Raw genomic sequence first — 112600 nt, 5'->3', positions numbered from 1 at the left:
AGGAAAATCACGGGCAGCGCGATGGCGTGGCGTGATAGTTCCTGCTGCAATTCCAGCCCGCTCATCAAAGGCATGCGCACGTCGAGCAGCAGGCAGCCGGGCGCATGGCCTTCGTAGCGCTGCAGGAAATCGCGCGCCGACTCGAACGTCTGCACTTGCCAGCCGGCCGAATCGAACAGATAGGCCAGCGAGCGGCGCATGGCGGCGTCGTCGTCGACGACAAAGATGATCGCATCGCTTTCATTCATGGTGTTTCCTCTTGTATTTCCTTGTGCGCTTCCATATGGCTATCTTCGGGCAGGCGGAACCAGACCGTCAAGCCTGGCGCATCGGCATTGGCGTGGGCCGACAGGCTGCCGCCGAACGATTCGATGATGCTTTTGCTGAGCGACATGCCCAGTCCCAGGCCTTCGGCCTTGGTGGTAAAAAACGGTTCGAACAATCGCGCCATCTGCGCCGCTGGCAGGCCGCATCCCGCATCGCGCACGGCTACCGTGCAGGCGCCGTTTTCACGGTGCAGCAGCACGCCGATCGGATGCTGCGGATTGCCGTTTCCCACCTGCGCATCGAGCGCATTTTTCAGCAAATTGAGCAGCACCTGCTGCACTTGCTGCGGGTCGGCCAGCACGCGCGGCTCAAGATTGCTGCCTTCGTGGTTCCAGCTGATATGGGCGTGCGGATGGGCCGCGCGGAACAGTGCCACGGCTTGCGCCACGGCGCCGGCCAGGGCGAAGGCCGTGCTGTGCGCGGGATGCTTTTGCGCCATCGCGCGGATGTGGCGGATGATGGCACCCGCGCGCTCGCTTTGCGTGGCGATTTCCTGCGCGCCGTCGAGCAGGGGCGCCGCGTCGAGGCGGCCCGCCGTGATGCGGCGCGCCATGCCGCGCGCGAAATTGCCGATGGCCGCCAGCGGCTGGTTCAATTCGTGCGCGATGGCGCTGGCCATTTCGCCCAGGATCGCCAGGCGCGCCGTGTGGTCGAGCGTGGCCTGGCGCTGGCGCGCCTGTTCTTCCAGCGCGCGCTGCTGGTGCTGGGCGGCACGCAATTGCTCCGTGCGCCGGCTGACCAGGTATTCTACGCGCACCGTGTGCACGGCCCAGGCAATAAGTAGGGCCAGCACCAGCAGCATCCAGCCCCAGTAGCGGCGCAGGGCCGTCTCGAAGGTCAGCTTGTCCAGATAGGCGTAAGGGCCGATGTGCAAGTCGCGGAACAGTTCATCGACGATCTGGTAATCGCTGGGCACCGTCCAGCTGTAGCCTTCACCGGTGCGCGGCATGGCCAGCAGGGCTTGCGCCACTTTTTTCGCCAGCGCGGGCGGCGTCTGGCGCAGGGCCACGAAGGGCCAGTCCGGATACAGGCGCGACGAACTGGCGCAGCGAAAGCCGGGAATCGGGCGCGTGGTGATCACGCGCAGTTCGTCGGCGCGTACTTCGCCGCGCGCCACCATCTGTTCGAGCAGGCAGGTGCGTACGATGCCCGCATCCATGTGCCCCGACCTTACGGCGTCGACGATCTGCTGCGAGGGAAAGCCGCTGTAGCGCAGGCTGGCAAAATCGTGCGTGGGATCGATGCCCGCTTCGCGCAGTTCGCGCGCGGCGATCTGGTAGCCGCCAAAGGCGTCGGGCGCCACGGCCATCACGTTCTTGCCCGCCAGGTCGGCCAGGTCATGCAGCGGCGACGCGCTGCGCACGACGATGGCCGAGCCGATGGCCTGGCGCGGCGAGTCCGTCCATGGCGATTCCAGGGTGGCGATGCGGCTGGCGCCGTCGCTGTGTTCGAGCGCCACGTAGTGGCCGCTGCTGGTGATGGCGAAGGCGATCGCTTGCGATTGGACGGCGCGCGTCAGGCCCGCCTGGTCGTAGTCGGCCAGGATGAAACGGATGCCGGGAATACTGGCCTGCAGGTGGCGCGTCACGTACGACCAGTCCTGCTGCACCGCGTCGCCGCCCTTGTAGGCGAGTACGCCTATTCTGACTTCCGGCAGCGTCGTGTCGGCATGCACTGGCGAGAACAGGATCGCCAGCGCCAGTACGGCAAGCCTGCGCACTAAAACATGCTGCGTTGCGCCGAACGCGCATCGCCGAACAGGTCCAGCAGCAGTTTCTTGATGGGAGCGGGCAGCGGCGCATCGGCGATTCTCGCGCCGTCGTACCAGACGTGCGTCGCTTCCCCGGCCAGCGCCAGACGGCGCGCCAGGGTGATACGGCAGGGGACGATGTGCAGCTTGTAGTGGGTGAAGACGTGGACGATGGGCAGCAGCCGTTCCTGCGATTCGATTTCGCCGAACGGCGCCACGGCGCGCGCCAGCGCATCCTGGTCGATGTCGCGCGGACAGTCTTCGCCGGCCAGCACGTGGCCATCGAGTTCGGGCAGGGACAGCAAGCCGCCCCAGATGCCCGAGCCGGGACGCTGTTCCAGCAGCACCTGGCCATCGTCGATGATGACGAGCATGACGGCGTGTTTTTCGGGGCTGGTTTTCTTCGGTTTGCGCACAGGTAAGTCTTTAACCCGATGGGTGGCGTAGGCCACGCAGCGCGGCTGCAAGGGGCAGCGGCCGCAATCGGGGCTGCTGCGCGTGCACAGGGTGGCGCCGAAGTCCATCAGGCCCTGCGTGTAGGCTTCGATGCCGGTTTCAGGCAGCAGCGCTTCGGCGCGGCGCCACATGGCTTCCTCGACCCGCTTTTCGCCGGGATAGGCGTCGATGCCGAAGGTGCGCGCGAACACGCGCTTGACGTTGCCATCCATGATGGCAGCGCGCGTGCCGCTGGAAAACGCGGAGATGGCGGCGGCCGTCGAGCGGCCGATGCCGGGCAGCTCGGCCAGTAGCAGCGGGTCGCTGGGGAACACGCCGTCGTATTCGGCCACCACGCGCTGCGCGCACTTGTGCAGGTTGCGCGCGCGCGTGTAGTAACCGAGGCCGCTCCACTGCGCCATCACGTCTTCGACGGGCGCGCTGGCGAGGTCGCGCAGGGTGGGGAAGCGTTCGAGGAAGCGCGCGTAGTAGCCGAGCACGGCGGTGACCTGCGTTTGCTGCAGCATGATTTCGGACAGCCAGATCAGGTAGGCGTCGCGCGTGTTTTGCCAGGGCAGCGCGTGGCGGCCATGCTGCTTTTGCCAGGCGATGACGGTGGCGGAAAAAGTCGGGTCGACATACTCTTCAAAAGGTGCCATGCCCGTGGCGGGCGAGAGCGGGTGCAGCAAACGTTTCATGCAGGATTCCAGTGTTCTGTTGTCTATGTTGCGCTGGCCGCACGCAAAGTGGCCAGCAATTGCGCCAGCTGCGCCTTGTCGCGTTCGAGCGCCGCCAGGCTCGCTTCAAAGCCGGCGATTTTCTGTTCCAGGCTGCCCGTGGCGTCGTGGATGCGCTGGATCGAGGCAAAGCGCAGTTTCAGCTGTTCCTTGTATTCGACGATCTGCGCTTCGAGCGGCGCCATGATGACTTTCAGCCAGGCGCTGGCGTCGTCGTTGGCGTTGGTGAAACTGCGGCGCACGCGCGAGGCGATGGTGTCGAAGAATTTTTCCATCAGCACGACGCGGCTGGTGGTGAGCAGGGTCGCCGTGCCGAACTGCTTATGGTAGACGGCTTCGATGTCGGCGATCTCCTGGCGGTAGCGGGCCAGCGAAAACGGCATCGGCAAGGCCAGCGCCAGGCCATGTTCGGAGGCGAATTTGCGGTACATCACGTTCATCATTTCCGTGATCTCGGCCGTCTTGCCTTCCGAACGATCCAGGTTGCTGGCGATGCGCTCGAAATACTGGCGCACGGCTTCGCGCAGGCCCGTGAAAAAGCGGCTGCGCTGCATGGCGGCGCGCACGCCGTCGATATCGTCACGCACGATGTCCATGCCCAGGCTTGTGTACAGCTCCGTCGACAGGCGGGTAAACACGGCGCGCGTCGCCTGCAGCTTGAACAGGCTGCTGTCGAATTCCTTTTTCTCGATATCGATGCGCCGCATCATGTGCGCGATCACGCTCTGGTTCTTGCCGCGCAGGCTGTGCAGCTCGTGCAGCTGCTCGGCGATGCCGCGCGCGCGGGCCGCCGCCTGCACCTGCTGCGCCGCTTCGATGGCGTCCAGGTCGAACGCCAGCTGGCGCCGGATGATGTGCTTGCGCGCGGGGATCAGCTCCTCGAACAGGGCCGTCTCCAGCGGCAGCAAGCGGCTCTTTTCCAGCAGCGCCGCATCGTCGTTGATCTTGCCCACGAGGGCCTTTTGCGCCGAGACGGGAAACACCTGACCTGCGTCCAGCGTCAGCAAGTGGGCCACGCTGGCCTGCTGGCGTTCGATCGCCTGCGCCACCTCGGCATCGCCGCGCAATTCGTCCCACATGCTGTCGATCTTGTTGAGCACCACCAGGCGCCCCGCGCCGGCGCCGATATGGTTGCGCCATACCTCGATATCGCTGCGCGTGACGCCCGTGTCGGCCGCCAGGATGAACAGTACCGCGTGCGCATTCGGGATCAGGTTCAGGGTCAGTTCAGGTTCCGTGCCGATGGCGTTCAGACCCGGCGTGTCGAGGATCACCAGGCCCTGTTTCAGCAGCGGATGGGGGAAGTTGATGATGGCGTGGCGCCACATGGAGATTTCCACCTGGCCGTCCTCGTCGAGCATGGCGGGAGCATCCGCGTCGTCGGCGTCGTACAGGCCGTAGCGCGCCGCTTCTTCGACGCTGACTTTTTTCGTCAGGCTGACCTGGCGGATCGCTTCCTGCATGTCGCCGCCCGCCTCGATGTTCAGGGGCAGAATGGTCCAGGCGGCGGGCAGGTCGCGGTAGTCGCTGGTCGACAGGTTCTGCGCGCGCGTCTCGATGGGCAGCAGCCGGATCGATGGCGGCCAGGCCGCGTCGTACAGCAGCTCGGTGGGGCACATGGTGGTGCGGCCCGCGCCCGAGGGCAGGATGCGCTGGCCGTAGCCGGCAAAGAAGATGGCGTTGATCAGCTCGGATTTGCCGCGCGAGAATTCCGCCACGAAGGCGACGGATAAACGGTCGTCGAGCAGGCGGGAACCACAGCGCGCCAGGCGCAGCGCGGAGGCGCCGTCGACCAGGCCTGCCGCGCTGGCGGCTTGCCGGTATGCCTGCAAGGCGGCTTGCACGTCCTGCCGCCATGCGCTGTACTGTTCCAGGTCTCTGACCATCTGCTCCCCTTTACCTATGCTTACTTTTGACAATTCACGCAGTAGAACGTGGAACGCTGTCCCTGCACGATCTGGCGGATAGGCGCGCCGCACACGCGGCAGGGCTTGCCCGCGCGGTTGTACGTGAAATACGTCTGCTGGAAGTAGCCGGACTGGCCGTTCACGCCGATAAAGTCGCGCAGGGTGCTGCCGCCTTGCACGATGGCTTCGGCCAGTACGTCGCGGATCGCTTGCGCCAGTTTCTCATAGCGGGCCAGGCCGATGCGCCGCGCTGGCGTCTTCGGGTTGATCCCCGCGCGGAACAGGCTTTCGGAACAATAGATATTGCCCACGCCGACGACGATGTCGCCCGCCATCAGCACCTGCTTGATGTTGGTGCCCTTGTTGCGCGTTTTTTCGAACAGCAGCTGGCCCGTGAAGCCGCCTTCCAGCGGTTCCGTGCCGAGTCCCCGCAGCAGCGCGTGGCCGTCCAGCGGGCCGTCGGCCTCGTCGTGCCACAGCACGGCGCCGAAGCGGCGCGGGTCCGTCATGCGCAGCACCTGGCTGCCGCCGTCCGCATCTTCCACGACGAGGTCGAAATGGTCGTGCTTTTGCGCTTCCGTCCCCGTCGGCAGCACGCGCAAATGGCCCGACATGCCCAGGTGGATGATCAGGGTGCCGTGGCGGAAGTGGATCAGCAGGTATTTGCCGCGCCGCCCCGTCAGGCCGATGGTTTGCCCCGACAATTGTTCGCCCAGGGCAGGGGGGAAGGGCCAGCGCAAGCCGTCGCGGCGCAGCACGACGGAGCGCACGGCGCGCCCTTCGAGGTGGGGCGCGACACCGCGCCGTGTGACTTCGACTTCTGGCAATTCTGGCATAGGGCTCGAATGGTTGAAAACCGGGTAAAAAACAGGCGGCTTGCCGGCCGAGGGCTGGCCCTGGCAGGCTACGCCGCCACGACGTATATATTTCGTTACATACGTGAAGTACGCGATGGCCGCGTTGGGCGTAGAATCAAACTTTGCCGTTTAGCCAGGATCCGCCTTTGAAAAACGCTTTCGCCATTGTAACCTTGTCCGCCCTGATGGCCACGCATGCCATGGCGCAGACGCCTGTCGCCCCCGCCGATGCCGCGGCCAGCCCTGCTGCGTCCGCGCCCGCCGCGCCGCGGGAGGAGGGCGCCGAGTCCAAGGCGGACGCCAAAGCAGACGCCAAGGCGGATGGTTTGCCCAAGGTCGAATTGAGCAGCGACTTGCTGTACAAGCTGACCCGCGCGGAAATGGAATTCAAGAGCGGCCAGTGGCAAGGGCCGTACGTGACGATGATGGTGGCGGCGCAGCAGACGCGCGATCCGCGCCTGGCGCGCCGCGCTTCCGAAATGGCGCTGGCCGCCAAGCAGGGCAGCGAAGCGCTGGCGGCCATCCGCCTGTGGCGCGAGCTGGCGCCGGAATCGGACGAGGCGACGCAATTCTTCCTCGGCTTTGTCGTCCTGACCGACAAGATCGAGGAAGCGGAACCGATCTTCGCCGAGCGCCTGGCCAATGCGCCGGGTGGCGCGCGCGGCGTGGCCCTGTTCCAGATGCAGCAGATTTTGTCGCGCTCGAATGACAAGCTGTATGCCTATTCGATGATGACGCGCCTGGTGCAGCCTTACCTGGACATGTTCGAAGCGCACCTGGTGCTGGCGCAGGGCGCCTTGTCGCTTGGCGAGCGTGAGCGCGCCATCCGTGAAGCGAACAAGGCGCTGGCCATCAAGCCGAACTCCGAACTGGCCGCGCTGACCCTGGCGCAGGTGACGGGCGAACCCGAGGCGGCAAACAAGGTGCTGGCCGCTTTCCTGCAAAAGAATCCGGACGCCGTCGAAGTGCGCGGCGCGTATGCGCGCCTGCTGGTCGAGCAAAAACAGCTGGAGCCGGCGCGCGAGCAGTTCCTGCTGCTGCTGAAAAGCCAGCCCGATAACGTGGGCGGCCTGTACGCGCTCGGCATCGTGGCGCTGCAGCTGGAAGACACCAAGGGCGCGGAGCAGTACTTCAAGCGCTTCCTGGCCGTGCTGGAGAAAAATCCTGGCGATACGCGCGATCCGTTCAAGGCCCTGATGATACTGTCGCAGATCGCCGAGACGCGCGGCGACACGGCCGGCGCCATCGCCTGGCTGGACAAGGTCGACAACAGCGCGTCGGCCGGCTATGTCGAGGCGCGCTTGCGCCGCGCCCAGCTGATCGCCCGCGGCGGCAATCTCGATGCGGCGCGCAAGGCGCTGACGGAAATTGAAACGGACGATCCGGCAAGCCAGGCGCAGGTGCTGCTGGTCGACGCGCAATTCCTGCGCGACGCCGGCTACGTGCAAAGCGCGTACACGGTGATGGAAAACGCCTTGCTGCGTTTTCCCGACAATCCGGAGCTGCTGTACGACTACGCCTTGCTGGCCGAGCGCCTGGATAAATTCGAGCTGATGGAAGCGAGCCTGCGCCGCGTGATGGCGCTGGCGCCCGACAACCAGCACGCGTACAACGCGCTCGGTTATTCGCTGGCCGAACGGGGCCTGCGCCTGGAAGAAGCCCATGCGCTGATCGAAAAAGCGCTGCAGATGGCGCCCGGCGACCCGTTCATCATGGACAGCATGGGCTGGGTGCAGTTCCGCATGGGTAACCTGGCCGCCGCGGAAAACGCGCTGCGCCGCGCCTATGCCGTGCGCAGCGATCCGGAAATCGCTGTCCACCTGGGCGAAGTGCTGTGGCAGAAGGGCGACAAGGCCGAAGCGCAAAAGCTGTGGCGCGAGGCGCAAAGCAAGGACCCGAAAAACGATGCGCTGAAAAGTACGCTGGCGCGCTTGAATGTCAGTTTGTGATTGAATCGATTAACTAAACTATAAAACCAGCGCCATGGCGCTGGTTTTTCCTTGTGCCCATGTTGAAAAAACTGCTCCCCCTCACGCTCGTCTGCCTGTTCTTCTCGGCCTGTTCGACCCTGACTTCCCCATTCTCGTCCGGCGCCGCGCCCTCCGCTCAAACCGTCGCGCCCTACCGCGAACAGGTCGAACTGACTGGCCGCCTGAACGTCGTGTACCAGAAAGATGACAAGCCCGAATCGGCCACCGTCAATTTCAACTGGCAGCAGACGGCGCAGCGCACGGACGTGACCTTGTATTCGCCCGTCGGCAGCACGTTGGCGACGATCGCCGTCACGCCGCAGCAAGCCGTGTTGACGCAAAGCGGCAAGGCGCCGCGCAGCGCGCCTGACGTCGATGCCCTGAGCGCGCAGATGCTGGGCTGGTCCTTGCCCGTGTCGGGCTTGCGCGACTGGCTGCAAGGCCATGCCGTGGGTGCCGATGGCAAGCGCTTCGTCGCTTCGCCGGCCAACGACAGCGTCACCACGAAAGACGGCTGGCGCTTGCGCTATGTGTCTTGGCAAGAAGTAGGGCAAAATGCGGCCGACAATACACCGGGCGCCTTGCCCCAACCGCGGCGTATCGATGCCGAACGCAATGCCAGCGCGCAGGCCGATGCCGTGTCGCTGCGCATCGTGCTCGATCCCGCTCCATCGGCTCAAGCACAATGACGTTGACGACCCTGAATAACTGCCCGGCCCCGGCCAAGCTGAACCTCTTTTTGCACGTCAACAGCCGCCGTGCCGATGGCTACCATCTGCTGCAGACGGTGTTCCAGTTGCTCGACCATGGCGACACCCTGCACTTCGCGCTGCGCGACGACACGGCGATCCGCCGCGTGACGGCGCTCGCTGGCGTGCCGGAGGAGCAAGACCTGATCATCCGTGCCGCCAGGCTGCTGCAGGCCGAAGTGCTGCGCCGCACGGGCGCCTTGCCGCGCGGCGTCGATATCGCCATCGACAAGGTGCTGCCCATGGGCGGCGGCCTCGGTGGCGGTTCGTCCGACGCGGCCACTGCCCTGATGGCCTTGAACCGCCTGTGGCAGGCCGGTTTGAGCCGCGAGGAATTGATGGCGCTGGGCTTGCCGCTGGGCGCCGACATCCCGTTTTTCATCTTTGGCGAAAACGCCTTTGCCGAAGGCGTGGGCGAAGCCTTGCAGCCCGTCGCCACGCCCGCATGCTGGTATGTCGTGATCGAGCCTGGCGTGCAAGTGCCGACCGCCGCAATTTTTTGCGCGGAAGGCTTGACGAGAAATACCGAACCCGTCACAATAGCGGACTTTTCCAGGCACCTCGCAAAAGGAAACGATGCGGGCGGGTTTGGTAAGAATGATTTACAGCAAGTGGCATGCAGTCTTTTCAAGCCGGTAGCAGATGCGGTAGAATGGCTGGGTGCTTACGGTGAGGCCAGGATGACTGGCTCCGGTGCTTGTGTGTTTAGTGCGTTTGGCAGTCAGGAAGAAGCGGATGCGGTGCTCAGTAATGTGCCGCCAGTCTGGATCGCCTGGAAGGCAAAAGCGCTGAATCGCCATCCGATGCTCACCATGTTGTAGAGAGCAAAAAAAGATTTTGCTTAGCGTCAAATAGTCGGTATAATACTGGCCAACATGACGGCAAGCAGTCAGTAACGTAGGGGAATCGCCAAGCTGGTTAAGGCACTGGATTTTGATTCCAGCATGCGAAGGTTCGAATCCTTCTTCCCCTGCCACCATTTCACCGTAGTCTGTCGATGCGAAGTTGGCGTCCAGTACGGGAAAAAGCAGATGTGCCGCCACGCGGCATATTCTAAACAATGACTGACCGGGCCTATGCCCGGTTAGTGCTTTTCAAGACTTCTTTATCACCTCTTGGGACTCCCATGGCTTACGAAAACCTGATGGTTTTTACCGGCAACGCGAATCCAGCGTTGGCAGAGGGGGTCGCAAAAAACCTCGGCATCCCTCTCGGTAAAGCAAACGTTTCGAAATTCTCCGACGGCGAAGTAATGGTCGAGATTAACGAAAACGTACGCGGCAAGGATGTTTTTGTTTTGCAATCCACCTGTGCTCCAACCAACGACAGCCTGATGGAAATCATGCTGATGGTTGATGCCTTGAAACGTGCTTCCGCTGGCCGCATCACCGCCGCGATTCCTTACTTCGGCTACGCCCGCCAAGACCGTCGTCCACGCTCCGCGCGTGTGGCGATTTCGGCCAAGGTGGTGGCGAACATGCTGGAAGAAGCCGGTGTCGAGCGCGTCCTGATCATGGACTTGCACGCTGACCAGATTCAAGGTTTCTTCGATATCCCAGTCGACAATATTTACGCTTCGCCAATTTTGCTGGGCGACCTGCAAAAGAAAAACTACCAGGATCTGCTGGTGGTGTCGCCGGACGTCGGCGGTGTGGTACGTGCGCGCGCCCTGGCAAAACGCCTGGGCTGCGACCTGGCCATCATCGACAAGCGTCGTCCAAAAGCGAACGTGTCCGAAGTGATGAACATCATCGGTGAAGTCGAAGGCCGCAACTGCGTGATCATGGATGACATGGTCGACACGGCAGGCACCTTGACCAAGGCTGCCGAAGTGCTCAAAGAGCGCGGCGCGAAAAAAGTCGTGGCGTATTGCACGCACGCGGTGCTGTCGGGCCCGGCGATCGACCGTATTTCGGCCTCGCCACTCGATGAGCTGGTCGTGACCGATACGATCCCCCTGTCCGAAGCGGCCCTGGCCTGCGGCAAGATCCGTCAATTGACGTGCGCGCCGCTGCTGGCCGAGACGTTCAAACGCATCATCAAGGGTGACTCCGTCATCTCGCTGTTCATCGACTGATTCGATCAGCAGTAACAGACGTAATGCCTGCGGCGCGACCGGCTTTTTGCCTGTTGCGCCGCAGTGTTTTAATTTTCGGGGTGTTTTGCACCCCATTTCCGAGGATTCCTGGTCGCGGGCATCCTCATAACACAAGGCGCAAGCCTTGTTCTTCTTGGAGTTTCACATGAAAGTTATCGCATTTAAACGCGAATTGCAAGGTTCCGGAGCGAGCCGCCGCCTGCGCATTTCCGGCCAAAGCCCTGGTATCGTCTACGGTGGCGCTGAAGCCCCTGTGCTGATCTCGCTGGATCACAACGCCCTGTACCACGCGTTGAAAAAAGAAGTGTTCCACTCGTCGATCCTGGATCTGGAAATCGACGGCGTTTCCCAGCAAGTTCTGTTGCGCGACTTCCAAGTCCACGCATACAAACAACTGGTTCTGCACGCTGACTTCCAGCGCGTTGACGCTAAGCAAGCTATCCACGTGAAAGTGGCGCTGCACTTCATCAACGCTGACGTTTCCCCGGCAGTCAAACTGCACGGCGCGACCATCAGCCACGTAGCCAACGAAATCGAAGTTTCGTGCCTGCCAGGCCAACTGCCAGAATTCATCAACGTTGACCTGTCGAACATCGACGTCGGCCACTCGCTGCACGTTGGCGACCTGGTCCTGCCAGCTGGCGTGACCGCTGTCACCCACGGCGCCAACCTGACCATCGCTACCGCTTCGGTACCGGCTGGCCACGTTGCTGCTGAAGCCGAAGCCGCTGCTGCTGAAGCCGACAAGAAGTAATTTTGCCGCCGCAGCAATGCGGTAGTTGCAAGGAAAAACCCGCCAGGTTCGCCGCGCGGGTTTTTTTCTGCCTGTTTTCACCGATAATACGTTTTTTAATTGCAGACACAGCCATGCCCATACGCCTGATCGTCGGCCTCGGCAACCCGGGACCCGAATACGAACAAACCCGCCACAATGCCGGCTTCTGGCTGGTGGACAATCTTGCCAACAGCCTGCCCGGCACGCGCTTGCAGCGCGATTCGCGCTATAACGCCATGCTGGCGAAAACGTCCATCGGCGGCAACGAAGTCTGGCTGCTCGAACCGCTGACCTTCATGAACCGCTCGGGCCAGTCCGTGGGCGCGCTGGCGCGTTTCTTCAAGATCGCCGCCGATGAAGTACTGGTCGTGCACGACGAACTCGATCTGATGCCCGGCATCGCGCGCCTGAAAAAGGGCGGCTCGGCCGGTGGCCACAATGGCTTGAAAGACATCACGGCCGCGCTGGGCACGCAGGATTACTGGCGCTTGCGCCTGGGCATCGGCCACCCGCGCACCCTGAGCCTGCAGCAGCAGGTGCCCGACTTCGTGCTGCACCGCCCGCGCCGCGAAGACCAGGAGCTGATCGAGCAAGCGATCGACAAATCCTTGCAGGTGATGCCGCAGATCGTCGAAGGCAAGTTCGAGGCCGCGACGATGAAACTCCATACCGCCTAGTTATTTCCCTGCCTGGCCGAAGCCGGCCATGATGGTTTTCGCCATCTGCTGCTGGCTGGCCTGGGCGCTGCTGCCTTCGCCCGCGTTGGCGGCGATCAGCAAGCCGTCGCCGCTGCCGGGCGCCAGCGCGATCAGCGCGTGCCAGTAGCCGTTCGAGCCCAGGTGGGTGAGCACACGCTGCGGCGCTTGCGGTGGAAAATGCATCACGCCCCAGCCCAGGGCCGCGTTCGTGTCGCCCTGCGCCGTGTGCAGCAACACATACGTTTCCCGTTTCAGCAGCTTGCCCTTGCCTTGTTCGCCATGCAGTTGATCGAGCGCAAACTTGGCCCAGTCTTGCATGCTCAGGTGAATCTCTCCATCGGGCGCCATCATCAGCGGATTGCTGGCCATCAGGCCGGCGATCGGCTTGCCTTCCTTATGCCCCAGATTCTGCCCGCGCGCGGTGGGGCCGAACGCGGCCCGCATGCCCAGCGGACCGAACACTTCGGCCTGCATCAGTTCCTCATACGTCTTGCCCGTGGCTTTTTCCGCGATGGCGGCGGCGATCATGGCGCCGCTGTTCGAGTAGTGCGATTCGCCGCGCGGCGCGGCCACCGGGGCGTCGGCCAGCGCGCGCTGCGCGTACTCCTGGCGCAGCAGCGGCAAGGGGCGCGTGTCCGCGTAGGTGGAGTCGATCCACGCTTCATCGGGATTGGGCGGCAGGCCGGCGCGGTGCGACAGCAGATCCATCAGGTTGACGTCGCGGTACTCGGCGCGCATGCCGCCGGCCAGCGCGGGCAGCATGCGCGACAGCGGCGCATCCCACGACAGCACGCCCCGTTCCACCAGCCGCGCGATCAGGGTCACCGTCATGGCCTTGCCGTCGGAGCCGATATTCCACACGTCATCGGCGCGCACGGCATCGTGGCCGTCATTGGCGCGCACGCCAGCTTGCGCCTGCGCATCGATCTTGCCGTCGCGGATCACGAGTATGGCCATGGCCGGCACGCTTTTGTCGGCCAGCGCCTGCTGCAGCATGGCGTGCAAATCATGGGCGCGGGCGGCGCCGCTGAGCAAAAAGGCGGTGCTGCAAACGAGTGAGGCAAGCAGGGTTTTCATGGTGTCTCCAGTCGATAGGGGTGGGCGAACATGTTAAAATGGTCGCAAAACATGATTTAATTATTGTTTTACGATAATTTATTCTAGCGGCACCAGCCGCTTTCGTATACTTTTAAATATGAAAAAAAATCAGACGGCGCCCGCGGCGCTGAGCCGGCGCGTGCGCTACGGCGTTTCAGGATTCTTTGTCTTGTACCTGCTGCTGACGGTGCTGGGCTGGCTGGCGCCCGCGCCGGCCGTGCAGGGAGCCGTCGGCGGCGCCGGCATGTATGAACTGTTGCTGCAATTGCAGAGCCAGCCATTCGAGCGCCTAGCTGCCATGCCTTTCTGGCAGCGGGGACTGGGCCTGGCGCTGGCCTTGCCGGCCTTGTGCGTGCTGGGCGACGCCGTGCGCCAGCTGGCCGCGGTCTTGCGCCAGTTCGAGCAGGGCGTGTTTTTTACGCCGCAGGTGGCGCGGCACTTTCGCCGTTTCGCCGGCGGCTTGCTGCTGGGGACGGTGTTGACTTTGCTCGAGCCGACCGTGCGCGGCATGCTGTTCGGCTTGCTGGAAGAGGGGACCAGCCAGTTGCGCCTGGTCATCGACATCACGGGCGGCGACTTGTGGACCTTGCTGCTGTGTTCCGTATTCTTTGCGCTGGCGCAAATCCTCCATGAAGGCCAGAGATTGGCCGATGAAAACAGCGGGTTCATCTGATGGGTATCGTCGTGCGTCTCGACCTGGTACTGGCCAGGAAAAAAGTGAAATCGAAGGAACTGGCCGCCTTCATCGGCATCACGGAACAGAATTTGTCCCTCTTGAAATCGGGCAAGGTGCGCGGCGTGCGTTTCGATACCCTGTCGAAAATTTGCGAGATGCTCGAATGCCAGCCCGGCGACATCCTGGAATTCGATGCGTCGCAGCCGGACGACGGGGATGGCGGCAGTTAGCGGCACAGAGGGCGGTTTTTTTGAAGAGTAGGGTGCATAGAGGTACAATTGACCCTTACGAGCATTAATACAGCAAGATTATCCAGAAAACGCCCGCAACGGCCGTTTTGCACCAGCCGCTTGCCGGCAATATTGATTATTTAAAGGTTTTCCATGAGTCTCCAATGCGGTATCGTCGGCTTGCCGAACGTCGGCAAGTCCACCCTGTTCAATGCACTGACGAAAGCCGGCATCCCGGCTGAAAACTATCCGTTCTGCACCATCGAGCCGAACGTCGGCGTCGTCGAAGTGCCGGATCCGCGCATGGATGCGCTGGCCGCCATCGTCAAGCCGGAACGCATGGTCAACGCCATCGTGGAATTCGTCGACATCGCCGGCCTGGTGGCAGGCGCATCGAAGGGCGAGGGCCTGGGCAACCAGTTCCTGTCGCACATCCGCGAAACGGACGCCATCGTCAACGTCGTGCGCTGCTTCGAAGATGACAACGTCATCCACGTGGCCGGCAAGATCAACCCGCTCGACGATATCGAAGTCATCCAGACCGAACTGGCGCTGGCCGACATGGGCACCGTGGAAAAAGCCATCCACCGCGAAAACAAGAAAGCCCGCTCGGGCGACAAGGACGCGGCCAAGCTGCTGGCCATCATGGAACGCATGATGCCTTACCTGAACGACGCCAAGCCCGTGCGCGCCATGGGCCTGGACGCGGACGAAATGGAACTGATCAAGCCGCTGTGCCTGATCACGGCCAAGCCGGCCATGTTCGTGGCCAACGTGTCCGATTCGGGCTTCACGGACAACCCGCTGCTGGACCAGCTGACGGCCTATGCGCAATCGCAAAACGCCCCTATCGTCGCCATCTGCGCGGCGCTGGAAGCGGAAATCGCCGATCTGGACGATGCCGACAAGGGCGCTTTCCTGGCCGACATGGGCATGGAAGAGCCAGGCCTGGACCGTCTGATCCGCGCCGGCTACAAGCTGCTGGGCCTGCAAACCTACTTCACGGCAGGCGTGAAGGAAGTGCGCGCGTGGACCGTCCCCGTGGGCGCCACGGCACCGCAAGCGGCCGGCGTGATCCACACCGACTTCGAACGCGGCTTCATCCGCGCGCAAACCATCGCCTATGACGACTTCATCGCCTACAAGGGCGAAGCGGGCGCCAAGGAAGCGGGCAAGATGCGCGCCGAGGGCAAGGAATACGTGGTCAAGGATGGCGACGTGCTGAACTTCCTGTTCAACGTCTGACTCCAATGAGGTGAGCGGCTTGAAGGCCGTTGGCCAGACTGGTGGCACGCTGCCGTTCGTAGAGCGTGGGTACAGCATGGCAGCGCGACCCAGCAGCAACTGCCGTCGCATCATGTAGTGTCTTCAGTATGCCGGGTCTGCCTTGGCATACTGAACATTCGTCATCTGTCTGAGCAATGGAAAGCCCATTGCGATGGGCTTTTATACTTCTTTGGCTATATTTCTCGCAATGAAGTTGAAAGGTTACTCCTGTGTTTTATATCTTTGGCTCCCCACGTTCCGGTACCACCCTGCTGGCGCAATGCATCAGCTCCCACCCCGATCTTGTTGTTCCGGACGAAACCGATTTCATCGTGCCGCTCGCCTTTCTCATCAACCGGGTCAGGGATGCGGCCATTGGCCGGGAATTGATCTTCAAGCTGATTGTCAGTTCGACCCGTTTTTCCGCCAGCCTAGGGCAATATGTCAGCAAGGATGAGATACGTGCTTGCGTATTTGACTCCGCCTATGATGCCAACGCCATCATCCATGCCATTTATGCGAAGCTGGCTGAGGTGGCCGGAAGAAAAATGGCTGGCGACAAGTCCCCCAATGACCTGATGTCCATGCGAATGCTGATCGAGTCTGGCGCGCTAGGCGGCGCGGACAAAGTTATTCATATCGTGCGTGACATTCGTGATCTGATGCTGTCGTTGAACCGGACGGGATGGGCGGAAGATTTCGACGAGTATTTTCCCAGAATCTGGTCGTCAACCAATCTGTATTTGAAATACGAGATGGAAAAAGTGGCGGAGAATTACTTGCTTATACGTTACGAAGACTTCGTGGTCAATCCTGCCCGGGTGTTGACCGGCGTGGCGCAATTCATGGGTGTTGAATATACCGATGGCATGTTACGTCCGGAAAACAGGAGCACCCGTTACCAAGGGGTCAGTCATCACAGTAATCTTTATAACGAGATTAATACGGGAACTGTGCGGCAGTTCGAGACAGCAATGACTGAAGAGGGGCGTGAGAAATGCCGCCGCCAGGCAGGCGAAGCAATGCAGGCTTTCGGATACACGGAATAAGCGAGTCGCCGTGCCAGACGGGTCACGACCTTGTTTGTGATCGGTACCCAATGTTCGCCTGGCCCGTCTCTCCTGGCCTGTTGCTTGTTTTTACGTTGACCTTTCGCATATAATGGATGCAAATAATTCTCATTTGCATCCAAGGCGCCGCCTTTACCAGGGAGCGTTGTCACAGGAAGGGTATCGTGAGCACCGCCGAGTTAGCGCTTCAGCAGCAAGTCAGCAGTCTGTACACCGACCACCATCACTGGCTGCGTGGCTTGCTGCGCCGTAAACTGGGCAATGCCTTCGACGCGGCCGACCTGGCGCATGACGTGTACCTGCACCTGATGAAGACGGGCAGGGTGCCGCCGGCCGGGGAGTCGCGCCGCCACCTGACGCAGATCGCCAATGGCATGGTCATCGACCTGTACCGCCGCCGCCAGATCGAGGCCGCCTACCTGGAAGTGTTGGCCCTGGTGCCCGAAGCGCTGGCGCCGTCCGAGGAAGAGCGCGCGCTGGTGATCGAGGCGCTGACGGAAATCGACGCGGTGCTGCACCAGCTGCCCGCCAAGGCACGCAAGGCCTTGTTGCTGTGCAAACTCGATGGCCTGAGCTACCGCGACATCGCCACCGAATTGCAGGTGTCCGTCTCGTCCGTCGAAAAATACATCGCCGCCGGCCTGCTGGCCTGCTACCAGGCCATGCACGCCCAAGGCGCCTGAACCATGGATGTGGTGATTGCACCGGCCATCGTGCGGCAGGCGGCCCAATGGATGGCGCGCCTGTGGTCCGATGACGCCAGCGACGAAGACCGGGCTGCCTGTGCACGCTGGTGCGCCGCCCATCCGCACCACGCCATCGCCTGGCAGCGTTTGCAGGCATTCGAGGGCAAGCTGCATAGCGTGCCGCGCGACGCGGCCCGGCACGCGCTGCGCGAACCGGCGCCAGCGGCCTACCTGAACCGCCGCCGTACCCTGAAACTGCTGGCCGTGCTGCTGCCCGTGGGCGGCATGGCCTACATGCTGCGCGGCACGGATGCGTGGCAAGTGGCCACCGCAGGGCACGGCACGGCCACGGGCGAGATCCGCGAGATGACCTTGCCGGATGGCACGCGCGTGATGCTCGCTTCCGCTTCCGCCATCGATGTGCGCTTCGGCGCCAGCGAGCGCTTGCTGATCCTGCGCAGCGGCGAAATCCTCGTCACGACGGCGCACGATCCCGATCCGGCCCAGCGGCCTTTCCGCGTGCAGGGCCGCCATGGCACGGTGCAGGCGCTGGGCACGCGTTTTACTTTACGCCAAGACGAATACACGTCGCGCGTGGCCGTCTTCGAGGGCGCCGTCGAAGTACGCCTCGGGCATGCGCCTGGCCGTCCCGTGCGCATCGACACGGGCCAGGGCGCCGTCTACTCGGCCGACATCGTGCAGTCTGGCGCACCCGCGTCCGCCAGCGCCGCGGCCTGGACCAAAGGAGTGCTGGTGGCCGACAATATGCGCCTCGATGAGCTGCTTGCGGAACTGGCCCGCTACCGTCCCGGCCTGCTGCGCTGTGACCCGGCCGTGGCCAGCCTCACCGTCAACGGCGTGTTTTCCCTGCGCGACACGGACCGCGCGCTGCACAACCTGGCGCTGGCCTTGCCCGTGCAAATCGTTGCGCGCACGCGCTACTGGGTGACCGTCCAGGCCGCTGCCTGACAATTTCGCGGACCCGATTGAGGGTTTTGCATTCTCGTTCGGGATATAGGGTGAGAGCCACCCTTATCCATTGAACTTATGCACGCTTTTTCCCGTTTTCCCCATGAGTAGCCCAAGCCGCCAGGCCGGCCCGATCAGCCGGATACTGCAGCCCATCCGCGGGCGCCTGATCGCCGCCGCCGTGCTGGCCGGCACGGGTTCCATGCTGACCCTGGTGCCGCTGGCCGGCATCGCGCACATCGCCAGCATCGCCCTGGCCCCTGCTGCCACGCAGCTTGCCATCTGGCCCACCATTCTCGTCAGCGTCGCCTGCCTGTTTGCCGGCATGGCCCTGATCACGCTGGGCGAGCTGGCCGCGCATCTGGCCGACAACCGCCTCACCCATCAATTGCGCCTGCAAGCCATGCAGCGCCTGGGGCAGGTGCCGCTGGGCTGGTTCACCAGCCGTGCCTCGGGCGAGGTCAAGCAGGCGATGCAGGACGATATCAATACCCTGCACAGCCTCACCGCGCACTTTTATACGACGACGGGACGCGCCGTGGGCGCCATCGTCATCTCCGTCATTTACTTGTTCGCCATGGACTGGCGCCTGGCCCTCGTCGCCATCCTGCCATTTCCCGGCTTCTTCCTGTTCTTTGGCCGCGCCATGAAGGCCAGTGGCGGCAATATGGAGCAATTTGTCGCCGGCATGGGACGCATCAACAATGCCGTGGTGGAATTCGTCAACGGCATCCCCGTGGTCAAGGCCTTTGGCGCCACGGGACGTGCGCACGGCAGCTACCGCGCCGCCGTCGATGCGTTTGCCGAGGCGTTTGCCGCGTTTACGCGCCCCCTGGTCGGCTCCATGGCGAATGCCAATGCGCTGATCGCGCCCGTCGCCGTGCTGGGCGTGGTGGTGCTCGCCGGCACCGTGTTCGTGGCGCTGGAGGCGATGGCGCCCGTCGATATCCTGCCGTTCGCCCTCGTGGCGCCCGGCATTTCCGCGCCGATGCTGCTGCTGCATTACCTCACGCATGACCTCAACAATGCCACGGGTGCGGCCCAGCGCGTGCAAGCCTTGCTCGACACGCCCGTACTGGCGCAGCCGGCGCCAGGCCAGCAGCAGTTGCCAGTTGGTACCGAGATTCGCATGGAAAATGTGGGCTATGCCTACGATGGGCAGAACAAGGCGCTGTCGGACATCACGCTGACTTTGCATCCGGGCACGGTGACGGCCATCGTCGGCGCTTCCGGTTCCGGCAAGTCGACCCTGGCGCGGCTGCTACTGCGCTTTTTCGACCCGACCGAGGGGCGCATCACGCTCGGCGGCGCCGACCTGCGGCACATTGCCACGCCCGAGCTGTACCGGCGCATCGGTTTCGTGCTGCAGGAAGTGCGGCTGATCCACGCCAGCGTGCGCGAGAACATTGCGCTGGGCCGCCCATCGGCCAGCACGCACGAGATCGAAGAGGCGGCGCGCTTGGCGAATATCCACGAGCGCATCCTAGCCTTGCCACGCGGCTACGATTCCGTCATCGGCGAGGATGCGCAGCTGTCCGGCGGCGAGCTGCAGCGCGTCAGCATCGCCCGTGCCGTGCTGCTCGATCCATCCGTGCTGGTGCTCGACGAGGCGACGGCCGCGGCCGACGCGGAAAACGAAGTGGCGATCCAGGATGCGCTGTCGCGCTTCGCCCAAGGCCGCACCCTGCTGGTGATCGCGCACCGGCTCGACACGGTCATGCATGCCGACAATATCGTCGTCGTCGAGAACGGCGCCATCGCCGAGCAGGGCAGCCATGCCGGCTTGCTCGCCCACCAGGGCCGCTATGCGCAACTGTGGGCGCTGGGCGGCTATCAAGATTCCCAGGAAGATGCGGTGCTCCCATGCTGAAAACATTTATTCAACTGCTGGGCGACGATGCGCCCGTGTTCCGCCGCTACTGCGCCATGGCGCTCGCGTATGGCGTGCTCAGCGGGCTGACGATCACGGCACTGGTGTTGGCCCTGGGCCGGCTGCTGGCCGGCGATACGGGCGGCGCGGCCCTGTGGCTGATCGTGCTGCTGGCCGGGCTGGTCGCTTGCTGGGCCTGGCGGCGACAAGTGGAGAAAGCTGGCGTGCGCGTGGGCGTGACGGTCTTGCAAGGGGCGCGCCAGCGCCTGGGCGACCACGTGGCGCGCCTGCCCGTCGGCTGGTTCACGCCGGAGAATACGGCGAAGCTGGGCCACGTCATCACGCAAGGCATGATGAATGTCGCGCAGCTGCCGGCCCACGTGCTCACGCCTGTGATTTGCGGCGCCGTCACGCCCGTGGTATTGCTGGCCGCGCTGTTTGCGCTGCATTGGCAGCTGGGCGTGATCGCGCTGCTGGCGCTGCCCCTGCTGGCTGGCGCCTTGCGGCTCACGGCGCACCTGGGCCAGCGCGCCGACGATGCCTACCACCATCATTTTGCCCAGACCAGCCAGCGCCTTGTGGAGTTTGCACAAGCGCAATCGGTGCTGCGCGCCTTCAATGGTAACGGCGGTGGCGCAGCTGACGGCGGCACGCGTTTCCTGCAGCAAGCCATCGACACACAGCGTCACGCGGGCACGCGGCTCATTTACCTGTCGGCGCTGTCGTCGGTGCTGAACGCCTGGACCGTGCAAGCCATCTTCGCCGTCTTGCTGGCCGTTGCCGCGAGCCTGCTCGGTACGGTAGCGGTGGCAGATGCCATCACCGTCATCGTGGCATTGCTGCTGGTGGTGCGCTTTGTCGACCCGCTGCGGGAAGCGGCCAGCTATGGCGAAGTGCTGCGTGGCGCGCGCGGCCCGCTGGACGCTGCGCGCGATATTTTCGCCGTGCAGCCCTTGCCGGAAGCACACAAGCCGCAAGCGCCGCGCGATGCTTCGATCGAATTGCGCAATGTGTACTTCCGCTATGCGCCGGAACAGCCCGACGTCTTGACGGACATCAACCTGCAGATTGCGCCGGGCAGCATGACGGCACTGATCGGCGCTTCCGGTTCAGGCAAGACGACCCTGGCGCGCCTGATTGCGCGCTTCTTTGACGCCAGTGCAGGCACGGTGCTGGTGGGCGGCGTCGATGTGCGCGACATGTCCAGCGAGCAATTGGCCGGCCAGATCAGCCAGATATTCCAGGATAGTTATCTGTTCCAGGGCAGCATCGGAGACAACATCCGCATCGGCAAGCCGGAGGCGACCGATGCCGAGGTGCTGGACGCGGCGCGCCAGGCTGGCGTGGCCGAGATCATCGCCCGCTTGCCACAGGGACTTGCGACGCCGGTGGGCGAGGGCGGCGCGCGCCTGTCCGGCGGCGAACGCCAGCGCATCGCCATCGCGCGCGCGCTGGTCAAGGATGCACCGATTCTGCTGGTCGACGAGGCGACGGCCGCGCTCGACGCGGAAAACCAGGCCGCCATCGCCGAAGCGCTGGCGCGGCTGCGCGGCAAGCGCACGGTGATCGTCATCGCGCACCAGTTGTCGACGGTGGCCATGGCCGACCAGATTGTCGTGCTCGATGGCGGCACCCTGGGCGAGCAGGGCGCGCCAGCCATCTTGCGCGCGCAGGGCGGCCTGTATGCGCACTTCCTGGCCCAGCGCCAGGCGGCCAAAGGCTGGCGCATCGCCGCGCCCGCGCGCCAGCCTGGAACGGAGTCCGGCATTTGACACACGCGCGTCGGCTTTTCCTTTTCGTGCTGCTGTGCTGCGCCTCCTTGCTGGTCGGCGCCAGGCAGATGGAGTGGGCACAACTGTTGTCATCGTCCGGCGCGCTGTCTGCCGATGCTTGGCTGACCCTGACGGCCAGCCGGCTGCCCCGTTTGGCGGCGCTGGTGCTGACGGGCGTGGGCCTGTCCGTGTGCGGCGTCATCCTGCAGCACATCGTGCGCAACAAATTCGTCGAGCCGGCCACCTCGGGCGGCCTCGACGCGGCCAAGCTGGGCATCCTCGTTGCGCTGACCGTGGCGCCTGCGGCGGGCACGGCCGGCAAGATGGCGTTCGCGCTGGCCTTCTGCCTTGCCGCCAGCGTACTGTACGTGGCCCTGATCCGCCGCATCCGCTTCAAGAACACGATACTCGTCCCCGTCATCGGCCTCGTGTATGGCGGCGTGCTCAGCGCCGTGGCCGAGTTTTATGCCTACCGCAACAATATCCTGCAAAGCATGCAGGGCTGGCTGCTCGGCGATTTTTCGCGCATCGTGCAGGGCAACTATGAAATCATTTATCTGATCCTGCCCATCGTTGCCCTCACGTATGTGTACGCGCAGCGTTTTACCGTGCTGGGCATGGGCGAGGGCATGGCTACCAGCCTGGGCCTGAATTATGCGGGCACGGTGGCGCTGGGCCTGATGCTGGTGGCCGTCACGGTGGCGGCCACGGTGATCACGGTGGGGGCGATCCCGTTCGTCGGACTGGCCATCCCGAATCTGGTGGCCTTGCGCTATGGCGACAGGCTGGAGCGCACCCTGCCCATCGTCGCGCTGTGCGGTGCCTCGCTGCTGCTGGCCTGCGACATCGCCGGGCGCTTGCTGATCTATCCATTCGAGGTGCCGATCGGCCTGACGGCGGGCGGCGTGGGCGGGTTGCTGTTCCTCATCCTGATCATCCGGGGGCGGCGATGAGGCGCAGTTTGAACCAGCGGACACTGTGGCTGGCCGTGTTTGCTTTGGCGCTCGCTTTCCTCTTCCTCGGCGCCAATCTCGACTTCGATTACGTCATTCCCAAACGATTGTCGCGGCTGGCCGCCATCGCCATCGGCGGCGTCTGCGTGGCCGTGTCGTCGATTGTGTTCCAGACCATCGCCGGCAACCGGATACTGACGCCGGCCGTCATGGGTTATGAAGCCGTGTACCTGCTGCTGCAATCGCTGCTGATCCTCGCGATGGGCATGCACAGCGTGGTGCTGCTGGGACAGAACGGTAATTTTGTCGTGTCGATTGCGCTGATGCTCGCGTATTCCTGGGCCATCCACTATTGGCTGTTTCGTGATGGCAAGAACAACGTGTATTTTCTGTTGCTGCTGGGTTTTGTGCTGACGATGGTGATCGGCACGTTTACCCAGTTCATCCAGCTGCGCATCAGCCCCGGTGAATTTGCCATCTTGCAAGGCTTCAGCCAGGCTTCGTTCAACAAGGCGCAGCCGGTGCAATTGCTGTACTCGGCCCTGCTGGCAGGCGCCGCCTGCGTGGCTGTCGTGAAAACTTTGCCGGCGCTCGACGTGCTGGCGCTGGGGCGCGAACAGGCGATCTCGCTCGGCATCGATTATCGGCGCATGGTGCGGCTGCAGCTGGCGCTGATCGCCGTGCTGGTGGCCGTGTCGACCAGCCTGCTGGGCCCCACGGCCTTCATGGGTATCTTTGTGGCGAACACAACGTATGCCTTGGCCCGCACGGGGCGTCACCGCGCCACCTTGCCGCTGGGCTGCGCCATCGCCATTGCCATCTTCCTGGCCGCCCAGCTGCTGGTCGAGCACGTTTTCAACTACCGGACCACGGTTGGCATCCTCGTCAACCTCGTATGTGGCGCGTATTTCCTCGCGCTCATGGTCCGCACCCGGGGTACCGCATGATCCACGTCAACCATATTGAAAAAAGCTACGGCGCCAGGCGCGTGCTGGACAACGTCAGCGTGCAGTTTCCCAAGGGGAAAGTGACGTCCTTGATCGGCCCGAATGGCGCCGGCAAGACCACCTTGCTGATGCTCATCGCGCGCTTGCAGGAAGCGGATGGCGGCGAGATTGCGATAGACGGGCGCAGCATCGCGGCCATCAAGATCCAGGACTATGCGAGACTGGTGGCCACCCTGCGCCAGTCGCCCGATTTTCATTTGCGCCTGACGGTGGAGGAGCTGGTCGCCTTCGGCCGCTTTCCCTACAGCCGGGGTAACTTGACGGCGCAAGACCGGCAAGCGATCGACGAGGCCATCGCCTTTTTGTCGCTGGACAATCTGCGTCTGGCGTATGTCGATGAGCTGAGCGGCGGCCAGCGCCAGATGGCCTTCCTGGCCATGACGATCGCCCAGCAGACCGATATTTTGCTGCTCGACGAGCCGCTCAACAACCTCGACATGCAACACGCCGTGCAGATCATGCGCGCGTTGCGCCGCCTGTGCGACGAGCAGGGCCGCACCGTGATCCTGGTGATCCACGACATCAATTTCGCCGCCAATTATTCCGACCACATCGTCGCCATGCAGGGTGGCGCCGTGCGCTTTTCCGGCCCTGCCGACGAGGTCGTCACCGAGGCACGCTTGCTGGCGCTGTACGGCATCGATTTTCACATCGTGCGCAATGAGCGCGGCTGCGTCTGCAATTACTTTACCCCCACAGGAGCTTGAAATGATCTGGAACAAATCCCGCTGCGCGCTGGCCGTGCTGCTCGCCGCCATGGCCGCCCTGCAAGGCTGCACCGACAAGGTGGCCACGGCGCCGCCGGCGCCTGCCGCTTCCGCGTCGGAGCAGGCATTTACTCCCGTCACCATCGTGCATAAACTGGGTACGACGGTGATCAAACATCGTCCCCAGCGCGTGGCCGTGCTCGATATGAACGAAGTCGATTTCCTCGACCAGCTGGGCGTGCCCGTGGCCGGCATGGTGAAGGATTACGTGCCGCATTTCCTCACCCGCTACAAGGACGACGCGAACATCCGCGACCTGGGCGCCATCGTGCAACCCAATCTCGAGCATATCCACGCGCTCCAGCCCGATCTGGTGCTGATGACGTCGATCCAGGCCAACCATTACAAGGAACTGAGCCAGATCGCGCCCACCTTGCATTTCGACGTGGATTACCAGAATAGCGAAAGCAAGCATATCGAGGTGGTCAAACAGCACTTGCTGACGCTGGGACGGATCTTCGGCAAGGAAGACCTCGCCAACCGGAAAGCGCAGGAGCTTGACGCCAAGGTGGCGGACGCGCGCAAGGTGACCCAGGAGCGTCCCGAGAAAGCGCTCATCGTGCTGCACAACAATGGCGCCTTCAGCTCATTTGGCGTGCAGTCGCGCTACGGTTTTGTCTTTGATGCGCTGGGCGTGAAACCCGCCAGTTCGGCCATCGAAGCGGGCTTGCATGGCCAGCCCATTTCCAGCGAATTCATCCAGCAAGCCAACCCCGACATCATCTATGTTGTCGACCGTACGGCCGTGATGGAACACCGTCCCGTCATGACGGCCGAACAGATGGCCAATCCGCTGCTGCGCCAGACCAAGGCCTGGAAGAACGGCCGCGTCGTCTTCGTCGATGCGGACGCCTGGTACATCACGGCGGCCAGCGTGACGTCGCTGAAACGGGTGATCGACGACGTGCTCAAAGGTTATCAATAATATTTTCGTAATGATTCGTATTTAGATTGAGGGTTTTGCCTTTTCGTTCGGGAGATAGGGTGAGAACAAGCAATCATCCCATCTGAAAGGATTTACTGTATGACACACCGCATGGCAACGCGCCACCTTCCCGCCTTGAACCTGAGCCGCATCGCCACCGCCGTGCAACTGGCGCTCATCACGGGCTTGACCGTGGGGGCGCTGGGCGTGGCGGCCCCGCCGGCCTACGCGCAAGCGGGGACGGGCCCGGCCCGGCAAGCGTTCAGCGTGCCGGCCGGTGCGCTGGGCTCGGCGCTCAACATTTTCGCCGCCGAGGCGGGCGTGGAATTGACGGTCGAGGCTAGCCTGCTGCAAGGCAAGAACAGCGCCGGCCTGTCCGGCAGCTACAGCGTGCCCGAGGGTTTTTACGAATTGTTGCGCGGCCACGGCTTGCAAGCCGTGCGCGAGGGCAATGGCAGCTATACGGTACGCCGCGAAGCGGCGCACAGCGCCGCCGCCGAGGCCGCCGCCACCATGCCGGCCGTGACGGTGTGGGGCAAGGGCAACACGGTGACGGATGCCTATGCCGGTGGGCAAGTGGCGTCCGGCGGCCGCGTGGGATTTTTGGGCGACAAGGATTTCATGGAAACCCCGTTCAACACCATCAGCTATACGGATAAATTCATCGAAGACCGGCAGGCGCGCGACATCACCGATGTGATTTCCGCCACCGATCCCACCGTCTTCAGCAGCGGCATGACGGGCATCATTGGCGAGAATTATTCGATACGGGGCTTCAGCTCGAATATCGGCGACGTCGCGTTTGGCGGCTTGTACGGCATCTCGCCTTACTACCGCACTTCGCCTGAAATGTTCGAGCGCATCGAGGTGCTGAAGGGACCGTCAGCATTGCTCAATGGCATGCCACCGGGCGGCTCGGTAGGCGGCAGCATCAACCTCGTGCCCAAGCGCGCGGGCGACACGCCGCTGGCGCGCATGACGGCATCGTACATGTCGGACGCGCAATGGGGCGGCCATGTGGACCTGGGTCAGCGGTTCGGCGAGAATAAACAGTTCGGCATCCGCGTCAACGGCGTCTACCGCGATGGCGAGGGCGCCATCGACCATCAGAAAAAGAAGACCAAGCTCGTTTCCGTGGGCCTGGACTGGCGTGGCAACGGTGCGCGCCTGTCCGCCGACCTGTACCACAGCGAGGATCGCGCCGATGGCTTGAACCGGGGCGTCAACCTGGCCCCCGGCTTGCCCGTGCCGCGCCCGCCGAAAGCGGAAACCTTGTTGAATCCCAGCTGGGCGTTCTACGATACCAAGGACAAGGGCGCCATGCTGCGTGGCGAGCTGGACCTGAACGGGCAAGTGATGGCGTATGCCGCCGTGGGCGCCAGCCGGGCCGACTATCAGTCGACGGGCGCGTACCTGATCCAGGTGTTCAACACGGCTGGCGACTACCGCACCAATCTTGCCGACCTGGGTTTTGATGTGGAAAAGCAGTCGGCGGAAGCGGGCTTGCGGGGCAAGCTGCGCACGGGCGATATCGGCCACCAATGGGCCGTCAACGCCACGTATTATCACCACACGGACAAGCAGTACGGGCGCAGAAATACCCTGGCAAAAGACTGGATCACGAATATCTATAACCCCGTCTGGGGGCCGGCGACGCGCTTCGAAGCACCGCAAATTTCCAAGGCGGAACTCCGCCTGGCCAGTATCGGCCTGGTCGACACACTTTCTTTTGCGCAAGACAAGGTGCAGCTGACGGTGGGCTTGCGCCGCCAGGAAGTGCTCAGCGATAACTTCAACATCAAGACGGGCGCCCGCACCTCGCGCTATGACGAAGGCGCCACCACGCCGGCCGTCGCCCTGCTGGTCAAGGCGAGCCAGACGATTTCCCTGTATGGCAATTACATCGAAGGCTTGAGCCAGGGCGCCACGGCGCCGTTGACGGCGGCCAACTCGGGCGAGGTCTTTGCGCCATACAAGTCGAAGCAGGCGGAGCTTGGCTTCAAGGTCGACCTGGGCGAGTTCGCGCATACGGTCAGCATGTATGAAATCAAGCGGCCCAGCAGCTATGTCGATCCCGTCAGCAATATCTTTTCCTTTGGCGGCGAACAGCGCAACCGCGGCATCGACTGGGGCTTCTTCGGTTCGCCCCTGCGCGACGTGCGCCTGATGGGCGGCGTGGCGTATGTCGACCCGGTCTTGAGCAAGACGCCGGGCGGCGCCAACCAGGGCAAGCAGGCAGCGGGCGTGCCCAAGCTGCAAGCCAAGCTCGGTGTCGAATGGGATACGCCCGCCATCCCCGGCGTGACCCTGACGGCGAATGCGACGGCGGCATCGAAGCAATACATCAATGCCGACAATTCGATGTCCGTGCCGGGCCGTACCGTGTTTGATCTGGGCGCCCGCTATGCGATGAAGGCGGCTGGCCGGCCGTTGACCGTGCGCGCCAGCGTGACGAACGTCGGCAACAAGGCGTACTGGGCGCTGCCGCAATGGACCAGCCTGGGCCTGGGCGCGCCGCGCACGGTCATGCTGTCGGCCACGACGGAGTTTTAAGCCATCCCGCCGCTAGTCGTCCGCACCCCGCGCCAGGCTGTCCGAGCGCCGCCACGTCCACATCAGCCCGATGCCGGCCGAGGTGCCGCTGTTCTGGCGCAGCAGGGGGCTGGCGCGGTTGGCGGCGCCTGAGTAGTTGTCGTAGCGCAGAAAGGCAAAGGCGCGCCAGTCCTGGTGCAGCCGGTACGAACCGCCCAGACCCAGCCGCGTGAGCATCAGCCCGCTTTTTGCCGCATACGCTGGCCGCTCAGCGGTGACAAACGCGGGGCTGACGCCATAAAAATAATCATTGATGGCGGCATTGCCCAGCACGGCGCCCAGGCTGGCGTCCACATGCCATGCCTGCTGCCCGCCTTGCAGTCCATACACGAAACGCGGCTCGAACGTGGCGCCCTGGCGGCGCAGGCCGCCGCGCGCTTCGATGACGGCGCGCAACGGCAGTTCCAGGCCCAGGCGGCTGTGCTGCGTCGGCTCGGCCAGCTTGATTTTCAGACGCGGGCCAAATTCCACCAGGGTGCCCAGATCGGGCATGCCGCGCCGGGCCGGCACGTCGCTGGAACGGGCAGGCAAGGACAGGGCAAAACCGATATCGAAGTCGAGGCGGTCCGTATCGAGCAGGCGCGCGCCCACGCCCGAACGGTCGGCGCGCAACACTTTCCCGCGATAAATCAGATAGGGCAGGGCCAGGCTGCGCGTCGAGCGTTCGCTGGCGCCGGGATAGGCGGGCGTGACGGCCGTGCCGCCAAATACGCCCGCTTCCCATAATGGCAGCGGTGCTTCGGCGGCTTGCGCCGGCGCCATGGCGGCGAAGAAGGCGCAGGCGGCCAGCACGGTGCGGGCGGTGTTCATCGAAGGACTCCGCAAGGTTTGCCGGCCTGTAGCGATTCCAGCGCCTTGTCGCTGAGGGCGCTCGATTGACCGCCTTTCTTGGCCAGCGCGATGGCGCGGCGGAAATGAAATTCGGCCGCATCGTCGCGGCAGGCCCCGCTGGCGGCGCGCCCCGCCTCGTGGTGCAGCCGCGCCTGCCAAGCGAGATCGCCATGGCCCAGTTCGGCATTGTCGGCCGCGTCCGCGTAGTTGCGCATGGCTTGCGCCCAGTCGCCCTGGCTGGCCGCTTCCCGCGCGAACTGCTCCTGCTGCGCCGCCGTGCGCAGTTCGATTTGTGTGGCGCAGGCGCCCAGCGCCATCAGGGCGAACGGCAGGACGAGGCAAGACCGCAAGGACAGGAGTGTGGACATGGCGCCACTGTAGCGCATGGGAAGGGGCGCACGTTTGCGCTGAACGCGTGAATCGGGGCTTTTTTGTAGCACTGATGACATATAATTTGCACACGACTTTGTTATCTTTGACACATCACCGAACAGGAGCACCATGTTTTCACGTAAATTTCATTCTTGTGCACAGCTGATGCTGGCTACCTTGCTGATGGGCTTTGTCGCGGCCTCCCCTGCGCGCGCGCAACAGGCGGCCGTCAAATTGCCGAATGTGGTGATCCTGGCAACGGGCGGCACCATCGCCGGCAGCGGCGCCGACAGCACCACCACCGTCGGCTACACCTCGGCCACCGTGGGCGTCGAACGCCTGATCGCGGCCGTGCCGGAACTGAAGAAAGTGGCAAACGTAAAAGGCGAGCAAGTATTCCAGATCGCCAGTGAAAGCATGGGCAACAGCCACTGGCTGACCCTGGCCAAGCGCATCAATGTGCTGCTGGCCTCGAACGACGTCGATGGCGTGGTCGTCACGCACGGCACCGACACCATCGAGGAAACCGCGTATTTCCTGAACCTGACCGTGAAAAGCCACAAGCCGGTCGTGGTGGTGGGCGCCATGCGTCCATCGACGGCCATCTCGGCTGACGGCCCGATCAACCTGTACAACGCCGTGTTGCTGGCCGGTAGCAAGGAAGCCGTGGGCAAGGGCGTCCTGGTGGCCTTGAACGACCAGATCAACGCCGCGCGCGAAGTGAGCAAAACCAATACCTCGACGACGGATACCTTCAAGTCGCCTGAACTGGGCATGCTCGGCTACATCCAGGGCAGCAAGCCTTTCTTCTACCGCCAGTCGACGCGCAAGCACACGCTGGAATCGGAATTTGACATCAGCAAGCTCGATGTTCTGCCGCAAGTGGACATCGTCTACGGCTACGCCAACATGAACCGTGTCGGCATCGACGCTTTCATCGCCGCTGGCGCCAAGGGCATCATCCACGCTGGCGTGGGCGATGGCAGCGTGGCCGCGCAAATGAAGCCGGCCCTGGTGGAAGCGCGCCAGAAGGGCGTGCTGATCGTGCGTTCGAGCAGAGTCGGCCAGGGCATCGTGGCGCGCAATGGCGAAGCCAATGACGATGAACTCGATAGTGTCGTGTCCGACACCCTGAACCCGCAAAAAGCCCGCATCCTGCTGATGCTGGCCTTGACCAAAACCAACAGCACGCAAGAAATCCAGCGTATTTTCTACACGTATTGATCATTTCCGCGCCAAGCCAGCCTCATCGGCTGGACTTGGCTGATTTACGCTTGCCCGCTTTGCTGCCATACTTCGCTTCTGAATAATTTCCTGACAGAAGCAGCAACACTGTCTCCGGTTCATGGCCATCCTGTCCGACATCATTCTGTATCCCATCAAATCGTGCGCTGGCATCCATTTGCGCGAGGCGGTCCTGACGCGTTCGGGGCTGATGAGCGAGCACGTGTTCGACCGCGAATGGATGGTGGTCGATGAGCAGGGCCGCTTCCTGACCCAGCGCGAGCATCCGCGCATGGCGCTGATCGTGCCGTCCATCAAGGCCAGCACCCTGGAATTGCGCGCACCGGGCATGCTGCGCCTGGAAATCGAGCTGGGCTTGCCGCATCCGCAACACTCGCCCATGCTCGACGTGCAAGTGTGGGACGATTGCGTGCGCGCCTACGATTGCGACGACGTCACGGCCACCTGGTTTTCCAACGCCATCGGCGTGCCGTGCCGCCTGGCGCGCTTTCACCCGGACGTGGTGCGCGCCACCAGCACCACATGGACCGATGGCGTGGCCGCCTCGACCATGTTTGCCGATGGCTACCCGGTGCTGATCGCCGGCGCCGCTTCGCTGGCCGACGTGAATGACAAGCTGCGCGCCGCCGGCCGCGAAGCGCTGCCGATGAACCGCTTCCGCCCCAACCTCGTCATCGGCGATATCGGCGCCTTCGAGGAAGACTACGCCGACTTCCTGCAATTCGGCGCGACGGTGCTAAAACCCGTCAAGCCGTGTTCGCGCTGTCCGATTCCGTCGGTGGACCAGGCCACGGGCGTGCCCGGAGCCGATCCGCTCGACGTCATGCATGGCTATCGCGCCAAGCCCGAGCTCGACGGCGCCATCTGCTTCGGCATGAACGCCATCGTCACCGAAGGCGGCGATGAGCGTATCGTGGTGGGGCAGGACATCGGTTTCGAACTGGCATTTTAAGCATGGCGCCCGCATACAAGGGTTTAAGGTTTTTATGAATCAAGCAATACCGCCGGACCCGCGCATTGCCAGCCTCGAAGCCGAAAACCAGGCCTTGCGCGCACGCATGGCTTTCCTGCTGGAACAGGCCGAGCGCAACCATGACATCATGTGCCGCCACCAGGCGTTCGACCTGGAAATCGTCAGCGCGTCCACGTTTCCTGAATTGATCGGCACCATCTTCCGCACCTTGCCCGTGATTTCCGACCTCGACGGTGTCACTTTGAGCCTGCTCGACGAGGATGACGATATCGTGCTGGTGATGGAAAAGCTCGGTGTCGATTTCAGCGCCTTCCCGCAGTTGCTGTTCGTGCATGCCGTGGCGGAGCTGGGTTTTGCCGCACCAAAGCCCGTGGCCGAGGGCGAAGCGGCCTTGCCGCCATCGCCGCTGCTCGGTGCCTTCGATGCGGCCGTGCATGGCCCGCGTTTTCCGCAGATCGACGCGCTGCGCAGCGTGGCGCTGGTGCCCTTGCTGCGCAACAAGCGCCTGATTGGCAGCCTGAACCTGGCCAGCAGCGACGTGACGCGCTTTACGCCCGCGCTGGGCACGGATTTCATCAAGCACATGGCGTCCATCATCGCCATTTGCCTGGAAAACGTGATCAGCAATGAAATGCTCAAATACATCGGCTTGACCGATTCCCTGACGGGTGTCTACAACCGGCGCTATATCGACCGCCGCTTGCTGGAAGAGATCGCCCGCGCGCGGCGCCAGAATTATTGTATTTCATGCATGTATATCGACATCGACCATTTCAAGCTGGTCAATGACACGCATGGCCACCAGGGCGGCGATGAAGTGCTGCGCGAAGTGGCCACGCGCATCCGCACGGAATTGCGCCGCTCCGATGCGCTGGGCCGCTTCGGCGGCGAGGAATTCGTCGTGCTGCTGATCGATGCCGACCTCGACAGCGCGACCTTCGTTGCCGAACGCATCCGCGCCAGCATCGCCGGCACCATGTTCGACTTGCCGGGCAGCGCGCAGGCGTGGGTCAGCGTGTCGATCGGCGTGGCCAGCCTGGAAGCGGACGCGGCGCTGCTGCCGATTGAAACGGTGGCGCAGCAACTGGTGGCGCACGCCGACCAGGCCCTGTACCAGGCCAAGGCCGATGGACGTAACAAGGTCGTCAGCTGGTCGGCGCAGCGCAGTTGATCAAGATCGGCTGATTATTTCAACAGCAAGGTCTCGGCTTTGGCCACGGCGTCGGCCGTGCCGCGCAGCACCACCACGTCGCCGCTGGCCAGCTGCGTCTCGGGCGTAACGTCTACGCGGCCGCGGCCGCGGCGAATGGCCGTCACAAACGCGCCGCAGCCGGCCACGTCGACCGCACTCAAGGGCAGTCCCACGCAATGCGCGTCTTCGCTGACGGTAACCGTATGCAAGCGTTCGAGCTCGGCATCGTCGCCCGCGTCGCTGGAACCGTGGAAATAGCCGCGCAGCGAGGCATAGCGTTCCTCGCGCGCCGCCTGCACCCGGTGCACCACGCGGCGCAAGGGCACGCCCATCATGATCAAGGCATGCGAAGCGAGCATCAGGCTGCCTTCCATCAATTCCGGTACCACTTCGGCCGCGCCCGCCTTCTTCAACTGGTCGAGGTCGGTATCGTCGTGGCTGCGCACGATGACGGGCAAGGTCGGCGCCATTTCGTTCAGCAGGTGCAATAACTTCAGTGCCGAAGGCGTGTTGGCATACGTGATCACGACGGCGCTGGCCCGGTAGATGCCGGCCGCCACCAGGCTTTCGCGCCGGCCCGCGTCGCCATACGACACGTTGGCGCCGGCCAGCTGCGCTTCCTGCACCCGTTCCGGGTCCAGGTCCAGCGCGTGGTATTCGATTTTTTCTTCCGCCAGCAGGGTGGCCAGGCTTTGCCCGCTGCGCCCGAAGCCGGCGATCAGCACGTGTTTCTGCGATGCCATGGTACGCGTGGCGATCCTGGTCAGCGCCAGCGACTGCATCATCCAGTCGTTGGCCGCCAGTTTCATGACGATGGCGTCCGACTTGGCGATGAGGAAGGGCGCCACCAGCATCGACAGCACCATCGAGGCCAGCACCACCTGCACGACGAACGGGTCCATCAGCTTGATGCCGCCAGCCAGGTTCAGCAGCACGAAGCCGAACTCGCCCGCCTGCGCCAGCCCCAGTCCCGTGCGCAGGGCCACGCCGTTGCTGGACCCGAACAGCCGCGCCAGGCCCGCGATCAGGGCAAATTTCAGCAGCACGGGGCCGCACAGCAAGAGCAGCACCAGCCACCAGTTATCGAGCACCACGCGGATATTGAGCAGCATGCCGACGGTGATGAAGAACAGGCCCAGCAGTACGTCGCGGAAGGGCTTGATATCCTCTTCCACCTGGTGCTTGAATTCCGTCTCGGAAATGAGCATGCCGGCAACAAACGCGCCCAGGGCCAGCGACAGCCCGGCCCGTTCCGTGATCCACGCCGCGCCCAAGGTGATCAGCAGCAGGTTGAGCATGAACAATTCTTGCGAGCGGCGCTTGGCGACGATGGTCAGCCAGCCGCGCACCATCTTCTGGCCGATGAACAGCAGCAAGATCAGTACGACCAGGGCCTTGCCGCCGGCCCAGGCCAGGGTTTCGGCCAGATTGTCCGAATCGCGCGTGAGGGCGGGGATCAGGATCAGCAGCGGCACGACGGCCAGATCCTGGAACAGCAAAATGCCGATGATCTTGCGCCCGTGTTCGCTTTCGAGCTCGAGCCGCTCCGTGAGCATTTTCGAGACGATGGCCGTCGACGACATGGCCAGCGCGCCGCCCAGGGCGAACGCGGCTTGCCAGCTCAGGTGGATGTACGCGGACAGGTAGCGCCCGACGAACCAGCCGAAGACGACGGTGGCGATGATGGTGGTGACCACCTGCGCCATGCCAAGGCCGAAGACGATGCGCCGCATGGCGAGGAATTTGGGCAGAGAAAACTCGAGCCCGATGGAAAACATCAGGAAGACGACGCCGAACTCGGCCAAAGTGTGGCTGGCTTCGTTTTCCGCCGCCAGGCCCAGCGCGTGGGGACCGATGACGATGCCAACGGCCAGGTAGCCCAGCATGGGCGGCAAATGCAACATTCTGAAAGCGACCACGCCCAGCACGGCGCTGCCGAGTAACATCAGGGTCAGTTCAAGCGAGGAAAACATGGGTTGCCCGGTACGGTCAATGGAAATCGTTGTTTGTTGTGACTGGCAAGTTTTTTGCTTTCCTAATTCGTTTATACTTTGGGCATGAGTGTAACCCATGAAAAAACAATGCTGAAAGCTTTTGATCGAATTGACATGCAAGCGACGACCGAGCGCGCTGTCGCGCTGGCCCGCACCACCTTGCAGATCGAGTCCGACGCCATCGTTGCGCTGCACGCGCGCCTGGCCACGGACGACAGCGTGGGCCGCGCCGTGGCGCTGTTGCTGCAATGCAAAGGAAGAGTCGTCGTCTCCGGCATCGGCAAGTCCGGCCATATCGCGCGCAAGATTGCCGCCACCCTCGCTTCCACCGGCACGCCGGCCCTGTTCGTGCATCCGGCCGAAGCGGCCCATGGCGACCTGGGCATGGTTACCTCGGACGATGCCTTTATTGCCATATCGTATTCGGGCGAATCATCCGAACTGATGGCCATCATGCCCGTCGTCAAGCGCATGGGCGGCGTACTGATTTCCATGACGGGCAAACCGAATTCCAGCCTGGCCCAGCTGGCCGACGTGCACCTGGATATTTCTGTTGAGAAAGAAGCCTGTCCGCTGAACCTGGCGCCGACGGCCAGCACCACCGTCACCCTGGCCCTGGGCGACGCCATCGCCGTGGCCTTGCTCGACTTGCGTGGCTTCAAGGAAGAAGATTTCGCCCGCTCGCACCCTGGCGGCGCCCTGGGCCGCCGCCTGCTCACGCACGTGCATGACGTCATGCGCAGCGGCGAACGGGTGCCGAAAGTGCCGGTAGAGGCATCCCTGCTGCAGGCGCTGGAAGAAATGACGAAGAAGGGCATGGGCATGACGGCCATCGTCGATGCGGACAACCGCCCCGTGGGCGTGTTTACGGATGGCGACTTGCGCCGCATGTTCGAGCGCGTGCAGGATTTCACGCAAGTGGCGATCCGCGACGTCATGCATGCGCAGCCGCGCAGCATCGCTCCCGAACGCCTAGCCGTCGATGCCGTGGCCGTGATGGAGCAGTTCCGCATCAACCAGATGCTGGTCGTCGATGCCGACGGCAAGCTGGTGGGCGCCCTGCATATCCATGATCTGACGCAAGCGAAGGTGATCTGATGGACAGCGTAGCGGACAACCTGGCGCGCGCGGCCAAGGTCAAACTGATGATCTTTGACGTCGATGGCGTGCTCACCGACGGCAGCCTGCATTTCGGCCCCGATGGCGAGATGATGAAAACGTTTAATGTGTATGATGGCCTGGGCATCAAGCTGCTGCAGGAATCGGGCGTGCAGACGGCCATCATCAGCGCGCGCCGCTCGGCCATTACGGCGCGCCGCGCGCAAGACCTGGGCATTACCCATGTGCACCAGGGCGGCCACGACAAGCTGACGCCGTTTCGCGAACTGCTGGCGCTGACGGGCTTGACGGAAGAACAATGCGGCTATATCGGCGACGACGTCATCGATGCGCCCATCCTGAAACGCGTGGGCTTTGCCGTCAGCGTGCCGGGCGGGCGTCCGGAAGCGCAGGACCTGGCGCACCATGTGACGCAGGCCGGCGGCGGCCGCGGCGCGGTGCGCGAAATCTGCGAATTCCTGCTGCGCGCCCAGGACAACTATGCGCGCGTCATGGCGCCGTTCCTGGAGTGAGGCGTACCTTGCCGCCAGTGATCTTTGAAAGAGTGAAACCCTATGCGTAAGCCAGGAGGCGCCCATCGCTGGCGCACGATTTTTACCCTGCTGGGCGCGGTTGTTGTCGCGCTGGCCAGCTTTTGGCTGCTCGAAGTGATGAACAAGAATAGCCAGGATATCAAGGCCAGCAAGCATCTGGATGAGCCCGACTATTTCATCACCAATTTCAGTCTGGTGCGCATGGATCTGACGGGTAAGCCCAGCTATATCGTGTCGGGCAACAAGCTCACGCATTATCCGCTGGACGATTCGTCCGATATCGACCAGCCCTTCGTGCGCAAGCTCACGCCCGGCATGCCGCCGTTGAACATGAATGCGGAACTGGCGCATATCGACCAGGACAATACCCGGCTGCAACTGCACCGCAAGGTCGTGATCGACCGCGCGGCCAGTCCGAAGGCGCAGAACCTGACGGTCAGGACGGAGGCGCTGACGGTGTTTCCGGACGAGGAAAGAATGGAAACGGACGTGCCTGTCGATATCCTGACGGGCACCTCGCGCCTCAATGGCATCGGCATGAAGGCCAATAACGCCACCGGCGTGGTGGAAGTGCAGAATGCGCTGCGCATGGTCCTCCCGCCGAAACCGCGCCCGGCCGCGGCGGCACAATGACAGAATGAAACAAGGAAACCCTACTATGAAGAATATCTTGCTGTTGACCGTATTTTCGCTGGCCATCATGGGCGTGGCGCATGCCGAGAAGGCCGATTCCGAGAAGGAAGCCGTCATCACGGCACGTAGCGGCCACGTCGATGACGTCAAGCAAGTGCGTACCCTGACGGGCGACGTCGTGCTGGTCAAGGGCACCCTGACCATGAAGGCGGGCCGGGCCCTGATCACGGAAGACCCGCAAGGCTACCAGTTCATCACCTTCTGGGCCGATCCCGGCAAGCTGGCCACCTTCCGCCAGAAGCGCGACGGCGCGGGCGACCTGTGGGTCGAAGGCGAGGCGGAGCGCGTGGAATACGACAACAAGACGGAAGTGGTGAAACTGTTTTCCAAGGCCAAGCTGACGCGCCTGGAAGGCACGAAAGTGACCGACGTGGCCAATGGCGCCTTCATCTCGTATGACAGCCGCCAGGAAGTATTCAAGATGGAAAATTCCGACAGCGGCACCAGCACCTCCGATGGCGGCAGCGTGCGCATGGTGATCCAGCCGAAGACCAAGGCGCCCCAAGCGGAGAAAGCGCCGGCCACGCCTGCGCCAGGAAAGAAATAATGGACAATACTCGTTGCGGCAGCACCCTGATCGTTCGCGGTCTGCAAAAAACCTATGGCAAGCGGCAAGTCGTGCATGATGTCTCGCTGCAAGTCGAATGCGGCGAAGTGGTGGGTTTGCTGGGTCCGAACGGCGCCGGCAAGACCACCTCGTTCTACATGATCGTCGGCCTGGTGCCGTCGGACGGCGGCAGCATCGACATCAGCGGCGTGGACATTTCCAGCCTGCCGATCCACCGCCGCGCGCAGATGGGCTTGTCCTATCTGCCGCAGGAAGCGTCCGTCTTCCGCAAGCTGACGGTGGAAGACAATATCCGCGCCGTGCTGGAAATCCAGACCGTCGAAGGCCGTCCTTTGAAGAAGGCCGAGATCGAGGAGCGCCTGGATAAACTGCTGGCCGATTTGCAGATTGAAAAGTTGCGCGAGAACCAGGCCCTGTCCCTGTCGGGCGGCGAGCGCCGCCGCGTGGAAATCGCCCGCGCGCTGGCCACCGATCCCCGTTTCGTGCTGCTCGACGAACCGTTCGCCGGCGTCGATCCGATCGCCGTGATCGAGATCCAGCGCATCGTGCGCTTCTTGAAGGAGCGCAATATCGGCGTGCTGATCACCGATCATAATGTGCGCGAGACGCTGGGTATTTGCGACCGTGCCTACATCATCAACCAGGGCTCGGTACTGGCGTCGGGACGCCCCGACGACATCATCGCGAACGAGTCGGTACGCCGGGTCTATCTGGGCGAACACTTCCGCATGTAAGCCAATGAAACAATCATTGCAGCTGCGCACTTCGCAGCACCTGGCACTGACGCCGCAGTTGCAGCAATCGATACGCCTGTTGCAATTGTCGACCCTGGAATTGCACCAGGAGCTCGAGCAACTGCTGACGGACAATCCCTTGCTCGAGCGCCTCGATGACCCGCTCGACCGTTCGCTGCGCCTGCTGTCCGACGGGGCCTTGAGTTCCACGGCCGCGCCGGCCGAAGCGCCGCCCCAGCCGCCAGGCCAGGAGGCGCCTGCCACGCCGGCCGAAGCGGAAACCTTTGACGGCGAGGCGGGCGAGGGCCCGGCCGCCGCGGACGGCGGCGACAGCGACTGGAGCGAGGCGAGCCGGGGCAAGGCGCCCGACGACGAAGATTCGCGCCCGCAACTCGAAGCCCATCACTGCACCTTGCGCGAACACCTGATGGAGCAGATGCGCGTGACGGTGCTCGAGTTGCGCGACCGCGCGCTGGTCGAGCTGATCATCGACGCGCTCGACGACAATGGCTACCTGGAAGAGACGCTCGACGACATCCTGGCGCGTCTGCCGGAAGAGCTGGAAATCGATGCCGACGAGATGCGCACGGCCTTGTCGCTGCTGCAAAGTTTCGATCCGCCCGGCGTGGGCGCGCGCAATGCGTCCGAATGCCTGGCGCTGCAAATCAAGCGCTTGCCGCACATTGCCATGGTGACGCGGCGCATGGCCCTCGTCATCGTGGAAAAGCACCTGGCCTGGTTTGCCCAGCGCGATTTCAACAAGCTGAAAAAAGCCCTCGACTGCGACGATGAAGACCTGCGCGAAGCACAGACGGTGATTCGCCAGTGCAATCCGCATCCGGGCGCCGTATTCGCCTCGGACGTGTCCGATTACGTGGTGCCCGACGTCGTCGTCAAGCGCGCGCGCAATGGCTGGCAAGTGACCCTGAACAACGACGTCATGCCGCGCCTGCGCGTCAATGCCATGTATGCCAACTTGCTCAAGCAGGGCAAGGGCGAGGGCGCCATGGGCGCACAGTTGCAGGAAGCCAAGTGGCTGATCAAGAATATGCGCCAGCGTTTCGACACGATCCTGCGCGTGGCACAGGCGATAGTAGAAAGACAAAAGAACTTTTTCTCGCACGGAGCCGTTGCCATGCGCCCCCTTGTGCTCCGTGAAATAGCTGATACACTGGGTTTACACGAGAGTACTATCTCGCGGGTAACAACTCAAAAGTACATGCTGACCCCGCACGGCATGTTCGAGTTGAAATATTTCTTTGGTAGCCACGTCGCCACCGAAGCGGGGGGCGAAGCGTCATCGACGGCGATACGGGCATTGATCGTGCAACTGACAGGAGCAGAAGACCCTAAAAATCCTTTATCCGACAGTAAGATTGCGGACATGCTGGGGGAACAAGGCATGGTGATTGCGCGACGTACTGTTGCCAAATACCGGGAAGCGTTGAAAATTCCGCCAGTGAGCCTGCGTAAGTGTTTGTAAGTTTTTTTCGGTTCCTCTGCGGGCCGGATAGGATGGACCGCACGAACCCGATCATCTTTAGGAGTGTGTATGAATCTCACCATCAGCGGACATCATCTCGAAGTGACACCAGCCATCCGTGAATACGTACAAACGAAGCTGGAGCGCGTGAAACGTCATTTCGATCAAGTTATCGATATCGCCGTGATTCTGACCGTGGATAACCTCAAAGAGAAAGAAAAACGTCAAAAGGCCGAAGTCAACCTGCGTTTAAGTGGCAAAACTGTCTATGTGGAAAGCCTGGCACAAGACCTGTATGCCGCGATCGATGCCCTGATCGACAAGCTCGATAGGCAAGTGATGAAATACAAAACCAAAGTGCAAGGGCACGGTAAAGAGGCGATCAAGCATCTGCCAGACAGCTCGGAAGAAGAATTCGCCCCCGCCTAAGCGGCCCGCGACTTTCAACCGGTTGTGATCAACTAAGGGCGCACATTGCGCCCTTTTTTGCGCCCGTACCTTTTGAACGCAATGTTCCCCGCGCAGGCGCTAGAATGTTTGTACTTTCACTTCTTTCACGCCTGCCATGAGCGACTTCGTCCAGACTTCCATCCGCAACCGCACGGGGCATATCGTGCTCGACCGTCCGAAGGCCTTGAATTCCCTGTCGCTGGAGATGGTGCGCGCCCTGAGCGCGGCCCTGCTGGCCTGGCGCGACGATCCGCAGGTGGACGCCGTGGTGATCCGCTCGAGCAGCGAGAAAGCCCTGTGCGCCGGCGGCGACATCCGTTTCTTTTACGATGCCGGCCTGGCCACGCCGCAAGGCGGCAGCGCCTTGCTGGAAGATTTCTTTACGGAAGAATACGCGTTAAATCATGTGATTCATTTCTATCCGAAACCGTATATCGCCGTGATGGATGGCGTGGTGATGGGCGGCGGCATGGGCGTGGCGCAAGCCGGGCCCGGCAACCGCTTGCGCATCGTCACGGGCCGCACGCGCATGGCCATGCCTGAAGTCAATATTGGTTTGTTTCCCGATGTGGGCGGCAGCTATTTCCTGTCCCGCCTGGCCGGCCAGCTGGGCCTGTACCTGGGCTTGACGGGCTTGACGATCAGCGCGGCCGACGCCCTGTACATGGACCTGGCCGATGTCTACCTGCCCGAGGCGCAGATGGGGGCGCTGCTGGCCCTGTTCGAGTCGACGCCGGGCGAGGCCTTGCCGGTGGCCATCAAGGCGCTGGCGGCGCCATTCCAGGCACAGGCCGGCGTCTCCTCGCTGGCGGCGGCGCGCGCGGCGCTGGACCGCCATTTCGGCGCCGGCTCCGTGGCGGCCATCATGGCCTCGCTGGCGCAGGACGACAGCGCATTCGCCGGCAAGGCCCTGGCGGCCATGCGCCTGCGCTCGCCCTTGATGATGTCGGTAACTCTGGAATTGCTGCAGCGGGGGGCTCACTTGGGCGTGGCCGATTGCCTGCGCATGGAGCGCACGGTGGTGGGCCACAATTTCGAGCATGGCGAAGTGCTCGAGGGCGTGCGCGCGCTGGTGGTCGACAAGGACAATGCGCCGCGCTGGCAGCCTGCCAGCCTGGACGGGGTCGACGCGGCCATGGTGGCGCGCTTCTTCGCCCCCGTCTGGCCGGCGTCAGCGCATCCGCTGCGCCACCTGAATTAACTAGCTACGTTCGCGGTGGCGCAGCACCACCCGTTCATTCGGGCCGAAGTATTGCGCCAGCCGTTCCGCCATGTACACGGAGCGGTGCTGGCCGCCCGTGCAACCGAGGGCCACCGTCAGGTAGCTGCGGTTGTCGGACTTGAATGACGGCAGCCATTTCTCGATGAAGGCGCGGATGTCGGCCAGCAGTTCCAGCGCGCTCGGCTGCGCGTCAAGGAAGGCGATCACAGGCGCGTCGCGGCCGTCGAGCGGGCGCAGCGCCAGGTCGTAATACGGGTTCGGCAAGGCCCGCACGTCGAAGACGAAATCGGCGTCCAGCGGCACGCCCAGCTTGAAGGCGAACGATTCGAAGAACAGGGTCAGCGGCGCGCGTTCGGAGGCGACGATATCCTTGATCCAGGCGCGCAATTTGTTGGCGCTCAGCTCCGACGTGTCGATCACGTGGCCCAGCTGCTCGATGGCCGACAGGCGTTCGCGCTCTTCCGAAATGCACTCGATCAGGGTGCGCCGGCTGGCCGGATTCTGGTTCGGACGCAATTCGTGCGACAGCGGATGGCTGCGCCGCGTTTCCGAGAAGCGCGCCACCAGCGAATGCGTGGTGGCCGTCAAAAACATGACCTTGACGTCGTGCCCCTGGTCGCGCAGCAGCGCCACATTGTGCGGCAGGCTGACGAGCGACTCGGCGCTGCGCGCATCGACGGCGACGGCCAGTTGCGGTGTACCTTCGTCGAGCAGGGTTTGCACCAGGCTGGGCAGCAAGGCCGGTGGCAGGTTGTCGACACAATAATAGCCGGTATCTTCCAGCACATTGAGCGCGACGGATTTACCGGAGCCGGATATTCCGGTGATAAGGACGATATGCATAGCCTGATCATACAATAAAGATCGGCACTCTGCTCCAAGGCAATTATCTTTACAAATTATTGCAATTGGGTCGTAGTGTTGGTTAAGCAAAATCCTGGGACAGATCGTAGGTCGGCTTAGCGCGTAGCGCGTAAGCCGACACACCCGCGACGCCAACAATGTTGTCGGATTACGCGGGACGTTGTCCCGCTAATCCGACCTACGGTGCTAATCGCCACTCATCGCTAACCTCTGCCTCTCCATGAACTCCTGCAAGGTATCGATGCCGCGCAGCTGCAAAATCGTATTGCGCACGGCCGCTTCCAGCAGCACGGCGATGTTGCGGCCGGCGGCGACAGGGATGACGACCTTGCGCACGGGCAAGCCCAGCACGTCTTCCGTGGGGAACAGGAAAGGCAGGCGCTCGACTTCTTCTTCCAGCGCGTTGCGGCGCACGAGGTGCACGATCAGTTTCAAGCGCATCTTGCGGCGCACGGCCGTTTCGCCAAAGATGGCTTTGATGTCGAGTAAGCCCAGGCCCCGTACTTCGAGCAGGTTTTGCAGCAGGGGCGGGCAGCGGCCTTCGATCATGTTCGGCGCGATGCGCGAGAATTCGACGGCGTCGTCTGCCACCAGGCCATGGCTGCGCGAGATCAGTTCCAGCCCCAGCTCGCTCTTGCCCAGGCCCGAATCGCCCGTGATCAGCACGCCCACGCCCAGCACGTCCATGAACACGCCATGCATGATGATGCGCTGCGCCAGTTTTTTGGACAGGTAGACGCGCAGGAAGTCGATCACTTGCGCGGCCGGCAGCGGGGTGGAGAACAGGGGAATGTTTTGCTCGTCGCAAATGGCGAGGATGTCGGGCGGCGTTTCCAGCCCCTGCGCGATGATCAGCGCGGGCGGGCCGCCGGCGATCAGCTCGCCGATCACGTGGGTGCGCGTATTGACCTTCAGGCGCTGGTAGTAATTGATTTCCTGGTGGCCGAAGACCTGGATGCGGCCCGGATGGATCAGGTTCAAGTGGCCCACCTGGTCGGCGGCCGACGAGACGTCGCCCGAGATCAGGCGCTCGCCGCCGGGGAAGCCGGCGAACCAGCCCAGTTGCAGACTTTCACGATTGTCGTCGTACAGGCGTTGTATCGTCAGCGGCGTTTGCAACATGGCAGTCTTCTTCAGGAGTGGAGGAATACCTGAAGTTTAACCCGCCGCTTGCAGACTGGGTTGCCAATTGACGATGCGCGAATGCACGGACTTTGGTTCCGGATCCGTGGCCAGCGCCGTGCGGAAGGCATCATCGGAAAACATTTCGGCGATTTCCGACAGGATTTCCAGATGTTGCTGGGTGACATGATCAGGAATCAGCAGGAAAAACAGCAGATTGACGGGCTTGCCATCGGGCGATTCGAAGGGAATCGGTTCGGCCAGGCGCACGAAGGCGCCCAGCGGCGATTTCAAGGTTTTACTGCCCTTGACTCTGCCATGCGGCACGGCCACGCCATGGCCCAGACCCGTCGAGCCCAGGCGTTCGCGGGCAAACAGATTGTCCGAAACGGTAGAGCGGGCGATGCCGTAATTGTTTTCGAAGATCAGGCCGGCTTGCTCGAAGGCGCGCTTTTTACTGGAGACTTCCAGGTCCAGCAGGACGTTTTCGAGGGATAGTATTTTGCTAAGATTAGTCATGACACTCAATGAAATGGTGCAATGCGCAGAGGGCTTGCGAGCCGAATTATAGGCCTGTTTCGGCGGCCTGTAACGCCAATTCTCAACAGTATACGCCCGCTACGGGCGCAGTGGGCGCTACAGCCCACGTGACCATCATTTTAGCAAAAAAATAACATCGGCGTGTATCGGCTATTTCCTGATTAAAAACACGCGGCGCGCCGGTTTTTCCGCCGCCGAATGCCGATTTTCCAATTTTTCAGCGTCTGTGACATGCTCTGCGGCACTACTGCAACGTTGTTTTAAAACACAGCCAACATTCCTGCTGGCATGGTTTTACGGTGTTGCTGGGTGTTGCTCGGTTGTTACTGGCGCGCGTTGCGCAGATTGCCCGGCATCGTACCCGTGCTGAAGTTGCTGCGCCATGGATTGATATCGAGGCCGCCGCGGCGCGTATAGCGCGCATACACGGACAGTTTTTGCGGCTTGCACTGACGCAAGATATCGACAAAGATGCGTTCCACGCATTGCTCGTGGAATTCATTGTGCTCGCGGAAACCAATCAGGTAGCGCAACAGACTTTCCTGATCGATCTGCGGCCCCGCATAGTCGATTTGCACACTGCCCCAGTCAGGCTGGCCCGTCACCAGGCAATTTGATTTGAGCAAGTGCGAGACGAGTTTTTCTTCCACGGGCGCTTCATCCAGGGCGGCTTTCAGCAGCAGCGGCGAAGGCGTGTATTGCGTGATTTCCAGGTCCAGGCGGTCGAGCAGCACGCCGTCGAACTCGCCCATTTTCAGCTTGCCGAAATCTTCCTGCAAGGTCAGTTCCACTTGCACGGGCGCGCCGAAGCCGTTCGACAAATCCTGCTTGAGCAGGGCCAGCAGCGCATCGGGGTTGTCCAGCTTGGTCTGGTTGAACGAGTTCAGGTACAGCTTGAACGATTTCGACTCGATGATGTTCGGCGAATCGGCCGGCGCGCTGACCTTGGCGATGGCCACCTGCGGCTTGCCGCGCTGGTTCAGCCACGACAGTTCATACGCATTCCAGATATCGAGGCCGAAGAAGGGCAAGGTGCCGCGCAGTTCCAGCTCGTCGCGCTTGCCCTGGCGCGGAATCGGAAACAGCAATTCCGGCGCGTAATCGGTGCGGTAGGCGGAGCTTTTGCCCAGGGGGGATTGTTCGGCGAGGTCGTTGGTGGTGGTCATGGTCGTGTGGCGTGAATTCAGTCAAGCACGCATGGTAGCCTATTTCGGGGTCAGACCCGTCGGGTCTGACCCCAGCTTGTTCGCCTGGGTTAGAACTAACCTAAAAACAGCTTGTAGACGGGATTGCTGCTCTCATCCCAGTAACGGTACCCGAGGGTATCGAGGAAGCGGGCAAACTCGCCCATCTCATCGGGCGGCACTTGCAGGCCGATCAGGATGCGGCCCACGTCGCCGCCCTGGCTGCGGTAATGGCACAGGGAAATATTCCAGTTCGGCGCCATGCTGTCGAGGAAACGCATCAGCGCGCCGGGGCGCTCGGGGAATTCAAAGCGGTACAGCAACTCGTCCTGGGCCAGCCGGCTCTTGCCGCCCACCAGGTGGCGGATGTGCGACTTGGCCAGTTCGTCGTGGGTCAGGTCCAGGGTCTTGAATTCGTGTTCCTCGAAGGTTTTCGCCAGCACGCTCGACTCATGCCGGTCGGCAATTTGAATGCCGACGAATACGTGCGCGGCTTTTTCATCGCTGATGCGGTAATTGAATTCCGTCACGTTGCGCGCGCCGATGAGCGAGCAGAAACGCTTGAAGCTGCCCCGCTGTTCGCGCATGGTGACGGCAAACACGGCTTCGCGGAATTCGCCCAGTTCAGCCCGTTCCGCGACGAAACGCAGCCGGTCGAAATTCATGTTCGCGCCGCTGGCGATGGTGATCAGGGTTTCGTTGTTGACGGGGTGCTTGGTCAGGCTGGCCCGCTCCACATAGGCCTTGGCGCCGGCCACGGCCAGCGCGCCGGACGGCTCCAGAATGCTGCGTGTATCCGTAAACACATCCTTGATGGCGGCGCAGATGGCGTCCGTGTCGACCGTGATGATTTCATCGACATACGCCTGCACCAGGCGGAAGGTTTCCTCGCCGGCCAGGCGCACGGCCGTGCCGTCGGCAAACAGGCCCACGTCGTTCAGGGTCACGCGTTCGCCGGCCTTCAGCGAGCGGGCCATGGCGTTTGAATCGACACTTTGCACGCCGATGATCTTGATGTCGGGGCGAATCTGTTTCACGTAGGCGGCAATGCCGGCGATCAAGCCGCCGCCGCCGATGGGCGCGAAGATGGCGTGGATGGGGCCGGCGTGCTGGCGCAGGATTTCCATGCCGATCGTGCCCTGACCCGCGATCACGTCCGGGTCGTCGAACGGGTGCACGAAGGTCAGCTTCTGTTCCTTTTCCAGGGTCAGCGCGTGGTTGTAGGCATCCGTGTACGACTCGCCGTGCAGCACCACCTCCACGTTCACGCCGCCCCGTCCTTTGACCGCCTCGACCTTCACCAGCGGCGTGGTGGTCGGCATGACGATGACGGCACGGCACCCCATGCGCGCGGCCGACAGGGCCACGCCCTGGGCATGGTTGCCGGCCGAGGCGCAAATCACGCCGCGCTTGCGTTCCGCTTCGCTGAGCTTGGACATCTTGTTGTAGGCGCCGCGAATCTTGAAACTGAACACGCTTTGCATGTCTTCGCGCTTGAAGTAAATCTGGTTGTTCAGGCGCTGCGACAGGGCAGGGGCCAGTTCCAGCGGCGTTTCGGTGGCGACGTCATAGACGCGGGCGGTCAGGATTTTCTTGAGGTAGTCGATGTTCATAGTCTGCAAGCAAGTGATTCTGGGCCAGAAAGGGTCTGGAGCGTGTCTGTCGATAGCGGCGGCGCGGCGGCGGATAGCCTGGCGACAATAATGCTCTGTGGAACTGCGGGCGGGTCTGCCTTTGCCGGCCGGCGCGATGTGTGCGGCGCCCAGGCTGCTCTTCATTATAATGGAGAGCCTTACCGCATCGCGAAGTGTTCCATGATCGAATCCGCAATCGCCTGGCTGCTGCAGCTGATCGCAGCACCGGAAGTCGGGCTGACATCGGTCTTTCTGATCAGCTTTATTTCCGCCACCTTGCTGCCGCTCGGCTCGGAGCCGGCCGTGTTTGCCGTCATCAAGGCCAATCCCGCGCTGTTCTGGGCCGCCATCGGCGTGGCCACCCTGGGCAATACCCTGGGCGGCATCGTCGACTACTGGCTCGGCTACCGGGCCAAGCAGGCGTTCGCCAAGGAGCGCGACACGCGCTGGTTCCGCTGGCTGGCCCGCTATGGCGCCAAGACCATGCTGCTGGCCTGGCTGCCCATCGTGGGCGACCCCCTGTGCACCCTGGCGGGCTGGCTCAAGCTGCCGTTCTGGCCCAGCGTGGCCTACATGGCCATCGGCAAGTGCGCGCGCTACCTGACCATGACGGGCTTGCTGCTGTACGTGCCCGATGGCGTATGGCACCGGATCGGCCAGATGCTGGCCTGAATGGGACTGCCTGCAACGCTAGTTTGCCCCATTTCGTGCAGTTCGATAGTTCGCAGCAGAGTCTGATTTTTGGTATTTTTTCGTTGAAAAATCGTGGAATCTGGTTTTTTATTCGGCAATGGAAGGCTTTTCCATATTTGCTATGGTGGCGGATGCGGTGCTTAAACCTTGGGCGGCATAAGGCTGTTCCCGCATGGTGCGGCGCAATAAGATAAAATGGGTCTTTAGGGTCCAGTCCACATCGTCACCACACTCCATGAACGCTCCCGCACAAATCCAAGCTTTACTGGCAGAAACGCCGAATGGTCCCGCAGCAAGCCGCCTGCGCGAAATCCCGTATAACTACACGTCGTTTTCCGATCGCGAGATCGTCATACGCCTGTTGGGGGAGGACTCCTGGCGCCTGCTCGACGAGCTGCGCGGCGCCCGCCAGACGGGCCGTTCGGCCCGCATGCTGTACGAGGTGCTGGGCGATATCTGGGTCGTGCGCCGCAATCCGTATTTGCAGGATGACTTGCTCGACAATCCGAAGCGCCGCCAGGGCTTGATCGATGCCTTGCATCACCGCCTGGCCGAAGTCGACAAGCGCCGCCTGTCCATCGATGCGGCCGGCGGCGACGCGCTGGCGGCCGGCGAAGCGCCGGAAGCGGCCAAGGCGCGCAGCGCCAACGTGGAGCTGCTGCTGAAGGCGGCCAGCAAGGCAGTGGCCGACTTTGGCGACGAATTCCGCAAGACCTACGACTTGCGCAAGCGCACGGTCAAGGTGCTGGGCCGCTACACGGAAAAACACAATGTGCGCTTCGACGGCATGACGCGCGTGTCGCACGTGACGGACGCCACCGACTGGAGGGTGGAATACCCGTTCGTCGTGCTCACGCCCGACACGGAAGAGGAAATGGCCGGCCTCGTCAAAGGCTGTATCGAGCTGGGGCTGACCATCATCCCGCGCGGCGGCGGCACCGGCTACACGGGCGGCGCGATTCCGCTGACGCCGATGTCGGCCGTCATCAACACGGAAAAACTCATCACCCTGGGCGCCGTGGAAATGACGGTCTTGCCGGGCCTGACGCATGAATACGCGACGATCAATTCGGGCGCGGGCGTGATCACGAACAAAGTGTCGGAAGCGGCGGAAAAGGCCGGTTTCGTGTTTGCCGTCGATCCGACCTCGGCTCACGCTTCGTGTATCGGCGGCAACGTCGCCATGAATGCGGGCGGCAAGAAAGCCGTGCTGTGGGGCACGGCGCTCGACAACCTGGCCTCGTGGCGCATGGTCGACCCGAACGGCGACTGGCTCGACGTCACGCGCCTCGACCATAACCTGGGCAAGATCCACGATATCGCGCTGGCACGCTTCCAGCTGGAATGGCGCCACCCGAGCACGCGCGATGCGGCAAAACCGAACGCGCCGTTCAAGACGGAAATCCTGGAAATTCCTGGCCGCAAGTTCCGCAAGGAGGGCCTGGGCAAGGACGTCACCGATAAATTCCTCGCCGGCTTGCCGGGCATCCAGAAAGAGGGTTGCGACGGCCTGATCACGTCGGCGCGCTGGATTTTGCACAAGATGCCAAAATTCGCCCGTACCGTCTGCCTGGAATTCTTCGGTCAGGCGCGCGACGCGATCCCGTCGATCGTGGAAATCAAGGATTACCTCGACGGCTTGCCTGCCAAGGGCGAGCAATACACGAGCATCCGCCTGGCGGGCCTGGAGCATCTGGACGAGCGCTACCTGCGCGCCGTCGGCTACGCCACCAAGTCGAAACGGGGCGTGTTGCCGAAGATGGCCCTGTTTGGCGACATCGTCGGCGACGATGAAAACGCCGTCGCGCAAGCGGCGTCGGAAGTGGTGCGCATCGCCAACACCCGCGTGGGCGAAGGTTTTGTTGCCGTCAGCCCGGAAGCGCGCAAGAAATTCTGGTTAGATCGTGCCCGCACGGCGGCGATCGCCAAGCACACGAATGCGTTCAAGATCAATGAAGACGTCGTCATTCCCCTGAACCGCATGGGCGAATATACGGATGGCATCGAGCGCATCAATATCGAACTGTCGATCAAGAACAAGCTGCAACTGGCCGACGCCCTGAGCGCGTTCTTTGCCAAGGGCAATTTGCCAATCGGTAAGAGCGACGATGCGTCCGACGACCGCGTCGACGATGCTGAAATGCTGGGCGACCGCGCTGAGCAGGCGCAGCAGTTGCTGGCGCAAGTCACGGCACGCTGGACCTATCTGCTGGCCCAGCTGGACCGTCCGCTGGTGGACGCGAAGGGTGAATTGGCCGAACTGGGCATGGAGCGCTTGCTGCCCGTGTTCGAGGCGCGCCTGGAAACGCAGCCGGACGCCACCCTGTTCGACGTGGTGCAGGACCGCACCGTGCGCATCACGTGGAAGCAGGAAATCCGCGCCCAGCTGCGCCAGATCTTCAACGGCGCCGCCTTCAAGCTGATCCTCGACGAGGCGACGGCCATCCATGCGCGCATCCTGCGTAGCCGTGTGTTTGTCGCGCTGCACATGCATGCGGGCGACGGCAACGTGCACACGAACCTGCCCGTCAACTCGGACAATTACGAAATGCTGCAGGACGCCCACGAAGCCGTGGGCCGCATCATGATTTTGGCCCGCTCGCTCAATGGCGTCATTTCCGGCGAGCACGGCATCGGCATTACCAAGCTGGAATTCCTGACGGAAGAAGAAATCGGCGACTTCCGCAGCTACAAGCAGCGCATCGATCCGGAAGGCCGTTTCAACAAGGGCAAACTGCTGAACCTGCCAGGCATGGGCGCCGACTTGCGCAATGCCTATACGCCATCGTTCGGTCTGATGGGCCACGAATCCTTGATCATGCAGCAAAGCGATATCGGCGCCATCGCCGACAGCGTCAAGGATTGCTTGCGTTGCGGCAAGTGCAAACCCGTGTGCTCGACCCACGTGCCGCGCGCCAACTTGCTGTACTCGCCGCGCGACAAGATCCTGGCGACCTCGTCCCTGATCGAAGCGTTCCTGTACGAAGAGCAGACGCGCCGCGGTATTTCCATCAAGCATTGGGAAGAGTTCGAGGACGTGGCCGACCATTGCACGGTCTGCCATAAATGCGTGACGCCTTGCCCTGTGAACATCGACTTCGGCGACGTGTCGATGAACATGCGCAATCTGCTGCGCAAGATGGACAAGAAGAGCTTCAATCCGGGCACCAAGGCCACGATGATGTTCCTCAACGCCACCGATCCCGTGACCATCAACGCCACGCGCAAGGTCATGATCGGCTGGGGTTACAAGGCGCAGCGCCTGGGCCACGACTTGCTGAAGAAATTTGCCAAGAAGCAAACCAAGGCACCGCCGCCATCGACGGGCAAGCCGCCCGTCAAGGCGCAGGTGATCCACTTCATCAACAAGAAAATGCCGGGCAACCTGCCGAAGAAATCGGCGCGCGCGCTGCTCGACATCGAAGACGACAAGGTCATCCCGATCATCCGCAATCCGAAGACGACGACGGCCGATACGGAAGCCGTGTTCTACTTCCCCGGCTGCGGTTCGGAACGTTTGTTCTCGCAAGTGGGCCTGGCCACGCAAGCGATGCTGTGGGAAGTGGGCGTGCAGACGGTCTTGCCACCGGGCTACCTGTGCTGCGGTTATCCGCAGCGGGGCGCGGGCGAGTTCGACAAGGCCGAGAAAATGATGACGGACAACCGCGTCCTGTTCCATCGGATGGCCAACACGCTCAATTACCTGGACATCAAGACGGTGCTCGTGTCGTGCGGCACTTGTTACGACCAGCTGGCGACGTATCAGTTCGAGAAGATTTTCCCCGGCTGCCGCATCATGGATATCCATGAGTATCTGCTGGAAAAACAGGTGAAGCTGGAAGGCGTCAACGGCACCCGTTATATGTACCACGAGCCATGCCACAATCCGATGAAGCTGCAGGAATCGGGCAAGACCATCAATTCCCTGATCAGCACGGTAGATAACGTGAAGATCGAGAAGAATGACCGTTGCTGCGGTGAATCGGGTTCTCTGGCTGTCACGCGTCCCGACATTTCCACGCAAGTGCGTTTCCGCAAGGAAGAAGAGATGGTCAAGGGCGCCGACAAGCTGCGCGGCGACGGTTTCACGGGCGACGTCAAAATCCTCACCAGCTGCCCGTCGTGCCTGCAAGGACTCTCGCGCTACAATGACGATTCGGGCACGACGGCCGACTACATCGTTGTCGAGATCGCCAAACACTTGCTGGGAGAGAACTGGATGCCGGATTACGTGAAACGCGCCAATGACGGCGGCATTGAACGGGTGTTGGTGTGACCTGCGATCTGTGCACATTGCTGGACGGCTTTGCCAACAAGCAGGGCTGTGAAGCCTTGCTGTGGCGCAGCGAGCGCCTGTCCGTCGTGGCCGTCGATGACGCCGCCTATCCCGGCTTTTGCCGCGTAATCTGGAACAAGCACGTCAAGGAAATGACGGATTTGACGCCTGGCGAGCGCAACTACGTCATGGAAGTCGTGTGGCAAGTCGAGCTGGCCGTGCGTGAAGTGATGCAGCCGGAAAAGGTCAACGTGGCCAGTTTCGGCAACATGACGCCGCACGTGCACTGGCACGTGATTCCCCGCTACCGCGACGACGCGCATTTCCCGAACCCCAGCTGGGCCGTGGTCCAGCGCGAGACGGCGCCCGAGGTGCTGGCCGCGCGCCGCGCGCTGCTGCCGGCCTTGCGCGACGCCATCATTCAACGTTTATCCGCATAAAGTATCGTCATGACTGAAAAAGCAGCAACCCCGCAACCGACCGGCTTGACCGTGCATAACCAGTCGCGCGTGCTCGACGTGGCTTTCGACGATGGCAGCGAATTTGCGCTGCCGTTCGAATACCTGCGCGTGTACTCGCCATCGGCTGAAGTGCAGGGCCATGGCAAGGGCCAGGAAACCTTGCAATTAGGCAAGCGCCTGGTCGGCATCACGGGCCTGGAGCCGGTCGGCAACTACGCCGTGCAGCCCACCTTCAGCGATGGCCATAATTCCGGCCTGTACACCTGGGCATACTTGTACAAGCTGGGCGCGGAAAAAGACAAGCTGTGGCAAGCCTACCTGGACCAGCTGGCGGCAGCCGGCTATCCCGGCGACAGCGGCCGCGACGCCAAGGCCGACATGACGGTCAAGCAGTCGTCCGGCGGCCATGTGCATGGACCGAGCTGCGGGCATAAGCATTAAGCTGAAAAAATAATGCGGTAAGCTTGTCGGATTGCCGCCGCCCCATTCGTCGTATGAATGCCCGCGCTTGCGGGCATTTTTCTTTTGGAGAAGAGACTATGGAATACATGATCCTGATCTACGCCGACGAGGCGCGCTATGCCGCCATGCCAGACGAGCAGATGGCCAGCCTGATGGCCGACTTTGCCAGCTATACGCAGGCGCTGGAGGCGGCCGGCGTGCTGCGCGGGGGCGCCGAGCTGGCGCCCGTGGGCAGTGCCACCAGCGTGCGGGTGCGCAGTGGCAAGCCCGTCATCACGGATGGACCGTTCGCGGAAACCAAGGAACAGCTGGGCGGCTACTATCTGCTCGACTGCGCCAATCTGGACGAGGCGCTGGCCTGGGCCGGGCGCTGCCCGGTGGCCTCGCTGGGCACCATCGAAGTGCGGCCTGTCACGGCATAAACATGGCCGGCGACGCCATTGCGGCCGTCGAGCACGTCTTTCGCCAGGAAAGGGGCAGGGTGCTGGCCGGCCTGATGCGGCGTTTCGGCGACCTGGGCCTGGCGGAAGACGTGCTGCAGGAAGCGTGCCGCAAGGCGCTGGAACTGTGGCCGCGCACGGGCATCCCCGATAATCCCGCCGCCTGGCTCAGTGCCGTTGCGCGCAACGCGGGCCTCGATCACGTGCGCCGGGCGGGCAAGAGCGTCAGCGATGCCGAGGCCCGGCTAGCCAGCCTGACTGCGGCCGTGGCGGTGGAAGCGCCGCCCATCGAGGACGACCGCCTGCGCCTGCTGTTCATCTGCTGCCACCCTGCGCTGGCGCCCGAGGCGCAGGTGGCGCTGGCCCTGCGCACCCTGTGTGGGCTGTCCACGGGCGAGATCGCGCGCGCCTTCGGCGTGGCGGAAGCGGCCCTGTCGCAGCGGCTATTGCGCGCCAAGCGCAAGATCGCGGAAGCGCGCATCCCCTTCGAGTTGCCGCCGGAGCAAGAATTGCAGCAACGGCTGGCGCAGGTGCTGCACGTGATTTACCTGGTGTTCAGCGAAGGCTATTGCGCCAGCGGCGGCGACACCCTGCTGCGTGCGGACCTGTGCGCCGAGGCGCTGCGCCTGGGGCGTCTGCTCGACAGCCTGCAGCCGGGCCAGCCCGAAGTGCAGGGCGTATTGGCCCTGATGCTGCTGCAGGCGTCACGCGGCCCGGCCCGTCTGTCGCACGAGGGGCATTTGCTGACCCTGGAAGAGCAGGACCGGCGCCTGTGGCAGGGGGACTTGATTGCCGAGGGTCTGGCCGTGCTGGAACTGGCCTTGCCAGCGCGCGCGCCAGGGCCATACCAGCTGCAGGCGGCGATCGCCGCCTTGCACGCCAAAGCGCCCACGGCCAGCCAGACGGACTGGCGCCAGATCAGCGCCCTGTACGGCGCTTTGCTGCGGCACAAGCCGGAACCGTTGATCTTGCTCAATGCCGTGATCGCCTGCGCCATGGCGCATGGCGCCGCACACGGGCTGGCGTGGCTCGATCGCCTGGAAGCCGTGCCCAGCCTGGCGCTATCGCATTATCTGCATGCGGCCCGGGCCGACTTGCTGCGCCGCCAGGGCGACCGGCCGGGGGCGCTGGCGGCGTATGCGCGGGCGGCCATGCTGGCTGAGAATGCAGTGGAAAGGCAATACCTTCTCCGGCGTCACGGGGAAATGCGCCTGCCGCTTGTATAATGCTCCCAAGTTCAAACAGACTGCCTACCATGACCAATACGACCCATTTCGGATACAAAACAGTTGCAGAAGACGACAAAGTGCGCGAAGTCGCCAAGGTGTTCCATTCCGTCGCTGCCAAATACGACGTGATGAACGACTTGATGTCGGGCGGGCTGCACCGTCTGTGGAAGACGTTCACCATTGCCAACGCGGGCGTGCGCCCCGGTTTCAAAGTGCTCGACATTGCCGGCGGCACGGGCGACCTGTCGAAGGCATTCGCCAAGCAGGCGGGCCCTACCGGCGAAGTCTGGCTGACCGATATCAATGAATCGATGTTGCGCGTGGGCCGCGACCGCCTCTTGAATCGCGGCTTGCTCACCCCCACCATGTTGTGTGACGCGGAGAAACTGCCATTCCCCGATAACTATTTCGACCGTGTCAGCGTGGCCTTTGGCTTGCGCAACATGACGCACAAGGATGTGGCGCTGGCGGAAATGCGCCGCGTGCTGAAACCGGGCGGCAAGCTGCTGGTGCTGGAGTTTTCCAAGGTGGCCGCTCCCCTGCAAAAGCCGTACGACCTGTATTCGTTCTCGGTCTTGCCGTGGTTCGGGCAGAAAATCGCCGGTGACGCGGAAAGCTATCGCTACCTGGCAGAATCGATCCGCATGCACCCGGACCAGGAAACCCTGAAGAGCATGATGGAAACGGCGGGCCTGGAGCGCGTGCAGTACTACAATTTGACGGCAGGCATTGCCGCTTTGCACACCGGTATCAAGATGTAATGCATCAACGTTGGTGATTTTAGGAGATGGAATGAAATTGAAGAAATTTATGGTCGGCATGATGCTGGCCGCGACCACGGTATCCATGCTGGGCGAGGCGCTGGCCCGTCCCATGGGCGGTGGCCGTTCGATAGGTCGTCAGTCGCAGAACGTGAGCCGCCAGGCGCCCGCACCGGCCCCAGCGCCGGCACCGGCCGCCGCGCCACGCCAGGCGCAACCGGCGCCGGCTCCCGCGCCGGCGCCTGCCGCCAAGGCACCGAGCCGCTGGAAGGGCTTGCTGGGCGGCGCCTTGCTGGGTCTGGGTCTGGGCGCGCTGCTGTCGCACTTCGGCCTGGGCGGCGCCCTGGCCAGCATGATCAGCACCTTGCTGATGGTGGCTTTGCTCGCTGGCGTGGTCTTCTTCATCTACCGCATGGTGCGCGGCAAGCGTGCTGGCAACAGCAGCGGCAATGCGCCGTTCGCCGGCTTCGGCAACCAGCCTGCGCCAGCGGGCAACGTGCCTGACATCGGTTCGCGCATTCCACCGCTGCCGCCGCTGCAGCCTGTCTCGTCCGGCGTAGGCCTGGACAAACCGGTGCCGGCTGCCGCGCCATGGGGCGTACCAAGCGACTTCGACAAGGATGCCTTCCTGCGCCACGCGAAAAGCAATTTCATTCGCCTGCAAGCGGCCTGGGACAAGGCCGACGTCAACGATATCCGCGAATTCACGTCGCCGGAAGTGTATGCGGAATTGCGCATGCAGATCCAGGAGCGGGGTGCGCAGCCGGACTTTACGGACGTCGTGACCATCGATGCCGAACTGCTGGGTATCGAGACGAGCGTCAACGATTACCTGGCCAGCGTGAAGTTTGTGGGCCTGATCCGTTCGGCGCCGGGCGCGGCAGCGGAACCGTTCGCGGAAGTGTGGAATATGTCGAAACCCGTCAGCGGCAATAGCGGCTGGGTCCTGGCAGGCATCCAGCAATTGAATTAATTGCAAAAACTTGCTGAATATTGGCTTAAGTCCATGCGGAATGCATGATGCTTAACAGATATTGCCTGCTGAACTGGTAAGATCGAAACCGCCCACGTTGTTTTACGGGCGGTTTTTTCTTTTTAGGGGCGCGCCTGGCGCGCTGTATATAGATGGCACCACTTTCCGACCTTTCCCTGATGACGCCCGTCATTGCAACCATCAACCACTTGCTGGCGCAAGAGCCGTGGGCGCGCCAGCAGCTGGCCGTGCACGCCGGCAAGCTGGCTTGCATCGACACGGGCGCCGTGGCCCTGCGCCTGCGCGTCGACAGCGCCGGCATGCTGGAAGCGGCTCCCGGTACGGCGCCGTCCGACATGCCGGCCAACGTCACCATCCGCGTGAAATTGTCCGACGTGCCGCTGATCCTGCAAAACCGCGAGCGGGCGTTTTCCTACGTCAAGATCGAAGGCGATGCCGAGTTTGCCAATGCGATTTCGCAATTGAGCAAGGGTTTGCGCTGGGAAGCCGAGCACGACCTGGAAAAGGTGGTCGGGCCCGTGCTGGCCACGCGTCTCGTTGCCGGCGCGAAGGATGCGGCCGCCTTTGTGCGCACGGGCCAGCAAAAGCTGGCGGAAAACGTGGCCGAATATTTTCTCGACGAACAGCCCATGCTGATTCGTCCTTCCACCTTGCAAGAGTATTCCGCTGGCGTGACGCGCGTGCGCGATGACGTCGAACGCCTGGCCAAGCGCCTTGCCCGGCTGGAAAAGGCGGCCGCCGCCGTCCAGCCGCAGTCTTCCTCACCGGATTTGTCTACATGATATTGAAATTCCTGCGCCTGTTTAAAATCATCCGTGTTTCCATCAAGTACGGTCTGGATGAGATAGCGATTTCTGGTCTGCAAGTTCCCCGCACCGCCAAATTGATCGACACCCTGATTTTCTGGCGCGACCTGTCGTCGCCACGGGGCTTGCGCCTGCGCCTGGCGCTGGAAGAGCTGGGCCCGATTTTCGTCAAATTCGGCCAGGTGCTGTCGACCCGGCGCGACCTCATGCCGCTCGACATCGCCGAAGAACTGGCGCGCCTGCAAGACCGCGTGCCGCCGTTTGATTCCGACCTGGCCATCGCGCAAATCACCAAGTCGCTCGGCGCGCACCCGGATCAGTTGTTTGCCCACTTCGAGCGCGAACCGGTGGCGTCCGCCTCGATTGCCCAGGTGCACTTCGCTACCCTGAAAGATGGCCGCGAAGTGGCCGTGAAGGTCTTGCGCCCGGGCATGAAAAAGCTGATCGATGAGGATGTGGCCCTGATGCATATCGCCGCCGACTGGACCAGCCGCCTGTGGGCCGACAGCAAGCGTTTGAAACCGAAAGAGGTAGTGGGCGAGTTCGACAAATATCTGCACGACGAGCTGGACCTGATGCGCGAAGCGGCCAACGCCAGCCAGCTGCGCCGCAACTTCGCCAACTCGGACTTGCTGCTGGTGCCGGAAATGCACTGGGATTACTGTTCCAGCAGCGTCATCGTCATGGAGCGCATGGTCGGCATTCCCGTGTCGCAGACGGAGCGCCTGGTGGCGGCCGGCGTGGATTTGCGCAAACTGTCCAGCGATGGCGTGGAGATTTTCTTCACGCAAGTGTTCCGCGACGGCTTTTTCCATGCGGACATGCATCCGGGCAATATTCTCGTGTCGATCGCGCCCGAGTCGTTCGGCCGCTACATCGCGCTCGACTTTGGCATCGTGGGAACCTTGAACGACTACGACAAGGATTATTTGTCGCAAAACTTCCTCGCCTTCTTCCGCCGCGACTACAAGCGTGTGGCCGAGGCGCACATCGAATCGGGCTGGGCGCCGAAAGACACGCGCGTCGATGAGCTGGAAGCGGCCGTGCGCGCCTGCTGTGAACCGATCTTCGACCGGCCGCTGAAGGATATTTCTTTTGGGCAAGTTTTGCTGCGCCTGTTCCAGACTTCGCGCCGCTTCAACGTGGAAGTGCAGCCGCAACTGGTGCTGCTGCAAAAGACCCTGCTCAATATCGAAGGACTGGGCCGCCAGCTGGATCCGGAACTGGACCTGTGGCAAACGGCCAAGCCCTACCTGGAAAAATGGATGAGCAACCAGGTGGGTCCGCAAGGCTTCATGGAGCGCTTGCGCGCCGAGGCGCCCCGTTATGCGCACATCTTCCCGCAACTGCCGCGCTTGCTGCACCAGGCCTTGACCGTGCATGGCGAGCCGCGTGAAAACGATGTGGAACTGATGAAAACCTTGCTGGCGGAACAACGCCAGACGAACCGCTTGCTGAGCTTTATCGTGTACTTCGTGGGCGCCTTCGCCCTCGGCGCGCTGGGCTTGCAAGTGTTCATGCGCTGGCATCAACTGCCGTTTTAAAGGCTGAGGACGTAAGTGATGGCTGACTTCCAAACCCGCGACCCGCTCTCGCCCGCCTTCTGGGACGAACGTTTCGAAAAGCAATTCACGCCCTGGGATCACGGCGGCGTGCCCACGCGCCTGCGCAGCTTCGTCGCGGGCAGCCCGGCGCCGCTGCGCTGCCTGATTCCCGGCTGCGGCTCGGCCTATGAGCTGGTTTTCATGCTCGATCACGGCTGGGATGCCACGGCCATCGACTTTTCGCCGGCTGCCGTGGCCGCCGCGCGTGCCCAGCTGGGCGAGCGGGCAGGGCAGGTGGTGGAAGCCGATTTCTTCGCCTGGCAGCCCACAGCGCCGTTGGACCTGATCTACGAGCGGGCTTTCCTCTGTGCCATGCCGCGCGCCATGTGGCCGCAAGTGGCCGCCCGCTGGGCGCAGCTGTTGGCGCCGGGCGCCATGCTGGCCGGTTACTTTTTCTTTGACGATAATGCCAAGGGACCGCCATTTGGTATTTCAAAGGAGAAACTGCAGGAATTGCTGGCCCCGCATTTCGACTGCCTGGCCGATGAAGCCGTCGCTGATTCCATCGCCGTCTTCGCCGGCAAGGAGCGCTGGATGAGCTGGCGCCGCCGGGCGGACTGAGGCGGACCGGTCAATTTCCGTTGATGGCAAAGGAAAAGCTTTATAATTCAGGGTTTTTGATGATTTTCTCGGAGTAGAGATGCCGATTTACGCTTACCGTTGTGACGAGTGTGGTTTTGCCAAGGATGTCTTGCAAAAGATCTCCGATCCAGTACTGACGGTGTGCCTGTCGTGCGGCAAGCCCAGTTTCAAGAAACAATTGACGGCCGCCGGTTTCCAATTGAAGGGCACTGGCTGGTACGCGACCGATTTCCGCGGCGGCACGGCGCCCACCACGGCCATTCCGACGGGCCCGGCCGATAACGCCAAGCCTGCCCCGGCCGCCGACAGCGCGCCTGCTGCCGCACCTGCGCCCGCCCCGGCTGCAACCGCGCCGAAAGCGGACTGAGAGCGCGCCGCGCCGATACGATCCATTACCGAGAAACCGATGCGTAAATACTTTATTACCGGATTACTGATTTTGGTGCCCCTGGCCATTACGGCCTGGGTCCTGAATCTGGTGATCAGCACGATGGACCAGTCGCTGTTGCTGGTGCCCGGCAGTACGCAGCCCAGCGTCTGGTTCGGCCACAAGGTTCCCGCGCTGAGCACCATTCCCGGCCTGGGCACGGTATTGACGGTACTGATCGTGTTCTTCACGGGCTTGCTGACGAATAACCTGGTCGGCAATTACGTGGTGAAGCTGTGGGAAAAATTGCTGCAACGCATACCCATCGTCAATTCCCTGTATTCGAGCGTCAAGCAAGTGTCCGATACCCTGTTTTCCCCGTCGGGCAATGCGTTCCGCAAGGCCGTGCTGGTGCCATATCCGCATCAGAACTCGTGGACCATCGCTTTCCTGACGGGCGTGCCGGGCGGCGATGCGGCGAACCACCTGGTGGGCGATTTTGTCAGCGTGTACGTGCCGACGACGCCGAACCCGACATCGGGCTTTTTCCTGATGATGAAGCGCAGCGATGTCGTCGAACTCGACATGAGCGTCGATGCGGCGCTCAAATATATCGTCTCGATGGGCGTGGTGGCGCCTGCGGAAGTTGTTGCTGTACCGGCCCCGGCAGCCAAAGAATAAAGGCAGGCGTCCCATGCGGGACGTGGCCGGATTGAACACTCACTAACCTGAACTGAGAATTTTATGTCTATGCGTACTGAATATTGCGGCCTCGTTACCGAAGCCATGCTGGGACAAACCGTCAGCCTGTGCGGCTGGGTACATCGCCGCCGCGACCACGGCAGCCTGATTTTCATCGACTTGCGCGACCGTGAAGGCCTGGTGCAAATCGTTTGCAACCCGGAACAAGCGGAAATGTTCAAGGTCGCCGAAGCCGTGCGCAACGAATTCTGCCTGCGCGTGACGGGCGTCGTGACCAACCGTATCGAAGGCACGATCAACAACAACCTGAAGTCGGGCAAGATCGAAGTGGTCTGCTCGGAACTGGAAGTGCTGAACCCTTCCGTGCCCGTGCCGTTCCAGCTGGACGACGACAACCTGTCGGAAACGACGCGTTTGACGCACCGCGTGCTGGACCTGCGCCGCCCGCAAATGCAAAACAATCTGCGCCTGCGCTACAAGGTGACGATGGAAGTGCGCAAGTACCTCGACGCGCTGGGCTTCATCGACATCGAAACGCCGATGCTGACCAAGTCGACGCCAGAAGGCGCGCGCGATTACCTGGTGCCGTCGCGCGTCAACGCGGGCAGCTTCTTCGCCTTGCCGCAATCGCCACAGTTGTTCAAGCAACTGTTGATGGTTGCTAACTTCGACCGTTACTACCAGATCACCAAGTGCTTCCGCGACGAAGACTTGCGCGCTGACCGCCAGCCTGAATTCACGCAGATCGATTGCGAAACCTCGTTCCTGACGGAACAGGAAATCCGCGACCTGTTCGAAGACATGATCCGCGTCGTCTTCAAGAACACCCTGGACATCGACCTGCCGAACCCGTTCCCGGTGATGGATTTCGCCGAAGCGATGGGCCTGTACGGTTCCGACAAGCCGGACATGCGCGTCAAGCTGGCCTTCACGGACTTGACGGAAGTCATGAAGTCGGTCGAATTCAAGGTCTTCAACGGCGCCGCCAACATGAAAGGCGGCCGCGTGGTGGCCCTGCGCGTACCGCAAGGCGGCAGCATGCCCCGTTCGGAAATCGATGCCTACACCCAGTTCGTCGCCATCTACGGCGCCAAGGGCCTGGCCTACATCAAGGTCAACGAGAAAGCCAAGGGTCCTGAAGGCTTGCAGTCGCCGATCGTCAAGTTCCTGCCGGCCGACGTGCTGGCCACGATCCTCGAGCAGACCGGTGCGCAAGACGGCGACCTGATCTTCTTCGGCGCGGACAAGGCGAAAGTCGTCAACGACGCCATCGGCGCGCTGCGCGTGAAAATCGGTCACAGCGAGTTCGGCAAGAAAGCCGGCCTGTTCGAAGACGTGTGGAAGCCATTGTGGGTGGTCGACTTCCCGATGTTCGAGCACGATGAAGAAGCGGACCGCTGGACGGCGACCCACCATCCATTCACGGCGCCGAAAGACGGCCATGAAGACATGCTGGAAAGCGATCCGGGCGCCTGCATCGCCAAGGCCTACGACATGGTCTTGAACGGCTGGGAACTGGGCGGCGGTTCGATCCGTATCCACCGCGAAGAAGTGCAGTCGAAAGTGTTCCGCGCGTTGAAGATCGATGCCGAAGAAGCGCAGCTGAAGTTCGGCTTCCTGCTCGACGCCCTGCAATACGGCGCGCCACCGCATGGCGGCCTGGCATTCGGCCTGGACCGTATCGTGACCATGATGACGGGTTCCGAATCGATCCGCGACGTGATCGCCTTCCCGAAAACCCAGCGCGCGCAAGACTTGCTGACGCATGCGCCGTCGGAAGTGGACGAGAAGCAATTGCGTGAACTGCACATCCGTTTGCGCAGCGCCGAGCCTAAAGTAGTGTAATGAAGCATGCGGCTGCCCCGGCGGCCGCTGTTTGATCCACTATGCAAAAAAAGGCGCTGTCGTGGCGCCTTTTTCATTGTTGATATGACTCATAAAATCCCTGTTTCCGTGCTGGTCGTCATTCATACGGCTGACCTTGACGTCTTGCTCATCGAACGCGCGGGCCAGCCCGGCTTCTGGCAATCGGTGACGGGTTCCGTCGATGCCGTCGATGAACCGCTGCCGCAGACGGCCGCGCGCGAACTGGCCGAGGAAACCGGCATCGTCGCCGATGGACACGATATCGTGCTGCGCGACTGGAACTTGTCGAACGTGTACGAGATCTATCCGATCTGGCGCCACCGCTATGCGCCCGGCGTGACGCGCAACACGGAACACGTGTTCAGCGTGCAAGTGCCGCGCGATATCGCCATCACCCTGAGCCCGCGCGAACACTTGCAATACGCGTGGCTGCCGTACCTGGCGGCGGCCGACCGTTGTTTCTCGTCGTCCAACGCGGAAGCGATTCTGCAATTGCCGGCCATGACGGGCCTGGCGCGTCCCATTTGATTTCCCTAGAAAGCATTTCATGTTGAACTGGTTACATTTGACTGCGCAGCAAAAACTGCTGGGCACCCTGGGCATCGTTTTCTGCCTGTGCTTTATCTTCCTGCTGTTTGGCTCCACCGTGCCCGGCCGCACGCCGCCGATCGGCATGCCGCTGATGGCGATCGGCTGGCTGCTGCATCCGGGCGCGTTTGCCAAGGGCAAGCGCACGGTGGCCTGGCGCGGCGCGCCGTTGCTGGTCAAGATCGTCTGGGCGGCCGGCATTACCGCGCTGCTCGTCAGCGTGACGGCGGGCGTGGGACGCATGCTGGCTTAAGTGTTCAAATAATTGTCATATGGTATTATTGCTTTAATGGTAATTCCACTTCATGACGAAAGGTTTTCATGCTGAACTGGTCTCAACTTTCTTTTCAGCAGCGTCTCTTGGGCGCCATATTCCTGTCCTGGATCGTTGGCGCCCTGTATGCCGTGTGTTTTTCCGATCAGCCGCCCGCCCGCTTGCCGCAGGCGGGCTTGCCCTTGCTGATGCTGGGATTTCTCCTGCATCCCCGTTGCTTTGCCGGCGGACGTGGCGCCTTCAGCTGGAGCAGCGCACCCAGTCTGGTGAAGGGCGTGTGGGTGATCGGCATGGTGGTGGGCAGCATCAGTGCCATCGATAGCTTGCTGCACGTGATGGCAGGCAGATAAAGTGGGACTTGGGTGCGCACGCGCACCTACGCTGGCGCCGCGCGGGGCCTGTCTGGGAGTAGAATCAATGCATGAAAATCCGCGTAGCAACTTATAATATTCACAAAGGTGTCTCCTCCGTGCGGGGCTTGCCCCGCGTGCATGCTTTAAAACAGGCGATCGCCCTGTTCCATGCCGATGTCGTCTTTTTGCAGGAAGTGCAAGGCAAGCACGACCGCAATGCGGCCCGCTATGGCGCCGAGAAAAACGGCCACAAGCATTGGCCTGAAGCGTCGCAGCACGAGTTCTTTGCCGGCGCCGAGCACCATTCCGCGTATGGCATGAATGCCGTGTACGATCACGGCCACCATGGCAACGCCTTGCTCAGCAAGTTTCCCATCGCCTCGCAAACCAACCATGACGTCTCCGACCATGCCTACGAGCAGCGCGGCATCCTGCATTGCGTGCTCAAGACGCCGCAGGCCGACGTGCACTGCTATGTCGTCCACCTGGGCCTGTTCGAGTCGGGACGGGGCCGCCAGACGCAGGCGCTGATCGACGCCGTGATGGAATCGGCGCCGGATGGCGAACCCGTCATCATTGCCGGCGATTTCAACGACTGGCGCAACACGCTCAGCGACAAGCTGCGCAATGCGCTGGGCGTGGTCGAGGTATTCGACCAGCGCGCGTCGAACTCGGCCCTGGGCGACCTGGTGCGCACCCTGGCGCGGCGCCAGACGAAAACGCCGATCCCCGTGCCGGCGCGTACCTTTCCCGCCGCCTTGCCGTGGTTCCGCCTGGACCGCATCTATGTGCGCGGTTTCCACGTGGAAGGCGCGCAAGTGATGCATGGCACCCTGTGGGCAAAACTGTCGGACCACGCGCCGATAGTTGCTGCCTTGAAACTCGCGTAGACTGCCGGCATGCGTACAGTCAATTTCATCGCCCACAACGACATCAAGCTGCTGTATTGCGGCACCGATTACTTTCCTGCGCTGATCGCCGCCATCGACGGCGCGCACTCGGAAGTCTATTTCGAAACGTATATCTTTGCCGACGACGCCACAGGCACCCTGGTGCTCGACGCGCTCAAGCGTGCCGCCGCGCGCGGCGTGCTCGTGTGCATGATCACGGACTGGTTCGGCACGGGCAACCGCCGGGTCAATGCCATGCATGCGCAACTGGAAGCGGCCGGCGTGCACCACCGCATCTTCAACCCGTGGTTCCGGCGCGGCATCACGCGCACGCACCGCAAGATCTGTGTGGCCGATGGCGAGATCGCCCTGGTGGGCGGCATCAATATCAACGACGACATGTTTTGCGACTACGACCACAACATCAGCCTGGAAGCGCCGCGCTGGGATTTCGCCGTGCAGGTGAAGGGCCCGCTGGTCGACGCCATCCACGAAGAGGTACAGGCGCAGTGGGCGCGCTTGGGCAAGATGAATCTGGTGCGGCGTATCAAGCTGTACCGCAAGATGCGCGTCGTCAGCAAGGAGCTGGCGAAGAACCCCGTCGTGGCCGGCTTTGTCGTGCGCGACAACCTGCGCAACCGCCGCACCATCCAGCGCGCCTACCTGCAGGCGCTGGGCCAGGCGAGGAAAAGCGTGATGCTGGCCAACCCGTATTTCGCGCCCGGACACAAGCTGCGCCACGCGCTGGCCCAGGCGGCCCAGCGGGGCGTCGACGTGGTCTTGTTGATCGGCGTGGGCGAGTTCCGCATGCAGGATGCCGTGGCGCATTCGTTTTATCCGAAACTGCTGGCCGCCGGCGTGAAAATCGTCGAATACCGCAAGACGCAATTGCACGCCAAGGTGGCCGTCGTCGATGACGACTGGGCGACGGTGGGCTCCAGCAATATTGACGCGCTGAGCCTGTTCCTGAACCAGGAAGCGAATGTGGTGATCAAGGACGTGGCTTTCGCGCAAAGCTTGCGCCAGCATATCGAGCAGGGCGTGGCCGACGGCATCGTCATTCACCAGGACGATTTCAAGCACATCGGCCGCTTCCGGCGCATCGGCTATGAAGCCGCGTTCCTCGCGTACCGGCTGGTGATGCGCATTTTTTCAGTAGGCAAGTACGCATGAGCGAGATGACAACGGTAAGGCTGGACAAATGGCTGTGGGCGGCGCGCTTCTTCAAGACGCGTTCGCTGGCCAGCGAAGCCGTCGATACGGGCAAGGTCAAAGTGGGCGGCGAGCGCGTGAAACCGGCGCGCAGCGTGCGCGTGGGCGACGAGCTGGCCATCGACAATGGCGCGGAGACATGGGAAGTGGCTGTGCTGGGCCTGTCCGACAAGCGCGGCGCGGCGCCCGTGGCGCGCCTGCTGTATGCGGAAACGCCGGCCAGCATCGCCCGCCGCGAGCAGCTGGCCGAGGACCGCAAGCTGTTCCGCGAGCCGGGCAGCACCATCAAGGGGCGGCCGACCAAGCGCGACCGCCGTCAATTGAGCAAGGCAGGCGACCTCGACTGAGGCGCGCTGCTACCCAGGCGGCAAGGGCGCGCGACGCTTTTGCCTGCCTGAAATCGCTACAAACACGCGGCAAAAAAATGCTGCGCCGCACCAATAGAACGCCGGCTCTAAAGTTCCCGTTTGACTTTTACGTGGTAGTGGATAATAGTACGAGCGTTCGGATTTTTTCGAGGCGTGCTTTTTTTTACCCTCGCTTCCGTCCGCCAGATCGGCAACCTCACTTTGAGAACGGACCTCTTGAATACTTCAGTCAAATTCATGCGCAAGGGCGAACTGACCCGTGCAGCCATCCTCGACGTGGCGCTGGACCTGTCCAGCCGCGACGGACTGGAAGGCCTGACCATCGGGTTGCTTGCGGACAAAATGAACATGAGCAAGTCGGGCGTGTTTGCCCACTTTGGCTCGCGCGAAGACTTGCAGATGGAAGTGCTGAAGCTCTACCACTATCGTTTCGAGCAAGAAGTCTTTTTCCCCAGCATGAAGGAACCACGCGGCATCCAGCGCCTGCAATCGATGTTTGCGCGCTGGGTCAAGCGGGTCAGCGTGGAAATCGCTTCCGGCTGCATCTATATCAGCGGCGCCGTCGAGTATGACGACCGTCCCGGTCCCATCCGCGAGGCCCTCGTGGCCATGGTGCGGGCCTGGCAGGGCGCGCTGCTGCGCTGTGTCGAGCAATCGATCGCCACGGGCGACCTGAAAGCGGATACGGACGCCCAGCAGCTGGTGTACGAGATGTATGGCCTGATCCTGGCCCTGCATCACGACGCGCGCTTCCTGCGCGTGCCGGGCAGCATCGAACGGGCGCAAGCGGGCTTTATCCGCCTGCTGGCGTCGTACCAGAATTCCGTCACAAGCAAATAAGCCGTCAGGCAGTATCCGCAACAACGCACACGCACTTACAAGTACAACACTTTAGCTAATCGCCTTCAGGAGAAAATTATGGGTCAATACGTCGCGCCAATCCGGGATATGCAATTCGTCCTGCATGAATTCCTGCAAGTGGAAGAAGAACTGAAGCAAATGCCGTCGTACGCCGACGTCGACGCCGACATCATCAACCAGGTGCTGGAAGAGGGCGGCAAATTCACCTCCGAAGTACTGTTCCCGTTGAACCATTCCGGCGACCGCGAGGGCTGCCACCACGACCCCGTCACGAAAAGCGTGACCACGCCTAAAGGTTTTAAAGAAGCCTACAAGCAGTACGTCGAAGGCGGCTGGGCGGCACTGGCTTGCGATCCGGAATACGGCGGCCAGGGCTTGCCTGTCGTGCTGAACAATTCGTTCTATGAAATGCTGAACTCGTCGAACCAGGCCTGGTCCATGTACCCGGGCCTGTCGCACGGCGCCTACGAGTGCCTGAAGGAACACGGCACCGACCACCAGAAGGAAGTCTACCTGCCGAAACTGGTGTCGGGCGAATGGACGGGCACCATGTGCCTGACCGAACCGCATTGCGGCACCGACCTGGGCCTGCTGCGCTCGAAAGCGCTGCCTGAGGCGGACGGTTCCTGGACCATCACCGGCAACAAGATCTTCATCTCGGCCGGCGAGCACGACATGGCGGAAAACATCCTGCACCTGGTGCTGGCCCGCGTGCCGGATGCGCCGGAAGGCTCGAAAGGCATCTCGCTGTTCCTGGTGCCGAAATTCCTGCCGAACGCGGACGGCACGGTCGGCGAACGCAACCCGATCACCTGCGGCGCCATCGAAGAAAAAATGGGCATCCACGGCAATTCGACCTGCCAGATGAACCTGGACGGCGCGAAAGGCTGGATCATCGGCCAGCCGAACAAGGGTCTGAACGCCATGTTCGTCTTCATGAACGCGGCCCGTCTGGGCGTGGGCATGCAGTCGCTGGGCCTGACGGAAATCGCCTACCAGAACGCGCTGATCTACGCCAAGGACCGCACGCAAATGCGTTCGCTGTCCGGCATCAAGAACCCGGAACTGCCGGCCGACCGCATCATCGTGCATCCTGACGTGCGCCGCATGCTGCTGACGGGTAAAGCCTACGCGGAAGGCGCGCGCGCTTTCACCTCGTACGTGGCGCTGCAGATCGACCGCGAACTGCACCACCCGGACGCCGACGTGCGCAAGGAAGCGGCCGACGAAGTGGCGCTGCTGACCCCTGTCATCAAGGCCTTCATTACCGACAACGCCTGGATCGCCACCTCGGACGCGATGCAAGTGTTCGGCGGCCACGGCTACATCTCGGAATGGGGCATGGAACAGTATGTGCGCGACGCGCGCATCAACATGATCTACGAAGGCACGAACACGATCCAGTCGCTGGACCTGTTGGGCCGCAAGATCCTCGGCGACAACGGCGCCAAGCTGCGCAAGTTCGGCGAAAAGATCAAGGCTTTCGTCGAAGACAACGGCACCGATGAAGCGATGAGCGAATTCGTCACGCCACTGGGCGACCTGGGCGACAAAGTCACCAAGCTGACCATGGAAATCGGCATGAAGGCCTTCCAGAACCCTGACGAAGTGGGCGCGGCATGCGTGCCTTACCTGCGCGTCGTCGGCCACATGATCTACAGCTACCTGTTCGCGCAGATGGCCAAGATCGCCCTCGAAAAAGAATCCAGCGGCGACAAGTTCTATACCGCCAAACTGGCTACCGCACGTTTCTACTTCGCCCGCTTGCAGCCTGAGACGGCAACCCTGATCCGTCAGGCGCGTTCCGGTTCGGCCAACCTGATGGCACTCGACGCAGACCTGTTCTAAGACTTGAGGAAAATATGACCAATTTCATCGTTAAAAAAGTAGCCGTCCTCGGCGCCGGCGTGATGGGCGCGCAGATCGCCGCCCATTGCATCAACGCGAAAGTGCCGGTCGTGCTGTTCGACCTGCCGGCCAAGGAGGGTCCAAAGAATGGCATCGTGCTGCGCGCCATCGAGAACCTGAAAAAGCTGTCGCCTGCCCCGCTGGGCAACAAGGATGACGCCGCGCTGATCCAGGTGGCCAACTACGAAGACAACCTGGACCTGCTGGCCGGTTGCGACCTGATCATCGAAGCCATCGCCGAGCGCATGGACTGGAAACACGACCTGTACCAGAAGGTGGCCCCGCACATCGGCCCGAACGCGATCTTCGCCTCGAACACCTCGGGCCTGTCGATCACCAAGCTGGCCGAAGGCTTCGACGCCGACCTGAAATCGCGCTACTGCGGCGTGCACTTCTTCAACCCGCCGCGCTATATGCACCTGGTCGAGATCATCCCGACCGAGTTCACCAAGCCTGAAATCAGCGACCAGCTGGAAGGCTTTTTGACCACCACCCTGGGCAAGGGCGTGGTTCGCGCCAAGGATACGCCGAACTTCATCGCCAACCGCGTTGGCGTGTTCGGCATCCTGGCCATCGTGCACGAAGCGGAAAAATTCGGCCTGTCCGTGGACGTCGTCGATGATTTGACGGGTGCCAAGCTGGGCCGCGCCAAATCGGGCACTTTCCGTACGGCGGACGTGGTCGGCCTGGACACCATGGGCCATGTGATCAAGACCATGCAGGACTACCTGCCGAACGATCCGTTCGCCGCCGTCTACAAGACGCCGGAAGTACTGGCCAAGCTGGTGGAAAAAGGCGCGCTGGGCCAGAAGAGCGGCGCAGGCTTCTACAAGAAGGTCGGCAAGGAGATTCAACGCCTCGATTTCGCCACCGGTGAATACGTGGCCGGCGGCGCCAAGGCTGCCGACATCATCGCCCGCATCCTGAAAGAAAAGGATCCGGTCAAGAAGATGAAGGCGCTGCGCGAATCGACGAACCCGCAAGGCCAGTTCCTGTGGGCGATCTTCCGCGACGCTTTCCACTACATCGCCATCCACCTCGACACCGTGGCCGACAATGCGCGCGACATCGACTTCGCCATGCGCTGGGGCTTCGGCTGGAACGTGGGTCCGTTTGAAACGTGGCAGGCATCGAACTGGCTGCAAGTGGCCAACTGGGTCAAGGAAGACATCGACGCCGGCCACGCGCTGTGCAGCGCACCGTTGCCAGCCTGGGTCTTCGAAGGTCCGGTTGCTGAAAAAGGCGGCGTGCATACGCCGGAAGGTTCGTACTCCGCCGTGTCGAACAGCTTCGTGCCGCGTTCGACCCTGTCCGTGTATGACCGCCAGCCATTCCGCGCACCCGTCCTGGGCAGCGGCGCCATCGACGGCAAGACCGCCGGTACCACCGTCTTCGAAGACGAATCCGTGCGCGTCTGGCACACGGGCGACGACGTCCTGATCATCTCGTTCAAGACCAAGATGCACGTGATCGGCGAAGGCGTGATTAATGGACTCAAGCTCGCGCTGGCCGAAGCCGAGAAGAACTTCAAGGGTCTGGTGATCTGGCACGCCGACGCAGCCGAAGGCGGCGCGTTCTCGGCCGGCGCCGACCTGCAATCGGCCCTGCCGGCATTCATGCAAGGCGGCGTGAAAGCCGTCGATCCGATCATCGCCGAACTGCAGAACACCTTCATGTCGCTGAAATATGCGAACGTGCCGGTGATCGCCGCGGTCGCTGGCCTGGCACTGGGCGGCGGTTGCGAACTGGCCCTGCACGCATCGAAGCGCGTGGCCTCGATCGAGTCGTACATCGGCCTGGTGGAAGTGGGCGTGGGCCTGATTCCTGCCGGCGGCGGCTTGAAGGAAGCGGCGCAGCGCGCCTACAAGGAAGCCAAGGGTAACGACATCCTGCAATTCCTGAAGACGGGCTTCACCAATGCGGCCACCGCCAACGTGTCGAAGTCGGCGCTGGAAGCGAAGAAGATGGGTTACCTGAAGGAAGACGACGTGATCGTGTTCAACGCCTACGAGCTGCTGCACGTGGCCAAGGTCGAAGCGCGCGCCATGTTCGACGCCGGCTTCCGTCCAGCGCTCCCATCGCTGATCCAGGTCACGGGCCGTTACGGCTGGGGCACCATCAAGGCGCAGCTGGTCAACATGCGCGACGGCGGCTTCATTTCGGCGCACGATTTCAAGCTGGGCGAGATGATCGCCGAGATCGTATCGGGCGGCGACGTGGACCAGGGCAGCTTCGTCAGCGAACAGTGGCTGCTGGATATGGAACGTAAGGCATTCCTGGAGCTGTTGAACCATCCGAAAACCCAGGAACGGATCATGGGCATGATGCAAACCGGTAAGCCGGTACGCAACTAAGCCTGACGTCGATGACGATCCTGTCGTTGGTATTTAAAGTATTGCTGCGCGTGAGGCCAAGCATGGTGTATGACCGTATCAAACAACAGATGATGGACACCTTGCCCTTCGTGCGGCTGCTGGGGATCAGCATCGACGACATCGGCGCCGGCACCTCGAAGGTGTCGATGCCGGAAGATCCAAAACTGAATAATCACCTGGGCACGCAGCATGCGGGCGCCTTGTTTACCCTGGCCGAAACGGCTTCCGGCGCGGCCATGGCTGGCGGCTTCGCCGAGCTGATACCGGGTTTGCGCCCGGTGGCCAAGGAGTCGCGCATCCAGTACCAGAAGGTGGCCCGGGGCGCGACGCGCGCCGAAGGCCGGGTACCGGGCGACCTGGCTGCCTTGAAGGCGCAGCTGGCGCAGGATGGCAAGGTGGCGTTCCCCGTGGCAGTCGATATTTTCGACGCCGAAGGCACGCTGGCGGCACAGGTGACGGTGGACTGGTATTTGTCGCAGAAGCGATAAGAGATTACCTGAGCAGTCCCGGACATTCGACAGAACACGAACCTCGTTCAACATCTTTGAAAGCATAAAATGAGCAAACAACTTCAAGACGCGTACATCGTCTCTGCAACCCGCACCCCGATCGGCAAGGCGCCGCGCGGCATGTTCAAGAACACCCGCCCGGACGACCTGCTGGTGCGCGTGCTGCAATCGGCCCTGGCGCAAGCGCCTGGCCTCGACCCGGCTTTGATCACCGACGCCATCATCGGCTGCTCGTTCCCGGAAGCGGAGCAGGGCTTCAACATCGCGCGTAACTCGGTGCTGCTGGCCGGCTTGCCGAAAACCGTTGGCGGCGTCACCGTCAACCGTTACTGCGCTTCGGGCATCACGGCCATTGCCATGGCGGCCGACCGCATCCGCGTGGGCGAAGCCGACGTCATGATCGCCGGCGGCATCGAATCGATGTCGATGGTGCCGATGATGGGCCACCACCCATCGATGAACCTGGACATGTTCAGCGACGAAAACATCGGCATGGCTTACGGCATGGGCCTGACGGCCGAAAAAGTGGCGCAGCAATGGAAAGTGTCGCGTGAACAGCAGGACGCGTTCTCCGTTGAATCGCACCGCCGCGCCATCGCCGCGCAGCAAGCCGGTTTCTTCAAGGCTGAAACGACGCCAGTGGAAATCATCACGCGCACGCCGAACCTGGCCACCGGCCAGGTCGACGTAACGCGCCGCACCGTCGACACGGACGAAGGCGCGCGCGCCGATTCGTCGATGGAGTCGCTGGCAAAACTGAAGCCTGTGTTCGCCGCCAAGGGTTCCGTCACGGCCGCCAACAGCTCGCAGATGTCCGATGGCGCCGGCGCGCTGCTGATCGTCAGCGAAAAAATCCTGCGCGAGCACAACCTGACCCCGCTGGCGAAATTCTCCTCGTTCGCCGTGCGCGGCGTGCCGCCGGAAATCATGGGCATCGGTCCGAAATTCGCCATTCCCGCAGCATGCGCCGCCGCCGGCATCACGCAAGACCAGCTGGACTGGATCGAGCTGAACGAAGCGTTTGCCGCCCAAGCCCTGGCCGTCATCGGCGACCTGGGCCTGGACCCATCGAAGGTCAACCCGATGGGCGGCGCGATCGCCCTGGGCCACCCGCTGGGCGCCACCGGCGCCATCCGCGCCGCCACCGTGATCCACGCACTGCAGCGCACCAAGCAGAAGTACGGCATGGTCACGATGTGCGTGGGTGCCGGCATGGGCGCAGCTGGCATTTTCGAGCGCGTCTGATCTGCCGGGCGTCGTGACGTAAGAGGTCAGATTAGGTTGGTCAAACTTGGGCGCTGGGGATACCTCGGCGCCCTTTATCTTTTTGGAGACGACATGGATATTTTGTGCAGCAAGAGCGAGGGCATTCTGACCCTGGAATTCAACCGCCTGGAACGCAAGAATGCGATCACGGGCGCCATGTACCAGACCCTGGCCGATGCGCTGGTGGCGGCCGAGACCGATGATGAAGTGCGCTCCATCCTGATCTGTGGCAAGCGCGAGATTTTCACGGCCGGCAACGACCTCGATGACTTCATGAAGACGGCGCGCCCGAAAGATGGCTCGCTCGACCATGACCGCCCCGTGTTCCAGTTCATGCGCGCCCTGTACGGCAGCAGCAAGCCCGTGGTGGCGGCCGTCTCCGGCCCGGCCATCGGTATCGGCACCACCTTGCTGATGCATTGCGACCTCGTTTACGCGGCCGACAATGCCAGCTTCTCGATGCCGTTCACGCAGCTGGGCCTGTGCCCGGAATTCGGCTCCAGCCTGCTGCTCACGCAACTGGCCGGCTATCCGCGCGCGGCGGAAAAATTGATGCTGGGCGAGTCGTTCCCGGCCAGCGAAGCGCTGGAAATGGGCCTGGTCTCGAAGGTCGTGCCCCTGTACGAATTGATGACCTTCGCCCAAGGCCAGGCCGCCAAGCTGGTGGCCTTGCCAGCGGCCTCCATCCGCGCCACCAAGCGATTGATGAAGCAAAGCCGCATGGAGCCGATGAAGGCGGCCATCGCCGAGGAAAACAAACTGTTCAGCGCCATGCTGGGCGGCGCGGAGGCGAAGGAAGCGTTTACGGCCTTCTTTGAAAAGAGGAAGCCGGATTTCAAGAAGTTTGCCTGAGCTCCAGGAAGCAAACCCAAATGCGGCACTGCCGGGGTCGGACCCTCAGGGTCCGACCCCGGAATTTGCTTTCGGGTTTACTCATGCTAGACGACTGGTCTAATTGTGCTATCATGCTCGCATGAAAGCTGAATACACCGACGTGCGCCAGCACATTATCGACCAGGGCAAGGCCATCATCACGCGCAAGGGTTTTGCCGGGGTGGGGCTGAACGAGATTTTGTCGGCCGCCGACGTGCCCAAGGGCTCGTTCTACCATTACTTCAAATCCAAGGAATTGTTTGGAGAAGCGATGCTGGAAGATTACGTCACCGGCTACCTGGACGAAATGGAGCGCGTGCTGGGCCAGCCCGGCCAGAGCGCGGCGCAGGCGCTGATGGCGTATTGGGCCAGCTGGACCAGCGAAAGCCTCGATGGCAGCGGCTGTGATTGCCGCTGCCTGGTGGTCAAGCTGAGCAGCGAAGTGGCCGACATGTCGGAGCCGATGCGCGTGGCGCTGCTCGACGGCACCCACCGCATCATCGCCAGGCTGGGCCTGGCCATCGCGCGGGGCAGGGTGGACGATACGCTGCCATCGGTGGCCGACCCGGCCCAGATGGCAGCCACTTTGTACCAGCTGTGGCTGGGCGCGGCCATGCTGACCAAGCTGCGGCGCGACGCCAGCGCCTTGCAAACGGCCTGGCGGGCGACCCTGGCCATGTTGCAGCTGCCGCCGGATCAATAAGGGCGCCAGACACGCGGATGACAGACGTCCGCGTTTTTTTGAAACGCATTCTAGACGACCAGTCTAATAATAAAGGAGCAGCATGAAGAATTTTGAATTCCATAACCCGACGAAGATCGTGTTCGGCGCCGACACCGTCGCCAAATTGTCCACCCTGGTGCCGCACGATGCGCGCGTGCTGATTTTGTACGGCGGCGCCAGCGCGGAAAAGACGGGCACCCTGGCCGAAGTGCGGGCTGCTCTTGCGCTGGGCCAGCGCACGGTGCAGGAGTTTGGCGGCATCGAACCCAATCCCAGCTATGAAACCCTGATGCGCGCCGTGGCCCAGGTGCGCAATGAAAAGCTGGACTTCCTGCTGGCCGTCGGCGGCGGCTCGGTGATCGACGGCACCAAGTTCGTCGCCGCCGCCGCCCTGTACGACGGCGAGCCGTGGGAAATCGCCGAGCGCGGCGGCGCCGATGTGCAGCGCGCCTTGCCGTTCGGCACGGTGCTGACCTTGCCTGCCACGGGATCGGAAATGAACAGCGGCGGCGTGGTGACGAAAAAAGCCACGCATGCCAAGTTGAGTTTTCGCAACCCGCTGCTGTACCCGCAGTTTTCCATACTCGACCCGAGCAAAACGTTTACCTTGCCGGCCACGCAGGTGGCCAACGGACTGGTCGACGCCTTTGTCCATACCACGGAGCAGTATCTGACCTATCCGGTGCAGGCGAAGGTGCAGGACCGCTTTGCCGAAGGCTTGCTGCAGACGCTCGTCGAGATCGCGCCGCAGGCGGTCGCTTCGCCCGACGATTACGCGACTCGCGCCAACCTGATGTGGACGGCCACCCTGGCCCTGAATGGCCTGATCGGCGCGGGCGTGCCGCAGGACTGGGCCACCCACATGATCGGCCACGAACTGACGGCCCTGTACGACATCGACCATGCGCGCACCCTGGCCCTGGTGCTGCCGGCCCTGCTGGACGTACAGCGCGAGCAGAAACGCGGCAAATTGCTACAGTATGGTGAACGTGTCTGGAACATCACCAGCGGCAGCGACGACGAGCGCATAGCCGCCGCCATCGCCCGCACGCGCGCCTTCTTTGAAAGCCTGGGCATCCCGACGCGTTTGTCGGCCTATCGGCTGGGCCAGGAAGCGGTGGAAGCGGTACTGACGCAACTGGAAGCACATGGCATGACCTCCCTCGGCGAACACCGCGATATCGACCTCGCGCGCAGCCGCCGTATCCTCGAAGCAGCACTGTAACCCTGACATAAAAGGACACAACATGAACATCCTGATGGTACTGACCTCGCACGACCAACTCGGTAACACCGGCAAGAAAACCGGCTTCTGGCTGGAAGAATTCGCCGCGCCCTACTATGCCTTGCAGGAAGCGGGCGCCAAGCTGACAGTGGTCTCGCCCAACGGCGGCCAGCCGCCGCTGGACCCGAAAAGCGACGAGCCGGATTCGCAAACGGACGCCACGCGCCGCTTCAAGCAGGACGCCGATGCGCAAGCCGTGCTGGCCAACACGGGCAAGCTGGCCGACGTAAGGGCAGCCGACTTCGATGCCGTGTTTTACCCGGGCGGCCATGGCCCGCTGTGGGACCTGGCCGAAGACCCGCACTCGATCGCGCTGATCGAGCAGATGATCGCCGCCGGCAAACCTGTCGCCGCCGTCTGCCACGCGCCCGGCGTGCTGCGCCACGTGAAGGCAGCTGATGGCACCCCGCTGGTGCGCGGCAAGCAGGTGACGGGCTTTACGAATACAGAGGAAGACGCCGTCGGCTTGACGGCCATCGTGCCTTTCCTCGTCGAGGATATGCTCAAGCAAAACGGCGGCGTCTACTCGAAGCTGGCCGACTGGCAGCCGTACGCCGTCACCGATGGCTTGCTGGTCACGGGCCAGAATCCCGCGTCGTCGGAAGCGGCCGCGCAGGCGCTGCTCAAGCTGCTGGGCTGATGCCAGGGTAGTGCGTCCGGCCGCTGGTCGTCACACAGCAGTGTGCCTGGCGGCCATGCCCGCCAGGACCAGGCCGACCGAGGCGTGCCATTGCGTCTCGCTGGCCGGCCTGCCCGCCAGCGCATAGCCGTGCAGGAAATCGACGAGCGTATCGCGCCCGCGCAGCCGGGTGTTCTTGTCCAACTCGAGACCGTCGAGGGCCTGCTCAAACAGCGCCGTAAACCGCTCGGCCACGTCGGCTTGCTCCGCCAGCCCGCGCGCCATCAGGCGCACGAAATACGGCGTGGCGCTGACCAGTTCCAGGTACAGCGCGCATAGCGCCAGCAGGCGCCGCTGCGGCCCCTGGCGTGGTGTAAACGGTGGCTGGCGCGGATCGAGCGCGGCAAAACGCTGCGCCATCAAGGCCAGCAATAATTCCTCTTTCCCCGCATAGTAGTGATACACGGCCATGGCATCGACGCCCAGGCTTTGCGCCAGCGCGCGCATGGAAAAAGCGTCGCCTTTTTCTTCCAGCAGGGCCAGGGCCGCCTGCAGGATGGCAGCGTTGTCCAGAGTGGGCGTGGTGCGGCGCGGACGCCCGGCGCGGCGCACGGGAGATTCCAGGTCTTGAAGTTTTTGGGTTTTCATGGGCATAATTCTACACTGTAGAATTAAATCAAGGAGCACCCATGCAAAAACCTTTTGTCAGTGTTTTTCTCGGCATCAGCCTCGATGGCTGCATCGCGGGAGAGAATGGCGACCTGTCCTGGCTGGCCGAACTGGCGCCCGACTCGCCCGAGGCCACCGGCTATACGGCCTTGATGGAGCAGGTCGATACCTTGCTGATCGGCCGCACCACGTATGACGCCGTGCTGGGTTTTGAACCATGGCCGTATGCGGGCAAGCGCGTGGTGGTCCTCAGCCACCGCGACTTCGCGCCGCGCCATGGCGAGCGGCGCCGCGAAGGCAGCGTGCGGGAAGTGCTGGAGGGACTGGCGGAGGAGGGTTGCCGCCACGTGTATCTCGATGGCGGTGCCGTCATCCGCGCCGGCTTGCGCGAAGGCGTCATCGACAGCCTGACTTTGTCCGTGCTGCCCGTGGTGCTGGGCAAGGGCGTGCGCCTGTTCGAGGACGGCTTGCCGCGCAGCGACTGGCGCCTGGACGGGACGCGCCAGCTGCCCAGCGGCGTGGTGCAGCTGCGCTATCGGAAAAATTAGCCCGCGCTGGCGATGTCGACGATAAAGCCGGGATCGTAGCGTTCATTTTCCGGCGTGCCGTCGGGTCGCTTGTAACCGCAGGGGTTGCACACGACGCGGCAACCCTGGACGCGGTAGTCGAGCGAAGCGTGCATGTGGCCATGCACCCACAGGTCGGCCTGCGCCACCAGATCGTCCAGCTGCGAGGCGAAGGCGGGCGAGCCCAGGTTCGTCGCGTATTGCTCTTCCACCGACAGCATTGAGGGCGCCATGTGCGTGATGACGACCGTCTTGCCATCGAAGGATTGCGCCAGCCGCCGTTCCAGCCAGGCGCGGTGCTGCGCGTGCAGCTGCGCCGTGTCGCTGGCGCACAGCAGGCGCGGCGTGTCGCCGCCCGTGCTGATGCGCTTGTAGTCGGGCATGTAGCTTTGTGCCGCAACCATGGCTTCTTCCTGGCGCTCCTCGCCGAACAGCAGAAAATCCGTCCACAGCGTGATGCCGAGGAAGCGCACGCCGCCGAGCGTCACGGCGTCGCCGTCGAGCAGGCGGATGTTCGCGCCCTGCGCGTTCGCGTCGGCGCAGGCGTCGCGCACGGCGTCCTGCATGTGCTCGAGCTGGTGGCCATAGCCTTCGTGGTTGCCGTGCACGTACAGCACGGGCAGGGCGCCGAAGGTGCGCGCGGCCCAGGCGATGGCATTGCTGCCCGTGTCGATGTCGCCGGCCAGGATCACCACGTCGGGTCGGCAGGCGGCAAGGTCGATGGCGGGGGTGTCGTCACCCCAGACTTCCAGGTGCAGGTCGGACAGGATCAGCAGACGCATGGCGATAGGGGAGCAGTGACTGGGCCTCCATCGTAGCGCAAGTCGCCGCGTACGTCTGCTTGACCGCGCGAGGGTAGCGACGTTACCCTGTGGCATCGATTACCGCACACTCATTACTGGAGCCGCATGCCGCCTTTCTTCCTTCCCAAGACCTTGCTCAGCATCGCGCTGGCCGCCATGGCGCTGCCGTTTGCCGCGCATGCGGAAACGCCCGCCATCGATCCCTTGACGCAGCCGATCGCCTCGCCCTATGCGGCGCAGTGGAACCGCCCGCAGCAGCCGGCGCGCATCCACGGCGACACGTATTACGTGGGCGTGGGCGGCTTGAGCGTGGTGCTGATCGATACGCGCGAAGGGTTGATCCTGATCGACGGCGCGCTGCCGCAATCGGTGGCCGCCATCAAGGAGCATATCCTCGAGCTGGGCTTTCGCCTGGAAGACATCAAGTTCATCCTGAATACGGAAGCGCATTTCGACCATTCGGGCGGCGTCGCCGCCCTGGCCCGCGACAGCGGCGCGCAAGTGGTCGCCAGTCCGCTCGGCGCGCAGGCGCTGCGCGCGGGCTCGGTGCTCGCCATGGATCCGCAAGCGGGTGAAATCGACCCCATGCCGGCCGTGGAGAATGTGCGCGAAATCGCCGATGGCGAAACCCTGCAACTGGGCGACGTGACCATCACGGCGCGCTACACGCCCGGCCATACGCCGGGCAGCACCAGCTGGACCTGGGTCTCGTGCGAGGATGCGGAGCGTACGGACTGCCTGAACGTGGTGTTCGGCGCCAGCCTCACGCCGGTGGCGGCCGACGATTTTCACTACCTGGGCGATGAGCGCCATGCGGACCTGACGCCGGCCTTCCGCCAGGTCATGCACGACTTCGCCAAACTGCCGTGCGACATCCTGATCTCGGCTCACCCCGACCACTCGGGCGGCGACCGCAAGCTGACGCAATTGCTGGAAGGCGTCACGCCGAATCCCTTCATCGATACGCAGGCGTGCGGCAGCTACGCGGCCAAAAATGAAGCGAAGCTCGATGCGCGCATCGCCAAGGAAAAAGCGGCTGCGACAAAATAACAACGTTGGCGCGTTTGCCATGAAAAGCGGTTGACGCACTGCAGCATCCGGTGCAGAATCATCGTCCGCAATGCAGATTAACCCAACAAAAGAAAGGATACCCATGTTCGAGCAGGCTGGCAGCAAGTCGTACTTCCACTAGCCCCGCGCATGACGCTCGGGGCCATCGGCATCTTGCCGATCCCGAGCCGGCGTCCTTGAAAACCCCGGTGAGGAAACTCGCCGGGGTTTTTTGGTTTACCAGGACCCCGGCATAACGCAGACATCAGGAACACCGTTATGCCCATTCATCAGACACTGCGCGGCGCCCATGTGCCCGTGCATATTTTTACCGACGATATCGACGCGCAGGCGCTGCGCCAGCTGCACAATATCGCCAGGCTGCCCATCGTCCATCCATATGTGGCGGCCATGCCCGATGTGCATGCCGGCATCGGCGCCACCGTCGGCAGCGTGATTCCCACGCGCGGCGCCATCATTCCGGCCGCCGTGGGCGTGGACATCGGCTGCGGCATGAACGCCGTGCGCACCACCCTGACGGCCAGCGACTTGCCCGACAACCTGGCGCGCCTGCGCAGCGCCATCGAAGCGGACGTGCCCGTCGGCTTCGAGCAGCACGACTGGAGCCGCGTACAGGGCTCGCGCCACGCACGCGCCGCGCGCCCCCTCGCCGGGCGCCTGGAACACATCGTCGAGCGCCACCGCGGCATCGCCAAGATGCTGCGCCAGTTCGAACGCACGTGGATATGCCAGGCCGGCACCCTCGGCGGCGGCAACCATTTCATCGAGATCTGCCTCGACGAGGAGCAGCGCGTGTGGATCATGCTGCATTCCGGCTCGCGCGGCATCGGCAACGCCATCGGCCGATACTTCATCGCCGCCGCGCAGAAGGACATGCGGCGCCACCAGCTGCAGCTGCCGGACGCGGACCTGGCCTATCTGAGTGCAGGCTCCACGGTGTTCGACGACTATGTGGAAGCGGTGGACTGGGCGCAGGATTACGCGCTGCTCAACCGCAGCGAAATGATGCGCCGCGTGCTCGATGTGCTGGCGAAGTTTGCGCCACCGTTCCAGCTCGACGGAGAGGCCATCAACTGCCACCACAACTACATCGCGCGCGAAACGCATGGCAATGCCGACTTGTACGTGACGCGCAAGGGCGCCATTTCGGCGCGGCAGGGGGAGCTGGGCATCATCCCCGGCAGCATGGGCGCGCGCAGCTTCATCGTGCGCGGCAAGGGCAATCCCCAGTCGTTGTGTTCCTGCTCGCACGGAGCGGGGCGCAGCATGAGCCGCAGCGAGGCGAAGCGCCGCTACGACCGCTTCGATCTGGCCGAGCAGACCGCCGGCATCGAATGCCGCAAGGATGGCGGCGTGGTCGACGAGATTCCGGCCGCCTATAAAAATATCGACGCCGTGATGGCGCACCAGAGCGACCTGGTGGAGGTGGTGCATACCTTGCGCCAGGTCGTCTGCATCAAGGGTTGAAAGGAGAGCATATGAAAATCAAAGTGAAAGCCACGCCCAAGCCGCGCAACCCGCTGGTGGCGGCAGCGAAACTGCGCGGCGGCGCCGGCGCGCACCAGTCGGAGGCGTCGCCGCGCGCGGCGCGCCGGGCCGGCAAGCACCGCCTGCGGCAAATGCTGGCGGGCCGTTTGAAGCCGGACGATTAGCGTACCGGTAGCTCGACGATGAAGTTCGGATCAAAAGCGGGATTTTGCGGCGTGCCGCTGCGCGTCCTGTAGCCGCACGGGTTGCTGACGACGCGGCAGCGGCCGATGCGGTAATCGCGCGAGACGTGGAGGTGGCCATGCACCCACAGGTCCGCCTGCGCGGCCAGGTCGTCCAGGCGCGAAGCGTAGGCAGGCGAACACCCCTCGCTGCCGTAGGCATCGTCGACCGACAGCAGCGACGGCGCCATGTGGCTGATGACGACCGTGCGGCCGTCGAACGGCTGCGCCAGTTCGCGCGCCAGCCACGCTTTTTGCTGTGCGTGGAACATGGCCGTGTCGGCCGCGCGCAGCTTGCGAAAGCCCATGCCGGCCAGGCGGATGCGCTTGTAATCGTTCATGACGGCTTCCGCGTCGCGCATGGCCGCTTGCCGCGTGTCGTCGCCCAGCAGGCGGAAATCCGTCCACAGGGTGGCGCCCAGGAAGCGCACCTGCTTGCCAGCCTGATCGGCGATGACGTGGGTGCCGGCATCGAGAAAATGCACGTTGGGCGTGGCGGCGCAGGCCGCGCGCAGCTCCTGGCGCACCTTGTCCAGATGGTGGCCGTAGCCTTCGTGGTTGCCATGCACGTACAGCACGGGCAGGCCCGCGAATGCGCTGGCGGCCCAGGCGACGGCGCGCGATCCCGTGTCGATGTCGCCGGCCAGGATGACGGCGTCGGGGCAGCTGAGCGCGAGGTCGCCCTGCGGCGCTTCATCGCGCCATAGTTCGTGGTGCAGGTCCGACAGTATCAATAAACGCATGCTGTTTTCACGCCTGTGGAAAGAACACCATCGTACCTGAAAACCTTCACTCTTCCGGCAGCGCGGCGAAGCTGTGCGCCAGATAGTCGATCAGTGCGCGCACGGCCGGCAGCAGGCCGCGCCGCGAAGGAAAAACGGCGTGGATGATTTCGCGCTGCGGCCGCCACTGCGCCATCAGCGGCAGCAGGCTGCCATCGGCCACCTGTTCGGTGATCATCATGGTCGGCAGCTGCACCACGCCCACGCCGGCCACGGCCGCGTCGCGCAGGGTCAGCATGTCGCCCGTGACGAAGCGCGGTGTGTGGCGCAGCTGGGCGCGCGCGCCATCGGGGCCGTATAAATCCCACTGGTAGTGCTGTTGCGGCGTGCCCAGGGCCAGGCTGGGCCAGTCGGCCAGGTCGGCCGGCGCTGTCGGCATGGGACATGCGCCTGGCCCAGGGCAAGCTGACGGAGCTGCCCGTGAACAAAGGCTGGAGCACGGCGCTGATCGTCCTGCACGGCACGGTGCTGGTCAATGGAGAGAGCGTGGTGCGCGAAGCGCAGATGGCGCTGTTCGAGCGCGACGGCGACAGCATCACCATCGAAGCGAACAACGACGCCGTGGTTCTGCTGCTGAGCGGCGAGCCGATCGACGAGCCCATCGTCGGCCATGGCCCGTTCGTCATGAACACCGAAGCGGAAATCGCGCAGGCGTTCGAGGATTTCAACAGCGGCCGTTTCGCCCGCATCGCGAAGTAATTTGCGCAGTGAATTTGTGTAGTACCCGTGCCGCATCCCGCGGCACGGTTTTTCAGGAGACCACCATGAGCACCCCCGCCAATTTCCAAGGTTTGCCACCGATGATCGATCCCGACGACGCCGTCATGCTGCTGATCGACCACCAGAGCGGCTTGTTCCAGCTGGTGCGCGACATCGAGCAGCACGTGCTGCGCGGCCACGTCACGGCGCTGGCCAAGCTGTCGCGCCTGGCCAAGATGCCGACGTTTACCACCGCTTCCGTGCCCGACGGCCCGAACGGCCCCTTGATCCCGGAAATCCACCATTTCAACCCGGAAGCCGTCTACATCCCGCGCACGGGCCAGATCAATGCCTGGGACAATCCGGCCTGGGTCGAAGCGATTGAAAAGACGGGCCGCAAGACCCTGCTGATCGCCGGCACGCTCACCAGCGTGTGCATGGCTTTTCCCACCATCAGCGCGCTGGCGGCCGGCTACAAGGTGTTTGCCATCATCGACGCCTCGGGCAACTGGTCGAAGATGGCCACCGACATCACCATGGCGCGCGTCACGCAGGCGGGCGCCGTGCCGATCGACACGTATGCCGTGCTGGCTGAAGTGATGAGCACCTGGAACCGCGCCGACGCGATGGAATTCGCCGCCATCATGACCGACCACATCGTGCCGCCATACCGCGCGCTGATCGAAAGCTATGACAAGGCGCAGGGCGTGCAAAAGAATGGCCGCGAAACCAAGCTGGAAATCCTCGAGGCGGCATCCGGAGGCTAGTCGCCGCTACGGCGTCGGGCATGCGGATGCCTTGCCGGAAGCTGCCGACGGTATTCAGGCGGCGGTCCGTTTCCAGTGCCGGACGGGCCGCCGCATAGTCTGCCCCATACCAGCCCACCTTGGGCGCCAGCGGGGGGACTTGCCGCGCGCGAGCTGTGCGAAGCTGGCGACCTGGCGGGTTGCGGATATCAAATGGGCTATAGTGGCGGCGTGTCTTCACCCAAAGGAAATCCGCTTGACTCCCCCGCTCGAGATCGCCGCCAATGTCTTGATGACTGCTTCCATCATCCTGGCTGGCCGTAACAACATTCATTCCTGGTGGATCGGCATCGTCGGCTGCGTGCTGTTCGCCGTGCTGTTTTTCCAGGTTAACCTGTACGCCGACGTGATGCTGCAGCTGTTTTTCATCGTCACCTGCGTCATCGGCTGGGTGCAATGGCGGCGCGGCGCCGGCGGCAAGCCCTTGCCGATCACGCGCACGGGCTGGCGCAGCCTGGCCTGGATAGTCCCGGCCGGCATCGCCTCCGTGGCGATCTACGGCATGCTGCTGCACCGCTTCACGAATGCCTACGCGCCGTTCATCGATTCGACGGTATTGGTATTTAGCATCATCGCGCAATTCCTCCTGATGAGCCGGCGCATCGAAACGTGGGCCTTTTGGCTGCTGGTCAACACGGTGGCCGTGCCGCTCTACTACAGCCGCGGCCTGCACCTGACGGCCGTGCTGTATGCGGCTTACTGGGTCAACGCCGTCATTTCCTGGTACTGGTGGAGCGTGCAGGCACGCCGCGCGGCGCTGGCGCCGGCCGGCCCGTCCCCGGTGATTGCCGACGCCTGATCTTGCTACATAGCAAGTCCTTAGATTCAAATCATATATACAATCAATTTTTAATTCGTTCACGCGATAAAAATACCGGGATATAGTGGCCTTTCCCCGCTTACCGGTGTCTTATATGTTGCGTTTTACCCTTTCTGCCTGTTTTTACGCCACCCGGCACCAGCTGACCATGCAATGCATGGCGCAGTGGATGCCGGTGCGTGCCCGTCCACGCATCCTCTAAGAACGCCTATCAAAACCTACCGCGCGTCGTAATTTGCGGCCTGCGATGCTCACTGCCTCGGCGGCCCCGTACTTCGTACAGTTGCGCTTCTCGATCGCAACTTACTTCCGCTCGCTACGGTTTTGTTAGGCGTTGTAAGCCACCCATTCATTTCGTTGTCGTTTGCCCGCTGACCACCCGGTCCGCGTGCCCCTGCTCGGCCTTTTTTATCTGAAAAAGGCCGCAATCCCAATAAGAGGAAACCATGTTCAAACCACTCGCCATCAGTCTTGCCATCGCCGCCGCCTTTCCCGCCGTCGCCACCATCGCCCACGCCGAGGACGACATGCTGCGCGTCAACGTCACCGGATCGAATATCCGCGTCAGCGAAAAAGAGGGCGCCAGCGCCGTGCAGGTCATCACGGCCAAGGAATTGAAAGCCAGCGGCAAGACCAGCGTGTCGGACGTGCTGCGCGCCATCTCGGCCAACAGCGGCAACAGCTACAACGAACAATATACGGGCAGTTTCTCGGCCGGCACCTCGGGCCTGTCGCTGCGCGGCATCGGCCAGAAAAATACCCTGATCCTCGTCAATGGCAAGCGCGTCGCCAGCTATGCGACGGCGCAAAACCTGCAGGAAACCTTTGTCGACCTGAACAGCCTGCCGATGGCGGCCGTGCAGCGCATCGAGGTACTCAAGGATGGCGCCTCGTCCGTCTACGGTTCCGACGCCGTGGCCGGCGTGGTCAATATCATCCTGTACAAGGAGTTCACGGGCACCGACATCACGGCGCAGTGGGGCGGCTCGACCGAAGGCACGGGCCAGCATGAAAAGAGCGCGGCGCTGCAGACGGGTTTCGGCAAGCTCGAGGAAGACGGCTACAGCCTGGTCTTCTCGGTCGACGCGCAGCAGCGCGACAAGCTGCAGCAAAGCGATGTGGCATGGATGCGCGATGCGGACTTCCGCAAGCAGCAGCGTGGCGCGCTGGGCTGGGTAGCCACCAATTATGCGGGCAGCGATCCGACGCTGACCCTGGGCGGCGTGCGCGGACCGCTGCAACTGGTCAATTATGGCGACATCACGCCCGGCAAGACGGGACAAGTACTGGCGTACAACCCGTCGCCATATAAAACCCTGATCCCCGGCATCAAGCGCGTGCACACGGCCGCGCGCGCCACCTTCAAACTGAACGCGGACACGGAAGCGTACGTCGACTTGCTGCACAGTTATTCGCGCGCCGACCAGACCTTCAGCGCGCCGCTCACCGTCAACAACGCCACGCGCGTGTGGAACAACGCCACTCAAGCGCTCGACACCATTCCCGTCGTGCTGCCGGTCGGCCACCCGAACAATCCGGGCACCACGCCCCTGCCGTTCACGGCCACCCTGTTCGACCTGGGACCGCGCCTGAAGCAGGACAAGGTCACCTTCTACCGCGCGCTGGCGGGCGTGAAAGGCACGCTGGCGGGCTGGGACTGGGATGCGGCCGTGGGCCACTCGAGCAGCAAGCTGGAAGAAACCGTGCAGAACTTCGTCAACCGCTACGAATTCCAGAAGGTGCTGGCCGATGGCAGCTATAACTTCTTCGACCAGTCGCAAAACAGCGAAGCCGTGCGCAACCGCCTGCGCCTGTCGACCTTGCGTCCGGCCGAGTCGACTCTCGACACCGTCGATTTTTCGGCCGCGAAAGACCTGTGGCAATTGCCGGCCGGTCCGCTGGGTTTTGCCGCCGGTGCGCAGTGGCGCCGCGAAAAGATGGATTCGCAAACCTCGACGGCCGTGCTGTCGGGCACGGAGCTGCGCCCGGCCATCAACATCATCAACGGTTCGCGCAGCGTGTCGGCCCTGTTTGCCGAATTCAACGTGCCCGTCGTGAAAGACCTGTCCCTCAACCTGGCGGGCCGCGCCGACCATTACAGCGATTTCGGCAATGCGTTTTCGCCGAAAGCCAGCGCACGCTACCAGGCGGCACCGTGGCTGCTGGTGCGCGGCACCGTGTCGCGCGGCTTCCGCGCGCCGTCGCTGCCGGAAATCACGCAAAGCACGGCCGTCAGCTACGTCAGTGTGCTCGATCCGCGCGACCCGATCACGCCCACGCAGACGCGCGGCGTGACGGCCATTACCATCGCCAATACAGCGCTGCGTCCGGAACGCTCGAATAACCTGAACCTGGGCGTGGTGGTGTCGCCGACCAGCAGTTCGAGCATCGGCCTCGATTACTACCGCATCAGGCAAGATGGCGTGATCGGCACGGAAAGCGCCACCACCACCCTCGCCAATGAAGCGTCGGCGCCGCAAAAGATCACGCGCGATGCCGACGGCCGCATCACGACCCTGTACCGCCAGTACCGCAACCAGGGACAGCGCGAAGTGTCCGGTATCGACCTCGACCTGCGCCAGCGCTTCGTCGACAAGGACTGGGGCAAGCTGACCCTGGCCGGCCAGTTGAGCCGCGTGCTGCGCTTCGCCGAACCGCTGTCCGACGGCGCGCCGCTCACCGATGGCGCCGGCACCAATTATTTCGGTTCGATTCCGAAATGGCGCGGCGTCACCTCGGCCACGTGGGAGCAGGGCAAGTGGTCATCCACGCTCACCTGGAACTACGTGGGCAGCTATGCGCAAAACACGCATCTCGATGAATCCGTGGCTGCCTTCAGCACGTTTGACGTGACCACCAGCTGGCAAGTCACGCCAGCGGCGAACGTCACCTTCATCGTGCAAAACCTGGCCAACAAGCGCGCGCCGTGGGATTACTCGGCCTCGGGCTTCGACTATACGCAGGCCGACCCGCGCGGCCGCTTCGCCTCGCTCAAGCTGAACTACAAGTTCTAATGACCGTTTGACACCTGCCGCTGGCCCGTCTGTTCATGCAGGCGCTGGCGGTAGGCGCTGGGCGTGACGCCCATGCGTTCGCGGAAGGCCGTGGCGAAGTTGCCCGCGTTGTGAAAGCCGATCAGCAGGGCGATATCCTGCACGTCGATCTCGGTCTGCTGCAGCAGTTCCACGCCGCGGGCGATGCGCGCTTCGCGGATGAAGGCGAAGACCGTCATGCCCGTCTGCTCGCGGAACATCAGGGTCAGCTTTTCGCGGTAGGTGCCCACGCTGCGGGCGATTTCGGACAGGTTGGGCAGGCTGCCCAGGTTGTCGAGAATCAGTTGTTTGACGGCATTGACGAACACGAGGTCCGGATGTTGCTGCCGGTCGCCGATCGGAGTCGCTGTCGGTGGCGTGCTGTTGCTTCTACGCATCAATCCCAGATGGATATGGATGCGCGCGGCCAGTTCTTCCGGCAGGAAGGGCTTGGAAATGTAATCGACGCCGCCCACCTGCAAGCCCATGATGCGTTCCTTGGCTGCATCGGCGCCGCTGAGAAAGATCACGGGTATCTGTTCCGTTTCGGGATTGGCTTTGAGCAAACGGCACGCCGTGTAGCCATCCATCTCGGGCATGCGCACGTCGAGCAGGATCAGGTCGGGATGCGTGGCCAATGCCAGCTGGTAGCCCTGGTAGCCATTGAAGGCAATGCTGAAGCGATAGGGCTGCTCGCTGAGCAGCTCCATCAGCATGCGCTGCTCGAACGCGGAATCGTCCACGAGCAGGATATTCTTTTTGATGGTTTCGCTGGTCAATGGCATGGCATGGATGACTTAACCAAATAGCAAGTTGTTGCTTATTATGCCCTGCTTTTTCTTTTTTTTCTGCTTTTCTCGTGTTTTAAAAGATGTTTCTCCGCCAGAAGAAGCGCGGATTTCCCAGATCGCCAATAATTCGCTCATGCATTGATTTTAAGCAATGTCGATTGCCAAAAAATCTGTTTTGCCAATGCCGCAAAAAATGCCGGAGTCCCCGGGTTCCTGACTCTTGGCACAAGTATTTTGTCGTCCTGGTTTGCGTGCCCGAGAAAACGCCGGCAATACCGTGACTATCCTCGATGCCCTTCACATTGGTGGGCTCATTAATGATGTTCCATCATCAGGAGGTATCATGTTGCGAGTTATTTTTCCCCGCCTTATCGTTGCCGCCAGCGTGGCTGTTGCCGCCACGGCGCTCCTGCCGCGTGGCGCCGACGCGGCCGTGTATCTGAATGGCAGCGCCACCACCACCTTTGACGTCACCCTGAAAATCATCGCCAATTGCACCATCGCGGCGGCCAATCTCGACTTTGGCCAAAGTCAGGGTGTACTGGCTACTGCCGTTAACGTCAATACGACCGTGAATGTCACCTGCACCAATACCACGCTGTATAACGTGGGCTTGACGGCCGGCTCGGGCACGGGATCGAGCGGCACCACGCGCTACATGAGCGGCACGGGCGGCAACCTGGGGACGGTGCAGTTCAATCTGTACCAGGCGGCCGGCAGCACCTTGTGGGGCGATACCCAGGGCACGGATACCGTCGGCGGCACCGGCAACGGCTCATCGCAGCCGATCACGGTGTACGGCAATATTCCGCCGCAGGCGACACCGGCGCCCGATACCTACAAGTCGACCATCACGGCCACCGTGTACTTTTAAGCCAGGCGCTGCGTGAAGGCCCGTGCCGCCTCCCTGATGAAAAGCGTGCTGGCGCTGCTGGCCTGCTGTGCCGCAGGCGCGAACGGCGCCAATCTGCAGATTTCGCCGGTGACGCTCAATTTGCGCGCGCCACAGAATGCCGCGGGCATCAATTTGCAAAACCTCGGCGACCAGCCCATCTACGGTCAGGTGCGGGTGTTCGTCTGGGAGCAGCGCGATGGCGAGGAAACCTTGGCGCCGACGCAGGAACTGGTGGCCAGTCCGCCGATCGTGGAAATCGCCGCCAACAGCCGGCAGACCATCCGCCTCGTGCGTGCCCAGGCCGGCCCCGTGGCGCAGGAAAAGACGTATCGCGTGCTCATCGATGAAGTCAGCCGCGAGGACGGGGCGGGCCGCAGCGGCATCGATATCCGCCTGCGCTACTCGGTGCCCGTGTTCGTGCTGCCGGCCGGTGCGCCGGGCAAGGAAATACTCGACTGGCAAGTGTTTCGCGAGCGGGGCGAGTGGATGTTGCGTGTCAAGAACAGCGGCAATTTCCATGCACAGATCGGTGCGATGACGTTGACGAACCAGGCGGGCAAGGAATTTGTCATCAGCAAGGGGCTGTTTGGTTATGTCCTGGCGGCACGCATGCGCGTCTGGCGCCTGCCCGTCGCCAGGGAGGCCGAACTGGATGGACCGTTGAGTATTGCGGCAAATGTGAATGCAAAGGCGCTCGTTGCCACGAATTCGACACCTTGAACCGGGCCGCCATGGCGGGCGGGTTTGCCGCGAACCGGGTTAAACCATGAGACGCGCACTGGCATCCTTGCTGTTGCTGTTGCTGGCCATGGCACCGGTGGCCAGGGCCGATGGATCGGGCGCCGAAACGGGCGCCGATCCGGGACCGGCCAGCTTGCCGAGCGATCCGATGGCGCCGAATGAACTGTATCTGGAGGTGACTGTGAATGCTGAATCAACCGGGCTGATCTTGCGCTTTACCCAGGTGGGCAAAGGCTTGCGCAGCAGTGTGGCGAACTTGCAGCAGCTGGGGCTGGACCCGGCGCGCCTGCTCGCACCCGGTCAGACCGAGGTGGCGCTCGATGCGATTCCCGGACTCAGCTATGACTATGATGCGGCGCGCCAGAGCGTGTCGCTGCAGGTGGCGGACGACTTGCGCTCGCCGTACCGCATCAACGCGCGCCTGGCCCCGCAGACGCCACCGTCGCGCGTCACGCCTGGCGCCGTCCTCAATTACGAAGCCTATGCGGAACTGGGCCGGACGCGGCGCGCCGCCATCTTCAATGACTTGCGCTATTTCAATGACAGTGGCGTGTTCAGCAACACTGGCACTTTGAACCTGGGATCGGACCAGCGCAAATACATGCGCTTTGACACGTTCTGGAGCCACGCCGACCCCGAGACCCTGCAGACGTGGCAAGTGGGCGACCTGATTTCGTCGTCGCTCAGCTGGAGCCGCGCCGTGCGCGTCGGTGGTCTGCAGTGGCGCAAGAATTTCCAGCTGCGCCCCGACCTGCTGACCTTTCCCGTCGCCTCCGTCGATGGCACGGCGCTCGTGCCTTCGTCGCTGAGCCTGTACGTCAATGGCGTGCAGCAATATGCTGCCAGCGTGCCCAGCGGCCCGTTCGTGCTGAACCAGGTAGCCGGCATCAATGGTGCCGGACAAGCCACCCTCATCACGCGCGATGCCCTGGGGCGCAGCGTGACGACCGTGCTGCCCCTGTATGTCGATACGCGCATGCTGGCTGCCGGCTTGAGCGATTATTCGGTCGAGGCGGGCGCCGTGCGGCGCGACTATGGCCGCCGCCTGTTCGGCTATGAGCGGCAGCTCGTTGCCAGCGCTTCCGTTCGCCATGGCGTCAGCGACAGCTTCACCATCGAAGGACATGCGGAACTGGCTGCCGGCCTGTATCAGGCGGGGGCGGGCGCGCTGGTGCGGCTGGGCCAGGCGGGCGTGCTCAGCGGATCGTTGTCGGCCAGCGCCGGCCGCAGCCGTGGCGTGCAGCTGGGCGCCGGCTACCAGTACATGGGGCCGCGCTTCAGCGTCGACGTGCAAAGCGTGCGCGCCAGCGCCGGGTTTGGCGACCTGGCTTCGCGCGACGGCAGCCCTGTGGTGCGCGCGGCGGACCGCTTTACCGTCAGCCTGCCGTTGCCGGCCGGCAGCAGTATCAGCACCAGCTATATCAGTTACCGCACACCCGGCGCACCGCCATCGAAACTGGCCACCCTGGGCTATTCGGCCACCTTGCTTCACGGCCTGTTCCTGAACGCCAGCCTGTTCCAGGATTTGCGGCAACGCGAGAAGCGGGGATTTTATGTCGGCCTGAGCATGGCCTTCGACAATAATCTGTCCATCAGCACGAGCGCCAGCCGGCAAAACGGCGAGAGCGGCCGCAGCGTCAGCGCGCAGCGCGCGGCGGACTTTGGCGGCGGCTTCGGCTGGAACTTGCAAGCTGGCACGGTGGGCGGCAATGCCTACCGGCAGGCGCAAGTGGAATACCTGGGCAATGACGGCCGCGTGAGCGCGCGCACGCAAAGCAGCAGCATGGGCACGGCCTCCTCGCTGGGCGCGGCTGGCGCGCTGGTGCTGATGGATGGCCATGTCGAGACGGCGCGCCAGGTGGGCAACGGTTTTGCGCTGGTCTCCACTGGCGGCGTGGGCAATATTCCTGTGTTGCATGAAAATCGCCAGATCGGCGTGACGGGCGGGAGCGGCTACCTTCTTGTGCCGAATTTGAATCCCTATGGCAATAACCAGATCAGCATCGCCACGGATGAACTCGACGTCGACGCGCGCGTGCCCGTGACCAATATGACGGTCGTGCCGCAACGTCTGGCCGGCGTGCTGGCGGCCTTTCCCGTCGAACGCTACAGCGCCGCCACCGTCATCGCGCAGGGTGCCGATGGCAAGCCGCTGGCCACGGGCATGCCCGTGCTGCATGTGCAAAGCGGCAAGCAGACGGTCGTGGGCTTTGACGGCATCATTTTCGTCGACGACCTGAGCGAACAGAATCAATTGCAAGTGGGCGAGGGCGACAGCGCCTGCACGGTCGGCTTTGCGTATGTGCGTCCTGCCGCAGGCGGCTTGCCCGTGATCGGGCCGTTGCGCTGCGCGGCCGCTGCCGCCGGGGGGGGCCGCTGATGCGCCGCCTGCTGCCATGGCTGACCTTGCTGCTGGGCTGCGCCTGGGGTAGTGTGGCGCAGGCGGCCGATACCTGCACGGTCAGCATGACGAATATCAATTTTGGCGCCGTCAGCCCGATTTCCGGCACCGATTACGTGGCGCAGGCAACGGGCACCTTCAGCTGCCTGTTTTCGTCGCTGAACCTGGGACAGTTACTTACGCCCAATGCGCAAGTGTGCATCTCGCTGGGGCTGGGCACGAATTCCACCTCGGCCCTGCCGCGCAAGCTGGGCAATGGCAGCAACCGCATGGAGTACAACGTGTACGTGGACAGTTCATATGCGACGGCGAAGATCTGGGGGGGCGCCGGCGTGACGGGCGCGCCATCGACCTTCGGCATGACCCTGTCGGCCGGCTTGCTGGCTCCGCCCGGCACGTATTCCACCACCTTTACCGTGTACGCGAAGATCCCCGCCGGTACGGCCCTGGCCGCCGTGCCCACGGTCGCCAACGCCAATACCGTCTATGCGTCGAGCTTTGCCGGCGTGGGCACCTACACGTACACGACGTATGGCCTCGTCAACCTGCAGGGGTGCTCGGCCACCAGCGGCAGCTTCGGTTTCACGGTGAGTGCCACGGCCGTCAACGACTGCACCATCGCGGCCAGCCCGATGGCATTCGCCAACGCCTCCATCCTGACGGGCAACTTGCGCAGCACCAGCACCTTGTCCGTGCGCTGCGTGAATAACAACGCCTACCAGATTGCCCTGAACGGCGGCAGCGTGGCGGCCAATGTGGCCAACCGGCAAATGAAAAACCTCTTAACGACGGACAAGGTCAGTTACCTGCTGTCATCCACGCTCGATGGTGCGCCCTGGGGCGATGGCACGGCAGGCACGAACATGGTGACGGGCACGGGCACGGGCGCCAGCGTGCCGCTGACGATTTATGGCCGCGTGCCGGCGCAGGTGTCGCCGCGCCCCGGTGACTACAAGGACACGGTGACGGCAACGATTTATTTTTAGAACGTGACGGTAACGAGGCCGGCGCCCGATGGCGTCGCCTGCTGGTGCAGCAGATAGGGCGTGTTGTGCTGGCAGCGCACCTGGGTGCCGCTACGCTGCGAGACGACGGTGCACGCTTCGTGGACGACGAAGGTGGCCTGGAATGTGGCGGAAGAGACGGTACCGGCGGTGGTGGTCTGGCAAAGGGACAGGGCGAGCAGGGCAGGCAGTACGGCAAGCTTCAAAGGAGTCCTCTAAGCGTATCGGGTGAAAAACGGGCGGAAAGCAACATTCTCTGACGCCGTTTCGCACATCGGGACTGGAGAAGCTGAACTGGGCATCATTGTACTAGAGCAAGAAAAGTGTGAGTTTTTGCGTATTTTTAATCCCTCGCCGGGGGCGGGGGGAGGCTTGCAAGGTGATAGTAACTAAGTTTCCGTGTTGCAACTGAAATACTTTTCGATTGTTGTTTTAAATCAATGTGAGGAGATGGCCATGAAACATACCAACTTTAATAATTTGCCTTGCCCGATTGCGCGCAGCCTGGGCAAGGTGGGCGAATGGTGGAGCATCCTCATCCTGCGCGAAGCGTTTTACGGCAAGACGCGCTTCGACGAATTTGAAAAAAGCCTCAAGATCGCCCCCACCATCCTGACGCGCCGCCTGGCCGACCTGGTGGAAGGCGGCTTGATGACGCGCCGCCTGTATTGCGCCAAGCCGCCCCGCTACGACTACGTGCTGACCAAGTCCGGGCGCGCCTTCAAGCCCGTCTTGCTGGCGTTTATCGCCTGGGGCAATGAAAACTTTGCGCCCGAAGGCGCCAGCCTCGTCATCGCCAGCCGCGATACGGGCCTGGCCGCCGATCCGGTGCTGGTCGACGCCACGACGGGCTTGCCCATCAATGACGAGTATTACGCGTTCGCGCCAGGACCTGCCGCCAGCGACAGCATGCGCAGCATCATCCTCGACGCGGAAAAAAGCAGCGGCATCGCGCCCAAACCGAAGGCGCCGGCCGCCAACCGCGGCTGGGTGGCGGAAGGGCACCTGGCCTGAGACGCGCTGGCAGGCGCGCACCAGGTTTGGCGCAAAGCAAGACGGACTGCACGGTATGGCGTTACCGTCGCACTATGCAATGCAAGTGCGGCGCAGGCCCGGCTGTGCAGGGTGAGGCGCCATCCGTGACCCGATGTCTGTTGAAGGAGTACTGCGATGACTACATTGCCACAACACGCTCGCCGCGCCGCCACCGTGCTGGCGCTGGCTGCCCTGCTGGGCGCCTGTTCCCATGGCCCGCACCAGCCGGGCGGCCAGGACGTCACCTTGACGGGCGCGCAGGAAGTGCCGGCCAACACCAGCACGGCCACTGGCAGCAGCACCATCCGCGTCGCCCATGACCGCAGCGTCAGCGGCGGCGTGCGCTACACGGGCATGGTGGCCACCGTCGCGCATATCCATGAAGCGCCGGCCGGCGCCAACGGCCCCGTCATCATGCCCCTGGTGAAAACGGCCGAAGGCATGTTTGCCGTGCCGGCCGGCGCCATGCTGACGCCGCCCCAGTATGCGAGCTACCAGGCCGGCAACCTGTACGTGAACGTGCACAGCGCCGCCTACCCGGCCGGCGAGATCCGCGCCCAGCTCAAGCCCTAGCCGCCGGCGCTTTCCCCGAAACCTCCTTGGGCCGCGCGAGCGGCCTTTTTTTGCGCCCTCCGGCCAGCGGCAGCAGCGCGCTACAATGGCGCTTCATGCTGACCATCCTCGCCATCACCTTTCCCTTCTTTGCCCTGGTGCTATGCGGCTACCTGGCCGTGCGGCGCAAGCTGCTGCCGCTGGCCGCCATCGGCGGCTTGAACAGTTTTGTCCTGTACTTCGCGCTGCCGTGCATGCTGTACCGCTTCGGCGCCGCCACACCCATCGCGCAGCTGCTCGACGCCGGCGTGTTCGGCGTGTACCTGCTGTGCGCGCTGATCATGGTGGGCGTCACGACGGCCATGACCCTGAGCCACCGCATCGACTGGAACAACGCCGCCTTCGGCGCGCTGGTGGCGGCCTTCCCGAATACGGGCTTCATGGGCGTGCCCCTGCTGTTGACCCTGCTGGGCCCCCGGTCCTCGGGCCCCGTCATCGTCACCATCATCGTCGACATGCTCATTACCAGCTCGTTGTGCATCGCGCTGTCGCGCATCGGCAGCGGCGGCGCGCACGGCAGCCGCGCCGCCGTCGCCAACGCCATGAAGGGCATGCTGGGCAACCCGATGCCGTGGGCGATCGTGCTGGGCGCCATGTCGTCGTGGCTGGAGCTGGCCTTGCCCAAGCCATTGATGCAGACGGTGGGTTTGCTGGCCGATGCCGCCTCGCCCGTTGCCCTGTTTACCATCGGCGCCGTGCTGGCCCGTTCGCAGATGAGCACGGCCGACCCGGCGCCGCTGGGAGAATATGTGCCCGTGGCGCTGAAAAAACTGCTGCTGCATCCGCTGCTGGTGTGGGGTATCGGCCATGCGGCCATCGCGCTGGGCGCGCCGCTCGATCCGTTCGCGCTGACCTGCATGGTGCTGGTGGCGTGCCTGCCCAGCGCCAGCAATGTCTCGCTGCTGTCGGAGCGCTTCGGCGCGAACACGGCGCGCATCGCCCGCATCATCCTGGTCTCGACGGCGCTGTCGTTCCTGACGTTTTCGGCGGCCGTCAGCTGGCTGGCGTGAGGGGGCACTCAACGTCACGGGGCGCGCCCCGCGCCTTGCGCATCATCGGGAGCAGAGCGACGACGCGCATCGCCCGCATCATCCTGGTCTCGACGGCGCTGTCGTTCCTGACGTTTTCGGCGGCCGTCAGCTGGCTGGCGTGACGTTGGCGGCGATCAGCGCGCCGAGTGCCTGCGCCGCGCCGGGCTGGGTGCCGGCGGCCAGTTCGCGCGCCATGGTGGCCTGGTCCTGCATGCTGCGGTTCTGCCCCAGCTTCCATTTGCCCGTGATGCGCGTGAGGGGGATTTCGATGCCGACGATGGCTTTCAAGAGTTTCTCGATATAGCCGGCCGGTGCATCGCTCACCCGCCATGGCGCGGCTTGATCTGCCTCATGGCGCGCCGTCAGCCGCTCCACCAATCCCAGCAGCCACGCCGCGTCGTCGATGGCGCGCAGGGGACCGTGGGCGTGCACGACCGCGTAATTGAAGGTCGGCACTTCCTTGCCGCTGCGCTGCTTTTCCGCATACCAGGCGGGCGTGATGTAGGCGTGCGGGCCCTGGAAAATCACCATGCATGCATCGTTCCCGCCGGCGGCGCGCCACAGCGGATTGGCGCGCGCCACGTGAGCGCGCAGGGTGCCGAATGGGGCGTCAAGCGTGGGTGCGGCGATCTCGAACGGCAGATGGTCGGCGCATAAACCATCGGCGCCATGGCGCACCAGCGCGCCCAGCGGATGCGCGTCGATCAAGCCATGCAGCACGTCGAGGCGTTCTTCGCGAAAGCTGGCGGGCGAGTACATTTAATCGGCTCCTTCCACGACCACGTCGGCCGTCAGCGAATTGGCGATGTAGCAGCGCTCGTGCGCGTCGTGGTGCAGGGCGGCCAGCGCCTCGGGCGAGGGCGGCGTTCCCGCAAACGCGATGCGCGGACGCAGCACGATGCGCGTCATGGCCAGGCGGCCTTGTGCATTCTTGCCCAGCTCGCCGACGGCGTCGTCGCGGTAATCGTCGATGACGTAGCCGCGCTGCGCCGCCAGCGACAGGAAGAACAGCATGTGGCAGCTCGACGTGGCGGCCACCAGCGCTTCTTCCGGGTCGATATTTGCCGCCACCGACATGGGCAGCGGCACCGACAGGGGCGACGACGAGGCGGCTACCGTCAGACCGCCGTCGAACTGCCATTCATGGCCGCGGCTGTAGCGCTGGCCGGCAAAATCCTGGCCGTCGCGCTGCCAGGCCACGGTGGCGAAAAACTGATGCATGGGTGCTCCGCAAAAGTAGAGAGGATGCGCCATCTTAGCGCCAATCTTGGCTATTTAAAACAGCCAATAAGTGCTATCTTGAGACTACCAATTCAAGAGTGCCGCCATGCCAGCTTCCCACCTGCACCAGATCATCGCCACCTTGCCGCTGCAGCGCGGCGCCAGCGAGCCGCTGTTCCGCCAGCTGTATGCTGCCATCAAGGCCGCCATCCTCGATGGCCGCATGAGTCCCGGCATGCAGCTGCCGCCCACGCGCGATTTTTGCCGCCTGCTGGCCGTGTCGCGCCAGACGGTGCTCAATGCGTATGCGCTTCTGACGGCCGAAGGCTACCTCGATGGCGCCGTGGGGCGCGGCACCTTCGTCAGCGTCGAGGTCCCGATGGCCGCGCCGCCCGCCAAGATGGAAGCGCCCGGCCTGCTGCGGCCCCTGTCGGCGCGCGGCCAGGGCGTGGTGGCGGCCATGCGCCAGGTGGCATATCACCGTGGCCCGCTGCGGGCCTTCCGCGTCGGCATGCCGCGTATCGACCATTTCCCGTTCGACGTGTGGAATCGCCTGGAAGCGCGGCGCTGGCGCAGGCCCGACCACCATTTCGGCTACAGCGATCCGGCCGGCTACCTGCCGCTGCGCGAGCTGCTGTGCGTGTATCTGAAAGCGTCGCGTGGCGTCCAGTGCACGCCGCAGCAGATCGTCATTACGTCCGGTTCGCAGCAGGCGCTGTTCCTGCTGTCGACCATCCTGCTGGCGCCCGGCGACGCTGCCTGGATGGAGTCGCCCGGCTACCGGGGCGCCAGCGGCCCGCTGCGCGCGGCCGGCGCGCGCGTGTTTCTCGTTCCCGTCGATGCGCAGGGACTGGACGTGGCGTATGGCATGGCGCACTGTCCGCAGGCGAAGCTGGCGTACGTGACGCCATCGCACCAGATGCCGCTGGGCGTGAGCATGAGCTTGCCCCGCCGCCTGGCCTTGCTGGCCTGGGCCGCGCACAACAAAGCCTGGCTGGTGGAAGACGATTACGACAGCGAATACCGCTACGCGGGTGCGCCATTGGCTTCGCTGCAAAGCCTGGACCGGGCCGGCTGCGTGGTGTATGTCGGCACCTTGTCGAAAGTGCTGTTCCCTGGCCTGCGCCTCGGCTATATGGTGGCGCCGCCCGCGCTGGCCGAGGCGCTGGTGCAGGCCAAGGCCGTGATGGACCGGCACACGGCCATCGTGCCGCAGATGGCGCTGGCCGACTTCATCGCCGAGGGCCACTTTGGTCGCCATATCCGCCGCACGCGCGACAGCAATGCCGAACGGCGCGACTTGCTGGTGCGCGGCATCGCGCGCGAACTGGGCGACCAGCTCGCGTGCGGCCCGGCCGACAGCGGCCTGGAACTGTGCGCGTATTTTCGCGCCGGCCACGATGAGGAAAGCGTCGCGCGCGCGGGGCTGGCACGGGGCATCGAATTGCGTCCGCTGGGCCACTATGCCGATCCGGCGGCAGGGCCCGAGTGCGCCACTCCACCAGGGCTGCTGCTGGGCTTTGCGGCCATTCCCCCCGCCGAGATACAGCATGGCGTGCAGGAACTGGGATGCATCCTGCGCGGCCGATAAACTATACTGGCACTTGCCTGCACATGAAGAACACGACCATGACCACCATCCGCTGCTCCTGGGCCAACCCGGCCAATCCCCGCTATCTCGACTACCACGATACGGAGTGGGGCGTGCCCTGCCACGACGAGCGACGGCTGTTCGAGATGCTGAACCTGGAAGGCGCGCAGGCTGGCCTGAGCTGGGAAACCATCCTCAACAAACGCGACACCTACCGCGCAGCGTTCGATGACTGGGACGCGGACAAGATCGCCGCGTATGGGCCGGACAAGGTGGCGCAGCTGCTGGCGGACCCCGGCATCGTGCGCAACCGCCTGAAGGTGGCGGCCGCCATCACGAATGCGCAAGCCTATTTGCGCCTGCGCGCACAAGGGCAGACCCTGGACAGTTTTTTGTGGGCGTATGTCGATGGCCAGCCCATCGTCAACAGCTGGCAGCCGGGCGCATTTCCCGCCAAGACGGCCCTGTCCGACAAACTGTCGAAAGACTTGCTCAAGCTGGGCTTCAAGTTCGTCGGCTCGACCATCATCTACGCCTACATGCAGGGCATCGGCATGGTCAATGACCATGCGCCCGCCTGCTTTTGCCGCGCGGGGCGCTGATGCACCGCGCGCTCGTCCTGCTCGACACGGATTTTGACGGCGCGCGCTTGAGCGCCGTCTGTGCGGCGCATGGCGGGCGCCGCCTGCATTACATCGCGCTGGCACCGCGTCCCGTCGACGCACGCCACTTGCCCGAGCAGTGGCGCGCGCAATGGCCGCCCTGCGTGCCGGGCCTGCACCGCATGGTGTCGCACGATGGCTTGGTCACGCTCGATGTGCTGATCGGCGAGCCCGACGCATGCCTGGCGCAATTGTCGGCGCGCGTCGATGAAGTGCACCTGGCTTGGGTGCCGCCAGCCACGCCGGTGCTGGCGCGCCTGATGGTCGATGGCGCCCGCCTGCAAGCCGTGCACCTGGACGAGGCGCAGCGCGCGGCCCTGCAAAAGAATGGCTTTGTTTTTGACGAGAGCCGGCTGCGCGCCATGTTTTATGCGCGGCGCGGAGAATCCGCGAGCGCGGTGGTACCCGAGCGGCGCGCCATCGTCATCGGCGCGGGCGTGGCCGGTGCGGCCGCCTGCGAGCGGTTGGCCGCGCGCGGCTGGAAGGTGACCCTGATCGAACGCCACGCGCAGCCGGCCAGCGAGGCCTCGGGCAACCTGGCTGGCATCTTCATGCCCCTGATGTCGAAGGACGACAATATCGCCACGCGCCTGGTGCGCGCCGCCTACCTGTATTCGCTGAGCCGCTGGAAAGACCTGGGCGGCATTGGCGCCGCCATCGAGGGTGTGCAAAGCGGCGTGCTGCACCTGGCGCGCGACGGCGCGCATGCGCAGGTGCAGCGGCAGATCGCCGCCAGCGGCCTGTATCCGCGCGAATTCGCCCGCTGGCTGGAAGCGCCCGAGGCGACCGCCATGCTGGGCGCGCCGGCGCCCGATGGCGCCTGGTGGTTCGAGCAGGGCGGCTGGGCGCGCCCGTCCTCCGTCTGCGCGGCCATGTTCGACGCCTGCGGCGCCTTGCTCACGCGGCGCTTTTCCAGCAGCGCCCTGCGCCTGGAGCGTGGCGACCAGGAATGGCTGGTGCGCGATGCGGACGGCGCCCTGATCGCGGCGGCGCCCAACGTCATCCTGGCGGCGGGTACGGGTGCCGCCGATTTCGAGCAGGTGGCCGGTCTGCCGCTGGACGCCGTGCGCGGCCAGGTCACGCACCTGGCCGAAGGCAGCTTGCCATCGTTGCCGTTCGTCGTCTGCCGCGAAGCCTACATGACGCCGGCGCACGAGGGCACCGTGTGCGTGGGCGCCAGTTACGATGCGGACGCGGACACCAGCTTGCGCCCATCGAGCCAGGAAGACAATATCGCGAAGATCGCCGATATCCTTGGCGTGACCCCGTTCGCCGCGCCGCTGGCCGGACGCACGGGCTTTCGCTGCATGGCACCGGACCGTCTGCCGCTGGCGGGCGCCCTGCCCAATCCCGGCGTACCGGGCCGCTGCGAGCGCCTGCGCGACGTGCCTCGCTGGCCCGGCCTGCATGGCTTGCTCGGCTACGCCTCGCGCGGCCTGATCTGGGCACCGCTGGCGGCCGAGCTGCTGGCGTGCCAGCTGGAGGGGGAGCCGCTGCCGCTGGAACGCCAACTGGCAGAGGCGCTGGATCCTGCGCGGTTTTTATTGCGGGAACGGCGCCGCGCTGGTTGAGCGTTGGCGCAGAGCAGGCGAGGGCTGGGGTCAGACCCCCAACACAGCTGACGCAAAGCCTGGCGCCAACGCGCGTGAGGGTCTGACCCCATATGCGGACGCTCCGCGCGTAGTCCCCATATCTGTTTTTCAGCTTTCCAAACTCTTTTTAATTTGTTTTCCGAACAACATAAGTTCGCTACAGTGGACTCGTGCTGGTTTTTGACGATGGAATAAAGAGGTGGAAAGATGGCTGCTGCAGAACTGATTTTCGATCCCCGCGCCGCGCATGGCGGGGCGGCGTTTGACGAAGTGCTCAATCTGGCGCGCACCCGGGCGCAGGCGCAGGGCTTGCCGTACGCGGGCATCGTCAGCGCGCAGGATGCGTGGCAGCTGGTGCAGGCCGGCAAAGCCGTGCTGGTCGACGTGCGCACGCATGAAGAACGCACTTTCGTCGGCTACGTGCCCGCCTCGCTGCACGTGGCGTGGGCGACCGGCACGTCCATGAACCGCAATCCCCGCTTTACGCGCGAACTGGAAGCGAAGGTGGGCGGCAAGGATGCCGTCGTGGTGCTGCTGTGCCGCAGCGGCAAACGCTCGGCCGCGGCCGCCGAAGCCGCCGCCAAGGCCGGTTTCACGCACGTCTTCAATATCGCGCAAGGCTTCGAGGGCGACCTCGACGAGCAGCAGCAGCGCGGCCATAGCGGTGGCTGGCGCTGGCATGCGCTGCCCTGGCTGCAAGATTGAGCCTCTTCCCGGGACCACCATGAACCAGCGAGCCATTCCCCCCGCCTCCCTTGCCGCGCAGCCGCAATGGGAACTGCGCCAGATCGTCGATGAATTGCGCGCCGTGCGCGAGCAGTGGCGCGAAGGGCTGGCCAGCAATCAGGAGTGCGGCGCGCGCGAATTCCCATCGCGCCAGCACTTGCACGACATCATCAAAGCCCTGTGCGCGGCCCTGTTCCCCATGCGCCTGGGCCCCCTCGACCTGCAGCAGGAGAGCGAGGATTTCTTCGTCGGCCACACGCTCGACACGACCTTGACGGGCTTGCACGAACAGGTGCGGCGCGAACTCAGTTACCACGCGCGCCAGCACGGCTTGCAGCAGACCGTGTCCATCGAACAGCAGGCGCTGGCCATCGTGCAGCGCTTCGCCCGCGCGCTGCCGCGCATCCGCGCCCAGCTCGACACGGACGTGGCGGCCGCCTTCCATGGCGACCCGGCCGCGCACAGCGTCGATGAAGTACTGCTGTGCTATCCGGGCATCCTGGCCATCATCCATTACCGCCTCGCGCACACCTTGTATGCGCTCGGCGCGCCGCTGGTGGCGCGCATCATCGCCGAAGTGGCCCATTCGCAGACGGGCATCGACATCCACCCGGGCGCCATCATCGGCAGCAGCTTTTTCATCGACCATGGCACGGGCGTGGTGATCGGCGAGACGGCCATCATCGGCGAGCGCGTGCGCATTTATCAAGCCGTCACCCTGGGCGCCAAGCGCTTTCCGGCCGGCTTTGATGGCGTGTTGAAAAAGGGACTGGCGCGCCACCCCATCGTGCAGGACGACGTGGTCATTTATGCGGGCGCGACGATCCTGGGACGGGTGACCATCGGCCAGGGTTCCGTCATCGGCGGCAATGTCTGGCTGACGCGCAGCGTGGCGCCCCGCAGCCATGTCACGCAAGCGCACAATCAGCAGGAGGCACCGGAGCCGCCGACGCCATCCCACCCCGCCTTTGCCCACCACCCATGAGGACAGCATGTTGATCAAACAGTTTGGACTGGCCGTGCGCCAGTTGCGCGAAGGGCATGGCTGGTCGCAGGAGCGCCTGGCCGAAGCGGCCGACTTGAACCGCTCGTTCATCGGCGAAATCGAACGGGGCGCCGCCACGCCGTCGCTGCTGACGGTGGAAAAGCTGGCCGTCGCGCTGGGCGTCGGCCTGGCCGGCTTGATGGCGCGCTGCGAACCGGAACTGGTGGATTAATGCCGGCCTGGTGGCGATAGCATGTTGAGAGAAGAGGGGAGACGTCCGATACTTTATTTGTTTTTCAGATAAGCATATTCACTTTTCTCATCAGGAGTAGTCATGACAGTAGCAACAGAGAGCCAGTTCGCGCTGGGCGATAACGCCGCGCGCCAGCTGGCCAATGCAAGCAAGAGCGTCCCCCAGCTGTCCACGATCACGCCGCGCTGGCTCGTGCACCTGCTGCAATGGCTGCCCGTGGAAGCGGGTATCTACCGCCTCAATCGCGTGAAAAACCCGAAGGACGTGCGCGTGGCCTGCTCGCAGCGCGACGAGTCGGAACTGCCGCAAACCTTCGTCGACTACGACGAGCAGCCGCGCGAATATTTTCTCAACGCCGTCAGCACGGTGCTCGACGTGCACACGCGCGTGTCGGACCTGTACAGCAGCCCGCACGACCAGATCAAGGAGCAGCTGCGCCTGACCATCGAAACGATCAAGGAGCGCCAGGAAAGCGAATTGATCAACAATCCCGACTACGGCCTGCTGGCCAGCGTGCATGACGACCAGCGCATCTTTACCCTGACGGGCGCGCCGACGCCGGACGACCTCGACGAACTGCTGACGAAAGTGTGGAAGGAGCCGGGCTTTTTCCTCGCCCACCCGCTGGCCATTGCCGCCTTTGGCCGCGAATGCACGCGCCGCGGCGTGCCACCGCCGACGGTCAGCCTGTTCGGTTCCCAGTTCCTCACGTGGCGCGGCGTGCCGCTGGTGCCATCGGACAAACTGCCGATCGAAGACGGCAAGACGAAGATCATTTTGCTGCGCGCGGGCGAACAGCGGCAAGGCGTGATCGGCCTGTTCCAGCCCGGCCTGGCGGGTGAGCAAAGCCCGGGCCTGTCCGTGCGTTTCATGGGCATCAACCGCCACGCGATTTCGTCCTATCTGATTTCGCTGTATTGCTCGCTGGCCGTGCTGACCGACGATGCGCTGGCCGTACTGGAAGACGTGGAGATCGGTAAATACCATGACTACCCAGACACCTACAAGTGATGGCGCGGCGGGCTTGCCTGCCGTCCCGTTCTTACCCGACGAAGCGACCTTGAACCGCCTGGCCGGTGAATTCTTTGCCCGCTTGCCGGGGTTGGCTCCCGCGTTGGACATGTCGCCCAGCCTCGGCGGTTCCGGCAGTGTGCTCGATGCGGCGCCCCGCTATGCGAACCGTCCGCCGCCGCAGCCCGGCCCTTCCTTCGCCGCCATTGCCCCTGGCGTGGCGACGGCGCAAGTGCCGCCCGTGACGGCGCAAGTGCCGCCCGTGACGGCGCCGCTGGAAGCACCGATTGCGCCGTCGCCCGCATCGATTCCCACGCCGCGTGCGTCCGCCCTGGGCGCGCCGTCGCCCTACTATTTTGTCGGTGGCGCGCATGGCTATCCGGCGTCGGACGGCAAGCTCGATGGCCTGGCGCAGCAGGGTCTGGGACAGGCCGCGCCGCAGCAGGCACCCGCGCGCCAGCTGCCCGTATCGCCGGCTAACAGCCAGCCCGTGTTCTATTTCCAGACCGAGCTGCCCTCGGCGACGAAGCCCGGTCAACACCAGGCGCCGGCGCCATTCGACGTGCATGCCGTGCGGCGCGATTTTCCCGTGCTGGCCGAAAGGATCAACGGCAAGCCGCTGGCCTGGTTCGACAATGCGGCCACCACGCACAAGCCGCAATCGGTGATCGACCGCGTGTCGTATTTTTATGCGCACGAGAATTCGAACATCCACCGCGCGGCGCACGCATTGGCGGCGCGTGCCAGCGACGCATACGAGGCCGCGCGCGCCAAGGTGGCCAATTTCCTCGGCGCCGCTTCGCCTAACGAAATCATTTTCGTGCGGGGCGCCACCGAGGGCATCAATCTGGTCGCCAACACCTTTGGCCGCAAATACATCGGCAGCGGCGACGAGATCATCGTCTCGCAGCTCGAGCACCACGCCAACATCGTGCCGTGGCAGCAGCTGGCGGCGGAAAAGGGCGCGACCCTGCGCGTGATTCCCGTCGACGACAGCGGGCAGATCATCCTCGACGAATTCCGCAAGCTGCTCAACGGGCGCACCAGGCTCGTGTCCGTGACGCAGGTGTCGAATGCGCTGGGCACCGTGACGCCCGTGGCGCAGATCATCGCGCTGGCGCATGCGGCCGGCGTGCGCGTGCTGGTCGATGGGGCGCAAGCCGTGTCGCATTTGCGCGTGGACGTGCAGGCGCTGGGCGCCGATTTTTATGTCTTCTCGGGGCACAAGGTATTTGGCCCGACGGGCATCGGCGCCGTGTATGGCAGGGCGGACTTGCTCGAGCAATTGCCGCCATGGCAGGGCGGCGGCAACATGATCGCCGACGTCACGTTCGAGCGCACCGTCTACCAGGGCGTGCCGAACCGTTTCGAGGCGGGCACGGGCAATATCGCCGATGCCGTGGGCCTGGGCGCGGCCATCGATTACGTGCAGCGCATCGGTCTGGAAAACATCGCCGCCTACGAGCACGCGCTGCTGGAATACGCGACGCACCAGCTGCAATCGATTCCCGGCGTGCGCCTGATCGGCACGGCGTTCGACAAGGCCAGCGTGGCCTCGTTCGTGCTGGCCGGCTATGCGCCGGCGGAAGTGGGGCGCGCACTGAACGACGAGGGCATCGCCGTGCGCTCGGGCCACCACTGCGCCCAGCCGATTTTGCGCCGCTTCGGCGTGGAAGCGACCGTGCGGCCATCGTTCGCCTTCTACAACACGTATGAGGAAATCGACCGCATGATCGTCGTGGTCAAGCGCCTGGCGGGCGCGCGCCGCTGATCTTGTCTGCTTGTCAAGCTGATGCCGCCCCTGCGCCAGCGGGGGCGGCATTGTTGCGTCATGTCACGGACTTTGCGCGCGGCTGGCTGGCGTCCGCAGGCTGGCGGTATAATTTATCCTTGGCAATATTGAAGCTGCGGCCCAAGGAGATATCCGGTGGAAGATCAACACAGCTCGCCCGAGCTTTTCCTGTTCCTGGCGTCGACCGTGCACGACATGAAAAACTCGATCAGCGTGGTCAGCGGCACTCTGGAGTCGCTGCTGGCGGCCGAGCAGGCGAAAACAGCCCCCCAGGCCGACCCCGCCTACCTGCAGATGGCGCAGATGCTGTACCAGACCAAGCGTCTCAACGATAACCTGATCCAGCTGCTGGCCCTGTACAAGGAAGTGGGAAAGCCCGGCTACCCGTTCGACGTGCAGCCGCAGCTGGTGAGCCAGGTGGTCGACCAGGTGGTGGACCAGGAAAAGATCCTGCTGGCGTCGAAAGGCATCCGGCTGGAGACGGCTTGCCCGCCAGAGCTGATCTGGACCCTCGATGAAGACCTGGTCATCGGCGTGCTCGCGCATGCGATCAACAATGCCATCCGCTATACGAAGGATACGATCCGCCTGTCGGTGCGCGAGGCCGATGGCTTGCTGGAGCTGCGCGTGGAAGACAATGGCGACGGCTATACGCAGGCCTTGCTCGACGCAGGCAGCGCGGCCATGGATGGCATGGTGGCCGGCGTGAATTTTTCCACCAACAGCACGGGCCTGGGCCTGTATTTTTCCAGTGAAGTGGCAAAGATGCACAAGCACCGTGGCAGCAGCGGCAGCATCGCCCTGGAAAACGGCGGCGCCCTGGGCGGCGGCTGTTTCATCCTGCGCCTGCCCTGAACGAGGACTCCATGACGACAGACAGCCACGCCACGGCCGCCGAAGCGGGCAGCACCGACTGGGCCGACAAACATTATCTGCTGGTCGACGATTTCATCGGCATCCGCATCCTGCTGCGCGAATCGCTGCGCAACCTGGGCGCGCGCCATATCGACCAGGCGGCCAGCGGCGGTGAAGCCATGAAGCTGCTGGCCAAGACGCGCTACGACGTGGTGCTGTGCGATTACAACCTGGGCGAAGGCAAGAACGGCCAGCAAGTGCTGGAAGAGACGCGCGTGCGCAACCTGACGGCGCCGTCCAGCGTCTGGCTGATGGTGTCGGCCGAGAAAAGCGTGGAATCGGTGATGGGCGCGGCCGAGCACCAGCCCGACGCATATCTGATCAAGCCGATCACGGAAGGCGTGCTGCTGACGCGCTTGAACCGCGTGTGGCACAAGAAGCAGGTGTTCCGCGAAATCGACCAGGCCTGCATGGAAAAGGATTATCTGCGCGCGGCCAAGCTGTGCGACGCGCAGATCGAGCTCAACAAGCTGCACGAGCTGGAATTGCTGCGCATGAAGGCGTCGTTGCTGCTGAAAAGCGGCGAGCCGGAAAAGGCCCGCGCCGTGTACGAAAAAGTGCTGGCCGACCGCGATTACAGCTGGGCCAAGGCGGGCCTGGGCAAGATCCGCATGAATAACGGCGAGCACGAGGCGGCGCGGCAGATCTTCCAGGGCGTGATCGTCGAAAACAAGTACTACATCGATGCCTACGACCAGATGGCCGTCGCCTACCAGCTGATGGGCCAGCACGAGGAAGCGTGCGGCGTGCTGGAAAAGGCGGCGCGCCTGTCGCCCAATTCCGTGCCGCGCCAGCGCAACCTGGGACTGGCGGCCCTGAAAGTCGGCAATGTCAGCATGGCGGAAAAGGCGTTTCGCAAGTGTATTTCCATCGGCGAGTTTTCCGTCATGAAGACGCCGGACGCCTACCTGGGCCTGGCGCGCGTGTGCGGCCTCAAAAAGGATGCCAAGGAAGCGCTGCAGTGGCTGCTGCTGGCGCAGCGCGAATTCTCGCCCGAGCAGATCGGGCTGCGCGCGAAGATCACGGAAGGCATGGTGCACCACGAAACGGGCGATTACCGGCGCGCGCGCAAGTGCGGCGACGAACTCGAAGCCATGCTGCTTGACGACCCGGCGCGGCCCGAGAAAAGCATTTGCATGGAACTGGCGACCCTGCTGTTCGCCGTCGGCGTCAAGGATGCGCCGGCCGGCCTGCTGTGCTACGTGGTCAAGAACAACCACGATAACCAGGTGGTGCAGGACGAAGTGCAGAAAATTTTCGACAAGGCCAAGATGGGCGACGAGGGCACCAGCCTGATCATCGCCTCGCGCAAGGAAGCGTCGGACTTGATGAACAAGGGCGTGCTGCTGTGGAAGACGGACAAGCTCAACGAAGCGGTGGCCTGGATGCGCACGGCGCGCGAAAAGCTGCCGAACAACTTGCGCATCCTGTTCAATTCCGCGCAAATCATCGTGTCGTTCCTGGAGCAGCGCGGCTACCAGGCGGAATTGGCGGCCGAAGCCATGGAAGTGTTGTTGTATGTGGACAAAATTGCACCAGGGCAGCAGCGCTTCGCGCAATTGATGGAGCAACTGGTGCAGCTGACGCCGCCGCCCGGGCCGGAAGAGGCCGTCGTGGTAGCGGAAAAAGCGCCGCCGGTGCCGGAAAAAGGGGGAAAAGTCGTGCGTGAGCGTGCCGGATGATAAACTAGGGGCCAGCGTGGGTTCGCCCGTGCTTGAGTTGCTCTACAACAATAAGGAAGAAACTATGCGTGATGTGGTCAATGAAGTATACAAAAAAATGAAAGTCGGCGCCGTTGCCTGGGTACGCCCGGTCGCCGCCAAGGGAGACACGCTGGAAACATTCCAGTCTTCGTACGAGCACGCCAAGGCGCTGGCCGACGAAGGCCTGATCACGATCGGTGACGTAAAACGCCAAGCCGACAATCAGATCGAGGCGATCCGCATTCATCGTATCGCCTGATCATATCGCCAGCTTGAAACATCAGGCCTTGCCTGGTGCTTTCGACTTGGGTGCCGCGCGCTTTGCCGGCGCCTTGCGCAGCGGGGCCTTGGCCTTGGCTGCCGTGCCTGCTTCTGCCGGCTTGGCGGATTTGCCGGCCGCCGGTTTGGCCGCCGCTCCAGCCGCTCCACCGCCAAAACTGGCGGCATCGGGCGACATGGCTGTCGACACGGCCTGCTTGAACTGATCTTGTAACAAATTCCACCAGGCACTTGGATTGGCCAGCTGGGCTGCCGCCTGGCTGCCGGCATCGTGGGGGGCCGCTGCGGCCGGTTCCGGCGCGGGCGCGGGTGCAGGCGCCGGTTTCGGTTCAGGCGCTGGCGCTGCGGGTGCCGCTTGCTGGAAAAACGCGGAAGCGTAGGGCACGGATTCAAACACGGTTTTCTCGCTGGCACCGGGCTGGGTGATGGCCGCCGCCAGGGAAGCGCCCATCGATTTCAGGGTGGCGATGGTGCCGCGCTGCACTTCCAGTGCCTGGATACTGCCGCGCAGCATGCTGGTATTGAGGTTCAGCCAGGCTTCGACGGCTTTCAAGTCATTGATTTTCTTGTCCAGCTCTTCCACCGACATGGTGGGCGCCGTGATGCCGGGCACGCCCATGCCGGGCACGCTCATGCTGCCCCACAGGTTCTTGACGAAGTCGAGGGTGTCGGTCACAACTGCTGCGCCCGGCATTTGGGGCATTTGCGGGTTTGCCATGCGAAATCTCCTGGTAGGTGGATGTGCCTAGCGTAGCAGATATCAGCTTGCTACTGACGCAAAGCCGCCAACATTTTCTTACATAAAACAGTAGGAGTTGAGCACGGGCAAGAAGCAGGAAGTGGGGGGAAGGCGGTACACTACGGCCTATGATGCCTGACTCCTTCTTTTCACCACCGCGCCGCCGCACCGTCATTTTTGTCGCGATCATCGGCGCACTGCATTACGTGGCGCTGGAATGGCTCACCTCGCGTGCCAGCATGGTGCCGCTGGGGCAGGATCATGCGCAGGTGGTCAGCATGGCGCTGATCGCCGAGCCACCCAAACCCGTGCCGGTGGCGCCGCCTCCGCCGCCGAAGCTGCAGCCCTTGCCCGAGCCCCGCTTGCCGCCACCGCCGCCGCCGACGGAACTGCCGTCGAGCGAAGCGCCGCAGTTGACTGCGCCCGCCAGCGACGTGCCGGAAGGACCTGCCACGACCGAACCTGCCGCCGTGGCTGCCCCGGCCATCACGGCGCCCGCACCCGCTGTGGCGGCCGCGCCCGTGCCGGCCAGCACACCGCCGCCACCGCCCGTCGAGCAGGCGCGGCGCTACAAGACGAATGCGCCTGCCTCGGCCCAGTTCGACCTGCACGTGGACCGGCGCGATGCGGACGGCACCAAGTGGCAGGGCGTGGCCGCCATGGCGTGGGACAACCGCGGTGACACGTACCAGCTGAAACTGGAAGTGGGCTTGAGCATGCTGATCACGCGCATCAATCTGCTGGTGCTGACCAGCGAGGGCCTGATCGATGACGGCAGCATCGTGCCCGTCACGGCCACGGAAAAACGCAAGGGCCGCGCGCAAACGGCCACGCATTTCAACCGCGATGCCAAGGCCATCACGTTTTCTGCCACGACGGCCACGGCGCCATGGCAGGAGGGGACGCAAGACAAGGCCACCGTGCCATTCCAGCTGGCCGCCATCGGCCGCGCGGACGTCAACCAGCTGGCGGGCAATATCGATATCCTCGTCGGCGAGGAAAAGGAAGCGACCGTCTTCCGTTTCCAGCTGGTGGGCGAGGAAGAACTGGACACCAAGATGGGCCGCCTGGTGACCTGGCATTTGCGCCGGCCACCGAAGCCCGGCACGTATTCGTCGCAGCTCGATATCTGGCTGGCGCCGTCCATGCAATGGTATCCGGTACAAATACGCAATACCGAAGCGAACGGGGCGCTGACCACGCAAACCGTGACCCAAATTCGCGTCAATGACGCTACAGGAAAATAGATGACTACTTTGAAACGCATTTTGCTCGCCAGCCTGCTGGCCGCCACCCTCACGCCTGCCATGGCCGACGCCCCCCTGGAGCATCCCACCATCAAGCGCCCGTACAAGCTGGTGCCGTCGGCCGACCTCGTGTATTCGATCAAGGCCAAACAGCGCGGCATCGGGCTGTCCGGCGAATCGGTCAGCAACTGGCGCGTGGGCGACGGCAAGTATTCGCTGCTGGCCGAAACCAAGGCTGCCCTGTTCGGCAAGATCCTCGAGCAGCGCAGCGAAGGCACGGTCGACGATTTCGGCCTGGCGCCAGCCCAGTTCGTGGAAAAGCGCTTTCGCAAGGATGCCGTGACGACCACCTTCAAGCGCGACAGCAAGACCATCGTCTTTGGCGAAGGCGATGAAACCTATCCGCTGAAAGGCGGCGAACAGGACCGCAACAGCGCCGTCTGGCAACTGGCCAGCGTGGCGCGCGCCGCGCCCGAGAAGTTCGTCCCCGGCTCGGAATGGGCGTTCTTTGTCGCCGGCGCGCACGATGCCGAGCCGTGGACCTTCAAGGTGGTGAAGGAAGAGACGGTCGCCACGGGCATGGGCGAGGTCGCCGCCATCCACCTGGTCAAGGCGCCGCCGCCGGACAAGAAGGGCCAGCAAGTGGACCTGTGGCTGGCGCCGTCGCTGGAATGGTATCCCGTGAAGGTGACATTCGCCGATGCGGACGGCGGCGATTACGTCGAGCAAACCTTGCAGAAGATCGTCAAGAAGTAAGTGCTTGCTATCATAGCAAATATTGATTTTCTCTATTTTTCACCCCTAACGGCAAATGCTGGGGTCAGACCCGCCGGGTCTGACCCCGGATTTTCGCTGTTGATTTTTTTGCTGATACAACACTCGGCTTGTCAACAGCGCCATCGCCCCTTTTCCACAAGTCGAATTGCATGTCAGAACTGATATACTGACGCCCCCGCCCCGCAGCGCTGCGTTAGCCCGCTGCGCCGCCCGCTGAACACTCATCCGGAAAAGAATGATTGATATAATGGCAAGTGCAGCCGTGGCTACGGATGCAAATCAGATAGAGCAAGAGCATCACGATTCCTTGCAGGCGCATTTCCAGCCCAATATTTCGGCCGATGAAATCGAGCAAGTTTTTCACTTGAAGCGGGCGCAGCCCCTGCTGCAAGTGTTTACGGCTCTGTTTCACGGCGGTTTCGATGGCGTGCTGGTGCGTCTGCTCGTGTTGCGCGAACTCGCGTCCGATGCGGCCACGTCAGCCTATACGCGCGCCGATATCAATACGAAACTGGCCTATCTGTTGCCGGAAAGCCTGGAAACGGTCTTGCTGCGCCTGCGCTCGAACCAGTTGCTGGCCTGGGATGCACAGCAGGGCGTGTACCGCGTGACGCCGATGGCGCGCAACGTGCTGTCGGCCATCGACAGCTTGCTGGGCCTGGGCCAGACGGAAGACGAAGCGGAAATGGGCTTTCTGCTGTCGCAGGTGGCGGGCGCGCAAGCCGTCGGCGGCGTATCCGTTGAACAACTCCAGCATTTGCTGGGGCGCCTGGTGGACTTGACGGAGGAGTTCTCCGACGCGATTGCGTCCGGTTCCGAATTCCGGCTGCGCACGGCGCAGGCGAAGTGGAACATGGCGTGCGACTGGGTCGAGAAGGGTTCCGAGATTCTCGTGGCCATCACGTCCGACGAAAACGCGGACAGCGCCACGCACAAGGCGGCGCAGGCGATCGGCCGCGCGCAAAGCAAATTGCTCAACATGCAAGGCATGTTTTCGCGCGCGCTGAACCAGATCGAGCGCCAGCGCGTGCACCTGGGCCAGTCGGGCCTGTCGACCACGGACATCAAGCGCTGGCTTTTGCTGCACGAAGACCTGGCCAGCCTGGCCGAAGGCGCCATTGATCAGCCCGTCGTGCCGCTGTTCTCCACGCCGGCCGAGATGATCGACGTGGCCGAAACGGAACTGCTGTCCGAACGGGCGGCAGGCATTACCAACACGGGCCTGCCCAGCGGAGAGGATGCGCCCACCACCATCAGCGACGGACCCGCCATGCAGCTTGAACTCGATGACCTGTTGGACCGCCTGTCGAACTTCGCCAGTCTGGGCAATTTCCCCAGCATCGGCGAAGAGGGAC

113 protein-coding genes and 1 tRNA gene (2 of these 114 cut by a window edge) are annotated in these 112600 nt (G+C 63.2%); 90 read left to right on the top strand and 24 right to left on the bottom strand.

Annotated features, from left to right (window positions below; translation table 11 throughout):
• The 5 genes in view from IGS55_RS18230 to mutM are tightly spaced (at most 23 nt apart) and all read right to left on the bottom strand, a layout consistent with a single transcriptional unit that may run on beyond the window.
• Positions 1-248, bottom strand: the start of a protein-coding gene (locus IGS55_RS18230; RefSeq protein ID WP_230516765.1) for a response regulator transcription factor. Its footprint begins 367 nt before the window's first position; only the first 248 of its 615 coding nucleotides appear in the window; it begins with the start codon at positions 246-248; its stop codon lies off the left edge, out of view.
• Positions 245-2047, bottom strand: a complete 1803-nt coding sequence (locus tag IGS55_RS18225; protein WP_230516764.1) for a sensor histidine kinase — start codon at positions 2045-2047, stop codon at positions 245-247. The genes IGS55_RS18230 and IGS55_RS18225 overlap by 4 nt, the downstream gene beginning before the upstream one ends.
• Entirely contained in the window at positions 2047-3210 is a 1164-nt protein-coding gene (mutY, locus tag IGS55_RS18220) for an A/G-specific adenine glycosylase (RefSeq protein ID WP_442908177.1), read from the bottom strand. The genes IGS55_RS18225 and mutY overlap by 1 nt, the downstream gene beginning before the upstream one ends.
• Positions 3211-3233: 23 nt before the next feature.
• A complete protein-coding gene (locus tag IGS55_RS18215; protein WP_230516763.1) occupies positions 3234-5135 on the bottom strand; it encodes a dynamin family protein in 1902 nt (633 codons plus the stop codon).
• A gap of 20 nt (positions 5136-5155) precedes the next feature.
• Entirely contained in the window at positions 5156-5992 is an 837-nt protein-coding gene (gene mutM / locus IGS55_RS18210; RefSeq protein ID WP_046681687.1) for a bifunctional DNA-formamidopyrimidine glycosylase/DNA-(apurinic or apyrimidinic site) lyase, read from the bottom strand.
• Positions 5993-6159: 167 nt separating this feature from the next.
• Between mutM and IGS55_RS18205 the strand changes: the two genes are divergently transcribed.
• The 7 genes from IGS55_RS18205 to pth all read left to right on the top strand — a co-directional run bounded on the left by IGS55_RS18205 (position 6160) and on the right by pth (position 12282).
• The gene (locus IGS55_RS18205; protein ID WP_230516762.1) at positions 6160-7962 is read left to right on the top strand and encodes a tetratricopeptide repeat protein; all 1803 of its coding nucleotides are present in this window, start codon (positions 6160-6162) and stop codon (positions 7960-7962) included.
• A 59-nt stretch (positions 7963-8021) separates the two neighbouring features.
• Complete coding sequence (locus IGS55_RS18200) at positions 8022-8672, top strand: outer membrane lipoprotein LolB (protein WP_230516761.1); 651 nt, start codon at positions 8022-8024, stop codon at positions 8670-8672.
• Positions 8669-9553, top strand: a complete 885-nt coding sequence (gene ispE / locus IGS55_RS18195; RefSeq protein ID WP_230516760.1) for a 4-(cytidine 5'-diphospho)-2-C-methyl-D-erythritol kinase — start codon at positions 8669-8671, stop codon at positions 9551-9553. The genes IGS55_RS18200 and ispE overlap by 4 nt, the downstream gene beginning before the upstream one ends.
• Positions 9554-9631: 78 nt before the next feature.
• Positions 9632-9708 (top strand) — tRNA-Gln (locus IGS55_RS18190).
• Between the two features lie 150 nt (positions 9709-9858).
• Positions 9859-10809, top strand: coding sequence for a ribose-phosphate pyrophosphokinase (locus IGS55_RS18185; RefSeq protein WP_034753270.1), 951 nt, complete (start codon positions 9859-9861; stop codon positions 10807-10809).
• A 166-nt stretch (positions 10810-10975) separates the two neighbouring features.
• Positions 10976-11584, top strand: coding sequence for a 50S ribosomal protein L25/general stress protein Ctc (locus IGS55_RS18180; protein ID WP_230516759.1), 609 nt, complete (start codon positions 10976-10978; stop codon positions 11582-11584).
• Between the two features lie 113 nt (positions 11585-11697).
• Positions 11698-12282 (top strand): aminoacyl-tRNA hydrolase, encoded by a 585-nt coding sequence (gene pth, locus IGS55_RS18175; RefSeq protein ID WP_230516758.1) that lies wholly within the window; start codon positions 11698-11700, stop codon positions 12280-12282.
• On the opposite strand, the gene IGS55_RS18170 is transcribed toward pth, so the two are convergent.
• Entirely contained in the window at positions 12283-13380 is a 1098-nt protein-coding gene (locus IGS55_RS18170) for a serine hydrolase domain-containing protein (protein ID WP_230516757.1), read from the bottom strand. It lies immediately after the preceding gene.
• A 118-nt stretch (positions 13381-13498) separates the two neighbouring features.
• Between IGS55_RS18170 and IGS55_RS18165 the strand changes: the two genes are divergently transcribed.
• The 13 genes from IGS55_RS18165 to IGS55_RS18105 all read left to right on the top strand — a co-directional run bounded on the left by IGS55_RS18165 (position 13499) and on the right by IGS55_RS18105 (position 28145).
• On the top strand, positions 13499-14074 hold the full coding sequence (locus IGS55_RS18165) for a DUF2975 domain-containing protein (RefSeq protein WP_230516756.1): 576 nt from the start codon (positions 13499-13501) through the stop codon (positions 14072-14074).
• On the top strand, positions 14074-14307 hold the full coding sequence (locus IGS55_RS18160; protein ID WP_034753279.1) for a helix-turn-helix domain-containing protein: 234 nt from the start codon (positions 14074-14076) through the stop codon (positions 14305-14307). The genes IGS55_RS18165 and IGS55_RS18160 overlap by 1 nt, the downstream gene beginning before the upstream one ends.
• Before the next feature lie 153 nt (positions 14308-14460).
• On the top strand, positions 14461-15552 hold the full coding sequence (gene ychF / locus IGS55_RS18155; protein WP_034753282.1) for a redox-regulated ATPase YchF: 1092 nt from the start codon (positions 14461-14463) through the stop codon (positions 15550-15552).
• 251 nt (positions 15553-15803) lie between these two features.
• Positions 15804-16622, top strand: coding sequence for a sulfotransferase family protein (locus tag IGS55_RS18150; RefSeq protein WP_230516755.1), 819 nt, complete (start codon positions 15804-15806; stop codon positions 16620-16622).
• A gap of 185 nt (positions 16623-16807) precedes the next feature.
• Positions 16808-17326: a sigma-70 family RNA polymerase sigma factor gene (locus tag IGS55_RS18145; protein ID WP_072457695.1), complete on the top strand. Its 519-nt coding sequence runs from the start codon at positions 16808-16810 to the stop codon at positions 17324-17326.
• A 3-nt stretch (positions 17327-17329) separates the two neighbouring features.
• Positions 17330-18298, top strand: coding sequence for a FecR domain-containing protein (locus IGS55_RS18140; protein ID WP_230516754.1), 969 nt, complete (start codon positions 17330-17332; stop codon positions 18296-18298).
• Positions 18299-18401: 103 nt separating this feature from the next.
• Positions 18402-20168 (top strand): ABC transporter ATP-binding protein, encoded by a 1767-nt coding sequence (locus IGS55_RS18135; protein WP_230516753.1) that lies wholly within the window; start codon positions 18402-18404, stop codon positions 20166-20168.
• Positions 20162-21940 carry an ABC transporter ATP-binding protein gene (locus tag IGS55_RS18130; protein ID WP_230516752.1) on the top strand — a complete coding sequence of 593 codons (1779 nt, stop codon included), beginning with the start codon at positions 20162-20164 and terminating at the stop codon, positions 21938-21940. Before IGS55_RS18135 ends, IGS55_RS18130 begins: the two co-directional genes overlap by 7 nt.
• The gene (locus IGS55_RS18125; protein WP_230516751.1) at positions 21937-22893 is read left to right on the top strand and encodes an ABC transporter permease; all 957 of its coding nucleotides are present in this window, start codon (positions 21937-21939) and stop codon (positions 22891-22893) included. Before IGS55_RS18130 ends, IGS55_RS18125 begins: the two co-directional genes overlap by 4 nt.
• Positions 22890-23840 carry an iron chelate uptake ABC transporter family permease subunit gene (locus IGS55_RS18120; protein WP_230516750.1) on the top strand — a complete coding sequence of 317 codons (951 nt, stop codon included), beginning with the start codon at positions 22890-22892 and terminating at the stop codon, positions 23838-23840. The genes IGS55_RS18125 and IGS55_RS18120 overlap by 4 nt, the downstream gene beginning before the upstream one ends.
• Entirely contained in the window at positions 23837-24607 is a 771-nt protein-coding gene (locus tag IGS55_RS18115) for an iron ABC transporter ATP-binding protein (protein WP_230516749.1), read from the top strand. The genes IGS55_RS18120 and IGS55_RS18115 overlap by 4 nt, the downstream gene beginning before the upstream one ends.
• 1 nt (position 24608) lies before the next feature.
• On the top strand, positions 24609-25592 hold the full coding sequence (locus IGS55_RS18110; protein WP_230516748.1) for a siderophore ABC transporter substrate-binding protein: 984 nt from the start codon (positions 24609-24611) through the stop codon (positions 25590-25592).
• Positions 25593-25691: 99 nt separating this feature from the next.
• A complete protein-coding gene (locus IGS55_RS18105) occupies positions 25692-28145 on the top strand; it encodes a TonB-dependent receptor (protein ID WP_230516747.1) in 2454 nt (817 codons plus the stop codon).
• A 12-nt stretch (positions 28146-28157) separates the two neighbouring features.
• Here the strand turns inward: IGS55_RS18105 and IGS55_RS18100 are convergent, their stop codons facing one another.
• Entirely contained in the window at positions 28158-28994 is an 837-nt protein-coding gene (locus tag IGS55_RS18100; protein WP_230516746.1) for a MipA/OmpV family protein, read from the bottom strand.
• Positions 28991-29383, bottom strand: coding sequence for a hypothetical protein (locus IGS55_RS18095; protein WP_230516745.1), 393 nt, complete (start codon positions 29381-29383; stop codon positions 28991-28993). Before IGS55_RS18095 ends, IGS55_RS18100 begins: the two co-directional genes overlap by 4 nt.
• A gap of 133 nt (positions 29384-29516) precedes the next feature.
• Between IGS55_RS18095 and IGS55_RS18090 the strand changes: the two genes are divergently transcribed.
• The 3 genes from IGS55_RS18090 to IGS55_RS18080 all read left to right on the top strand — a co-directional run bounded on the left by IGS55_RS18090 (position 29517) and on the right by IGS55_RS18080 (position 32776).
• Positions 29517-30611, top strand: a complete 1095-nt coding sequence (locus IGS55_RS18090; protein WP_128141112.1) for a type II asparaginase — start codon at positions 29517-29519, stop codon at positions 30609-30611.
• A 121-nt stretch (positions 30612-30732) separates the two neighbouring features.
• Positions 30733-31584, top strand: a complete 852-nt coding sequence (locus tag IGS55_RS18085) for an MOSC domain-containing protein (RefSeq protein WP_230516744.1) — start codon at positions 30733-30735, stop codon at positions 31582-31584.
• Positions 31585-31618: 34 nt separating this feature from the next.
• Entirely contained in the window at positions 31619-32776 is a 1158-nt protein-coding gene (locus tag IGS55_RS18080; RefSeq protein ID WP_230516743.1) for a GGDEF domain-containing protein, read from the top strand.
• 14 nt (positions 32777-32790) lie between these two features.
• Here IGS55_RS18080 and IGS55_RS18075 read toward each other — a convergent pair whose 3' ends face one another.
• Positions 32791-34770 (bottom strand): monovalent cation:proton antiporter family protein, encoded by a 1980-nt coding sequence (locus tag IGS55_RS18075; protein ID WP_230516742.1) that lies wholly within the window; start codon positions 34768-34770, stop codon positions 32791-32793.
• Positions 34771-34854: 84 nt separating this feature from the next.
• On the opposite strand from IGS55_RS18075, the gene IGS55_RS18070 reads away from it, so the two are divergent.
• From IGS55_RS18070 to IGS55_RS18035, 8 genes are all read left to right on the top strand, one after another.
• Positions 34855-35889, top strand: coding sequence for a KpsF/GutQ family sugar-phosphate isomerase (locus tag IGS55_RS18070; protein ID WP_374106893.1), 1035 nt, complete (start codon positions 34855-34857; stop codon positions 35887-35889).
• On the top strand, positions 35889-36422 hold the full coding sequence (locus IGS55_RS18065) for a KdsC family phosphatase (RefSeq protein WP_046681707.1): 534 nt from the start codon (positions 35889-35891) through the stop codon (positions 36420-36422). The genes IGS55_RS18070 and IGS55_RS18065 overlap by 1 nt, the downstream gene beginning before the upstream one ends.
• Before the next feature lie 42 nt (positions 36423-36464).
• A complete protein-coding gene (gene lptC / locus IGS55_RS18060) occupies positions 36465-37076 on the top strand; it encodes an LPS export ABC transporter periplasmic protein LptC (RefSeq protein ID WP_139092212.1) in 612 nt (203 codons plus the stop codon).
• Between the two features lie 25 nt (positions 37077-37101).
• Positions 37102-37683: a lipopolysaccharide transport periplasmic protein LptA gene (gene lptA, locus IGS55_RS18055; protein ID WP_128141118.1), complete on the top strand. Its 582-nt coding sequence runs from the start codon at positions 37102-37104 to the stop codon at positions 37681-37683.
• On the top strand, positions 37683-38438 hold the full coding sequence (gene lptB / locus IGS55_RS18050; protein WP_034753325.1) for an LPS export ABC transporter ATP-binding protein: 756 nt from the start codon (positions 37683-37685) through the stop codon (positions 38436-38438). Before lptA ends, lptB begins: the two co-directional genes overlap by 1 nt.
• A gap of 4 nt (positions 38439-38442) precedes the next feature.
• A complete protein-coding gene (locus tag IGS55_RS18045) occupies positions 38443-39921 on the top strand; it encodes an RNA polymerase factor sigma-54 (RefSeq protein WP_230516741.1) in 1479 nt (492 codons plus the stop codon).
• A 69-nt stretch (positions 39922-39990) separates the two neighbouring features.
• The gene (gene hpf, locus IGS55_RS18040; protein WP_086139003.1) at positions 39991-40350 is read left to right on the top strand and encodes a ribosome hibernation-promoting factor, HPF/YfiA family; all 360 of its coding nucleotides are present in this window, start codon (positions 39991-39993) and stop codon (positions 40348-40350) included.
• A gap of 136 nt (positions 40351-40486) precedes the next feature.
• The gene (locus IGS55_RS18035) at positions 40487-41572 is read left to right on the top strand and encodes an enoyl-CoA hydratase/isomerase family protein (protein ID WP_230516740.1); all 1086 of its coding nucleotides are present in this window, start codon (positions 40487-40489) and stop codon (positions 41570-41572) included.
• Here IGS55_RS18035 and rapZ read toward each other — a convergent pair whose 3' ends face one another.
• The 5 genes from rapZ to ilvA all read right to left on the bottom strand — a co-directional run bounded on the left by rapZ (position 41573) and on the right by ilvA (position 46916).
• Entirely contained in the window at positions 41573-42436 is an 864-nt protein-coding gene (gene rapZ / locus IGS55_RS18030) for an RNase adapter RapZ (RefSeq protein ID WP_139092210.1), read from the bottom strand. It lies immediately after the preceding gene.
• 207 nt (positions 42437-42643) lie between these two features.
• The gene (hprK, locus tag IGS55_RS18025) at positions 42644-43579 is read right to left on the bottom strand and encodes an HPr(Ser) kinase/phosphatase (protein ID WP_034753337.1); all 936 of its coding nucleotides are present in this window, start codon (positions 43577-43579) and stop codon (positions 42644-42646) included.
• Between the two features lie 36 nt (positions 43580-43615).
• Positions 43616-44098: a PTS sugar transporter subunit IIA gene (locus IGS55_RS18020; RefSeq protein ID WP_034753339.1), complete on the bottom strand. Its 483-nt coding sequence runs from the start codon at positions 44096-44098 to the stop codon at positions 43616-43618.
• A 344-nt stretch (positions 44099-44442) separates the two neighbouring features.
• Entirely contained in the window at positions 44443-45285 is an 843-nt protein-coding gene (gene queF / locus IGS55_RS18015; RefSeq protein WP_230516739.1) for an NADPH-dependent 7-cyano-7-deazaguanine reductase QueF, read from the bottom strand.
• Between the two features lie 95 nt (positions 45286-45380).
• Entirely contained in the window at positions 45381-46916 is a 1536-nt protein-coding gene (ilvA, locus tag IGS55_RS18010) for a threonine ammonia-lyase, biosynthetic (protein ID WP_230516738.1), read from the bottom strand.
• A gap of 201 nt (positions 46917-47117) precedes the next feature.
• Here ilvA and IGS55_RS18005 point away from each other — a divergent pair, with 201 nt between their 5' ends.
• The 29 genes from IGS55_RS18005 to IGS55_RS17865 all read left to right on the top strand — a co-directional run bounded on the left by IGS55_RS18005 (position 47118) and on the right by IGS55_RS17865 (position 76306).
• The gene (locus tag IGS55_RS18005; RefSeq protein ID WP_230516737.1) at positions 47118-47609 is read left to right on the top strand and encodes a YqaA family protein; all 492 of its coding nucleotides are present in this window, start codon (positions 47118-47120) and stop codon (positions 47607-47609) included.
• Positions 47610-47865: 256 nt separating this feature from the next.
• A complete protein-coding gene (locus tag IGS55_RS18000; RefSeq protein ID WP_230516736.1) occupies positions 47866-51906 on the top strand; it encodes a DUF3683 domain-containing protein in 4041 nt (1346 codons plus the stop codon).
• Positions 51903-52346 carry an HIT family protein gene (locus tag IGS55_RS17995; RefSeq protein ID WP_070305338.1) on the top strand — a complete coding sequence of 148 codons (444 nt, stop codon included), beginning with the start codon at positions 51903-51905 and terminating at the stop codon, positions 52344-52346. Before IGS55_RS18000 ends, IGS55_RS17995 begins: the two co-directional genes overlap by 4 nt.
• 9 nt (positions 52347-52355) lie before the next feature.
• Entirely contained in the window at positions 52356-52808 is a 453-nt protein-coding gene (locus IGS55_RS17990; protein WP_230516735.1) for a gamma-butyrobetaine hydroxylase-like domain-containing protein, read from the top strand.
• A 98-nt stretch (positions 52809-52906) separates the two neighbouring features.
• The gene (locus tag IGS55_RS17985; protein WP_230516734.1) at positions 52907-53251 is read left to right on the top strand and encodes a YciI family protein; all 345 of its coding nucleotides are present in this window, start codon (positions 52907-52909) and stop codon (positions 53249-53251) included.
• 2 nt (positions 53252-53253) lie between these two features.
• Positions 53254-54495: an RNA polymerase sigma factor gene (locus IGS55_RS17980; protein ID WP_230516733.1), complete on the top strand. Its 1242-nt coding sequence runs from the start codon at positions 53254-53256 to the stop codon at positions 54493-54495.
• A 29-nt stretch (positions 54496-54524) separates the two neighbouring features.
• Complete coding sequence (gene ubiE / locus IGS55_RS17975; protein ID WP_230516732.1) at positions 54525-55259, top strand: bifunctional demethylmenaquinone methyltransferase/2-methoxy-6-polyprenyl-1,4-benzoquinol methylase UbiE; 735 nt, start codon at positions 54525-54527, stop codon at positions 55257-55259.
• 31 nt (positions 55260-55290) lie between these two features.
• Positions 55291-56232, top strand: coding sequence for a Tim44 domain-containing protein (locus IGS55_RS17970; RefSeq protein ID WP_230516731.1), 942 nt, complete (start codon positions 55291-55293; stop codon positions 56230-56232).
• A 152-nt stretch (positions 56233-56384) separates the two neighbouring features.
• Positions 56385-57035 (top strand): ubiquinone biosynthesis accessory factor UbiJ, encoded by a 651-nt coding sequence (locus IGS55_RS17965; protein ID WP_230516730.1) that lies wholly within the window; start codon positions 56385-56387, stop codon positions 57033-57035.
• Complete coding sequence (gene ubiB / locus IGS55_RS17960; RefSeq protein WP_128141126.1) at positions 57032-58603, top strand: ubiquinone biosynthesis regulatory protein kinase UbiB; 1572 nt, start codon at positions 57032-57034, stop codon at positions 58601-58603. Before IGS55_RS17965 ends, ubiB begins: the two co-directional genes overlap by 4 nt.
• Before the next feature lie 18 nt (positions 58604-58621).
• The gene (locus IGS55_RS17955; protein WP_230516729.1) at positions 58622-59224 is read left to right on the top strand and encodes a methyltransferase; all 603 of its coding nucleotides are present in this window, start codon (positions 58622-58624) and stop codon (positions 59222-59224) included.
• Between the two features lie 79 nt (positions 59225-59303).
• A complete protein-coding gene (locus tag IGS55_RS17950) occupies positions 59304-59612 on the top strand; it encodes an FmdB family zinc ribbon protein (protein WP_046682127.1) in 309 nt (102 codons plus the stop codon).
• Between the two features lie 39 nt (positions 59613-59651).
• Entirely contained in the window at positions 59652-60293 is a 642-nt protein-coding gene (locus tag IGS55_RS17945) for a DUF502 domain-containing protein (RefSeq protein WP_034753372.1), read from the top strand.
• A gap of 69 nt (positions 60294-60362) precedes the next feature.
• Positions 60363-62159, top strand: a complete 1797-nt coding sequence (gene aspS / locus IGS55_RS17940) for an aspartate--tRNA ligase (RefSeq protein WP_035824170.1) — start codon at positions 60363-60365, stop codon at positions 62157-62159.
• An 84-nt stretch (positions 62160-62243) separates the two neighbouring features.
• Entirely contained in the window at positions 62244-62708 is a 465-nt protein-coding gene (nudB, locus tag IGS55_RS17935; RefSeq protein WP_230516728.1) for a dihydroneopterin triphosphate diphosphatase, read from the top strand.
• 19 nt (positions 62709-62727) lie between these two features.
• Positions 62728-63021 (top strand): hypothetical protein, encoded by a 294-nt coding sequence (locus tag IGS55_RS17930; protein ID WP_230516727.1) that lies wholly within the window; start codon positions 62728-62730, stop codon positions 63019-63021.
• A 107-nt stretch (positions 63022-63128) separates the two neighbouring features.
• Positions 63129-63392 (top strand): hypothetical protein, encoded by a 264-nt coding sequence (locus tag IGS55_RS17925; RefSeq protein ID WP_230516726.1) that lies wholly within the window; start codon positions 63129-63131, stop codon positions 63390-63392.
• Between the two features lie 71 nt (positions 63393-63463).
• A complete protein-coding gene (locus IGS55_RS17920; protein ID WP_034753381.1) occupies positions 63464-64285 on the top strand; it encodes an endonuclease/exonuclease/phosphatase family protein in 822 nt (273 codons plus the stop codon).
• A 9-nt stretch (positions 64286-64294) separates the two neighbouring features.
• Entirely contained in the window at positions 64295-65458 is a 1164-nt protein-coding gene (gene clsB, locus IGS55_RS17915; protein ID WP_230516725.1) for a cardiolipin synthase ClsB, read from the top strand.
• Positions 65455-65844 (top strand): RNA-binding S4 domain-containing protein, encoded by a 390-nt coding sequence (locus IGS55_RS17910; RefSeq protein WP_230516724.1) that lies wholly within the window; start codon positions 65455-65457, stop codon positions 65842-65844. The genes clsB and IGS55_RS17910 overlap by 4 nt, the downstream gene beginning before the upstream one ends.
• Positions 65845-66102: 258 nt before the next feature.
• Positions 66103-66705, top strand: coding sequence for a TetR/AcrR family transcriptional regulator (locus IGS55_RS17905; RefSeq protein ID WP_034753385.1), 603 nt, complete (start codon positions 66103-66105; stop codon positions 66703-66705).
• 78 nt (positions 66706-66783) lie between these two features.
• On the top strand, positions 66784-68574 hold the full coding sequence (locus tag IGS55_RS17900) for an acyl-CoA dehydrogenase C-terminal domain-containing protein (RefSeq protein WP_034753387.1): 1791 nt from the start codon (positions 66784-66786) through the stop codon (positions 68572-68574).
• Between the two features lie 14 nt (positions 68575-68588).
• A complete protein-coding gene (locus tag IGS55_RS17895) occupies positions 68589-70988 on the top strand; it encodes a 3-hydroxyacyl-CoA dehydrogenase/enoyl-CoA hydratase family protein (protein ID WP_230516723.1) in 2400 nt (799 codons plus the stop codon).
• Between the two features lie 62 nt (positions 70989-71050).
• On the top strand, positions 71051-71497 hold the full coding sequence (locus tag IGS55_RS17890) for a PaaI family thioesterase (RefSeq protein WP_230516722.1): 447 nt from the start codon (positions 71051-71053) through the stop codon (positions 71495-71497).
• A 69-nt stretch (positions 71498-71566) separates the two neighbouring features.
• Positions 71567-72763 carry an acetyl-CoA C-acyltransferase gene (locus tag IGS55_RS17885; RefSeq protein ID WP_034753391.1) on the top strand — a complete coding sequence of 399 codons (1197 nt, stop codon included), beginning with the start codon at positions 71567-71569 and terminating at the stop codon, positions 72761-72763.
• A 93-nt stretch (positions 72764-72856) separates the two neighbouring features.
• Positions 72857-73636, top strand: a complete 780-nt coding sequence (locus IGS55_RS17880) for an enoyl-CoA hydratase (RefSeq protein WP_230516721.1) — start codon at positions 72857-72859, stop codon at positions 73634-73636.
• A 121-nt stretch (positions 73637-73757) separates the two neighbouring features.
• A complete protein-coding gene (locus IGS55_RS17875) occupies positions 73758-74360 on the top strand; it encodes a TetR/AcrR family transcriptional regulator (protein WP_230516720.1) in 603 nt (200 codons plus the stop codon).
• Positions 74361-74442: 82 nt separating this feature from the next.
• Positions 74443-75606 carry an iron-containing alcohol dehydrogenase gene (locus IGS55_RS17870; protein ID WP_230516719.1) on the top strand — a complete coding sequence of 388 codons (1164 nt, stop codon included), beginning with the start codon at positions 74443-74445 and terminating at the stop codon, positions 75604-75606.
• Positions 75607-75628: 22 nt separating this feature from the next.
• A complete protein-coding gene (locus IGS55_RS17865; RefSeq protein ID WP_230516718.1) occupies positions 75629-76306 on the top strand; it encodes a type 1 glutamine amidotransferase domain-containing protein in 678 nt (225 codons plus the stop codon).
• A 30-nt stretch (positions 76307-76336) separates the two neighbouring features.
• Here IGS55_RS17865 and IGS55_RS17860 read toward each other — a convergent pair whose 3' ends face one another.
• Positions 76337-76933: a TetR/AcrR family transcriptional regulator gene (locus tag IGS55_RS17860; protein WP_230516717.1), complete on the bottom strand. Its 597-nt coding sequence runs from the start codon at positions 76931-76933 to the stop codon at positions 76337-76339.
• A 41-nt stretch (positions 76934-76974) separates the two neighbouring features.
• Between IGS55_RS17860 and IGS55_RS17855 the strand changes: the two genes are divergently transcribed.
• Complete coding sequence (locus tag IGS55_RS17855) at positions 76975-77502, top strand: dihydrofolate reductase family protein (protein ID WP_230516716.1); 528 nt, start codon at positions 76975-76977, stop codon at positions 77500-77502.
• On the opposite strand, the gene IGS55_RS17850 is transcribed toward IGS55_RS17855, so the two are convergent.
• Positions 77499-78302: a metallophosphoesterase family protein gene (locus IGS55_RS17850; protein ID WP_230516715.1), complete on the bottom strand. Its 804-nt coding sequence runs from the start codon at positions 78300-78302 to the stop codon at positions 77499-77501. The genes IGS55_RS17855 and IGS55_RS17850 overlap by 4 nt on opposite strands.
• A gap of 126 nt (positions 78303-78428) precedes the next feature.
• Between IGS55_RS17850 and bla the strand changes: the two genes are divergently transcribed.
• The 3 genes from bla (at position 78429) to IGS55_RS17835 (ending at position 81046) form a co-directional block, all read left to right on the top strand.
• Positions 78429-79373, top strand: a complete 945-nt coding sequence (gene bla / locus IGS55_RS17845) for a subclass B3 metallo-beta-lactamase (protein ID WP_230516714.1) — start codon at positions 78429-78431, stop codon at positions 79371-79373.
• Between the two features lie 279 nt (positions 79374-79652).
• A complete protein-coding gene (locus IGS55_RS17840) occupies positions 79653-80861 on the top strand; it encodes an RtcB family protein (protein WP_230516713.1) in 1209 nt (402 codons plus the stop codon).
• 11 nt (positions 80862-80872) lie between these two features.
• Positions 80873-81046 (top strand): hypothetical protein, encoded by a 174-nt coding sequence (locus IGS55_RS17835; RefSeq protein WP_230516712.1) that lies wholly within the window; start codon positions 80873-80875, stop codon positions 81044-81046.
• On the opposite strand, the gene IGS55_RS17830 is transcribed toward IGS55_RS17835, so the two are convergent.
• Both IGS55_RS17830 and IGS55_RS17825 read right to left on the bottom strand, forming a co-directional pair.
• The gene (locus IGS55_RS17830; protein WP_230516711.1) at positions 81043-81846 is read right to left on the bottom strand and encodes a metallophosphoesterase family protein; all 804 of its coding nucleotides are present in this window, start codon (positions 81844-81846) and stop codon (positions 81043-81045) included. The two genes, IGS55_RS17835 and IGS55_RS17830, sit on opposite strands and share 4 nt — an antisense overlap.
• 46 nt (positions 81847-81892) lie before the next feature.
• A complete protein-coding gene (locus tag IGS55_RS17825; protein ID WP_442908176.1) occupies positions 81893-82264 on the bottom strand; it encodes a LysR substrate-binding domain-containing protein in 372 nt (123 codons plus the stop codon).
• Between the two features lie 5 nt (positions 82265-82269).
• On the opposite strand from IGS55_RS17825, the gene IGS55_RS17820 reads away from it, so the two are divergent.
• From IGS55_RS17820 to IGS55_RS17805, 4 genes are all read left to right on the top strand, one after another.
• Positions 82270-82584 (top strand): pirin-like C-terminal cupin domain-containing protein, encoded by a 315-nt coding sequence (locus IGS55_RS17820; protein WP_442908175.1) that lies wholly within the window; start codon positions 82270-82272, stop codon positions 82582-82584.
• A 65-nt stretch (positions 82585-82649) separates the two neighbouring features.
• The gene (locus IGS55_RS17815) at positions 82650-83351 is read left to right on the top strand and encodes an isochorismatase family protein (RefSeq protein WP_230516710.1); all 702 of its coding nucleotides are present in this window, start codon (positions 82650-82652) and stop codon (positions 83349-83351) included.
• 235 nt (positions 83352-83586) lie between these two features.
• Entirely contained in the window at positions 83587-84189 is a 603-nt protein-coding gene (gene pnuC / locus IGS55_RS17810) for a nicotinamide riboside transporter PnuC (protein ID WP_230516709.1), read from the top strand.
• 467 nt (positions 84190-84656) lie between these two features.
• Positions 84657-87224, top strand: coding sequence for a TonB-dependent receptor (locus IGS55_RS17805; RefSeq protein ID WP_230516708.1), 2568 nt, complete (start codon positions 84657-84659; stop codon positions 87222-87224).
• Here the strand turns inward: IGS55_RS17805 and IGS55_RS17800 are convergent.
• Both IGS55_RS17800 and IGS55_RS27910 read right to left on the bottom strand, forming a co-directional pair.
• Positions 87221-88027, bottom strand: a complete 807-nt coding sequence (locus IGS55_RS17800; protein WP_230516707.1) for a response regulator transcription factor — start codon at positions 88025-88027, stop codon at positions 87221-87223. The genes IGS55_RS17805 and IGS55_RS17800 overlap by 4 nt on opposite strands.
• Before the next feature lie 12 nt (positions 88028-88039).
• Positions 88040-88168, bottom strand: a complete 129-nt coding sequence (locus tag IGS55_RS27910) for a hypothetical protein (protein ID WP_268991887.1) — start codon at positions 88166-88168, stop codon at positions 88040-88042.
• Between the two features lie 208 nt (positions 88169-88376).
• Between IGS55_RS27910 and IGS55_RS17795 the strand changes: the two genes are divergently transcribed.
• Genes IGS55_RS17795 through IGS55_RS17780 form a run of 4 tightly spaced genes read left to right on the top strand, consistent with a single transcriptional unit; the run spans position 88377 to position 93056 of the window.
• Positions 88377-88907, top strand: a complete 531-nt coding sequence (locus IGS55_RS17795; RefSeq protein WP_230516706.1) for a Csu type fimbrial protein — start codon at positions 88377-88379, stop codon at positions 88905-88907.
• A gap of 12 nt (positions 88908-88919) precedes the next feature.
• On the top strand, positions 88920-89648 hold the full coding sequence (locus IGS55_RS17790) for a fimbrial biogenesis chaperone (protein ID WP_230516705.1): 729 nt from the start codon (positions 88920-88922) through the stop codon (positions 89646-89648).
• Between the two features lie 46 nt (positions 89649-89694).
• Entirely contained in the window at positions 89695-92049 is a 2355-nt protein-coding gene (locus tag IGS55_RS17785; RefSeq protein WP_230516704.1) for a fimbria/pilus outer membrane usher protein, read from the top strand.
• Positions 92049-93056 (top strand): Csu type fimbrial protein, encoded by a 1008-nt coding sequence (locus IGS55_RS17780; RefSeq protein WP_230516703.1) that lies wholly within the window; start codon positions 92049-92051, stop codon positions 93054-93056. Before IGS55_RS17785 ends, IGS55_RS17780 begins: the two co-directional genes overlap by 1 nt.
• On the opposite strand, the gene IGS55_RS17775 is transcribed toward IGS55_RS17780, so the two are convergent.
• A complete protein-coding gene (locus IGS55_RS17775; RefSeq protein ID WP_230516702.1) occupies positions 93053-93280 on the bottom strand; it encodes a hypothetical protein in 228 nt (75 codons plus the stop codon). The two genes, IGS55_RS17780 and IGS55_RS17775, sit on opposite strands and share 4 nt — an antisense overlap.
• A gap of 250 nt (positions 93281-93530) precedes the next feature.
• Between IGS55_RS17775 and IGS55_RS17770 the strand changes: the two genes are divergently transcribed.
• The 4 genes from IGS55_RS17770 (at position 93531) to IGS55_RS17755 (ending at position 95874) form a co-directional block, all read left to right on the top strand.
• The gene (locus tag IGS55_RS17770; RefSeq protein ID WP_034753667.1) at positions 93531-94088 is read left to right on the top strand and encodes a winged helix-turn-helix transcriptional regulator; all 558 of its coding nucleotides are present in this window, start codon (positions 93531-93533) and stop codon (positions 94086-94088) included.
• A gap of 156 nt (positions 94089-94244) precedes the next feature.
• The gene (locus IGS55_RS17765) at positions 94245-94682 is read left to right on the top strand and encodes a CHRD domain-containing protein (protein ID WP_230516701.1); all 438 of its coding nucleotides are present in this window, start codon (positions 94245-94247) and stop codon (positions 94680-94682) included.
• 95 nt (positions 94683-94777) lie between these two features.
• Complete coding sequence (locus IGS55_RS17760; protein WP_230516700.1) at positions 94778-95731, top strand: AEC family transporter; 954 nt, start codon at positions 94778-94780, stop codon at positions 95729-95731.
• Positions 95728-95874, top strand: coding sequence for a hypothetical protein (locus tag IGS55_RS17755; RefSeq protein ID WP_230516699.1), 147 nt, complete (start codon positions 95728-95730; stop codon positions 95872-95874). The genes IGS55_RS17760 and IGS55_RS17755 overlap by 4 nt, the downstream gene beginning before the upstream one ends.
• Here IGS55_RS17755 and IGS55_RS17750 read toward each other — a convergent pair.
• Together IGS55_RS17750 and IGS55_RS17745 are read right to left on the bottom strand one after the other, a co-directional pair.
• The gene (locus IGS55_RS17750; protein ID WP_230516698.1) at positions 95858-96511 is read right to left on the bottom strand and encodes an FMN-binding negative transcriptional regulator; all 654 of its coding nucleotides are present in this window, start codon (positions 96509-96511) and stop codon (positions 95858-95860) included. The two genes, IGS55_RS17755 and IGS55_RS17750, sit on opposite strands and share 17 nt — an antisense overlap.
• Positions 96512-96973: an OsmC family protein gene (locus tag IGS55_RS17745; RefSeq protein WP_230516697.1), complete on the bottom strand. Its 462-nt coding sequence runs from the start codon at positions 96971-96973 to the stop codon at positions 96512-96514.
• Between the two features lie 106 nt (positions 96974-97079).
• On the opposite strand from IGS55_RS17745, the gene pdxR reads away from it, so the two are divergent.
• The 11 genes from pdxR to IGS55_RS17690 all read left to right on the top strand — a co-directional run bounded on the left by pdxR (position 97080) and on the right by IGS55_RS17690 (position 108462).
• The gene (gene pdxR / locus IGS55_RS17740) at positions 97080-98564 is read left to right on the top strand and encodes a MocR-like pyridoxine biosynthesis transcription factor PdxR (protein WP_230516696.1); all 1485 of its coding nucleotides are present in this window, start codon (positions 97080-97082) and stop codon (positions 98562-98564) included.
• 38 nt (positions 98565-98602) lie between these two features.
• Positions 98603-99166, top strand: a complete 564-nt coding sequence (locus tag IGS55_RS17735; RefSeq protein ID WP_230516796.1) for a DNA-3-methyladenine glycosylase I — start codon at positions 98603-98605, stop codon at positions 99164-99166.
• The gene (gene mnmC / locus IGS55_RS17730) at positions 99166-100797 is read left to right on the top strand and encodes an FAD-dependent 5-carboxymethylaminomethyl-2-thiouridine(34) oxidoreductase MnmC (RefSeq protein ID WP_230516695.1); all 1632 of its coding nucleotides are present in this window, start codon (positions 99166-99168) and stop codon (positions 100795-100797) included. The genes IGS55_RS17735 and mnmC overlap by 1 nt, the downstream gene beginning before the upstream one ends.
• Before the next feature lie 228 nt (positions 100798-101025).
• Positions 101026-101523: a rhodanese-like domain-containing protein gene (locus IGS55_RS17725; protein ID WP_230516694.1), complete on the top strand. Its 498-nt coding sequence runs from the start codon at positions 101026-101028 to the stop codon at positions 101521-101523.
• A gap of 19 nt (positions 101524-101542) precedes the next feature.
• Positions 101543-102529: a serine O-acetyltransferase EpsC gene (gene epsC / locus IGS55_RS17720; protein WP_230516693.1), complete on the top strand. Its 987-nt coding sequence runs from the start codon at positions 101543-101545 to the stop codon at positions 102527-102529.
• Between the two features lie 7 nt (positions 102530-102536).
• The gene (locus tag IGS55_RS17715) at positions 102537-102761 is read left to right on the top strand and encodes a helix-turn-helix domain-containing protein (RefSeq protein WP_070305409.1); all 225 of its coding nucleotides are present in this window, start codon (positions 102537-102539) and stop codon (positions 102759-102761) included.
• A 102-nt stretch (positions 102762-102863) separates the two neighbouring features.
• Complete coding sequence (locus tag IGS55_RS17710) at positions 102864-103793, top strand: family 2A encapsulin nanocompartment shell protein (RefSeq protein ID WP_092718515.1); 930 nt, start codon at positions 102864-102866, stop codon at positions 103791-103793.
• A complete protein-coding gene (locus IGS55_RS17705; RefSeq protein ID WP_230516692.1) occupies positions 103768-105564 on the top strand; it encodes a family 2A encapsulin nanocompartment cargo protein cysteine desulfurase in 1797 nt (598 codons plus the stop codon). The genes IGS55_RS17710 and IGS55_RS17705 overlap by 26 nt, the downstream gene beginning before the upstream one ends.
• Positions 105565-105720: 156 nt before the next feature.
• Entirely contained in the window at positions 105721-106440 is a 720-nt protein-coding gene (locus IGS55_RS17700) for a sensor histidine kinase (protein ID WP_230516691.1), read from the top strand.
• Positions 106441-106451: 11 nt separating this feature from the next.
• Positions 106452-108182: a tetratricopeptide repeat-containing response regulator gene (locus IGS55_RS17695; RefSeq protein WP_230516690.1), complete on the top strand. Its 1731-nt coding sequence runs from the start codon at positions 106452-106454 to the stop codon at positions 108180-108182.
• Positions 108166-108462 carry a hypothetical protein gene (locus IGS55_RS17690; RefSeq protein ID WP_230516689.1) on the top strand — a complete coding sequence of 99 codons (297 nt, stop codon included), beginning with the start codon at positions 108166-108168 and terminating at the stop codon, positions 108460-108462. The genes IGS55_RS17695 and IGS55_RS17690 overlap by 17 nt, the downstream gene beginning before the upstream one ends.
• Positions 108463-108483: 21 nt before the next feature.
• Here the strand turns inward: IGS55_RS17690 and IGS55_RS17685 are convergent, their stop codons facing one another.
• A complete protein-coding gene (locus IGS55_RS17685) occupies positions 108484-109200 on the bottom strand; it encodes a PhaM family polyhydroxyalkanoate granule multifunctional regulatory protein (protein WP_230516688.1) in 717 nt (238 codons plus the stop codon).
• Between the two features lie 149 nt (positions 109201-109349).
• On the opposite strand from IGS55_RS17685, the gene IGS55_RS17680 reads away from it, so the two are divergent.
• The 3 genes from IGS55_RS17680 to IGS55_RS17670 all read left to right on the top strand — a co-directional run.
• Positions 109350-110468 carry a DUF3108 domain-containing protein gene (locus IGS55_RS17680; RefSeq protein WP_230516687.1) on the top strand — a complete coding sequence of 373 codons (1119 nt, stop codon included), beginning with the start codon at positions 109350-109352 and terminating at the stop codon, positions 110466-110468.
• Positions 110469-111224, top strand: coding sequence for a DUF3108 domain-containing protein (locus IGS55_RS17675; protein WP_230516686.1), 756 nt, complete (start codon positions 110469-110471; stop codon positions 111222-111224).
• A gap of 268 nt (positions 111225-111492) precedes the next feature.
• On the top strand, positions 111493-112600 hold the 5' portion of the coding sequence (locus tag IGS55_RS17670) for a hypothetical protein (RefSeq protein WP_230516795.1). The gene runs 263 nt beyond the window's last position; only the first 1108 of its 1371 coding nucleotides appear in the window; the start codon lies at positions 111493-111495; its stop codon lies beyond the right edge, outside the window.

This window comes from Janthinobacterium sp. EB271-G4-3-2 (assembly GCF_020858035.1).
GTDB classification, from domain to species: Bacteria; Pseudomonadota; Gammaproteobacteria; order Burkholderiales; family Burkholderiaceae_D; genus Janthinobacterium; species Janthinobacterium aestuarii.
This window is presented reverse-complemented; position numbering and strand designations above follow the sequence as displayed.

Excerpts from the sequence above, each read along its gene's own strand:
- mutY (WP_442908177.1), bottom strand. The coding sequence starts at position 3,210 with ATGAAACGTTTGCTGCACCCGCTCTCGCCCGCCACGGGCATGGCACCT.
- IGS55_RS18215 (WP_230516763.1), bottom strand. The coding sequence starts at position 5,135 with ATGGTCAGAGACCTGGAACAGTACAGCGCATGGCGGCAGGACGTGCAA.
- mutM (WP_046681687.1), bottom strand. The coding sequence starts at position 5,992 with ATGCCAGAATTGCCAGAAGTCGAAGTCACACGGCGCGGTGTCGCGCCC.
- IGS55_RS18200 (WP_230516761.1), top strand. The coding sequence starts at position 8,022 with ATGTTGAAAAAACTGCTCCCCCTCACGCTCGTCTGCCTGTTCTTCTCG.
- ispE (WP_230516760.1), top strand. The coding sequence starts at position 8,669 with ATGACGTTGACGACCCTGAATAACTGCCCGGCCCCGGCCAAGCTGAAC.
- IGS55_RS18185 (WP_034753270.1), top strand. The coding sequence starts at position 9,859 with ATGGCTTACGAAAACCTGATGGTTTTTACCGGCAACGCGAATCCAGCG.
- IGS55_RS18180 (WP_230516759.1), top strand. The coding sequence starts at position 10,976 with ATGAAAGTTATCGCATTTAAACGCGAATTGCAAGGTTCCGGAGCGAGC.
- pth (WP_230516758.1), top strand. The coding sequence starts at position 11,698 with ATGCCCATACGCCTGATCGTCGGCCTCGGCAACCCGGGACCCGAATAC.
- IGS55_RS18170 (WP_230516757.1), bottom strand. The coding sequence starts at position 13,380 with ATGAAAACCCTGCTTGCCTCACTCGTTTGCAGCACCGCCTTTTTGCTC.
- IGS55_RS18165 (WP_230516756.1), top strand. The coding sequence starts at position 13,499 with ATGAAAAAAAATCAGACGGCGCCCGCGGCGCTGAGCCGGCGCGTGCGC.
- IGS55_RS18160 (WP_034753279.1), top strand. The coding sequence starts at position 14,074 with ATGGGTATCGTCGTGCGTCTCGACCTGGTACTGGCCAGGAAAAAAGTG.
- ychF (WP_034753282.1), top strand. The coding sequence starts at position 14,461 with ATGAGTCTCCAATGCGGTATCGTCGGCTTGCCGAACGTCGGCAAGTCC.
- IGS55_RS18140 (WP_230516754.1), top strand. The coding sequence starts at position 17,330 with ATGGATGTGGTGATTGCACCGGCCATCGTGCGGCAGGCGGCCCAATGG.
- IGS55_RS18135 (WP_230516753.1), top strand. The coding sequence starts at position 18,402 with ATGAGTAGCCCAAGCCGCCAGGCCGGCCCGATCAGCCGGATACTGCAG.
- IGS55_RS18130 (WP_230516752.1), top strand. The coding sequence starts at position 20,162 with ATGCTGAAAACATTTATTCAACTGCTGGGCGACGATGCGCCCGTGTTC.
- IGS55_RS18120 (WP_230516750.1), top strand. The coding sequence starts at position 22,890 with ATGAGGCGCAGTTTGAACCAGCGGACACTGTGGCTGGCCGTGTTTGCT.
- IGS55_RS18115 (WP_230516749.1), top strand. The coding sequence starts at position 23,837 with ATGATCCACGTCAACCATATTGAAAAAAGCTACGGCGCCAGGCGCGTG.
- IGS55_RS18110 (WP_230516748.1), top strand. The coding sequence starts at position 24,609 with ATGATCTGGAACAAATCCCGCTGCGCGCTGGCCGTGCTGCTCGCCGCC.
- IGS55_RS18105 (WP_230516747.1), top strand. The coding sequence starts at position 25,692 with ATGACACACCGCATGGCAACGCGCCACCTTCCCGCCTTGAACCTGAGC.
- IGS55_RS18100 (WP_230516746.1), bottom strand. The coding sequence starts at position 28,994 with ATGAACACCGCCCGCACCGTGCTGGCCGCCTGCGCCTTCTTCGCCGCC.
- IGS55_RS18095 (WP_230516745.1), bottom strand. The coding sequence starts at position 29,383 with ATGTCCACACTCCTGTCCTTGCGGTCTTGCCTCGTCCTGCCGTTCGCC.
- IGS55_RS18090 (WP_128141112.1), top strand. The coding sequence starts at position 29,517 with ATGTTTTCACGTAAATTTCATTCTTGTGCACAGCTGATGCTGGCTACC.
- IGS55_RS18085 (WP_230516744.1), top strand. The coding sequence starts at position 30,733 with ATGGCCATCCTGTCCGACATCATTCTGTATCCCATCAAATCGTGCGCT.
- IGS55_RS18080 (WP_230516743.1), top strand. The coding sequence starts at position 31,619 with ATGAATCAAGCAATACCGCCGGACCCGCGCATTGCCAGCCTCGAAGCC.
- IGS55_RS18075 (WP_230516742.1), bottom strand. The coding sequence starts at position 34,770 with ATGTTTTCCTCGCTTGAACTGACCCTGATGTTACTCGGCAGCGCCGTG.
- IGS55_RS18070 (WP_374106893.1), top strand. The coding sequence starts at position 34,855 with ATGAGTGTAACCCATGAAAAAACAATGCTGAAAGCTTTTGATCGAATT.
- IGS55_RS18065 (WP_046681707.1), top strand. The coding sequence starts at position 35,889 with ATGGACAGCGTAGCGGACAACCTGGCGCGCGCGGCCAAGGTCAAACTG.
- lptC (WP_139092212.1), top strand. The coding sequence starts at position 36,465 with ATGCGTAAGCCAGGAGGCGCCCATCGCTGGCGCACGATTTTTACCCTG.
- lptA (WP_128141118.1), top strand. The coding sequence starts at position 37,102 with ATGAAGAATATCTTGCTGTTGACCGTATTTTCGCTGGCCATCATGGGC.
- lptB (WP_034753325.1), top strand. The coding sequence starts at position 37,683 with ATGGACAATACTCGTTGCGGCAGCACCCTGATCGTTCGCGGTCTGCAA.
- IGS55_RS18045 (WP_230516741.1), top strand. The coding sequence starts at position 38,443 with ATGAAACAATCATTGCAGCTGCGCACTTCGCAGCACCTGGCACTGACG.
- hpf (WP_086139003.1), top strand. The coding sequence starts at position 39,991 with ATGAATCTCACCATCAGCGGACATCATCTCGAAGTGACACCAGCCATC.
- IGS55_RS18035 (WP_230516740.1), top strand. The coding sequence starts at position 40,487 with ATGAGCGACTTCGTCCAGACTTCCATCCGCAACCGCACGGGGCATATC.
- rapZ (WP_139092210.1), bottom strand. The coding sequence starts at position 42,436 with ATGCATATCGTCCTTATCACCGGAATATCCGGCTCCGGTAAATCCGTC.
- hprK (WP_034753337.1), bottom strand. The coding sequence starts at position 43,579 with ATGTTGCAAACGCCGCTGACGATACAACGCCTGTACGACGACAATCGT.
- IGS55_RS18020 (WP_034753339.1), bottom strand. The coding sequence starts at position 44,098 with ATGACTAATCTTAGCAAAATACTATCCCTCGAAAACGTCCTGCTGGAC.
- queF (WP_230516739.1), bottom strand. The coding sequence starts at position 45,285 with ATGACCACCACCAACGACCTCGCCGAACAATCCCCCCTGGGCAAAAGC.
- ilvA (WP_230516738.1), bottom strand. The coding sequence starts at position 46,916 with ATGAACATCGACTACCTCAAGAAAATCCTGACCGCCCGCGTCTATGAC.
- IGS55_RS18005 (WP_230516737.1), top strand. The coding sequence starts at position 47,118 with ATGATCGAATCCGCAATCGCCTGGCTGCTGCAGCTGATCGCAGCACCG.
- IGS55_RS18000 (WP_230516736.1), top strand. The coding sequence starts at position 47,866 with ATGAACGCTCCCGCACAAATCCAAGCTTTACTGGCAGAAACGCCGAAT.
- IGS55_RS17990 (WP_230516735.1), top strand. The coding sequence starts at position 52,356 with ATGACTGAAAAAGCAGCAACCCCGCAACCGACCGGCTTGACCGTGCAT.
- IGS55_RS17985 (WP_230516734.1), top strand. The coding sequence starts at position 52,907 with ATGGAATACATGATCCTGATCTACGCCGACGAGGCGCGCTATGCCGCC.
- IGS55_RS17980 (WP_230516733.1), top strand. The coding sequence starts at position 53,254 with ATGGCCGGCGACGCCATTGCGGCCGTCGAGCACGTCTTTCGCCAGGAA.
- ubiE (WP_230516732.1), top strand. The coding sequence starts at position 54,525 with ATGACCAATACGACCCATTTCGGATACAAAACAGTTGCAGAAGACGAC.
- IGS55_RS17970 (WP_230516731.1), top strand. The coding sequence starts at position 55,291 with ATGAAATTGAAGAAATTTATGGTCGGCATGATGCTGGCCGCGACCACG.
- IGS55_RS17965 (WP_230516730.1), top strand. The coding sequence starts at position 56,385 with ATGGCACCACTTTCCGACCTTTCCCTGATGACGCCCGTCATTGCAACC.
- ubiB (WP_128141126.1), top strand. The coding sequence starts at position 57,032 with ATGATATTGAAATTCCTGCGCCTGTTTAAAATCATCCGTGTTTCCATC.
- IGS55_RS17955 (WP_230516729.1), top strand. The coding sequence starts at position 58,622 with ATGGCTGACTTCCAAACCCGCGACCCGCTCTCGCCCGCCTTCTGGGAC.
- IGS55_RS17950 (WP_046682127.1), top strand. The coding sequence starts at position 59,304 with ATGCCGATTTACGCTTACCGTTGTGACGAGTGTGGTTTTGCCAAGGAT.
- IGS55_RS17945 (WP_034753372.1), top strand. The coding sequence starts at position 59,652 with ATGCGTAAATACTTTATTACCGGATTACTGATTTTGGTGCCCCTGGCC.
- aspS (WP_035824170.1), top strand. The coding sequence starts at position 60,363 with ATGCGTACTGAATATTGCGGCCTCGTTACCGAAGCCATGCTGGGACAA.
- nudB (WP_230516728.1), top strand. The coding sequence starts at position 62,244 with ATGACTCATAAAATCCCTGTTTCCGTGCTGGTCGTCATTCATACGGCT.
- IGS55_RS17930 (WP_230516727.1), top strand. The coding sequence starts at position 62,728 with ATGTTGAACTGGTTACATTTGACTGCGCAGCAAAAACTGCTGGGCACC.
- IGS55_RS17920 (WP_034753381.1), top strand. The coding sequence starts at position 63,464 with ATGAAAATCCGCGTAGCAACTTATAATATTCACAAAGGTGTCTCCTCC.
- clsB (WP_230516725.1), top strand. The coding sequence starts at position 64,295 with ATGCGTACAGTCAATTTCATCGCCCACAACGACATCAAGCTGCTGTAT.
- IGS55_RS17910 (WP_230516724.1), top strand. The coding sequence starts at position 65,455 with ATGAGCGAGATGACAACGGTAAGGCTGGACAAATGGCTGTGGGCGGCG.
- IGS55_RS17905 (WP_034753385.1), top strand. The coding sequence starts at position 66,103 with ATGCGCAAGGGCGAACTGACCCGTGCAGCCATCCTCGACGTGGCGCTG.
- IGS55_RS17900 (WP_034753387.1), top strand. The coding sequence starts at position 66,784 with ATGGGTCAATACGTCGCGCCAATCCGGGATATGCAATTCGTCCTGCAT.
- IGS55_RS17895 (WP_230516723.1), top strand. The coding sequence starts at position 68,589 with ATGACCAATTTCATCGTTAAAAAAGTAGCCGTCCTCGGCGCCGGCGTG.
- IGS55_RS17890 (WP_230516722.1), top strand. The coding sequence starts at position 71,051 with ATGGTGTATGACCGTATCAAACAACAGATGATGGACACCTTGCCCTTC.
- IGS55_RS17885 (WP_034753391.1), top strand. The coding sequence starts at position 71,567 with ATGAGCAAACAACTTCAAGACGCGTACATCGTCTCTGCAACCCGCACC.
- IGS55_RS17880 (WP_230516721.1), top strand. The coding sequence starts at position 72,857 with ATGGATATTTTGTGCAGCAAGAGCGAGGGCATTCTGACCCTGGAATTC.
- IGS55_RS17875 (WP_230516720.1), top strand. The coding sequence starts at position 73,758 with ATGAAAGCTGAATACACCGACGTGCGCCAGCACATTATCGACCAGGGC.
- IGS55_RS17870 (WP_230516719.1), top strand. The coding sequence starts at position 74,443 with ATGAAGAATTTTGAATTCCATAACCCGACGAAGATCGTGTTCGGCGCC.
- IGS55_RS17865 (WP_230516718.1), top strand. The coding sequence starts at position 75,629 with ATGAACATCCTGATGGTACTGACCTCGCACGACCAACTCGGTAACACC.
- IGS55_RS17860 (WP_230516717.1), bottom strand. The coding sequence starts at position 76,933 with ATGAAAACCCAAAAACTTCAAGACCTGGAATCTCCCGTGCGCCGCGCC.
- IGS55_RS17855 (WP_230516716.1), top strand. The coding sequence starts at position 76,975 with ATGCAAAAACCTTTTGTCAGTGTTTTTCTCGGCATCAGCCTCGATGGC.
- IGS55_RS17850 (WP_230516715.1), bottom strand. The coding sequence starts at position 78,302 with ATGCGTCTGCTGATCCTGTCCGACCTGCACCTGGAAGTCTGGGGTGAC.
- bla (WP_230516714.1), top strand. The coding sequence starts at position 78,429 with ATGCCGCCTTTCTTCCTTCCCAAGACCTTGCTCAGCATCGCGCTGGCC.
- IGS55_RS17840 (WP_230516713.1), top strand. The coding sequence starts at position 79,653 with ATGCCCATTCATCAGACACTGCGCGGCGCCCATGTGCCCGTGCATATT.
- IGS55_RS17835 (WP_230516712.1), top strand. The coding sequence starts at position 80,873 with ATGAAAATCAAAGTGAAAGCCACGCCCAAGCCGCGCAACCCGCTGGTG.
- IGS55_RS17830 (WP_230516711.1), bottom strand. The coding sequence starts at position 81,846 with ATGCGTTTATTGATACTGTCGGACCTGCACCACGAACTATGGCGCGAT.
- IGS55_RS17825 (WP_442908176.1), bottom strand. The coding sequence starts at position 82,264 with ATGCCGACAGCGCCGGCCGACCTGGCCGACTGGCCCAGCCTGGCCCTG.
- IGS55_RS17820 (WP_442908175.1), top strand. The coding sequence starts at position 82,270 with ATGCGCCTGGCCCAGGGCAAGCTGACGGAGCTGCCCGTGAACAAAGGC.
- IGS55_RS17815 (WP_230516710.1), top strand. The coding sequence starts at position 82,650 with ATGAGCACCCCCGCCAATTTCCAAGGTTTGCCACCGATGATCGATCCC.
- IGS55_RS17805 (WP_230516708.1), top strand. The coding sequence starts at position 84,657 with ATGTTCAAACCACTCGCCATCAGTCTTGCCATCGCCGCCGCCTTTCCC.
- IGS55_RS17800 (WP_230516707.1), bottom strand. The coding sequence starts at position 88,027 with ATGCCATTGACCAGCGAAACCATCAAAAAGAATATCCTGCTCGTGGAC.
- IGS55_RS27910 (WP_268991887.1), bottom strand. The coding sequence starts at position 88,168 with ATGAGCGAATTATTGGCGATCTGGGAAATCCGCGCTTCTTCTGGCGGA.
- IGS55_RS17795 (WP_230516706.1), top strand. The coding sequence starts at position 88,377 with ATGTTGCGAGTTATTTTTCCCCGCCTTATCGTTGCCGCCAGCGTGGCT.
- IGS55_RS17785 (WP_230516704.1), top strand. The coding sequence starts at position 89,695 with ATGAGACGCGCACTGGCATCCTTGCTGTTGCTGTTGCTGGCCATGGCA.
- IGS55_RS17780 (WP_230516703.1), top strand. The coding sequence starts at position 92,049 with ATGCGCCGCCTGCTGCCATGGCTGACCTTGCTGCTGGGCTGCGCCTGG.
- IGS55_RS17770 (WP_034753667.1), top strand. The coding sequence starts at position 93,531 with ATGAAACATACCAACTTTAATAATTTGCCTTGCCCGATTGCGCGCAGC.
- IGS55_RS17765 (WP_230516701.1), top strand. The coding sequence starts at position 94,245 with ATGACTACATTGCCACAACACGCTCGCCGCGCCGCCACCGTGCTGGCG.
- IGS55_RS17760 (WP_230516700.1), top strand. The coding sequence starts at position 94,778 with ATGCTGACCATCCTCGCCATCACCTTTCCCTTCTTTGCCCTGGTGCTA.
- IGS55_RS17750 (WP_230516698.1), bottom strand. The coding sequence starts at position 96,511 with ATGTACTCGCCCGCCAGCTTTCGCGAAGAACGCCTCGACGTGCTGCAT.
- IGS55_RS17745 (WP_230516697.1), bottom strand. The coding sequence starts at position 96,973 with ATGCATCAGTTTTTCGCCACCGTGGCCTGGCAGCGCGACGGCCAGGAT.
- pdxR (WP_230516696.1), top strand. The coding sequence starts at position 97,080 with ATGCCAGCTTCCCACCTGCACCAGATCATCGCCACCTTGCCGCTGCAG.
- IGS55_RS17735 (WP_230516796.1), top strand. The coding sequence starts at position 98,603 with ATGACCACCATCCGCTGCTCCTGGGCCAACCCGGCCAATCCCCGCTAT.
- mnmC (WP_230516695.1), top strand. The coding sequence starts at position 99,166 with ATGCACCGCGCGCTCGTCCTGCTCGACACGGATTTTGACGGCGCGCGC.
- IGS55_RS17725 (WP_230516694.1), top strand. The coding sequence starts at position 101,026 with ATGGCTGCTGCAGAACTGATTTTCGATCCCCGCGCCGCGCATGGCGGG.
- epsC (WP_230516693.1), top strand. The coding sequence starts at position 101,543 with ATGAACCAGCGAGCCATTCCCCCCGCCTCCCTTGCCGCGCAGCCGCAA.
- IGS55_RS17715 (WP_070305409.1), top strand. The coding sequence starts at position 102,537 with ATGTTGATCAAACAGTTTGGACTGGCCGTGCGCCAGTTGCGCGAAGGG.
- IGS55_RS17710 (WP_092718515.1), top strand. The coding sequence starts at position 102,864 with ATGACAGTAGCAACAGAGAGCCAGTTCGCGCTGGGCGATAACGCCGCG.
- IGS55_RS17705 (WP_230516692.1), top strand. The coding sequence starts at position 103,768 with ATGACTACCCAGACACCTACAAGTGATGGCGCGGCGGGCTTGCCTGCC.
- IGS55_RS17695 (WP_230516690.1), top strand. The coding sequence starts at position 106,452 with ATGACGACAGACAGCCACGCCACGGCCGCCGAAGCGGGCAGCACCGAC.
- IGS55_RS17685 (WP_230516688.1), bottom strand. The coding sequence starts at position 109,200 with ATGGCAAACCCGCAAATGCCCCAAATGCCGGGCGCAGCAGTTGTGACC.
- IGS55_RS17680 (WP_230516687.1), top strand. The coding sequence starts at position 109,350 with ATGATGCCTGACTCCTTCTTTTCACCACCGCGCCGCCGCACCGTCATT.
- IGS55_RS17675 (WP_230516686.1), top strand. The coding sequence starts at position 110,469 with ATGACTACTTTGAAACGCATTTTGCTCGCCAGCCTGCTGGCCGCCACC.